Source organism: Oceaniferula flava (assembly GCF_016811075.1).
GTDB lineage: Bacteria > Verrucomicrobiota > Verrucomicrobiia > Verrucomicrobiales > Akkermansiaceae > Oceaniferula > Oceaniferula flava.
The window spans coordinates 173,015-286,478 of record NZ_JAFBGL010000003.1; the positions used below are offsets into that span (position 1 = coordinate 173,015).

A 113,464-nucleotide genomic window follows, 5' to 3' on the forward strand; every position below is an offset into this window, starting at 1 on the left:
CATGTCATCGACGGTGCCGGCGGAGATGATCTGGGCGATCTCGCGCTCGACGATTTTCCCTGGCTCGGGGGTGCTTGTTTGCTCGGCAATGGCGACCCGCATGCCGCCCTGAATCAGCTTGGCGATGTAACCTTGAGCCGCATGGTGGGGGACACCGCACATCGGGATATCGTTGCGTTTGGTGAGCGCAACATTGAGAATGGATGAGGCATTCTTCGCATCCTCGAAGAACATCTCGTAAAAATCTCCGAGGCGGTAAAACAGCAGGACGTCATCGGGCAGAGAACGCCGCATCGTCAGATACTGCGCCATCATCGGGGTGAGCTTTTTTTCCTTCGAGCCTTTGTCTTTCGCGGATGCCATGTTCTTGCCGATATGTAACGACCCGAGCGGTGGAATGTCGAGTCTGAGCATGGATGGAATTCATCAAGATGGGTTTGACAAACCAAAGAGCGACTCTTTTAGTATCACCCGTATGACAAAATCAATCACACTCAAACGAGCTCTTCTCCCCGTGTTCGCGGTGGCCATGGCCATCTCCGCGCCGGTAATGGCGGAAGAGGATCACGATCACACACCGCTGGAAAAAGCGATGAAGATCAGCAGTAATGCGCTGAAAAGCCTGCGTAAAATCGATAAAAACGATTGGGCTGCCGGCGCCGAAGCCGCGCGCACCGCTGCGGACGGCATCCGCCAGGGGATGGAGTTCATTCCATCGCTGGTGAAAGATATGGCTGATGGCAAAGAAAAAACCAAAGCCATTGCCGACTACCGCCGGATGATGGGCCTCAACTACGCCGCTCTCTGTGAGTTGGAAATCGGCTACCTCGAAGAAGATCAGGAAAAAATCGACGCTGCCATGAGCAAGGTCAAATCGGCTAAGAAAGAAGGCCACAAAAAATACACTGACGATTAACTCTCATTCAGTTAGGCTGAACCCATGTTTCGGATGGGGTCATTTTTTTACAAGCATTTCAGCCGACGACTTAACACGCCGTGCCGCCTCCAGAAGCGGGACGGCGTTCGTTTATCCAGGAATGAAATCGGAGACCTGGGTGAGCGCATCGCCTGCGATCACTTGCGCGCTGCAGGAGGCAAGGTGCTCTATCGCAACTACCGGGGGCCGAAAGGCGGCGAGGTGGATATCGTGCTGCGCGATGACGACACGCTGGCTTTTGTGGAGGTGAAAACACGCACCCGCCGAGGATACGGTCGACCGCTCGATGCGGTGGATGCCTCGAAGCAGGAGTTGATCGAACGTGGGGCGAACTCCTGGCTGCACCTGCTCGGACACCGCGATATGCCGTGGCGCTTTGATGTGGTGGAGATCATTCTCGAGGACGGAGAGCTGCCGGAGGTGACGGTGGTTCGGAATGCTTTTTGATGCCCTCATCTAGCATGATAAAAAACCTAGTCATGGCAAAGCCCGGCATTGCCAAACGGCCTCCAATCAGCAAGGCTGTGCGCGGATTTTATTATGTCGTCATCACCATCTAACATGCCCCTCTACGTGATCGGGCACAAAAACCCCGATACCGATGCCATCTGCGCTGCGATTGGCTACGCTGATTTATTGCAAAAGCAGGGTAAGACCGAGGCTCTGGCTGCCCGCTGCGGCAAGGTTCCGGCGCGCACTGCTTGGGTGCTTGAGCAAGCGGGGATGGAAAAACCTCTACTGCTTGACGATGTCTGTTCTTCGGCCGAAATGATATGCCGCAAGGATGTGGTGCAGGTGAATGAGAACGACACCTTCCTTCACGCCTATCAGATGATGCTGAGCAATGGTGTTAGGAATATTCCTGTGGTTACCTCAGAGGGGAAACTCTGCGGTCTGCTCAAGTATCTCGATTTATTACAACTGCTGATGCCCGCGAACACCGATGCCGCTTCCGTGCGTCGGATGAGTGCTTCACCCGTAAAAGTGGCAGCCACTCTGGAGGCTGAATCCTGCGGCGCGGCACTGAGCGATGAGGAAGAACAGATTGTGATGCTGGTGGGCGCCTCCAGTGTCGAGACGGTGATGAGTCGGTTCGCCGATGCCACCGAGCGAGGCGATGTCGGATCCTACGTGGTGCTTTGCGGTGATCGTCCGATTGTTCAACGTGAAGCGATTTCCAACGGTGTCCGCATGCTGGTGGTGACCGGTGGATTTGGCGTGGCTGATGATCTGTTAGCGATGGCGAAGGAGCGGGGCGTTTTTGTGCTGCGTTGTAAACAAGACACCGCCACCGCGGCCAAGCTGATCCGCTGCTCGCGGATGGTGCGCCATGCGCTGGACAACAATATCGTGCGCTTGCTCGCCGACGACTCGGTGAAGGACCTGCGCACTCAGCTGGCTCACCAGCAGCAGGATCTGTTCCCTGTGATTAACCCGGGCGACAACAGCCTGATGGGCGTGATTTCCAAGTCCGACTTGATCGATCCTCCACGCATCCGTCTGGTGCTGGTGGACCACAATGAATACTCCCAGGCGGTCGAGGGCGTGGAAGAGGCCGAGGTGATGGAGGTGATCGATCACCACCGCTTGGCTGGTGACCTGGTGTCCCGCGAGCCGATCCGCTATCTCAACGAGCCGGTAGGCTCCTCATGCACCTTGGTGGCGCGTGAATACCGCTACGCCGGGATCGATATCCCAAGGGGCGTGGTGCTCTGCCTGATTGCCGGCATGGTTTCCGATACGCTCAATCTAACATCACCCACCACGACCGATCTCGATCGCGAAATCTTGGCTTGGCTGTGTGAAACAGGAGGGGTTGATGCGGCTCAGTTCACCCGCGATTTCTTCGCCTCCGGTTCGCTGCTGGCACACAACACCGCCATGGAGGCTGTCAATGCCGACCGCAAGGTGTTCGAGGAAAACGGAGCTCGCGTTAGTATTTCCCACGTTGAAGAATCGGGCCTGGAGCTGTTTGCCAGCCGTCGTGATGAACTCGATGCTGTGCTCGACGATCTCATCGCGGAAAAAAGATACAACCTCGCTCTGCTTATCGTGACTGATATCACCAGTCACCACAGTGTGCTGCTGGCGAGTGGTGACGATCACATTATCGACTCCCTACCATTCGAGCGCGACGGTGACGGCGTGTTCCAAGGGCCGGGTGTGGTCAGTCGGAAAAAGCAGGTTTTCCCCGCCGTGTGCCAGGCACTTCGTGTGGCCGCAGCTCACCGGTAATTTATATTTGTTATGTTAGACAACATCGTAGTGATCAAGATCGGCACAGGCGTGCTGACACGGGAGCAGGACGGAACGCTGGACGAGGCCTCACTGGTGCGGCTGGTCACCTCCGTTTCAGAGCTCGTGGCCGATGGCGTTCCCGTGGTCATGGTATCCAGCGGAGCTGTGGGGGCGGGCGTTTCGGCGCTGCAGCTGGATGGCTACCCGGACGATACAGCTTCTCGTCAAGCCTGTGCCGCAGTTGGCCAGACCCGGCTGATGCATGCCTACGAGACCTTGTTCCAGAAATTTCAGATCAACGTCGCCCAGATTCTCCTGACCTCGGAGGATCTCGATAGTGACCAGCGCAGCGGCCTGGTGATGAATACCCTGCATCGCTTGCTTAAGGGAGGCAACATCGTGCCGATCATCAATGAGAACGATAGCGTGGCGGTGGAGGAACTGCGGGTGGGGGATAACGACATGATGTCCGCACGCGTGGCGAAACGCCTTCAGGCTCGGCTGTTAGTGATGCTCAGCACGGTGGACGGCTTGCAACGTGCGGATGGCAGCACGGTGGATATGGTGACCGATCTCAACGAGGTGGCCAGCCATGTGCGTGCTGATCACGGGAAATTCTCTATTGGCGGAATGGCTTCTAAACTTTTGGCTGTGGGCACCGCGGTAGAGGCTGGTGTGGAGACGGTGATTGCCAGTGGTCGCAAGCCTTCGGCGCTGGCCAAAATCGTCGCTGGCGGACAAGCGGGCACTCGATTTCCTGTGAAATAAAGCGGCTTCGTTTGAACTTTTGTATCAAGCGAACGATTCAAACGATCGTTCAATTTGAAGGATTTGAACATTGCCAAATTTCCAGAGGCGTCCTATGGTGCACATCTCGAAGGGACGCCACGGCGTCCTTTTGCCTTCCTGCTGTAGTTTCCTGAATTTTGGGGATCAACAGTGATCAACAACATCGCATTTTTTTACAATCCGACCCACTTACTTATGGGATTTATTGATTCCTTCAAGCGCTGGCGTCTTGCCAAGAGAGGTATGTCCTCAGGCAAGAAACGCCGAACCACCAGCGGTAGCTCCGTGGTGGATTCAATGGAGAATAGTGTCTGGATGAAACTGGTGATCTACCCAGTTTTTGCCGCACTAGCCTGCTTGATCGCCGCTTATTACGTCGCCGATGACATCCTCTTCAATGGGGATCCGCTGCAGCGCACGGTGCTCTGCCTGATCCTCTGTGCTGCGGTCATTCTGTTTTATCACATCCGCCACACGGTGAGTGTGGGAAATGGTCGCGTGACTTTGGTCTTTGGTGGTATTTTGGTGCATCTCGGGCTGCTGCGGTTGACCTGTTACTTGATTAACAATAACGAGTTCTGGGATGCCGATTACCTCTTACTGCTGCCGCCCTTGGCCTTTGCTCCGATGATCCACTCGGTGCTGCTGGGCCGACATGCCGGATTTTTCTCATCACTCAGCGTTGCCTTGTTCGGTTGCTTGCTGATGCCGCAGGACGACATTTTCTTTTTCCTCATTATTAACCTCGTAGCAGGTTCCATCGCTGTGGCATTGACGCGGAATGTGCGCCGCCGAGGAAGTTTGCTGCGCGCCGGGTTTTATGTCGGAGCGACCACTATGTTGCTGGCTGTGGCTTTCGGAAAGATCGATCTCTCGACCTTCAGCTCTAGCGAAGGCTTGTCCGATGAGTTGACTAAAATGGGGGTGGCCGTCTTTGGTGGCCTGCTGACCGGTATGGTCATCAGCGGTCTGCTGCCGGTCCTCGAGACCCTTTTCCTGATCACCACTGACATCAGCTGGCTGGAACTGAGCGATCTGAACCACAAGTTGCTGCGCCGTCTGCAGCTGGAGGCTCCCGGAACCTATCATCACAGCATGGTGGTGGCTTCGCTGGCTGAATCTGCCGCCGAGGAAATCGGAGCCAATGCCGCGATGTGCCGGGTCTGTTCCTATTTCCACGACATCGGAAAACTGAAGAAACCAGAGTATTTCATCGAGAACCAGGGCGATAGTAACCCGCACGACTCCCTGACTCCGACGATGAGCGCGATCATTATCATTGCCCACGTCAAGGACGGCGTGGACATGGCAATCAAGCACAAGCTCAACCCCAAGATTATCGAGGTCATTCGTGAACACCACGGCGACTCGCTAGTCAGCTATTTCTATCACAAGGCGCGCGACATGCGTCAGTCTGTGGAGCAGAAGGTGAAGGAGGGACTGGAAAACAAGGAGGATATCCCCGAGGTGGATGCCAAGAATTTCCGCTACCCTGGGCCTGGTCCCAGCAGCCGTGAAAGTGGGATCATCAGTCTGGCCGATTGTGTGGAAAGTGCTTCCCGTAGCCTGAAAAAGCCCACTCCACAGAAAATTCGTAACCTTGTCCGCGACCTCGTCATGGCCCGGGTGACCAGCGGTCAGCTCGACGACAGTGGCTTGACGATGGGCGAGATCAAGATCGCCTGCGATAGCTTCTCCGCTACCCTGCGCAGCATGATGCACACCCGGATTGATTATCCCAAGGATGATGAAACCGGCAGCAAGGGTAAGGATGACAGCCGCAAGACGTCCGTGCCGCCACGCGAGCCGAATGCACGCCAGCAATATGAAGATCGTAAACGTGCCACTGGTTCGAAAGAGCGTTCGTCTCACGTCGCGAAGACTCAGATAGCCAGAAAGGCGCCTAAACCTAGTGGCCATCCGATCACCGGCTTGAATGGCTAACACCACTGACTCAGAGATGCCGCCGTTACCGGAAATTTCCATCTACAATCACCAGGAGGTTGTGCCCTTGGGGCGTGAGCTGCTGGAGCTTTTTCAATCGGCCGCCGAGCTCGCTTTGCCGCTGGTCATCGAAGTCGCCGCAGAGGCTGGCTCGGCCTTGGTGCATCTCGAGGAGGTAGAGGTCAGTATTGTCGACGACGAAACGATTGCCGATGTCCACCTGCGCTTCATGGATATCCCAGGAGCCACGGATGTGATCACCTTTGATCATGGCGAAATCCACATCAGTGTGGAAACGGCAATCAGTCAGGCGCGGGAATATGATAATGCCTACGAACGTGAGCTGATGCTCTACATCATCCATGGGCTGCTTCATCTGGCTGGCCACGAGGATGCCAGCGAGCATGGATTGGCCGCGATGAATCGGCACCAGCAAGAGATCTTGGAAAAGGTCTGGCGCTAGTGAGGTTTGAAATCGAGTAGGCCGTTTTCGGTCACCACCTTCTGCATGAACACATCGTGCACGCTGCTTGGAACCGAGTCCTGGAGCTGGGCTTGCAGGCCGATGCCGACTACTGCGGCGTCGGGTTTCCGCAGCGCGAGCGCCCGATCGTAAAAGCCGCCTCCATGACCGAGTCGCGACCCGTCACGACCAAAGATCAGCCCAGGGCAGAGGAAGAGATCGATCGCTTCCGTGGCCACCGCCGGGTGCCGCTCGGGAATAGGTTCAAGGATGCCCAGCATCCCCGGAGTCAGCTCGGCGGGGGACTCGACATGATGAAAGCTCAGCACTCCGCCACGGTGGCAGAGAGGGTAGAGGAATTGTTTGTCGGGCAGCCGTTGGTGCAGCGAAGATAAGTTCACCTCATCGGCCCGAGCGCTGAACATGGTCACCGTTTTGGCCCCGTGGTGGATTTCCGGATGGCGATGGATTTCCTGACAGATACGCGTCGAAGCGGCGGCGATTTCGGGCAGCGGGATCTCCCTCAAGGTGGCCCGCATCGCAGCGCGCAGTGTGTCTTTTTCCCTCATTTAAATTGCAGCTTGATTGATCGCTCTCGCAGCGAGAGACTAACGGCGATGAATCGCATTTTGCAAGGACTGCTTATCCTGACGCTGATGGTCGCCAGTTTGCAAACTGGATGGAGCCAAGGTGGCGCCATCGCTGAGCCTTCTGGTTTCCAGGGAAAATATCAGAAGCCTAGCATCAATCAGCGCCTCTTCGGTGAGGAGCTGGCCATGGTGGGCACCGAGCGCGATGAGTATGCTGCTAACTTGGCTGCCTACGCGGTGAAAGTCGTGCAGGAACACAAGGCCGATCAGAATTCTCTCGATCTCGCTCGCCAGGTGTTAGGGCTGGGGTTGCACCTTTCTCCTCGCAATAAAAAGTGCATCGTTGCGAACGCTCAGTTGGCTCGCGGAGTGATGCCTGACCGGGTTGCCGCGGATTATGAACCGGAGGTTTTTGCCCGCTTACTGCTCGCGCGCGGACAGCTGCTCGAGAAACATGAGAGCGAGATCAATCGGCTTCTGGCACGTTATTTCATTGAGCTGGCAGCAACCATCGACCCTCGCAATGAAGACGCCATTTACGAGTCGGAATTACGTCGACTCGATCTCGGCGACCTGTCGTGGAAAATGCTCACCGATGCGAAAAAGTAGCTTTGATGGAGAGCTTGTCAGACCCTGCGCAAGGACCCAAAAATGCAGACTTGCCCTGTGCTTTCTCTCATGGCAGACTACCAGCCGTGCTGATTCTGTCTCAACCGCTTAAATCCTCGTTGGCTCTGCTTTTTGCTGCCGTCGCCGCATTGGTGTTAGCCTCCTGTGCGTCTGAAACAACGGTGTCCAAGGAGCGGGTGCGCAAGGATGCCTGGGGTGACAAAGAGTCCTTCAGCGTCGGAAAAGACAAAGATGGAAACCCGGTGATGAAATCGGACAAGCGTAGCAGCCTCGAGGGGAAAACCAGCCACATTGCCAGCAATCGCGATTTTTCTGGTCAGGATTTCACCAAAAAGTCCTACCGCAAGAAGCGTTGGGGAGGGAATACACTTTTCGGAGGTAAAAAATACGAGGGGAATACCGATGCGAGCAAATATAAGCAGGAACCATGGTTCGTGCAGAAACAAGCCCATGCTCAGGGACAGACTGCAACGGTTTCCAATCAATCTTATTCGGTGAATCCATTTCGCACGAGATCGGCTCACGAGCAAGGAGGCTCGCGCATGGCCCATACTTCTGATGCGGAAACGGATGTCCGTCGCCGTGTCTTTGTCCAACCAGAGATTACCGAGTGGGAAAAGCAATCCGGCTTGAGTGTGGGGGATACCAATCGGATGCTGGGACGTTAAGGCGCACTTGGTCAGTCGTCGAGCTGGTCGCCCCATTGATCGATTAGAGCTGAGCTGCAGCTGAACTGCAGCTGCCAATCGTGTTTTGAATCTCTTTCTCATGAGTGTGGTGAAAATCCTTCACTGCCTTTTGTGTTGATCCCTCCAGAGAATTGGGGCAATCTTCAATACACCTCGATTCTGATCATTGGATGTCAAAACCCCTAGATCAATGGCTTTTGCGTGCCCTGGTTTCACGACTTTTGATGACATTCATCCATCGTTTTGAACGAATCCACCGTCCGCCATCGTTATAACAATGCAAAGATGATGAGTTTTACCTCCACACACACCCACTCGTTTTCAGTCGATTTTAGTCTATTTCTTCGGAAAATGGTCGGCCTGCTCGCAGCCCTCAGCTGTTTCGCGGTAGCTCCCGTGGCGCAGGCCAAGCTGTTTCCTTTTAATGAGGCCAAGGCGCCTGCGACCAAGGAAGACCTGATGGCAATTCAGAATGCCTTGATGGAAAGCAGTAACCATGTCCGCAAGGCCACGGTGAGCATCTCTCTCGGTCAGGGCTTCGGCAGCGGAGTCATTATTTCTCCAGACGGATTGATCCTGACCGCGGCGCACGTCAGCGGCGGTGTGGACAAGGAGCTTACTGTGATCATGAACGATGGCACCAAGCATAAGGCGGTGTCGATGGGGCTGAACTCCACCACGGATGCAGCCATGATACGCATCGTCGATGAGGGAAAATACCCTTATGTGGAGGTGAACAAGGAAAACGATTACAAGCTCGGCCACTGGGTGTTTGCTCTCGGCCACTCCGGCGGATTTGATCAGGAGCGCGGACCGGTGCTGCGCCTTGGCCGGATTGTCAAAGACTCGGAAACCACCTTGCATACCGACTGCAAAGTGATCGGTGGCGATTCCGGCGGTCCGCTTTTTGACATGTCTGGGAAATTGATCGGGATCCACAGTCGGGTCTCGGAAACTTTGGTGGAAAACATGCACGTGCCGATGCGCGAATACATTCGCCACTGGGACAGCATGAAGAGCAATGAATTCATCGGCGACGGCCCCTTCGCCAAACGTCCGGTCAAGGGCTCCGGCTTCATCGGTCTGGGCACCAGCGATTCAGAAGAGGGATTGCTGGTCGGCAAAGTCGGCAAAGACACCCCCGCGGAAGAGGCCGGTGTGCAGGCAGGGGATATTCTTTTGTCCCTCAATGGCAAAGAGCTTGCTGATAAGGCTGCGTTCAAAGCCATCCTCAAAGAAATGGCAGAAGGAGACAAGGTGGAGTTGAAAATCTCCCGCCGTGGTGAACCTCTAACCATCGAGTTTAAACTGGGTAAACGTTAAAAAATTGCTCAGCAGCACCTCTATTCCACGATTAGTTCTCTAAACTCCGACCTCTTTTTCCCATGACCCGTTCCATTCTTACTTCCCTCACGATCATCCTTACCTCAGCAGCCATTCAGCCGCTGCTTGGTCAAAACGTGCTTCCCGGCGATCTCCGAATCAATGGTAAGACGGTATGGGAAGCCTTTGAACCCCAGCGGCAGGTGCTGCAGAAAAGCTCCGCGGTGATTTACACCGACGATCGGGCGCGCATCATGAAGATCTACGGCACCATCGTCAGCGAAGATGGTTATATCCTGACCAAGGCGAGCGAAATCGAGGGTTCCTCATCCTTGTCGCTGCGCATCGGGAGCGATATTTACCGTGAGGTGCAGGTGGTCGATGTCGATCCTCAATGGGATGTGGCCATGCTGAAAATCAAACCTACCACGCCTTTAATTCCAGTCGAAATCAGCGATCAGAGTGATGTCCCTCAAGGGAGTTGGGTCATTTCCAACGGTTCGACCTCCCGCTCTAACCGTCGAGTGAAAGTGGGCATCGTGGGTGCCCATTCCCGCGGTGTGGCCGTTGATAATGGCGTCATGTTAGGTGTGGTCCTCGGTGAGGACTCAGATAATGGTCTTGAGATCAAAGAACTATCCAAGGACGGAGGAGCGGAACAAGCGGGTTTGCAAAAAGGGGATATCCTGAAGTCTGTGGAAGGTCAGCCGATGCTGGAGCGCGAAGAACTGCTGAAGGCGGTGCAGGATAAAAAAGCCGGCGACAAGTTAGCCGTCGAGGTGGCCCGCGACGGTGAGATGATGAAGTTTGAGATTGAGCTCAAAGCTCGTCCCGGCGGCCCCAAACGACCTTCCCGCAACGATCAGATGGGCGGTGGCGCCAAGGCTCTCTCCGAGCGGAGCTCCGATTTTCCGCGCATTCTGCAGCACGATACCCCGGTCAGCAAGGACCGCATCGGCGGCCCGCTGCTGAACCTGGACGGCGTGTGTGTGGGGATGAATATCGCCCGCAACAGCCGCGTCGCCACCTATGCCATCCCCGCGCGCGAACTGAGTGAAATCATTGCTCGCTTGAAAAAATAGCGGGTTCATCGTTTGGGTGAATATCTTGCGGGCAATTTTCCTTGTGCCGTGGCGAGGGTAACTGTCAGTGTGTGGCGAGTTATATGAATTCCACCAACTTCGCCAACCATCGCTCTGTATTTCTAAAGCTGCTTTATTCGGTCCTTCTTCTACCTTTAACAATAGGAACAGCTATGGCTGGGACCCTCGATGAGGGACTCGATGCTGCGTTGGACCCTATAGCGAATGTTTTAGAGTCGATCATTTTTTATTCATTGCCTGTAGCTGGTCAGTCGCTACCTGTGATCCTGTTAGTGCTTGGAGGAACTGCCATTTTTCTCACGGTCTACTTCAAGTTCATCAACCTTCGCTCGGTGGGGTTGGCCATTAGAACGGCGAAAGGTAAATACACTCGTCCAGATGCACCTGGACAAATTACTCATTTTCAAGCTCTGACAGCAGCTCTTTCTGCCACCGTGGGGTTAGGGAATATTGCGGGCGTTGCAGTAGCGGTTGGCCTTGGTGGACCAGGTGCAACATTTTGGATGATCCTGATGGGGCTTTGTGGAATGACGACGAAATTCTGTGAGTGCACACTTGGTGTCAAATTTCGGAAAATCGATGATAAGGGCCGTGTTCATGGAGGGGCGATGTACTATCTCAGCCAAGGTCTTAAGGAAAAAGGCTATGGTAAACTTGGGGTAGGTTTAGCGATCTTCTTTGCCGTGATGTGTATCGGTGGTGCCATTGGGGCAGGTAACATGTTCCAAGCGAACCAAGCCGCCTCGCAGGTGAGCACTGCATTTGGAGTGTTTGAGGAAAGCAAAGTCGTATTTGGCTGTATTCTATCTGTTATTGTCGGCATGGTCATCATTGGTGGTATTGTCTCCATTGCTAGAGTGACTTCCATCCTCGTGCCCTTCATGTGCGGGGTTTATCTGATCGCCACATTGGCTATTCTGTTCACAAATATCGATAAAGTAGGAGACGCCTTCGCACAGATTATTACAGGTGCATTCAGCCCTATGGCTGTCGGTGGTGGCTTTGTCGGTGTGTTGATTCAAGGCATTAAACGGGCTGCCTTTTCCAATGAAGCCGGTATTGGTTCTGCTCCCATTGCTCACTCAGCAGTAAAAACCGATAAGGCTGCGAGTGAAGGCTTGGTTGCCCTGTTGGAGCCATTCACGGATACCGTTGTAGTGTGTACCATGACTGCGCTGGTGCTGGTGGTAACTGGCGTATGGAAGGTCGATGCCGTGGTGAAAGATGATACCACAGCTCTCTATGCGAAGCCCGGTATTGAGGAGGTCGTCGTCGCTCAAGCTGTAGCAGGCGATGAATTGCGCTTGTTAGGTAAATCGGAAGATGGGAATTACGGGCAAGTATGGCGCGATGAGGGCGAACCAGTTTGGGTTGCTATGGAATCTGTCAATACGATCGAAGGTGTTGCTAAAACTTCGAGAGCTTTCAAAACTGAATTCACATGGTTCCCCAAAGTTCTGGCGATAGCCGTCTTGTTGTTTGCATTCTCCACCATGATTTCGTGGTCTTACTACGGAGAACAGGCTGTGATTTACCTTTGCGGCGGCCCGAATCCTATCGCGGTGTTACTGTATAAGCTCTTCTTTTGCGCTTTTGTCGTTGTTGGTTCGGTAGCTTCGCTGGGCAATGTCATCCGTGTGTCTGATGCGATGTTATTTGCGATGGTGTTCCCCAATATGATTGGGCTCTATTTCTTGCTGCCAGTAGTGAAGAAAGAACTGGCAATTTTCCGTAAACACGTGGCAGAAATCGAGGGCAAGTAACTCATCATACCTATGCCACACACTCTGAATTTTAGACGCGCCAAGCTGACCGCCATGGCGCTCGCCCGCGTGGGGAACCCACTGCGCTCCGAACCGCTGAAGACCTCGAAGGAACTTTGCCAATTTTCCGCAGAAGACAATGCGGTGCTGACTCCCTCGTTCCTGAAACCGTTCAAAAGCCTCGAACGCCGCGCCTTCGACCACCATTCCTCGCTGGAACTCAACGAGGTGTATCGCTATGCGGGGGCAATCTTCGAAGATCCCGACAAGCTCTGCGACCTCGGCAGAAAGATTGCCCGGCACCTCTACAACACCTCCAAGCACCCGAATATTAAGTCCGGCGATCTCTGCGTGGCCTTGATCAAGGACTTGCTGGTCGATGGCGAACCTCTCCTGGCGATCAGCCTGATCAAGTCGGAGAGCCGGGTGCCATTCCTGGAAGTCACCGATTCCGATGGCAACCTCCAGTTGGTCACCCACCAGGGGATTTCTCCGGATAAAATCGACAAAGGCTGCCTGATTGTGAATTGCGATAAGGAGGGCGGTTTCCTAGTGTATACCTTTGATAAGACCTCCTCGGGCACGAACTTTTGGATGCGCGACTTCCTCGGCGTGAAATTCCGCCGCGACGATGACTTCATGACCAAGCGCTACGCCGACATGTGTGTCTCCTTCGCCAAGGAGGGACTGCCCGAAGAAATGGGGGCGGAGGAAAAATGCCGGGTGGCCAATAATGCCATCGGATACTTCGAAGAACGCGATGAGTTCGACCTCAAGCACTTCCGCGAAGAGGCATTGAAAGAGCCCGAGATCATTGAGAAATTCGATGAGTTCCGTGAGCTCCAAGACGAAGAAGACGGCGCCAAATTGGACGAAACCTTCACCATCGATAAAAAAATCGCCCGCAAAGCCGGCAACCGCTTCCGCAGCACCATCAAGCTGGATAGTGGCGTGAATATCAGCTTTTCACCTGCCTTCAAGGAGGCCGATGACTCCGTCTTCGAACGCGGCTTCGACGAGGGGAAGCAGATGAAGTTCGTCAAAGTCTACTACGAGGAAGAGCTTTAAGCTCCACTGCCAGGTGTTCCCGAAGTCAGATGGGCCGTGCGCGCGGAATCGGCAGGCAGTGATCGATCGTGTGCAAGCTACGCGTGTCACTGCCCGTTCTTGTTCAGCCAAGCGTTGATTTCGTCCCAAGTGAGGTAGAGCAGCATCGGTGACTGAGTTCCCGGAACGCTGTAATCTCCATACGAGTGAGTGTGTTCATGACCGAAGGAGGTAAAAAACAGACCTTTGGGGGTAGGGGTCAAGCTTTTGGAGTTAAGGATAGGCACTTGCATGGATTTTTGACTATCGGGGGTCAAGCTTGAGCTCATGCTGACCATTTCCTCGTTCAGTTGATAGCTGAGTGGGATCGTTCTCGACCCGCTGCCGTCTAGATTGAGGCGGAGTAAGCGAAACTCATTGGGATCTCTCTTGGGATACTTCTGTAGGTTTTCTGGCTCGCGTTTGAGTAACCATAAATATCCTTTTGCCACCACAGCGCCTAACAGCTCTCCTTTGAATTCAGGTTTCCCGAAATGATACAGAGGACGCACTTTTTTCAAGGCGGGACTCAGATTGGCCGCATACGAACGAAAAATCACCTGAGGTTTGTTTTGCGAAGCATCAAAGAGATACATGTAGTCGAGGCGCGGTTTGTTGGCATAGTATCCATGGCACCAATAGAGGGTCTTATCTCCGCGTATTTGAGCAATGCCAGCGCCGTGGAGTGATGCCAGTTCTTTACCGCTCTCCAGTTCAACCAAGGGAGACCGTCCCCCAGACCTATAAAGCAACATCACCGTGTTTCCGGCCTTGTTTTGATAGGCAAAGTGAACACTTCTGGGGTCAAAGCGGTCGATTGGATGAAGTACTGGGCGCCGGGTGCTAGTAGTGATCCAATCCATGTTTCCTGCCGAATCGGCAAAACCAGCCAGCATCACGGGCGATTTAAGTCCATGGGGGGTCAAGCGCGAACCAATGAAGAAACCATCCTTAAGGCTCTGGATGTTCCAATAGAAGAGTTTTTTGCTATCTGATCTTGGCGCTTTAATTTCCTTCCACTGCTCGCCGGAGCTTGCACGTGGGCAGTGGAAAATTCTGCCATCCATGCAGACCATGATGGTCTGTTGGTTGACCGCTAGACTACTAATGAAAAGATTTTCTTTCAATGGAGGTTTGATGAACCTCTTCACCGCCATGCTCGAGACATCAAGCTCAATGATGCCTTCGCGGACGCGGGGAATAAAAAGAGAGTTACCAGAGGCTATCATTTCAGCCCCGTAAAGCCGGTTCTTGGAGGTGTCGTTAGGTCTCCAAAATTTGATGGGGAGGGCTCCGGCGATGACGGGTCTGGGGGCGATATATGTTTTATTGATATTCGGGTAATATTGAATAATCCGCTCCTTGATTTCCTGCAAAGACTTGGCATTGGACGCGTAGTTTTGCTTCCACCGTTTATCTTTTTTAGCCCATGCATGATAGTGTGCCATCGACTGAAACAAACGCGCCATGTTAGCCTCTGACAATTCAGTTTCCTCGCCATTCGCATGCAAACACAAATACAATGTCAAGGTGTTAACATTGCTGATGAAATGTGAAGTCAGCCATTGTCGGCTCTCAAACACGCGAATGTATAATTGCGTTATTCTCGAATAGTAAGCTTTGAACAGGCGGTCGTCTCCTTTTCGAAATGGGAAGTCCTGAAAAACAGCAAAAACCTTCTGACCTCCAGGGCTCGAGATATACTTGAAGTTTTTCTCCAACAGTGCGCAATACTCCATGAGGATTTGCTCTTGTTCTTGCTCGTCTTGAGTCGTTTGAAACGCAAATGCGAGTCCATCCAATTTGTTCACGAGGCGCTTGGATTTCCGTAGCTCGGCGATGAATTTCTTCCAGGCGTCCTCGCCTCGTCGATTGTCGGTGGATGTCCAGTCGACGAAGCGCCATAGAGTGGGCACGTGGTAGGTTTTCCAAAATTCTGTGCGGAGCCATGTGGCTGGGCAATCATACCGCAAGGTCAATGAGTCAGGGTTGAGCAGTTGCGTCAGCTCTTTGGCCGCTTGCTGGGGTGTCTCTGGTATGTAGAGCCGATTGACGAATTCTTTACCAAAATGCTTTTTGAACGCTTGCCCCTTGGCCAGAATGTGCCGTGAGTAGTCCCGCAGGACGCGAGCTTCTGACGCCAATTCAAGCTGCTGCTGACGGATGCAGATGGCCTGCAAGATTCGCGTGTTGTATCTGAGTTGGGCTCCTAATGGGAACAGCCGGTTTCTTATGTTCAGCTCTTTTTTGGAAAGCCCTCCGTAATTACCATCGACCATTTCAATGATGCATTGCGATGATCGGATCATCATCTTCACCATGTGTCTAAATTCAGCGTCAGGCAGACGATCCAAGCCGTAGAGTTCGTAGGAAGGGACGGTATAGGTCATTCTCGGGTCGATCATGCCAAAGTAAGGTTGCTGGCGTCCTAACAGTGTGAAGCCCTTTTGGTATCCCAGAGCGACAGCAGCCTCAAATGCCTGCGCTGACTCTGCGAACATACGGCGACTCAGGAGCCATTCGCCCAATTTGGCGTATTCCTCGCCTTCCTTGGTAGAATCCCAAACTTCTGTTTGTTGCCCCTTGCTCAAGGTGTGCACCACCTTCGTGACGATGTCTTTGGCAAGTAGGTTGGGGTTTTTGGTATTCCCGCGAACCTGGATGGTGGTTCCTTTGTCGGCTTGGGCATTTCGAATGCGCAAACTCACCGTCAGGGAGTCTTTGTCGCGAGTGATTGAGCCATCCACGAGCGCCGCTCCAGTGGATAAGCCAGGAAGCTTTTCATCCGCGATGGATCGCTCAAAGATGAGATCATTCATGCGCCAGCGCTCAGAGACAACAATATTGGGTTGGTTTGAAAGCTGTTGGGAGATGGCTAAGTTGATCGAGGTGTCGAGTGTTCTGTTAGTCTCAAGAGCCGACCGAAACCCCATCAATGAGATCACGGTTGCGGGTTGATCATTTTCTTGCGTCAGACGTTCACAAGGAAAACGGAGCACTTTGGCAGCACGAAGAGTCGTCTGGGCGATTTCCTTTTTACTGCCATCAAGAACCAGGGATTTGAGCACCGTGCCGTTTTTCGTGGAGGTTAATCTCACGGTCAGTTTCGGCTGTTTGGCATGACTCTCATCGAGGCCAAGAATGATCAAAGCGTCTGCCTTGGCCAGCTTGGCCAAGGCGAGCGGGCGCTGCTCGGCGGAGAGCTTTTGAATCGCAGATTCTTCAGCGAGGCGGATCATTTCGGCACGCTCAACCAGGACATATTTCTCTGATTCGCCCGCCAGAGAAACGCTGAGAAGATCCACCGCATTGGCAATGAAGGGGGCTTGCGAATCGGAGACAATGGCCACCTTCGGCTGCGCGGCTACCGAGACGACAAGCGTCAGGCAGCACCAGAGGGCAATGAAGACGGGGTGGTGCAAGGAGGTCGGTTTCAAAATCTAAAAATCTATTGAATCAATTCCACCACAATCCACTCGGCAAGCTGAGCACCGGCATGTTGCAGTGCTGTCTTCGCGGCAGTGTTTTCCGCTGTATCCACCGCTCCGGTGGTGACCCGGTTGACGACTTTCTGATCAGGTGCAGCTTGCTGTTTGAGAATGATTTCGCAGCGAGCGCGGCAGCTGATCAGGTTACCAACTTGGCTGGCACGTTCGCTGAATGCCTCGCCTGTGAGCGTATAGTCGGCATCCTTCGAGGCGGTCTTGATGACAAAACCCAGCTTCTGCAGGATCAAACCAATCTCCGTTTCCACAGCGGGGTCTGGAATCACGCGAGTCAGATGTTTCTCGGGAATCGAGATGTAGACCGAGGGAAGTTTTTTGCCAGCCGTGAGCTTTTTCAATCGGGCCACTTGCTGCTCGTGGGTTTCGTGCTGCGGAGCCATGTCGGCGGCAGCCTTTTGAATCGAGGTATCCAGGGATTTTGCCAAACTTTTGGTCGCCTCTAACCAATTGCCACCTTTGAGCATCGTCTGGGCTGGCAGGCTGCGTCCGGTGGTGACGCTGATGGCTTTGGCGATGCAATAGGTGGTCTCTCCAGCTTTGAAAACACGACCCGTGATGAGGATCTGGGCTCCCATGAGCTTGCCGAGTGTCGAGGCGGATTTGGAATCGACTGCGCCGCTGATGCCCAGACCTTGTTCCGATAAAACGGAATCCAGTGAAGCACGTTCCACAAGAACGAATCGTCCGGACATGCCGAGTTGAGCCGACAAAAGCTCCGCGGCAGCCGCACCTGTATCCTTGGTGGCTGCAGTTTCGGCAAATGGTAAAACACCGACCGAAAAAACAATCGGTTTGGGCGCATTGGTGTCCTGAGCGAAGCAGGGAAAGACGGGAAGAAGCAGAGTGGCGAGTAGGAATAGGGGTTTCATTAGGAGGTCAGGGTAAGAGTTTGAGGTGTTTGAGCAGGAGAGCTTGAGCGGGGGCTGAGTCGGGAAGCTGATCCAGATAGCCTGGTGGAAGGATGATGGTTTTTAAGTCAGTGTCATTGATGACTTCAATGATGGCGAGCGGGGCGGGGGCTTTGCGTTCGTACACGAGCACGCCTTTGAACAAATGGTCCGAGGGGTCAGGTTTGGTTTTGGAGAAGGTGTAATGCATGTTGTTGCTCGATGAGGCTGCGGCCTCAATCCCCTGAGCTTGTGCCCATGAACTCAATTTCTTCAGAGCCGGATCAATGAACACAGCCCCTTGTTGCGAGGACTTGACGATGCTGGCCCAGGCATCAGCAGGGAGGATTTCCACGATCAGGTTGCCTAGAAGTTTGCCTTCGGAACTTGCCAGGCGGAAAAGCACCTTGCCTCGTTCGGAGTGGGCTGGCATGGCCAAGTTCAAATCATTCTTTCCCGCCTCAAGTTGAGGCTGATCTCCCTGGTAGGTGAGCGGGGCTACGCTTTGGCCACTGACCTGATAGAGCGCGACTTTGACGGGCCCGGGCTGCAGTGCCGTGGCCTGAACGTGCACCGACTTGCCAGCGTGAGCCCATGTGGTGACCGTGGTTTTTCCAGCGGCTTCACCGGCCATGAGCTGAGGGACCGACAAGCCCTCGGCGGATACATGCAGCGGGAGAAGCGATAGTAACAATGTGCTGATGATGTGTCTCATGCTCTTCTTTGATGCAACAGAAGGGGCATGATGGGGAGCCTTTTTTAAGTCAGCATCGCTCGATGGCGGAGCCCATGCCTGGCATCCGCCACACATCGCCGGGCGGACTAGTCCATCAGCTCTTCACGCACTTCCTCGTTGTTCAACAGGCGGGTGCGTTCGATGTCGGTGGCATTGGCCAGCTGTTGTAGCTCGCGCATCAGCTGCGCGTTGAGTCGATTCCGCTCGCGGTGGCGCTTGATGAAGCGCGCGACGTTGAGATAACTGTCGGCATACTTGGTGGTGCGCTTGTCCAGTGTTGGACGCAGGCGGGAGATCTCGTAAACCAGGTCGGTCAGGGTGTCGTCGCCGAGTCCACCTGCGGACATGAAGCTGCCGTCTTTCAGCATGGAAGCGAGCTGGCTGCCGGCATTGTCAATGCCCTCGATCGACCCCAGCAAGGAGAGTTTTTTCGGGCCTTTTTTCACGCTGTGCAGATACAGCAGGCGGGCGGACAGGTGGTTGGGGGACAGCTGGACGACCTTGCGCAGGCGTTCACGCACCTTGCTGTTGTAGATGTATTTTTCGTTCTTTTTTAAGACCTGCTGAATCTCGGCGAAGTCATCGAGCGCCTGTTGCGTGGCTTCTGGCCGTTTCAGCATGGCGAGCGCGTGGGCCTCGTCGAAGCTCTTGAGGGTGAAAATTTGGATGTCGTAGAGAGACTTGATGCCCTTGAGGATGTAAGCATCGGTGATGCTTTCCTTGTTTTGCTCGGGAATCCCGACGTGGCTGCAGTCCTTACGGATCGCCCCCTTGATTTTGGACGGCACGCCACCCACCGGCTGAACGGCGCCGGTGGCGGTCATGTCGCCCGTCGCGGCAAAACCCGGATCGATGGCTTTGCCCGAGAGAATGGAATCGACCATGAGAGCACAGACCACCGCCGCTGAGGGGCCGTCCTTGGGCGAGTATTTGTCGGCAAAGGAAAGCTCCACCCGCATGTCGCTGGGAAGTTTTCCCGCATAGCGCACCCGGATGAACTTATCCACCTCCACGGTCGCCTTTTTCATCATATCGCCGACTTCCTGATTGATACCAATCTCGAAGGTGTTCGGTTTTTTGATCACAGTGGCGTTCATCTGCGACGCCGCGCCGGCGAATTTACCATTGTCGAGCTGGACCACCAGTAGACCTTTAATCTGGGTTTGCGTTAAATGTTGAGGAGGCTCGGTCGGACTGGCATCCTGGGCTGTGGTCTTTAGTGCTGTGATCATCAAAGTAGTTGCGACCAAGGCACGGGGGAATTTTTTTATGGAATGTGAAAAAGGCATGATAACGAGGGGCGTGATTTAGAAACTCTGCAAGCATGCTTAAAGAACCAGGGGAACTATGGAGAAACTGCAGATACCGTCAGAATAGTATAATTGCTTTCCAGCTGGAAGGGGATTCTCAGACTCTTTTTTGGGTGAAATAGGGAGGTGTTCAGGGTGAAAATGAGCGCCAAAGAAGGTTTTCTGTGAATAAAAGTCACATTTTTTGCGTCTGAAGGAATTTTTTTCAGCAGATGAAATCTGCGCAAATGCTTGAAGTCGCTTATTTTAAGCGTTTTAAATTTTGGTGGCTTTCAAAATCGATGAAAAAATCACTGGCCAAGCGACGGGGTGGGGTGCACACTCCACCCGCAATGGGTGAACACATTACGAATAACAGCAACAACGATCTCATGATCGGCGGGGGAATCCCGCAACACCTCAAGCCGCGACCCTTAACAACGGCTTTTAATCGTAGAAAATTCCTTACCACCGCAGGTATCGCAACTGCCGGTGTGGTCATCGGTGCTCCTAAGAGTGACGCCGCATTTTTCGGACTGATGGATGATAAACCAGTCCCCGGCATTCCCCACGCATGGGTGCAAGCCAAAGGATCTGATGTAACTCGCTACGCACGCTACGTGCAAAGCCTGAATCTACGAAACATCACACCACGCATGGTGCTGGCTCCTCATTTCAAGACCCGTGGCCGTGTGCATAATTCGCTGCCACCCAAAACGTATTGGAACAACATGGGAGCCACTCTGAAGGTGATCGATGCCATGATCGGCCGCATGGGAGCTCCTCTGCGTGAGATCACTTCCGCCTATCGCAGCCCTCGCTACAATCGGGCCGTCGGTGGAAAAAGCAGATCTTACCACATGCAGAACCTTGCGCTGGACGTTCAGTTCCGCGGCGTTTCTGCCTCGCACGTGGCCTACGTGGCGAAGCAGCTCCGTAGTCAAGGTGTGTTCAGAGGTGGTGTCGGACGCTACTCAAGTTTCACCCACATCGATACGCGTGGGACTAACGTCAGCTGGTAATCATTTTTTCCGAGTGAACTGCTCCCACTGGGCATCACCGCAACGATTTACATACCCGTTTGCAGCTCTTGCGGACGGGTATTTTGCATATTATCAGCTAGGAGCTTAGCAGACGGTATGTAACATTGAAAACCGTGCAATTCACTCTGGCCGAAGCCTAACTGGCATGCGCAGTGCTTCATTTCCGATATCAACCTCGAACTTGATCTTCAAAAACCTGGAAATGCTAATAAATTTATAGCTCACCTTTCCAAATATTTAAAAGATCTTAACTTTATCGTTGTCAGAGCCTTAACTGCCTGATATAAGAAATCGAAATTCACAAAAAAAACATGAGCCTAACCAACGAAGTCGAGCAGTCAGAGAACAACAAAGATGGGGTGATCTTGGACGCTTACGGTCGCAGACGATTCTTAGGAGTCGCGACAGCTGCTACGGCCGGCGTGCTCTGTGCGTCTCAGGATGCAGAGGCCGGTCTTTTTGGTTATTCTAAGAAACCAGTAGCAGGGATTCCTGATTCTTGGGTCCGACTCAAGGGGACCGATGTCAACCGTTATGCGAATTACGTCAAGAGCCTGAAACTGCGTAATATCACGCCACGCATGGTGCTTGCACCTCACTTTAAAACGCGCGGGCGCACTCACAATTCTCTACCACCAAAGAGCCTTTGGAAAAAAATCGGACCCACGCTCAAAGTCATCGATCGCATGGCCGATGAAATGGGTGCTCCGCTCGAGGCGATCATTTCTGCCTACCGCAGCCCTTATTATAATTACGCCGTTCGCGGTAAATCCCGTTCATTGCACATGGCGAACCAAGCTTGTGACGTCATGTTCCGCGGAGTGTCTCCTTCCCATGTGGCTCGCGTGGCAAGATACCTGCGCGAAAAGCGGAAATTCCAAGGTGGTGTAGGCCGCTACAGCAGCTTCGTCCACGTGGATACTCGAGGCTACAATGCTGATTGGTAAGTTGCTTGCCAGGCACGGCCATCACAATCTGCTTTCTTGTTCGATATCATAACACTAAAAAACCGCTGCTAGCGATCATCCTAGCAGCGGTTTTTTTGTGGAAATTGATAGGCCTGTTTGAGGCGTCTCGTGTTTACTTATTCGGCGGGGGTAGCGTGCAGGTCGAAGCGGATGACCACTTCGTCACGAATCAGGTCGTCTTGCTTACCAGGATACTCAATGCCGAAGTCGCTGCGCTTGATGAAGAAATCGGCAGTGACTTGAATCTTGTCGTCCGATTGATCCACCTTGATAGGAATCGTCAGTGATTTGGTCACGCCGTGCAGGTCGAAGTTTCCAGTCAATTCATGCGTAGCGTCTTTGGGGCCAGATTGTTCCTTGAGACCGGTCACTGTGAACGTGCTGGTGGGGTAGGTAGCGACATCGAAGAAATCTGTATTCTTCAGGTGAGCGGTGAGTTTTTCGTTGTCGGAGAAGGTGCTGTTGAGATCGATGACCACCTGGTGGCCGGCCTCGGAGAGTTGTCCGTCTTGAACATAGAAATGCCCATCGAATTTCTCAAAGCCTCCTTCGTGTGAGCCGGTGACCTTGGAGCCGACGAAGGTGATGGATGAGCCCTCTCCAATGACCCATTTTTGCCCTTGTCCTTGCTCTGTGCTGAGCTTTTTGGCTTCGGAGACTTCGGCTGCGGTGGATGTCTCGGCTGGGTTTTTGCAAGATACGAGAACGAGCGTGGTGGCGGTTGCTGCGGTGAGGATGGTGGTTGTTAGTTTCATGGTTGTTTTGATGTTGAGTTGAGAAGTGCGAGAAATGACTGACGTCCAGCCCAGAGTAAGTAGGCTGATAAGGCAGCGATAATGATGACCGGAGGTGCAAACACGGCGCCGTGTCCTTTGATGAAGAGATTGATGGCGATGATATTGATTACCACAGGGCCGAGAATCAGCAGCCCCCAATTGCGCGATTTAGGGATTACGACCAAGATAGCTCCGAGAATTTCCATCACTTTGAGAAAGTCCAGATAGCCGCTCTGGGAGATGGCGGTGAAAAAGGCCACTGTGTGAGGTCCGGATTCGCCTCCGCTGGGCATTTTCAGAAAGTGAAAGAAGTGATTCAATCCAAACAAGAGAAAGGCAAGTCCAAGCAGGGCTCCTGCTATGTTGGGAAGCTGTTTCATTGGGTAGCGAATGTTGGTGTTCTAGCGAAGCTGGGAAACGAGAGCATCCACGGCTTCATTGAGCTGAGAGGCCAGGTCTTCGTCATTTATTCCCTCGGATCCAAAGGTATCATAAAATTGTGGTAGACTGAAGGTCGCTGCGAGTTCGGCCCCCATCCTCGGAAAGGTGGCTTTTCCTGCCTCCATCACAGTGGCTCCGCCACGGGCTCCCGGTGAACTGCTCAGCAGCAGCATGGGTTTTCCCTGCCAGACTTTCTGTTCGATCCGCGATGCCCAATCGTAGATGTTCTTAAACGCGGCGGTGTACGAGCCATTGTGCTCGGCGAGCGAGAGGATGATGGCGTCGTGGGCAGCAATCAGATCGATAAAACGCTGAGCGTCCTTCGGGGGGCCGTTTTCCTTTTCTTCGTCTTCGCTGTAGATCGGGAGATCGAGGTCGCGGAGGGAGAGCTCAGTGACGTCGGCTTGCTCCAATTGAGAAGCGGCGAGTGCTGCGGCGTGTTTGGCCAGCTGCTGGTTGATGGAGGTGGAGCTGGTAGATGCTCCGAATGCGAGTAGTTTCATCGGTTGGTTGGTTTTGTTAGGTTTAGTGTGGTGGATTATTCGAGTTCAAAAAGAAGAAATTCACTTTCTTCATCGGCGCGAAGCCGTAGCGGGGAATGATCGATGGCAACAGCGTCTCCAGCCTGGAGCGTCTGCCCAGCCAGCTGCACGCGGCCTTGGATCATTTGTAACCAGAGGTGCGGACGATCGTTGTGCGCTGGGTGCTGCCACAGTGCACCGGCTGACAGTTTTCCCAAACTGATGTCTGCGTGCTGGCGAATCTGGAGCGAGCCGTCTCGACCTGTGGCCGAGGCTAACAAGGTTAATGGCTCGTTGCTTTTCCGCTCCGCCGGTTTCAGGTCGGCATAGCGTGGTTCGCCACCTGCTTGCTTCGGAGTAAGCCAGATTTGCAGCAGATGTGCGGCTTCGCTGCCTGGGTTGCGTTCTGCATGCAGCACTCCATCGCCGGCCGACATGTATTGAAATTCACCGGCTTTGATGGTGCGACCATGCCCCATGGAGTCTTGATGCTCCAATTCCCCCGCGATGAGGTAGGTGAAAATCTCCATGGATTCATGGGGGTGCATTCCGAAACCTTGGCCCGGTGCAATGATGTCTTCGTTGATGACGCGAAGGCTGCGATAGCCCATCTGCGCCGGATCGTAGTAGTCGGCGAAGGAAAAGGTGTGCCAGGAGTCGAGCCAGCCGTGCTCGGCGTGCCCGCGGTCACCCGCGCGGCGGATGGTGAGTTTCGAGGTGTTGTTTGTTTTCATGAGCGAACTCTGTCAGAGATTCGCGCTCTTGGCTAATTCCGTAATTTCATGCTTAGCATGTGATTCTTCTATGCTTGAGTATTCACTTTAGCTGATTAAGATATTAGCCGTGAACCTGGAGCATTTGAGAAACTTCATCGAGGTTGCCGTGGAGATGAACATTTCCTCTGCGGCCAAGCGGCTACGACTGACCCAGCCTGCGCTGAGCCGGCAGATGGCGGTGTTTGAGAATGACACTGGTTGGAAGCTGTTTGAGCGGGGCGCGAAATCGATTCGGCTGACGCGCGACGGCGAGGTGGTCGCCCGACTCGGACAGGAGATGCTGGACGGGGTTGATCGAATCCATGCACAAATGCGCCGTGAGATCGAAGGCGCCACCATCCGCATCGCCTATGCTCCATCCTTGGCGGGAGCCATGCTGAAGTTGGCGATTGCGCGATTCACCCAGCTTCATCCGCAGGTGCAGGTTAGTTTGGCCGACTGCAGCACGGAGGAAATGATGGCAGGCCTGGAGCAGGGGAAGTATGACCTGGTGGTGGGCGTGGTGCATGAGCAAGCCGGCGTCGAATGGCAGGCGCTGCGGCAAGAACGTTTCGTCGTGGCGATGCCCAGCGACCACCCGCTGGCCAAAAAGCGCAGCATCCATGCGAGCGATCTCGACCAAGCCAAGCTTCTGCTGCTTTCGCGCACTGATTACCCCGGTTACTGGCAGGAGGTGAGTGCTTACTTCCGAGCCCAGGGGATCAATGCCAAGGTCGCCGGTGAGTTTGACTCCTTATCGAGCATCCAACTGGGAATTGAGGCGAAGATGGGGCTGGCGATGGTGGCCGCGCGGGCGCAGTTGGGCAAGATGGTGAAGCTGAAAAAACTCGATCCCGAACCTGCGCCGATCTGTGTGGCGGCGGGGAGGCGACTCGCGGTAGCTACCGAGCCTCACATCGAGGCCTTTCTGGCCGAGCTGAAAGTGGCAGGCGAACTAGCCTAACATCATCGACGCCTTTTTCACCGCCTCGATGAAGAGATCCACCTCTTCCTCGGTGTTGTATGCGGCGAAGGATGCCCGTGCCGTGCCGGTGATGCCGAAGCGTGCCATCAGTGGCTGACAGCAGTGGTGACCAGTGCGCAGGGCGACTCCCATTTGGTCCATCAGCATGCCGAGATCGTAGTGGTGGTGGCTGCCGATGGAAAAGGAAATGACTGAGGCTTTGTTCGGCGTGGTGCCGTAGATGCGGATGCCGTCGATATCTTGCAGGGCGGCGGTGGCTCGCTCTTGCAGGGTGTTTTCGTGCGCGGCGATGTTTTCCATGCCGAGCGCGTTCATGTAATCAATGGCGGCGGCCATGGCGATGGCTCCTTCGATATCCGGAGTGCCCGCTTCGTATTTGAACGGCAGGTCGTTGTAGGTGGTGTGCTCAAAGGTGACTTCCTTGATCATCTCTCCACCGCCACGCCAGGGTGGTAGGGTATCCAGGATTTCCTCTTTGCCAAATAACACGCCGATGCCTGTGGGCCCGTAGATTTTGTGGCCGGAGAAGGCGTAGAAATCGCAACCAAGCTGCTGCACGTCCACATTCAAGTGGGGCATCGCTTGCGCGCCATCGATCAAGACCAGCGCCTCATGCGCTTTGGCGGCGGCGATGATTTCTTCGATCGGGTTGATCGTGCCGAGTGCGTTCGAGACGTGGTTGACAGCGACCAAACGGACGCTGTCGTCTAACATGTCAGCGTAAGCCTCCATGTCGACACTGCCGTCGTCGAGCACGGGGATGACTTTCAGGGTCGCGCCGGTGCGCTCGCAGAGCATTTGCCACGGCACGATGTTGGAGTGGTGTTCCAGACCGGAGATGACCACGGTATCGCCACGACCGATCTTGCCGGAAAGGCTCAGGGTGTTGGAAACCAGGTTGATGGCATCGGTGGTGCCGGAGGTGAAGATGATTTCGTGCTCATGCCGACTATTCATGTGCCGGGACACGGTGGAGCGTGCTGCCTCGTGCGCAAGCGTGGCCTCCCGTGCAAGCTTGTGAGCGGCGCGGTGGATGTTGGCATTGATGCGACTGTAATAATCGCGGCTGGCCTCCATCACCTGACGTGGTGTCTGACTGGTAGCGGCGTTATCGAGGTAGACCAGCGGCCGTCCGTTAATCTCCTGATCGAGGATGGGGAAATCAGCGCGGATGGAATTGGGGTCGAGATGAGGCATGGTAGAGGCGTGAGTCAATGAGCTTACTCAAAGAGGTGAACGTAGAGGTTTTTCACCGTTTCCGGATTCAGCAGGAAGTAGTTTTCCTCCCCTTCGTTTTCGGCGGAGTAGGGGACGGTGTCGATTTTTCCAAAGAAGATGAAATTCCCCGGCGTGTGGGCAATCCTGAGAGTTTTCACCACAGGCGGCAGGTTCTCACCATGATCGCCGACACGTTGAACATGAATGCGGATCGTGGTGTTCGGGTTTTTCAATGCCTGGGCGGCTTGGCTGTGGAGTGGTCCGAGCCACTTGGTGGTTTCCAGACTTTCGAGATGGCTGAGCAGGTTGCTGGCGCGGTTGGGGTTGAGACTGCCGGTGGCATCGACGCCGTCGATCTTCGCCTTCCAGAGGTCGCTGAAGTAGTTGTAGTCGAGGTGCACCGCCGGTTGGCCACGGCGTTCGATGTCGATGGCGGTGACATCCACCTTGGGAATGTGCCAGACGTGGGAGGTGCGCCATTGCCAGGTGTTCACGGCGATTTTACCCACCGTTTCGGGGCTGATCTGCCAGATGTTGGGGCGCCCCACGATGTGGGCGTAGATGGTTTTCTTATCGGGGCCTCGGCCCATGGCGATGCGCATGCCCTCGTTGCTAAAGCTAACGAAGCCGAGCTGCAGGAAGGGTTTGTCGAGACCGTAAGGTTTCAGGTCGGTGGCGGCATCGGTGACGAATTTCTCCACCTTGTCGCGGGTCACTGCCGTCATCAGATCGATCACCGCGTCTTGGTTGGCGGTTTCTTTGCCTGTGCGACGAAGGACTTTCCAAGTGGTCTTGGTCGTGCGTGTCAGCAGGGTGTCGGAGCGTCCCTGCGGGCGAATGATGATGGTTTTCAGCTGCGGCCCATTGAGGTGGGTCATGGTTTTTGATCGCAGATCGTTCACCCCGGTCTGCAGCTGGCTCAGTGCTGTGGCGCCAGCCAGTGCCTGGGTGAGGGGTAGGTGGAAAATGGTATCGGGCCGATCGCTCACGGTGGCGAGAGTGGTGGCCTGTCCCTCGGTGGCGGGGGGAAATACGTGCAGCTTGATATCCTCCTCAGCACCGGCGAAGTGGATGGAGATCTCTCTTGCCTGGGCACTGCTCTCACCGGCGGTCGGCAGGGTGACACTGGCGCGATCCTCCACCTTCACGGCGGTGAGGCGGGAGATATCGAGGAACAGATCGCTAAGCGCCTTGGGATCCACCCGCAGCTCGAGTGGCTTGGTGATCCGCCAACCTGATTGCAGGTTCGGACGCGACAGAACAACTTCACCTTCAGGGCTCTGAATGCTGATCCGATCGAGATACTTCGGGCTGAAATAGAATGGGCGATGGTCGCGGAAGTAGGCGAACTGCTGGTTGAAAAGTCCATGGACGAGAGCGCCGGTGCTCGCCGAGCAGAGGTAGATTTTCCGTTTTAACTCACGATCGGCGAGGCGGATGAAGGTGGTGGGGTAGGTTTCCTTGCCGTCCTCGGATTTCACCTGCCAGGCAGCTTTACGGCCGATCCGGTAATCGCAAACCGTGTTGCCCTGAGCGTCCGACATGGTCACGCGGGTGTGACCGGCGCGGAGACCGAATTCCTTCAGATCGAGGTCGTCACGCGGGAGCACTTCCTGAACTTCCAGCCCTGCGGTGAACTGGAACAGGGCGGTGACATAGCGGGGATCCACGCGGTCTTCCCACGGAGTTTCACTTTTCCAGACATTGCCGTCCACCTTGAAGGCGATTTCCTGACCTTCGCTATCGGTCAACTTGATGTGGCGAACCTGGTTCAGCTCCTCAACGTCAAACAGCTTCTCGCCGGGTGCGGTGCTGGGCGCCCCGAAGATGGCTGCTCGGTATTTACTGCCCGTATGCACGACGGCGAGGCCACCTAGCAGGGTGGCCAGAATAACGAGTAGAATGGTAGGTGTATAACGCATGATGCGGTGAAATACGAAACCGGAATGAAGTGGCGACGTGCTAGGTTAAGCTCGCCTCACATTCCAAACAATCAAGGATGTTAGTAGCGCGGCGGCGGGGAGGAAGATGAGCACGATCCGACTGATGAAGGTGTTATGCGCGTCCAAGAGGGTGATCTTGTTGCGATGCAACTTGCGCGGACCGATGCCGATCAGATCTTCCCGGCCCACCAGCCAGTTGATGCTGGATTTGACAAAATCAGCCTGCTCTGGGCGGGTGTTTTTCAGCGAGAGGAAGTCGGTGTTGCTGATGACGACCATCTTGGAAACCAGCTGGGCGGTATCGTCTGACGTTGCCTGACCACGGAGCACGGCGGCAGCCAAGTAGAGTGGCGCGGTGTGATCCTCTTCCTTGTTGAATACCGGGTTTTCTTCTTGGTAGCGGGTTTCTCCCCACCATCCTTCGGAGGCTTGGATCAAGGCGATCGGACGAATCCGGCGGTTCATGAGTTGGTCGTCGTTTTCCCGGACTTCGAGGCTGCTGGAGGATCCATCGAAAATGGTCGCTTGGCCACCCAGATCGGCCGTGATTTCCGCACCTCGGGCGAAGATGGCGCGGACTTTCGACAGCGTTTGCTTGGCCTCGACGCTGATGATCCGGTCGTTCCGTGGCGTGATACCATAGTTGCGCAGGAAGATCCGCAGGTTGTTCAATTTCACGTTGGGGTCGAGGGTCACTAGAATCGATGATTTCGGACGGTCCCAATACTCGGTGAGAATTTTGATTTCCCGGGTGTCGAGATCATACTGAGGGGCGATCAGTGCCAGGCCTTCGGCATCGGCCGGGATGCTGTCGATATCGGTCAGACGGATGGGCACCAGCTGGATATTCTGCTGGGCCAGCATGGTGTAGAGCACCTTCCATGGTGGTTCGCCATCGCTGGACTCGAGCGCACTCTTATCGGCAGCGAAGTAGATTTTTCGCGGTGTGCCTTCGATGGCCCCGATGATCGAGGATGTCACCATGTCCTCATCCTGCCAGGCTGAGATGTAGCGGTTGCGGAATTGGTCCAGCTCTTCGAGGTAGAGGTTCTTGACCAAGAGGGTGCGCACGTGGGCGGAGAGTTGCTGTTGTTCGGTTTTTTTGACGGCATTTTCCGTCGGGGTGCCATCGACATTGGTGGCGCTGGTGTCCGTGCTTGTATCGAGCGCTTGCTCCCGACCATCCACCAGGATCATGTCCTCGATGTAGGGCTGGCCGTAAAGCTGCTCGATTTCCAAGGTGCGATCGGTCTGGCGGGCGGGATCGACGAATTCCAAGCTGATCGAGCCACCACTCAGTCGCTTGTATTCATCCAGCAGGTTGCGCATCCGCGAGAAGTGCGGGGAGCCACGGCGGATCACGGCGATCATCTTGATCGGCGATTGGCGGTCTTTGACCAGCTCACCTTTGATGGTTTTCTCCGTGAAATCGGAGAGGGTGAAGTCCTTGCGCTCGGTGAGGTCGATGCGTTCGTGTTTGGCGCAGCTGAGGTAGTTCACCGAGATGATCACGATGACAAAGGCGATCACCTGGATGGTCACCAAGATACTGCGTCCGATACGACTCACCGGGCGGCGATCGACGGAGGCTTGGGAAGCTGCGGCGGGGTCTGTGGAAGGAGTGTCCGACATGTTAGGAAAAAACGGGATGGGAAAAGGAAAGAGGTCAGGATTTCCAGCGTCGGAAATCGAGGGTGATGTGCGTCAGGAAGAGGAAGAAGACCGCCATGCTGAGGTAGTAGACGATCGGTCGGGTATCGACCAAGCCCTTGGCGAAATTCACCAAGTGGTCTTGCACCGAAACGTATTGGAAAATCGGAGCTGCCTTGAATCCCTCACCGATGTAGTAAGGGACAAAACCGAGGAAAAACAGAATGACCAGAGCGGCAATGGTGATGATGCCGGCGACGATTTGGCTGGAGGTGAGGGTGGACGCCAGGCAACCGATCGCGAGGAAAAAGCTGCCCATCAGCAGCAGAATCGCGTAGGTGCCGAGGATGTGGCCCATTTCCACAGGTGCCGGACTGCCGGTCACCCAGGCGAAAATTTTCAGCTGCAGAAGAATCGGGAGCCAGAGGATGGCGTAGAAGGCGAAGGCGGCGAGATACTTGGAAAAGACCACCTGGGCCGTGGTCACCGGTGCCGTCAACAAGGTCTCAAGGGTGCCGGTTTTCGATTCCTCGGCAAACAGACGCATGGTCAGCAGCGGGAAAATAAACAGGAAGTAGAACCAAAAATGCGGAGTCTTTAGCGACACCAGCAGGAAGTTGTCAATCATCGGTCCGTCTTTCATCAGCTCCATGGCGCCAGACATGGAGAAGCCTTGCATCAGGAGGACGAGAGCCAGAACCACCCAGCCAAACGGGGTGAGGAAGTAGTTTTTGAATTCCTTACGGAACAAGATGGAAAATACGCGCATGAATAGGGAAGATTCGCTGCACGGGAGATAAGGGAAATCTTGAGTGTGTGAAAGGGAATTGTGCGTGATTATCCAAGGTTTTCAGGGCCGAAGGCATCGGGCAGCAGCACATCGAGTGTCGTCTCACGCACGAGCCGACCTTTTTCGTCGCCCAGATAGATTTTTAGGCGAGGATTGAACTCGTTGAGCACTTGCCGACAAGCACCGCAGGGCGAGCCTCCGCCGGGCACTGCAATGGCGATGGCCGTGAAGGTTTGGACACCCTCGGAGACCGCTTTGAACACCGCTGTGCGCTCGGCGCAGTTGGACAAGCCGTAGGAGGCATTCTCCACATTGCAGCCCGTAAAAATCTCCCCACTTTCCGCCAACAGAGCCGCTCCTACATGAAACTTGGAATACGGTGCATAAGCCCGCTCCGCCGCATCAGCCGCAATTTTGAGTAATTTGTTCATATTAGAATGGAGGATGGACATTCCTGTCCATCAACATGTCAAGCCACACAAGCCCCAGGAGTAATCAGCTTCGTCGCCTCCAGTGCAATTTTCATCATCTCTTCAAAACTCGACTGCCGCTCCGCCGAAGTCGTCGCCTCGCCAGTGCGGATATGATCGGACACCGTGCAAATCGCCGCCGCATTGGCACCATATTCGGTCGCGATCCCATACAGCCCCGCCGCTTCCATTTCCACGCCGAGGATGTTCATCTTCTCCATGGTATCGAACATCGATGGGTTCGGCGTGTAGAACAGATCGGCGGAAAACATATTCCCGTTCGTGACCGGCAGCTCTATGGCATCGGCGGCATCGTTCAGTGCCTTGAGCAAGGGCCAGCTGGCAATGGCGGCGTAGTCGTGACCTTGGAAGCGCTGTCGGTTCACCGCGGAGTCCGTGCAGGCGCCGAGGCCGATCAGCACATCGCGGACTTTTACCTCTTTACTAACAGCTCCACAGCTGCCCACGCGGATCAGGTTTTTCACGCCATACTCGGTGATCAGTTCCTTGGCGTAAATCGAGATGGAAGGGATTCCCATACCGCTGCCCATGACCGAGACCGGGGTGCCCTGATACTTGCCGGTGAAGGCGAACATGTTGCGCACGCTGTTGATTTTTTTGACGTCCGTGAGAAATGTCTCGGCAATGTATTCGGCGCGGAGTGGATCGCCGGGGAGGAGACAGGTAGGTGCAAATTCGCCAGCTTTGGCTTCGATGTGTGGAGTCATTTTTCAGTGGGCTGTAGTGAGTGGTCAGTGAACAGCGATGTGCCGTGTTCAAAAGGGGAGAGGTCGAAAATCCAGGCGATGGTCTGGGCGATGTCGGCGAAGGTCTCGCGGTGGCCGAGGTCGGCCGGAGCCATGTTTTTCTGATAGAGTAAAATGGGGACGTGCTCGCGCGTGTGGTCGGTTCCTTTCCAAGTAGGGTCGTTGCCGTGGTCTGCAGTTAGGATGAGGAGGTCGCTGTCGTGCATCTTCTCGAAAAGCGTGGGGAGCTGGCGATCAAATTCTTCCAAGGCTTTGCCGTAGCCCTCTGGATTGCGGCGATGCCCGTAGACGGCATCGAAGTCGACGAAGTTGGTCATCACAATCGCACGCTCGGGTGCGCGATCCATCGCCGCCAAGGTTTCCTGCCACAGCGCTGGATGACCCGATGCCCTAACTTCCTCACTCATGCCCGTGTGGGCGAAGATGTCGCCAATTTTTCCCAAGCCGATCACCGTGCCGCCGGACTCGGTGAGTTTCTGCAACACGGTGGGTTCAGGAGGTGGCACGGCGTAGTCGTGGCGATTGCCGGTGCGTTGGAAATTGGCGGCGCTGTCGCCGATAAATGGCCGGGCAATAACCCGACCGATCTCAAGCTCGTCGAGCAGTTCACGACAAACTTCGCAGAGATGGTAGAGTTTTTCCAAACCGAAGGTTTCCTCGTGGCAGGCGATCTGGAACACGCTGTCGATCGAGGTGTAGAAGATCGGTTTGCCCGTCCGCATGTGCTCTTCGCCATAGCGGGCAATGATGTCGGTGCCGGATGCGTGGCAGTTTCCTAAGGATCCCTCAATGCCTGTGCGTTGTTCGATTTGGTCGAGAAGATCTTGCGGGAAACAATCGGGGAGATCAGGGAAATACCCCCAGTCCCAAAGTGCCGGCACTCCGGTCATTTCCCAGTGGCCGCTTGGGGTGTCTTTGCCCGAGGAAATTTCCTGCGCAGAGGCGTAGCTGCCGATGAGCTCATCCGGTGGGGTCATGCCCACGGGATAACATCCGCGACTGTGGTGATAGGCATGGAGCAGACCTAGCGATGCCAGGTTCGGGAGCTCTAGCGGTTTCCCGTTTTTCTGAAAATACTCGGCGATGTGGCCCAGGGTATCCGCGCCCTCGTCGCCAAAGATGTGGGCGTCCTTGGCCGATCCGATACCGAAGGAATCCAGAACTAACAGAATGACGCGTTGAGTCGACATGGGCTAAGCTTAGGATTTCGCGGTGAGGGTTTCGTGGATGACAGCTTGCGGCTCGGGTGGAGAATCCGAGACCGTCATCGCGGCGCGCACGGTGGCGGCAGCGGTTTCCCAGTCGGTCTCTGTCCGAGCATGAACGACCGCGAGAGCTTGGTCGGTTTTCTCTCCCAGCACAATGAACTCGCTGAGCCCAACGGCAGGATCAATGGCATCTTCCGCCCGCGACCTGCCTCCGCCCATCTGCACCACCGCCATGCCGAGTTGGCGGGTGTCCATGGAGGAGACGTAGCCGCTTTCCTCGGCGAACACAGGCTTGATGATCGGTGCTGATTGAAGGTGATTATCCGACTTCTCGATGAGATCGCTTGGTCCGCCTAACAAGTGAACCATCTTGCCAAAGCTTTCAGCCGCCTGACCTGAGTTGAGCGCCTTGTCTAACATTGCGGTCGCGCTGGATTGATCGGGAGCGAGTTTTCCCAATTGAAGAAGTTCTGCGCAGAGGGTGAAGACGACTTCTTTCAAGCGAAGGTTCTGCGCCTTGCCGGTGAGAAAATCGATGGCCTCACGCACCTCGATGGCATTCCCGGCCGACGACCCCAGTGGCTGGTTCATGTCGGTGAGGAATGCCGTAGTCCGGACTCCTGCGGCGGTTGCGACGTCGGCGATGCTTTGTGCGAGAGCACGCGAATCTTTGTGAGTGGGCATGAAGGCACCACTGCCGGTTTTCACATCCATCACCAGGTAATCGAGTCCAGCGGCGAGCTTCTTGGATAAAATGGAAGCAGTGATCAGGGGAATCGATTCCACCGTTGCGGTGATGTCGCGGGTGGCGTAGAAGCGTTGATCGGCCGGGGCGAGATTGCCGGTTTGACCAATGATGGCCACGCCACAGTCGCGCACTGTTTTTCTGAATCGATCGGTGTCGGGAGTCGATTGATAACCGGGTATGGAGTCGAGTTTATCCAGTGTTCCACCAGTGTGGCCGAGGCCCCGACCCGAAATCATCGGCACATAGCCACCGCAGGCAGCCAGTAGGGGACCGAGCATCAGGGAAACACCATCGCCCACGCCTCCAGTGGAATGTTTGTCGATGATGGGACCGTCCAAGTTTTCGGCGTCCCAAGAAAGCACGTCGCCGGTGTCGCGCATCGCGAGGGTGAGGTCGGCCGCTTCCTCTCGGCTCATGCCGTTAAAATACACCGCCATACCAAAAGCCGCAATTTGGCCTTCAGAGATGGAGTGATCGGCGATGCCCTGCGCGAAGAATTGAATCTCCTGCTTAGTCAGAGCCAAACCGTCTCGCTTCTTGCGGATAATTTCCTGTGGTAGCATTCTTACACACCACCTCTACAGCAGCATCGCGCTCAGGGCAAGATCGCATGAGTGTCTACTTCAGCAGATCCATAATCGGCTGAGGCCAGATGCCGAAGAGTAGGATGGCGAGGGTGAGCAGCGCCAAGACAGACTTGGTGATGACGGGGACTTCGATGGCTTTTTCAGTCGTCGGAGCATTCCAATACATCGCTTTCACCACCTTCAGGTAGTAGTAGAAACCTGCGGCCACGCTGACAAAGGCGATGGCGAGCAGCCACCAAGATTGTCCGGCATTGATTGCAGCGGCGAAGATGAAGAATTTACCCCAGAATCCGGCGGTCAGCGGAATACCTGCCAGTGCGGCCATGGTGATGGTGAGCACAGCGGCGAGCAGGGGATTGCGCTTGCCGAGGCCGTCGAAGGCGTCGATCAGGTCGCTGTCGTCTTGGTTGCGGACCAAGGCCAGCACGAAGAAGGCGGCGAAGGTCATCAGCAGGTAAGTGCCGAGGTAGAAGGACACAGCTGAAAAGTCGCGTGAAGCGACTCCCATCAGCAGAAAGCCGGCGTGGGCGATGGATGAGTAGGCGAGCAGACGCTTGAAGTTCTCTTGCTGCAGCGCGGCCAAGTTTCCGTAAAGTAAAGTCGCACCAGCCATGACGGAGAGGGCCAGAACGACCTCGGAGTTCGTTGCGGACATCGCGAGAAATGGTCCAAGCACCACCATCATCACTAGGAAACCTGCGGCCTTGGAGGCGACGGAAAGGTAGGCGGTGATCGGTGTCGGTGCACCTTGATAGACGTCGGGGATCCAGAGTTGCATCGGCGCAGCTCCCACTTTGAAGCCAAGAGCGATCAGGATTAGAGCAATGCCCATCAGCAGGTAGCTTTGATTAAACTCACCTTTGGCAATGATGTTCGAGAACAGGGTCACTTCGGTGGTTCCCAAAGCTCCGTAGATCCAGGCAATGCCGTAGACCAGAAAGCCGGTGGAAAGGGCTCCGAGAATGAGGTATTTTACCCCAGCCTCCAGCGATCCGACATTTTTGCGCATGTAAGCGACCATCACGTAGAAGGTGATGGTGACGAGCTCGAGAGCGACGAAAATAGAAACCAGATCGCGAGCCGAAGCCATCCACATCAGGCCGGCGCAGGCGAATACCGGGAGGCAGAAAAACTCACCGAGACCGGAGCTTGAGGTATCGCCCGAGGTGAAGCGTGACAGCACCTTGCGGAAATCCACCGCCATCAAGAGCACAAGAATGGTGCTGACCAGCGCGATGATTTTGTAGAACAGGGCGACTTGATCGTAATGGTAGAAACGCGACATCCAGTCCGGCACTGAGGCGCAAGTGCAGACAAAACACTGCAGGATAAGAATAAGGGTCAGTCCAGCGGCGGCGATCAGGCCGAGCTTGGATTTGTTGCCACTGCTGAAAGCCTCGAACATCAGTAAAAAGATGCCGAAACCAACGGTGATGAATTCAATGTAATGCGGTTGCATGGTGAGAAAAATAGGTCGTATAGGTCCTCTGAGACTTATCGTGATTTAGAGAAATTGAAGAAGGATCTGCGGATAAATACCCACCACTAACAGAGTTGTAGCCAGCAGGTAAGCGGGGATTTTTTCGCAGATGTGGAGGTCGGTGGCGGGCTTGGTGTCGCGCACCAGTGGGCCTTGGAAGATGTTGCGGTAGGCGCGCAGCATGTAGACAGCACTCAGCACCACACCCCAGAGGGCGATGATGGTGGTCCACTGCACCCAGCCGAGTCCCTCGGCCGGTTTCCAATCGGCAAAGCCGGCAAAGAATACCATGACTTCACCAGCGAAGTTGGCGAGGCCGGGGAGACCGATCGATGCCATGCCTGCCAGTCCGAAAACAAAAGCCAGCGCCGGAGCGGTCTTGGCCAGTCCTCCCAGCTCGGCGATTTCCAACGTGCCGGTTTTGCGCTCAATCACTGAGGCCAGTGAGAACAGTAGGGCGATGGAAATTCCGTGAGCGAACATCAACAGCACTGCAGCTGGCTGGGCGATCTCGTTGCTGCCATTGGCGGAAAGTGCGGCGATGGCGAGGAAGATGTAGCCCATGTGCATCACCGAGGAGTTACCGAGCATGAGGTCGAGACGTTTTTGATTCACTGTCACCAGTCCGACCCAGATGATGTTGCCGAGCAGCAGCACACAAACCCACGGCAGCCAGTGCGCCATGCCATCGGGTGCCACTACCATACCGACCCGAAGAAGTCCGTAGAGGCCGAATTTTTTCAACACACCCGCGTGCAGCATGGATACCGGAGCCGGTGCGCTGGCGTAGGCAGGAGCTGCCCAGGAGTGGAGAGGGAAAAGGGAGACCAGGGTGCCGAAGCCGATGATTAACAGCAAGGCGACCGCATTCTGATGTTCCGCAGGAATTTCTTGCAGGTCTGAAAAGGCAAAGCCGTCCAGCTGTCCCACCGCCAGCAGGAGGCCGGCGAGGAGCACGATGGATCCGAAGGCCAAGTAAATGGTGATTTTCCAGGCAGCCTGTTTGCGTTCACCCGAGCCCAGAATCCCGATCATCAGGAAGGTGGGGATCAGCGCCATCTCGTGGAAGGCGTAGAAGAAAAAGATATCCGTTGAGATGAATGCGCCAATGGCACCGGCGGCAATCAGCAGGATGCTGGAAAACCACAGCTTGTCACGTCCCTCAGGGCATTTGCCAGTGAAGACCGCAGCGAAGGTCACCAACACGGAGAGGATGAGCATCACCACGCTCATGCCATCGTAAAGGCCGAGGGAGAGGTTAATGTTCGGTTGTTCCAGGACTTGGAAACCTGTGTCCCAAGCGCTGGGATTTGAAACCGCGACGGCTGTCAGGAAAATATTCAGCACCGCAGCACCGAGCGCAGTGTTCCGTGATGGCGCACCCAGCAGAATGGCCACAGCGGCTAACAGGGGAATGAGGATGAGAGCAAATAACATGATCGTAAAAAATAGGTCGTAATGGTCCTATCGGACTTATTTGGCAAAAACGGTGAAGTAGATAACAAGCACAGCACCCAGCGCCATCAGGTAGGCGTAGTGAGAGATGCTGCCGTTCTGGGCGAAGCGGCGGAAGAAGTTGCCCACTCCCTGAGCACTACGTGTGGAGCCTCCGACGAGTAGCACGCCGATGATGAACTCATCGCAGAAGTGAATGATGGCAGCCACGGCGTCCTGACCGATGGTGATGATCTTCTGGTAGATCTCATCGAGGTAGAACTTGTTGCGGAAAAGGGGGATGCTCACAGGATCGGAGGTCTTGCCTCGGTAGAGCACCACGGCAGCGCCCAAACCAAGCACAAAGGCCAGCAGGGAGAATCCGGTCACCTCATTCATTTCAAAAGCAATGTGCGGGTGGAAATCGGCAGAGGCTGGGATGATTCCTCCGATGAATGGTGAGGCCAGCGCCATCACGGCAAGCAATGCCAGCGGCACCCACATGATGGGAGCAACTTCCTTGGCATCTTCCGCATGCTGGTGTTTCGCCTCGCCGAAGAAGGCGACGAAGATCAGGCGGAACATGTAGAAGGTGGTCAGCGCGGCGACAAAGACGGCGATGGCGAACAGCGCCTTATGATCGGTCCAAGCGGCTGCAAGAATACCTTCCTTCGAGAAGAAACCGGACGTTCCAGGAACGGCGGTGAGAGCGAGTGTGCCGATGATGAAGGTGATGGCGGTGATTTTCATCTTACCAAACAGCCCCCCCATTTTCCAAATGTCCTGTTCGTGGTGGCAGGCGTAGATCACGGCACCGGAGCCGAGGAAGAGCAGCGCCTTGAACCAGGCGTGGGTGTAGAGGTGGAACATGCCGGCGTTGGGATCGACCAGGCCGATCGCCATGACCATGTAGCCGAGCTGGGAAAGCGTCGAGTAAGCGAGGATCTTTTTGATGTCGTTCTGCTGCGTCGCCATCAGCGCGGCGACGAGCGAAGTGATCGCACCCACCCAAGCAATAACATCTGGGGCATAGCCGAGGATGGCATGTTCATCAACAGTGACACCGAGAGAGAGGAAAAGCCGCGCCATCATGTAAACACCGGCGGCGACCATGGTCGCGGCGTGAATCAGAGCGGAAACAGGCGTAGGACCTTCCATCGCATCGGGAAGCCAGACGTGCAGTGGCAGCTGAGCGGATTTACCGACCGCACCACAGAAGGCGAGCAGGATGGCGGTGCCAGCGAGACAGGTGCCGACCACTCCCAGCGAGGAGCCTTCCATTTCAGAAAAGACCACCGTATCAGTGATCACCCAAAGCATCAGGATGCCGATCATGAATCCAAAGTCGCCAATGCGGTTGGTGAGGAAGGCCTTCTTGGCTGCATCTGCCGCCGTATCCTTCTGATACCAGTGACCGATCAGTAGGTAAGAGCTGAGGCCAACGAGTTCCCAGAAGATGAACATCATCGCGAAGTTCGATGCCAGCACGATGCCGGTCATGGAGAACATAAACAGTGAGAGGCAGCCGAAGTAACGCGCCTTCGCCTCGTCAGTTTTCATATAACCGAGCGAGAAAATGTGCACCAGCATGCCAATGCCGGTCACCACCATCATCATGCCGGTGGCGAGTTGATCGAGCTCATAGCCGATGCTGAGACTGAACGATCCGGCTTCCACCCACGTCCATGAGTCGGAGGCTTTAGATCCTAACAAGGTGCAGGCGATGATAAAAGTGATCACCACGCTGATGGTGGACAGCAGCGAGGACGCCATCGCATTGCGCTTGAGGCCAAGCTGAATGATCGCCGCAGAGGCAAAGGGCAGAATGAAGAGTAACCAGGGATTCATGGTGAATAGATAGGTCTGATGAGTCGGGAGGGACTGTTGAGATGGGTGTTAGCCTTTGAGGGTGGTCAGTTCATCGGTGTAAACCGTCTGTCTGGCGCGGTAGAGCGAGACAATGATGGCCAAGCCCACAGCCACCTCGGCAGCGGCCACGGTGATGATAAAGAAGACCAGCATCTGGCCATCGTAGTCAGGCAGTCCGTCGACCGATTTGAAACGGGAAAAGGCAACCAGGGTCAGCGACGCGGCAGCCAGCATCAGCTCCAAACACATGAAGATGATGATAATATTGCGCCGGATGATCACGCCCGCCAAACCGATGGAAAACAGCAGGCCGGAAATGAAGAGGTATTCGGAAAGAGATGGCATTGGAGTGAAGAATTGCGGATTGCAGAATGAATGAGTGACCGAGCAGGGGAGTTAAGCGTCTTTCTGGGTTTCGTCGTCCGAGATGGTGCGCACATTGGCTTTCACCGCGACGCGTGCTGCTGCCGATTTTTTCGAAAGCGTGACACAGCCGACGGTGGCCACGAGCAAGAGCACCGCGATGACTTGCAGCGGGAAGTTGTAATCGGTGAAGAGCTTCTTCCCGATCAAGTGAGTGTCCGGCAGGCGTCCGGCTTCCAGTTTCTCGCGAATGACGGTGCCTTCTTTGTAAACCAGCTCGCCCTCGGTATCGGTAGCTTTCAGTGCCTGTTCAAAACCAATCTCAGGTGCCTTCGGTGAGTTTTCCACCGTGGCCAACACACCAGCGAGCTGGATGAGAAGAATGGCTGGGATCGCGATGCCTGCGGCAAGAGAGGTGCCTCGCCAGTGGTCTTTATCGCTTTTCTGCAAGTCCATCAGCATGATGATGAAAATGAACAACACCATGATCGCACCGGCATACACCAGCACTTGTAGGATGCCGACAAAGTAAGCGTTCAGTCCGACAAAGAGCCCAGCCAAACCCACAAAGCTCAGCACCATGGAAAGCGCGCTCGCCACAGGGTTTCGCATAAATACAACCATCAGGCCACCGGCAACCATCAGCGCGGCGAAGAGATAAAATAGAGGAGAGATCATTTCTTTGAATTACAAATTATTTAATTTCATTCCACTTGTTAACCAAGCCGGTGCGGACGCCGCCGATTTCGTAGAGGCGTTCTTTGTCGTTCACCATATCGGCGCGTGAGAGTCCGGTCATGGCGTAGTCTTTACGGAGGAAGATCGCTTGCTCGGGGCAAACTTCTTCGCACATGCCGCAGTAGATGCAGCGGGTCATGTCGATATCGAACTCCTTCGGACGTTTTTCCACCTTTGCCCAAGGGTCATCGGATTCGATTTCGCCGGGGATGATGGTGATGGCTTTCGGGGGACAGATAAATTCGCAGAGCTGGCAGGAGACGCAGCGCTCGCGGTCCTGCTCATCGGTGACCAGGGCGGGCACACCGCGGTAGTGCTCCGGTAAGTGATCGTCCCACTTTTGCTCAGGATACTGCATGGTGACGCCCAGACCGGAGGAGTTCAGGGAATCGGCACCCAAACTTTTTCCGCGCAGCGACCGAATGGCGTGTTTGAAGGTCACAAACATGCCTTTGACGATGGAGGGAAAATAAAGTTTCTCCAGAAGCGTGAGTTTGGGGCGTGTAACTTTGATGATTGCCATAGAGAGAGTTAGTTAACCAGCATCATGATGCCGGCGGTGAGGAAGATGTTGACGAGGGCGAGTTCGAAGAAGACGACCCAGCCGAGTTTCATCAGTTGATCGTAACGGAAACGAGGGAGCGTCCAGCGAACCCAGATGAAGAAGATGATGAAGGCGATGACCTTGGTGAGGAAGGCTACGAGGTGGACGAGACCACCAAAGGCCCAGTCGGCGACGTGGGCATCAAGGCCGAAACCGATCGACCAGCCACCGAAAAACAGGGTGACGATCAGCGCGGAGCCGACGATCATGGCGGCGTATTCACCCATGAAGAATAGGGCGAATTTCATCGCGGAGTATTCCGTGTGATAACCACCAACGAGCTCCGTTTCACACTCAGGAAGGTCAAATGGCATCCGGTTGGTTTCGGCAAAGATTGAGATGGTGAAGACGATGAAGGAGATGAACAGCGGGATCATCAGCAACCACTGGCCACCGGAGTTCTTCCAGTAATCAGCATCAAAGACAGAGCCGTGTTCGTTCCACAGTGGGAGCAGCGTCCAGCCACCGTCGGCCTGGCTTTGCACGATGTCGGAGAGGTTCAGCTGGCCGAACACCATCAGCACCGGAATGACGGATAGTCCGAGGGCGATCTCGTAGGAAATCATCTGCGCACAGGAGCGCACACCGCCGAAGAAGGAGAACTTGTTGTTCGATGACCAACCGGCGAGGGTGATGCCATAGACGGAAAGCGATGCGATGGCGAACACGAACAGCGGCCCGACGTCGATATCCGCAATCACCAGCTTCACCTGCTCGCCAAAGACGGTGATGGAGCTGCCGAAGGGGACCACGCAGAGAGTTAGCAGTGCCGGCACGATGGTCAGCACGGGCGCGATCCAGAAGAAAAATTTCCGCACGTGCGACGGTGTGTGTTCTTCTTTGAGGAAAAATTTCAGACCGTCCGCCAGTGGTTGCAGCAGGCCGGAGAAGTGCAGATCCTTTTTAAAACCAAACAGAGTCAGCGGAATGCCGGTCCGGTTCGGGCCGACACGATCCTGAATGATCGCGGAAACACGACGCTCTGCATACACCGAATACGCCACCATCGGAAGGGTGAGCATGAAGGTGAATGTGACAATCTTGATGAGAGTCGTTAGGACGAGAATGAGAGTTGGGTCCATGATTGGAGTTAGGTCTTAAGAGTCTGATAGGACTGATGAATTAGCCGACGATTTCACCGTTTGCTTTGCGCTCGGCTTCGCGTTGCACCAGTGGGATGCTAACGCCGGTTTCAGTGACAAGGTCACCCAGGTCGCTGATTGCCGTGATGTGCTTGCCTTCGAACTCAGGGATGCTGGTGGCGAGGACTTTGGAGAGGGCGTCGATGCTTTGCGGGGCTTCCGAGCTGGCTTCGCCGGAGAGTTCCAGCACCAGGTCGCGGATGATTTCCCAATCGCTGCGGGCATCGCCGGGAGGCACGCAGGCGGCGTTGAGCTTTTGCAATCGACCTGTGACGTTGACCATGCTGCCGCGTTTTTCGGCTGGTCCGGCACCGGGGAACACGATGTCACTTGCCTGGGCGGTGGCATTGGCGCTGTGGTGGATGGAAACCAGCAGTTCGAGCGCGTTGAGGTCGTCTTGAGTGAAGCCGGCTTCTTCGAGCAGGTTTTCCGAGGCGACCACAATGGCTTTGATGCTGCCGTTGCTGACTCCCACGCGGATACCGTCGAGTTTTCCGGTCGGGTATTCGTCCTGCAGCACCAGCTTGGCGCCGGTGGTGTTAGGGTTGCGATCCGAGGAGATCAGCATGTCATCGGACTCCTTTTCGCGGGCGACGATGCTGAGGTTCTCAGTGCCGAGTTCGGCAGCGAGTGCGCGCATCATGAAGAGTTCTTCGTTGGTCTGCTTACCGGAGGCGATCACGGCGACCTCTGAGGCGTCGAATTGTTTCAGCGCATCGGCCGAGGCCTCGAGCGCATTCTCCCAGCAGGTTTCTTCGTGAATCCCGTCGGCCTTGATCAGGCAGGCGGTGAGACGATCTTCATCGGTGGGACAGATGTAGTTCAGACGATGCGAATCCGGCATCCAGCAGGAGTTCACCTCGTCGTTCTGACGTGGGGTGATACGGAAGATCTTGTTTCCGCGGGTCCAGACGGTGATGTTCGCGCCGGTGCCGCAGTTGGTGTCGATGCTGCTGGTTTCCTTGAGGAACCAGGTGCGCATTTGGAAACGGAAATCGTTCGAAGTCAGGGCTCCCACCGGGCAGAGGTCCACGGTGTTCAGGCCGTAGTTGTTCGTCAGTTCCTTGCCGGGGAAAATCCCCACGGTGGTGTGCGTGCCACGCTCGGAGAAACCTAACACCGGCTCATCGGCGACTTCATCCATGAAACGGATACAGCGTGAGCACATGATGCAGCGCTCGTCATCGAGGCGGATGCGGGGGCCGATTTTGACATTCTTCGGCTTCTTGATTTTGTCTTCCTTGAAGCGTGATTGGCCTTTGCCGTAACCGACGGAGAACTCCTGCAGTCGGCATTCGCCAGCCTGGTCGCAGATTGGGCAGTCGAGCGGGTGGTTGATGAGAAGGAACTCCATCACGCCTTCACGGCATTTTTCCACCAGTTCACCCTGGGTGCGGATGCCCATGTTCTCGCCGACCGTGTTGGCGCAGGCGATGACCGGACGAGGCATCCAGCCGATTTCTTGGAATCCATCGTCGCCATACTTCGGCTCTTCGCCGGGAGCGGGGCGGGGCGGCATGCCCATTTGCACCAGACACATCCGACAGTTTCCTGGTGAGGAAAGCTTCGGGTGGTAGCAGTAGTGCGGCACTTCCTTTTCTGCGATCTTGCAGGCTTCGATCATGCGCGTGCCACGCGGCACCTGAATCCAGTGGCCATCGATCTGCACGTTAACCAGGCCCTTTTCAGCGGCGAGGTCTTTGGGAAGTTGTGTAGTGTTAGAATCACTCATGATAATATAGGTCCTCGAGGACTCATTATTGGCTGATGTATTTAAGCTGCTTCTGAGCTTCTTCTGAAAGGTATTCGTTTTCTTCTGAGGTTTCAGAAGTGAGTTCGTCGCGGAACTTGGAGATCATCGCTTCGACGGGCCACGAGGAGGCTTCGCCGAAGGCGCAGACGGTGCGACCATCGATCTGATAGGCGACGTCTTCCAAGGTTTGCACGTCCTCGGGGGTGGCTTTTCCTTCAACGATGCGGTCGGAAATCTTGCGCATCCACATGGATCCCTCACGGCACGGTGTGCACTGGCCACAGGATTCGTGGGCGTAGAAGTGGTTGATGTTATTGAGCACCCAAGACATTTTCCGGGAGTCGTCCATGACGATCACACCACCGGAGCCGGCCATCGATCCGCAGGCGGCAATGGTGTCGAAGTCCATGGGGATGTCGAAAAAGGAGAGCTCCTTGGCGTCGTCGCCTTTGCCGATTTTAAAAGTCTCATCGCAGCGTAGGATCTTGGCGGATGATCCGCCGGGGATGCAGGCTTTGAAGGTGCGACCGTCTTTCGGTCCGCCGCAAACATCGTTGAGCAGCTCGCCCATGGTGATTTTTCCAACCTCCACTTCGTAGTAGCCGGGTTTCTTGACGTCGCCGGAGACGCAGAGGATGCGGGTGCCGGTGTTGCGGGCAACTCCCAGCTTGGCGTATTCCTCGCCGCCCATCTCGATGATGTGTTTGACGTGGCAGAGAGACTCGACGTTGTTGACGATGGTCGGGGCCATGTAAAGGCCGAGTGCCGCAGGGAAATAGGGAGGTTTGATCCGTGGGTAGGGGCGTTTGCCTTCGAGCGATTCGATCAAGCCGGTCTCTTCACCGCAGATGTAGGCACCGGCGCCGCGATGCACGTAGATTTCCAGATCAAAACCGGAACCGAGCACGTCCTTACCAACAAAGCCCTTTTCGCGCGCTTCCTCGATGGCTTTTTCCATCAGGATCGCCGCCTCGGGGAATTCCTCGCGCATGTAGATGTAGGCGGTGTGGGCACCCACCGCGAAGCAGGAGATGATCATGCCCTCGAGCAGTTGATGCGGATCCTGGTGCACAATGTAGCGATCCTTGAAGGTCCCTGGCTCGGATTCATCGCAGTTGCAAATGAGATAAACTGGCTTGGTGTTGTTAGGTGGAATAAATCCCCACTTCACACCCGTCGGGAAACCGGCACCGCCACGGCCGCGCAGTCCGGATGCCTTCACCTCATTGGTGATGGCGATGGGCTCCATGGTGATGGCTTTTTTCAGTTGCTCATAGCCGCCGTTGTTGAGATAGCAGTCGATGGACGGATCCCAGCCAACACGATCGATGTTCTTGAAGATCAGGCGATGCTCGCGTGGATCAGGCTCTTTGCCGGGGAGATATTGGATAGAGGACATGATAGGTCGTATGGGTCGTATAGGTCCTATGATTACGCCTGGTAGCGGTTGAGGAGTTCTTCAGCTTTTTCGGGTGCCACAGCTTCGTGAAAATCATCGTTCACCAAGCAGACGGGGCCGGTGCCGCAAGATGCGAGGCACTCGGCGAATTCGACCGACCACTTGCCGCAGGGTGAAACCGCGATCGGATTGTGGTGCGAGTCGCTGTTCGAGCGATCGATTCCGGTCAGTTCACAAATGCGGTCCATCAGCTCGGCAGAGCCGGCCATGGCGCAGGAAAGGGTGCGGCAAACGCGGAAGTGAAACTTGCCGGGTGCGTGCTCACGCAGACCGGGGTAGAAGGAAACCACTTCGTAAACCTGCATCGGCTCAAGTCCCAGCTTCTGGGCAACCCACTCGGTGGCCTCCTTGCTGATGAATCCAAAGTTGTGTTGGATGATGTGCAGCAGCGGTAGCACGGCGGAACGTTTTTGATCGTCCGGATAGTGGCTGATGCGCTCGTCTGCCTGCGCCTCAATCTCAGGTGAGGCGGCGAAGGGTGGGAAAGTGGTAGTGGCGGTGTCCATTTTTTAGACAAAATTAACAGAATTTTTCAGAATTTCGCTGGGGATGATAAAGCTGAGGCAATGACCTACCTGTCACACTCACCCATGACGAAGTCGAGGGAGCCTAGGATGGCTGGCACGTCGGAGACCATGTGGCCGGGCATCATGTGGGCGAGGATGGAGAGGTTGACGAAGGACGGGGAACGGATCTTCATCCGGTGCGGCACACCGCCGCCTTTGGAGTTGATGTAGAAGCCAAGTTCACCTTTCGGGTTTTCCGCGCCGAAGTAGACTTCACCAGCGGGAGCATCGATGCCTTGGGTGGCGACGATGAAGTGGTGGATCAGCTCTTCCATGCTGGTCAGCACTTTGTCCTTGGCGGGCAGCAGGTTTTTGTTGTCGGCGATGTTCACCGGGCCGTCGGGCAGGGTGGCGAGCACTTGGCGGATGATCTTGATCGACTGACGCATCTCCTCCATACGGACGAGATAGCGATCGTAGGAGTCGCCCTTTTCACCCACGGGGATATCGAACTCATACTGCTCGTAGCCGAGGTAGGGGTTGTCCTTACGCAGGTCACGGGTGATGCCGGAGCCTCGCAGGTTCGGGCCGGTCAGTCCCCAGGAAATGGCGTCCTTGGCAGAGATGGTGCCGACGTCGCACATGCGGGTCATGTAGATCTTGTTGCGATCGAGCAGTTTGGAAATCTCGTCGATGCTGGTGGAGCACTCGTCGAGGAATTTTTCCAGCTGGCCGATGAAGCCGTCCGGCATGTCGCGGATTTGGCCACCGACCCGGGTGTAGGACGTGGTGAAACGGGCACCCGTCAGCTGTTCGCAGAGGTTGTAGGTTTTTTCACGCTCGGTGAAGGTGTAGAGGAAAACGGTCATGGCTCCGACGTCCATCGCGCAGACACCGACTCCCAACATGTGCGATGCAATCCGAGAAAGCTCGCAGCAAATCACGCGCACGGCCTGACCACGTGGTGGCAGCTCCCAGCCCATGAGTTTTTCAACAGCACAGGCGTAGGCGACGTTGTTGGCCAGCGGCGCAAGGTAATCTAGACGATCGGTGTAGGGCACAAACTGATTGTAGTGCATGTTTTCCGCGATCTTCTCATCACCGCGGTGCAGGTAGCCGACATCCGGATCGCACTTGGTCACGATCTCACCATCAAGCTCCATCACCAGGCGCAGCACACCGTGGGTGGCGGGGTGGGATGGTCCCATGTTCAAAACCATCTTTTCACCCAGTAAATCCTGGGCTTCAGCCTGGTAATCGCCGTCGGCATGAGAGGACTGGTTGGGGTCGAGCCCGGCCTGGATTTTGGCCGCGGTGTCGGGTGCCTTGTATTCGGTTTGCTTCATGAGATTTCGCCAAGACCTAGGTGCCGTAATCATGCCCGATGAGCAAGGAGATTGTGAAATTTTTCACAAGCGCAATTCTTTCCCTCAAAATGATCGCTGGTAACGGCCTGAAAATCGCTCTATCCATTGAAGGGTGAAAGGATTTTTGATATTCAGCGCGCTTATTTGCTTTGGTTTGGGCTTTGTTCTGGCTGAAAAACCACTCAAGCAAGAAAAGCTTGAGTTCGAGGGGGTGAAATACCGGGTCGTCAAGGTGCCGGCAAAGCGTTTGCGGCTGGCGTGGAAAGGGGCGGACGGTAAACCGATGCGCAGCTTCGATCTCGTGCAGAAGCATTACTCCGGTCAGAAGCGCAAGGTAGTTTTCATGGCTAATGCCGGGATTTTCGAACCCGGCGGTATTCCCAGTGGCCTGCACGTGCAAGGAGGTAAGCTTCTGAGGCCATTGAATTTGAAACCAGGGAAGGGGAACTTTTTCCTCAAGCCGAATGGAGTTTTCGCCGTGCACTTGGGCCAAGCGGAGATCATGCCTTCTTCACAGTACTCGGCGTATGTTCGCCGCCATAAGAAGGGGCCACACGCTTATCCTATCCGGCTGGCCTTGCAGTCCGGGCCATTGCTCTTGCATCAGGGAAACATACACCCTGCATTTAACCGCGGATCGAAATCTCGGCTGCACCGGAATGGGGTGGGGGTGGATCGGCAGGGGCGTGTCGTGTTTGCCATCACGGAATTCCACGCAGGCCGCGAGGGCGAGGTGAATTTGCACGGACTCGCTCGTTTTTTTCTCCATTTGGGATGCCAGAACGCCCTCTTCCTCGATGGTGATTTGTCGCAAATGGTGGTGAACCCCAAAGAGAAAACGGAGAGTAATCTCTTCGGGGCGATGTTAGTGGTTACTGAACCGGTGGTGCTGGGGGAGTGACGGCGCGGCGGCGGGGTTTGGTGGCGAAGATGTCGGCCCAGTCGATTTTCGCGGTGTAGATCATCAGCAACGCCAGGGTGGCGATGGCTCCGATGGTGATGGTCAGGCCGCTCAGTCCATCGAAGAAAAAGCTGTAACTGAACAGCACGAGGTAGGCGAACTGGGCGGGTAGGGCGATTTTCAACATCGAGGATCCAGCCGCCGCTCGCACGTAGCTGCCGACCAGAACCAGCGAGACCACCGAGGCGATGACGAAGGAGATGTGCAGCGACAGCAGGTCCACGAGGTAGGCGAACAGGATCTGGAAGGCGAAAAATCCGGCGGCGAGGAAGAAGTAATTCATCGGGTGCAGGTGGATGCCCTTGACCGCGCCGAGGATGAGCAGGACGGCGAAGAAAAACAGCAGCGAGACCGGCGCAAAGAAACTCATCCGTGCGGCCACGGGGCCTGGGTTCAGCACCTTGGGCATGTCCATGCCTACGTCTTGCGGGTGGATCACGTCTGGGTAGTTCCACTCGAGCTTCCAGCTGTCGGCCGTCTCGCCCGGTCCTCGATCGGTCGGTGAACTGGCTCCATCCGGAAAGTCGATGTCGGCGAAGCTGGTATCCATTTCCAAGTGGAAATTGCTGATCCGATCGATCTCGCCGAGCCGATACACCCAGCGATCGATTCCCCGGCTCTGATAGGCAATCTTCAGCTGAACCTCAGCTCCGGCGGGGATGGTCGTGGCTTCTTCGATGACACCTCCGCGCGGTGTTTGCTGCTGGCTTTTCTTCTCGCCCAGGGTGAACTCGAAGTCATTGAAGCTGCTGTTTTCCGAGGGCAGGGGGAAGGAGATGTAAACGGTCTGCTCGATCGGTGTGGGGTTCGGGATGGTGTAGATGGCGGTGAAGTCCGCGTTGTAGGTCCGGTTCCATGCGAGTCCTTTTTTCTTGGGGTCGAAGTCGAGCTTGATGGCGATATCGCTGGCGGTGGGCTGGATGTATTTCCTGCCGGATTTCCCCGTCGGCGAGAGATACCAAACCGATGGGTGCGCCTGTCCTTGCGCGGGGCCCCAGAGCTCGGCCACGCTTTTGGCATTGCTGGAATCGGTGCGACCAGTTCGCGCAGTGAGGGTGCCGGCGAGGATCATCCAGGCGACGGTGGCGCCGCCGAGGATGAAGCCGATGGCGAGGATGTGTTTGAAGCTGATGCTGTTCGTTTTCATGATTTGTTAGAGGGTTTGAGTTACTTGCTTTGCTTGCGGTAGAAGATATCGACCTGCGCCGCCTGATTGCGGCAGAGTCGTTTGACCAGAGTGATGGCACGGCCCGATTGCTTCCCGTTGGAGAAGGTCAGATTGCCATCCACGGCGCTGGCTTCGTAGGCTTCGGGTAGCGTGATCAGCCAGTGCTGCTCGTGGATGAACAAGGGCGTGGCGGGCAGCGCGAGTGAGAGCTTGCCACGGATCGGCTGCACCTTTTCCAGCTTCGAGGTGAACGAGAGCTTGATTTCGCTGGTAGCTTTGCTGGCCGACTGTTTGGCCGGCAGGCTGAGCTGCAGCGAGCCGTCGCTGAGCACGATGGGATTCGCCGCGCGGCCGTCGATCTGACATGTTAGGATCTCGCTGTCGGCAGGTAGGGTGAACGACCAGAGCTTCGGGTCGCGGTGGGAAATCGTCAGCGCTCCCTCGGTGAGCGTGGATCCATCGGGCACGATTTGGGTTTTGAAAAGGGCGGTTTTGATCGTCGCGGTCGCCGCCTGGATCTGGGTGAGACGCTTGCCGGTGAAGCTGATGTTTTGCGCCTTCGGCAATTTCACGATTAGGGGGATGCCCTCCGACTTCATCCAATCGGCCGCCATACTGGCTTCGATCTGCGGCATCGGCTCAGTCGGGGTAAGCTGGAATTCGGCCGGGGTGACAATGGCGAGCTGGCCGCGCGTTTCCCCATCGTTGGCAAGCCGAGGGATGTTCAGCGTCCAGGTTTCGTCTGGATCGGGCAGGGGCAGTGAGTAGTGCAGGATGAGTCGACGGCGATTGATGCCATGGCTTTTCCACTGGAGTTTGATCTGCTGCATACTGGTCTCCGTCCACCCGGATAAGTCAGGGCCCTCGCAGGAAATGACGCGGGCATTTTTCGGCAACTGCAGCTCGGCCATGGTGGCGGCGTCGCCTTCCTTGGCATTGAGCTGGAGGTGGGCTTCGGCCTGGAGCTCGTTGTTCTTCGCGACGTAGAGCACCCGGGAGTCGGCCGACCACGTCGAGGCAATGGTCTCGGTTTTCCGACTCGCTGCAATTCTAACATTTCCACCGCCGGATGGCAGAACGTAGCCACCATCGCCCAACGCCTCCGCTCCCTGCACTTGGTATCCCTCGGCCGAAACCAAGTTTAGTCTCCCCGCCGCAGCGGCGACCGTTTCCAGACTAAAACTCCCATCGGGAAGAGCCGGCACGAACATCGTAACCGTCACACTGTGCTCTCCAGCTCCGTGGGTGAGTAGGGCCAGCTTTCCATCGTTAGGTGTTAGGACGCTGCTTGCCGGTTCGATGGATGCGATTGAATACCGTCCGCTGACCAAGGGCAGGGAGCTCCAGCCATCGGCAAACGTGGTGACAGAAAAGGTTGCCGTGACCTTGGCGGAAGATTTTGCACTGAGGTCAAACTGGTAGGCTGCGGATCGAATTGTGGCCGCTACCGGCGGGGCGGGCTTCTCCGTGTACTCCTTGGTTTTCAAATCCGCGATCAGCTGGCGAAGATTCTGATAGGAGAGATTCAGCTCGGCCTTGCCAGAGGTGAGTGCCGTCTCGGCCGGAGGCGCCGCGGACAAAGGGATCGCTGCCGAAGTGAGAGCAACGGCTAAGAGGACAAGGGTGGTGGTTCGTTTCATGACACTGCCAAGCTGGCAGCGCCATGTGAAATCCTGATGAAGCGAAGGTGAAAATTCTTAGAAGCTTTAAGGAGTGCGGAGATCTTAATCACCGCTTTAGATTCTAGAGCGAGGCCTTTCTCCCTCCGACACGGAATCGCCCTCAACCGCCTTTCTCCAAAGAACAGCAATGAACCTCGATGGTCACACAAGCTGCACAGCAAGCCTCACCCTCACCGGAGTATCAAAAGCGGTGATTTGCAATCTCCGCACTCCGAAAGAGATGCTAGTTCTTACTGCGTAAATGGTAATCGTCACGGGTGAAATATTTCTCCCAGTCCATCTTCCAGCCCGACCACTCAAGCTGTAGTGGCAGCTCTTCGTAGGAATAGGAGCCTCTGAGGAATTGCCCGTCACGTGTGAGTTCGAAGCGCACCTTGCCGCTGCGTTTTTCTCCCTGCCAAGACCCCTCGAGACCGTAGGAGGATTCCTTCAGCGAGAGCTTGCGATCCGCGCAGTGGCCGGACCACTTGCCATCACTTTTTTTGGTAAGTGTGAGCGGACCGTAGAAGGTTTCCCATTTCCCCGCCAAGTTCTCGTAAGTTGCGTGCGCGATGAGGTTGGTCTTGTCGAATGTTAGCTCCGAAAGCTGCACGCGATGTTGTAAACGGGTTTCGTTGTTCGTGTCTTTGATTGCCAGCGTGATGGTCGGGTCTTTGGCTTCCCAATCGATATCCACCATCGCAAAATTCGCCCCACCGTAACCGGGGCCCACCCTGCGGCGGGTGCGGGCGGCTCCGAGTGGCACGTTCAGCGAGCTGCTGGTGAAATCGACCAAGGAGTAGCAGTTTTCAGGATCCATCACATTGAGCTCGGCACTGTGAATATCACCACTCAGAAAAACAACACCCTCCGCCCGATGCTTCACGATCAAATCCACCAAGCGTTGCTGCTCGCGAGGGAGGTTATTCCAGGCCTCATAGCCTGTGTGATGCGCGGCGAACTGAATGCTCGTGCCGATCAGGCGAATGCGGGCCGGTTTCTGAAGCTCTCCTTCTAACCACTTCCACTGAGCATCGCCTAACATGGTCTTCTCTGGCGACTCGTCAGGTGTCCAGCGTCCCATGGGACGGTAGGGCGGTTTTCCATCAATGCGTTTCAGTTCCGATCGGAAATAGCGAGTATCTAACAAAATTAACTGCACCCGCTTGTCTCCCTCGCCAAAGTAGTAGCTGGTATAGACCCCCTCGCGCTTTCGCCGTGGACTATCGGGTCGCTCATCGAAGAACTCGAGGAAAAGTTGCTCGGACTCCTTGCGCTCCGGATACTCACTGCCGGCATCATTCCAGCCGTAGTCGTGGTCGTCCCAAGTCGCTAGAACCGGACAGCTGGCCGCGAGTTGACGGTAGCCAGTGGTTGCCCCCAGCTCGGCGTATTTCTTTTTCATCACGCCCATGTCATGGGTATCGGCATAGATGTTATCGCCAAGCCACAGCCAGAGTTGTGGTTTGTTAGAAACGATCGGCTGCCAGTGTTTCTGCGAGTGCGACGATTTCCAACAGGAGCCAAAGGCAAAATGACTCAGCGTGATGCGGGGGTTATCGTTAGGCAATGTCTGATGATGGAGTTCCTCGGCAAGGAGGGGAGTGCAGCAGAAAAGTAAACTTAGAAAAATCCGGATTATCATAGAGGTAAGCACTTGGTATTGAACCGACCATAGAACCACCATCGTCGACTGGAAAGATCATATCTTCTGAGCGGTTAAATGAGATCACCGAAGAAAGTCAAAAAAGACACTTGTAAAAATCTGTATTTTCAGTAATTACTGAAAGAGATGAAGGGCAACACGGAAAACACCACCCCAAAGCTCGATGAAGTCCGCGATGGATTCATCGCCCAGTGGGGAGCCTTTGGCAGCCAATGGGGGATCAACCGCACCATGGCCCAGATCCATGCCCTCCTCATGACCGGCACCGATGCCTTGAGCACCGATGAAGTCATGGAAAAGCTCACCATCAGCCGCGGCAATGCCCACACCAACCTCAAGGAACTGGTGAGCTGGGGCCTGGTCCGTATCATCGTTAGGAAAGGGGAGCGTAAAGAATTCTTCGAGGCCGAAAAGGATGTCTGGAAGATCTTCACCATCATCCTGCGCGAACGCCAACGCCGCGAGATCGACCCCGCTTTGGAGCTTCTGCGCGATTGCCAACAGGAGACTAAAGACCTCAAGGGCACCGAGGCCGAAGCCTTCCGCAACCAGGTAAAAGAATTGGAGCAATTCGTCAGCTTCGCCCGCAACGTCGGCGGCAAAGTCGGCAAGCTCTCCTACGGCCCTGCGATGAAACTCGCAGCCAAAGTCCTGGGCTAATCCTATTGCCCGCCCGAACCCAACACCCGAATCCGCATAAAACAAACTTTCAGTATTTTCTGAAAATACAAACTTCACCGACTCATGAAACCCTTCATCAATGTTCACTGGAAAAACCTGCTGGTAGTCAACTACCGCGTGGACCCGGCTGCGCTTGGCTTATTGGAAGACGAGTTACCTGTTGGCACGGAACTCGACGGTTTTCACGGCGAGCACTACGTCAGCGTGGTCGCCTTCCAATTTCAAAAGACCCGCATTCTCGGCATCCCCATGCCGTTTTACCGCGACTTCGCCGAGATCAACCTACGCTTCTACGTGCGTCGCAAAGTGGACGGGGCATGGCGACGCGGGGTGGTATTCGTCAAAGAGATCGTGCCCTGCCGACTCCCGGCCATGGTCGCTAACAAAATCTTCAAAGAAAACTTCCACATCCGCGCACTGACATGCGGCAGCGATGACAAAACTCTCAACTACCAATGGATCGACGGGGGAGAGCTGCAACAGCTGGAAATCGATCGCAACACCCAACTCGAAACGCCCGCCCCCGGCAGCCTTACCGAGCACATCATCGATCACTACTGGGCCTATAAAAAGATCAACGACACCACCACCGGCGAATTCCAAGTCACCCACCGCGCCTGGCAAACCCACCCCTGTCCAGCCGCCCGCATCGACCTCAACATCGCCCAAGTCTACGGCCAACAATGGGCCAATGCCCTCACCCCAGTCAGCACCTTCTACGCCGACGGCAGCCAAGTCCAAGTCACCAAACCCAAAAAGCTAAGAAACTAACAACCTTCCGTAAATTCCGTCCCTTCCGTGGTTCCCAAAATGAACTAACAACCCAAGCAAAAATTCGCCCAATTCGCAAGATTCGCGGTCAAAACTAGAAACCCAACCCCATGAAAATACCACCTAACATCCAAACCATCGAAGTCTACTACGACGGCCGCTGCGGCATGTGCTGCACCTTCCACGAGTGGGTCAACCAGCAGACACGCGCCTTCCCAGTGCGGTTCATCGCCTACCAAGACCCACAAGCTGAGGAGTGGTTCCCGGGCGTCAACGCACTCGAACCCGAGCGTGAAATGATCGTGCGCACTCACGACCACCAACTCTATCGCGGAGCCGAAGGCTGGGTGCTCTGTCTGCTCAGTTGCGAAAAATACCAAGGTATCGCCCGCCGCATCGCCAGCCCCACACTACTACCGTTCGCTGAGAAAACCTGCCACGCCCTGGCCGCTCGCCGACACAAACTCAGCAAGATTTTCTTCCGCAAAAAAGACCAAGAGGTCGCCGCCGAACTGCACCGCATGCCCACGGACGAATGCACTGAAGCCTGCAACAACATTCCTGATGGGCTGATCTAATGATCGACATTCAGAAACTAGAATTAAGACAATGAAAACAACAAGTAAAGTAGCCGCTAGTTTTTTAGCCATGGCTTTGGGGTGGATCGTTATGATGATCATTCTCACCGTGTTTATGTTGGCCTCAGCTCCAGCATGGAGCAGTCTAGGTGATTTAACTATCATTGGCATCTATTCATTTTTCGTGGTGCTAGGAGCTTGGTTTATAGTCTGCCTGCCTCTTTACATATTGATTCCGAACAATTGCTTCCTGTTTGAGTGGTATGTTGGCGGGCCTATCGGTGCCTGCGTCGGATTCTTAGCCGGTTATTTGCTGATTGGACATATTGGCTTCTGCTGTCTCGCCATGACTGTTGGTGGGGTTGCTGGTGGTATTGGCCGACTCTTCATCGAAGACCCTGGCTACAAAGCGCCTCAAATTTAAACCTAACAAATTTATGATAATCACTAACTAACAATACCATGAACTACACCGTCATTACCTACATCGCCTACCTTGTCATCGCCGTTCCGCTCACCATTTGGGTGGCGAAGACACTGCATAAAAATGGGCGAGTCTTCCTGCTCAAGAGCATGAACAACGATGAAAACCTCGCCGACAGCGTCAATCACCTGTTGGTGGTGGGCTTCTATCTGGTGAACCTCGGATTTGTCTCGCTCTACCTGAAACTCGAGAGTCGCGTGGAAAACATCAGCGGCATCTTCGAAGCCCTCAGCGCCAAGCTCGGCGTGGTCATGCTGGTCCTTGGTGGCATGCACTTTTTCAACATCTACCTGTTCTCACGCCTGGGGCGGAAAAACTGCGACACCGCACCCACTACGCCACCCGCCTACGCCGGGTGGAACAAAGAAGTAAATCCAAAGTAGGGTAGGTTTGTAACCTGCCGACAACCCAAGGAATAATCATCCTCAGCTCAAATTATTCACCAAACCAGCCGACAGCTTACAAAGTTGTCCTACCACCATGACCATCTACGCCATCCAATTTGCAGGCATCATCCTGCTCTGCATCACCTCGGCCAATTTTTTTGCCCCGAAGAAAATGCGCTGGTCGGTGAACCTCGCCAAAACCGAACCAGTGTTCCGGCAGGTCTTCATTGTCCACTGTGTCTTCTTGTTAGGATGCGTGCTGGCCATGGCGCTGGCTTGTCTCATCCTGCCTCATCAGCTCCTGACCGAGCCGTTGGGTCGGGTGCTGCTGGCATTCATGGCGCTGTTTTGGACGGCGCGGGTGCTGGTGCAGTTCTTCTACTACGAGCGCAGCATCAAGCGTGAGTTTCCAGTTTTCAACGTGCTCTTTAGCGTCGCCTTTATTTACTTAGCAGTCTGCTTCTCATTTCTGAGTCTGACCTAAGGAGTCCGGACATTCCTGTCCGGAGTCAACCCCAGCCCTCAACCTAAGTTTGATTAATCCCTAGTTTGTCGGCGGACAGGAATGTCCGCCCTCCCTAACCATGAAAATAGAAATACTCACCATTGCCGTCATGCTCGCAGGAGTCGGGCAGCTCATCCTCGTCGTGGCCAGTGCCGTGATTCCTCGTTGCCTCGATTGGAAAGGTCCGCTGGGAGCTCTTCCCAAGCTCATGCGGCAGTTGTTCTGGACCTACGCCGGATACATCCTCGGCATGCATCTGTTCTTCGGTGTGATGTCGACTTTCGGCAGCGGGCTCTTGCTCGATGGCACGCCACAAGCAGCCATTCTCTGCGGGCTGATGATGACCTGGTGGACAGTGAGGATCGGGCTGCAGTTCTTTTGCTTTGATCGCAAGGGGATTCCACAAACGCGATTCAACCTGCTGGCCGAGGCTCTGTTAGTCTGTCTGTTTCTCTTCCTCGCAATGACTTACGCCGGAGCTCTTTATTTTAACCTCACCACATGATCCACACTCTTTACAGCGTTCTGTTAGCAATCAGCTTCCTCGCTCTCACGCGGGTGCTAGCCAAGCGTTACGTGCTCTGGCCGGGTATGCTGGTGGTGCTGGCTGTGGTGAACTACCTTCACTTCACCGATCCACCCTTCGCGCGAATGGTCGTCATCTGCTCGGTCTTGTTGATTTGCATGAAGGGGATCGTGCTCGCCGAGTGGGGCGGGCGACTCACCTGGCCGCGCTGGTTCGCGTTTACCTTCCTTTGGTTCGGCATGGAACCGCCCCCTTTTGCAGCGAAGCCAAGAAAGCTAAGATGGAAAACGGATGCCGTGATTGGTGGCTGCTGCCTGTTAGTCGGGCTGAGTCTCAGCATCATTGTGGCGCATTGGGAGACCGACTCGATCCTCGTCCTCTTTGTGCCCTTAAGCATCGGGTTCCACTACGGAGTGTTACGACTGCTCACTGCCTTCTGGCGCCTACAAGGAATTGCTGTCCGCCCATTGTTCCGCAATCCATTGCTGAGTCAAGGACTGGGCGATTTCTGGGCGAAACGGTGGAACCTGTCGTTTTCCCAAATGATGGCCAGGGCCGTGCAGCGTCCGCTGGTTTTAAGGCTGGGAAAACGCCCGGCACTATTCGCCGTTTTCCTCGCCTCCGGATTACTGCACGAGCTCGCCATCACGGTGCCAGTGCAGAGTGGCTACGGACTGCCGACGCTGTATTTCGTCCTCCACGGTGGGTTTGTCATGATCGAGAAACCTGCATGGCCGCTGTGGCTGAGACGGGCACTGGCACTCCTCCTCGTTGCCGCACCTTTGCCGATTCTTTTCCCTCCCGTGTTCACCCAAGAGGTGATCCGGTTCACGCTGAACCATCTCCAAATTTTCTAACCTCACTAACAATCATGAAAAAACTGATCATCGCCGGTGCCAATGGCTTTTTGGCACGTTATCTCACTCGTTATTTTACGGAGCGCGGCTGGGTCGTGGTCGGCCTGGCGCGTCATCGTGACGGCATGGGCCCTCAATGCCGCTACGTCCACTGGGATGGGGCATCGCTGGGGGACTGGGCGGATGAAATCGATGGTGCCGATGTGCTGGTAAACCTCGCAGGCCGCTCCGTGAACTGCCGATACAACAAGGCCAACAAACGCGCCATCATCGACTCGCGCGTCAACAGCACCCGAGTGATCGGCGAAGCGATAGCCAACTGCGCCCAGCCACCGGAGCTGTGGATCAACTCCAGCACTGCCACGATCTACCGCCATGCCGAAGACCGACCGCAGAGTGACAGCGGGGAAATTGGCCAAGGGTTCTCGGTGGAGGTGGCCAAGGCCTGGGAAGAGGCATTTTTTAGCGCTCATGTGCCGGGTCGCGTGCGCAAGCTTGCCATCCGCACCTCGATGGTGCTCGCGGACGAGCCTGGCACCGTTTACCGCTATCTCTATCAGCTGGCACGTTTCGGCCTGGGCGGCAAGGTGGGCAGTGGCCGACAGATGGTCAGCTGGATTCACATTCACGACTTCTGCCGGGCGATCGATTGGTTGATCGAGCACGACGAAATCTCAGGCCCGGTCAACGTCACCTCACCTGACCCACTGTGCAACGCCGAGCTGATGCGACGATTTCGCCGACACAGCGGCACTGCCATCGGGTTGCCCGCGACGAAGTGGATGGCTGAGATCGGTGCTTTCCTTTTACGCACCGAAACCGAGTTGATTCTGAAAAGCCGCTGGGTGGTTCCCACGAGGTTGTTAGAACATGGTTTTGTGTTCAAACATCCGGAGATGGAGCCGTGGAACTGGCAGAAATAGCCTGTGTTTCTGTGATTCTAAGCTATCGTGACCGTTATGAAGAAGCTACTCGTCGCCGGCGCCAATGGTTTTTTAGCCAAGCAGATCAGCGGCTACTTTGCGCAGCTGGGGTGGAGCGTGTCCGGCCTGGCTCGGCGCGAGGGAGGACTGCATCCGGAGTGCCGCTACGTGCACTGGGACGGGAAGTCGTTAGGCGACTGGACAAGCTCCATCGACGACTGCGATGTGCTGATCAACATGGTCGGCCGATCGATCAACTGTCGCCACACCGAGGAAAACAAGCAGCAGATCCTGCAATCCAGGTTGCAGAGCACGGCGGTGTTAGGTCGTGCCGTGGCGCAAAGCGAAACCCCGCCCAGTTTATGGATCAACGGCAGCGCGGCGGGGATCTATCAAGAGTCTTATGATCAAGCGATGGATGAAAGCGGGGCTGAGGGCGAGGGCTTTATCGCTGATGTCGTGAAGCAGTGGGAGGCAGAATTTTTCAAGGCCGAGATCGCGTCGAGCGTGCGCCGTGTGGCACTGCGCACCACCATGGTCCTGGCCGACACGCCAGACAATCCCTACCGCTACCTACAGACGCTGGCGAAGACCGGATTGGGCGGCAAGGTGGGCAATGGCCGACAAATGGTGAGCTGGGTGCACATCGATGACGTGCCGCGTGTGGTGCAGCACATCATCGATCACGAAGATCTAACTGGTCCAGTCAACATGGCCGCCCCCGAAGCGGTGACCAATGCCGAAATGATGCGCCGTTTTCGCCAACAAGCAGGCATGCCCATCGGATTGCCAGCACCAGCATGCGCGGTGAAGATCGGAGCCTCGGTCATCGGCACCGCACCGGAGCTGATTCTGCAAAGCAGCTGGGTGGAGCCGGGGAAATTGTTGGGCAGCGGTTTTACTTTCACCCAGCCAAAGATGGCGCTGGGAGAATGGTAGCCTACGGCTTGTAGCAGACTCCGAACTGTTCTGCTGCGGTGGCGAGGCGTTTATCATCGGTCCATAACAAGGTGTCCTCGCTAGCGATTACGGAGGCAAGTATCGCAAGATCATTCCACTGCAGCCCCTTGCCCCAGAGTTGATTTTCCTCGATCAGGTGATGAGTTTCCGCGTAGCTGGCCGCTCGGACTGTGGGGAAGGCGCGAAGATCGATGAGTGTTTGTTTTCGCTGAGGTAGATTTCCCACGGAGAGCTCGCCGATCACGAGCGGGTGGATGGATAGAAAATCATACTCGATGAGCGAGGTCAGCACTGGCTTGCCATCGCGGAAGTATTGGCACCAGATGTTGGTGTCTGCGAGCACAGTCATGGCTATTTTTTATACTTAACTTCGTCCTCTGCCACCATACCGACTGTGCGGGAATCTCTGCCGGGGATAGCGAAATCGGGAGTTCCGCCGGAGAGTTTTAAAATGCGTTTCTTGCTCTCTGCTGCGATCAGCATTTCGAGTGCCTTGGTGACCAAGCTGGATGCATTTTCGTCTCCGATGAGAGCTGCTGCTCTGTCAAATAAGCTGTCATCTAATGTAATCGTTGTTCTCATGAACCAAAAATAACATCAATGATGATTATGTCAACATCACGTGGTGAAGAAGCGATCAAAGTTGCTGGAAATCAATGATGTATCGAGATGTTCAGATGCCGCTTTAGTGATCGAAACCAGGTTCGCCGGGTGGTTGAGGTCGTGGGGCAGTGGGTGCGTGGTGATGTGTTCCGGCGGTAGCATATCGGGGGCGTCGGTTTCCATCAGCAGGCGATCGTTGGGCACGGAGCGGAAGGCATCGAGCACCTTGGCTTTGCGTTCTTGTAGGAAATACCCGGAGAAGGAAAAGTAAGACCCGAGCGCTGCAAGGAGAGGTATAAGTTCGGCTGAGCCTCCGTAGGAGTGGAGGAGAAAACCGCGTTCTGGCAGTCTGTTGGACTCCAGAATTTCAATGAGTGGGCCCCAGGCTTTGAGGCAGTGGATGGAGAGCGGGAGGTTGCGTTCGGTGGCGATCTCTAACTGCGCCGTGAAGATCTCGGTTTGCAAATCCAGATCGTAGTCCTTGATCCAGCGGTCCAGCCCACACTCGCCGAGGCAGGCGTTGGGGGTGGTGTCGAGAAAGTGTAGCAGCTGCGAGTGCCAGTCGGCGGTCGGCTTTTTCCACGGATGCAGACCGAAGGAGGGGATGATCAGGTCAGGATACTGCGCGGCGAGTTCGGCGACCATCGGCCAGTCCGCTGGGCAGGTGCCATTGACCACGCAGCGGGTAATGCCGGCTGCTAACATCTCGGCCACCACTCGATCGCGGACGGTATCGAATCGCGCATCTTGAAGGTGGAGGTGGGCATCGGTCACTGGCTCTGGGCGATGAGTTTCTGAGCCGCGAGCTGCAACTGCTCGGGAGTGAAATCGGTCAGCTCGAGAGTGGTCGATGGAGCAGGGTAGTTCGATTTCTCATCACCGGCACGGCGGTAGACGAGGTCGTAGTGGTCTTTCAACACGGAGGCGACAAATTCCTGCCATTTCCCCGCGTCCACTTGCTCATGCCAGGCGGTGACTTGCTCGTGACCACGCAGCTTGGTGAGTCGGCTCAGCAAGGGTTTCAGCAGCTCGGGTCGCTCGGTGAAGTGCGGGTAGTCATCGAGCAGAAACTCAGCGCGCTGGTCGATGGGGAGTTTGATCTCCACCACGCGGCCCGTGCCCAGCTTTTTCCAAAGCGGGGGCGGGCAGTGAATGCGACCGATCCGATTGCTCTCGGCTTCGGTGAAGACAGGTTGGCTGAGATCAAATTGGGAAACCGTCTGCCACAGCGAGCTCTCGAAATGTTTCTGGCTGGGCTGTTCGGTTTCCGGTGCCAGTCCCAGCACCGAGCCTCGGTGGTTCGCCAGACCTTCCAGATCGAGCACCTGGGCACTGGCTTTTTGCAAAGTGTGGAGCAGGCGAGTCTTAGCCACTCCGGTCGGGCCGGAGAGCACGGTCAGCTGGAAGCCGGGTGTCGCAAAAATGCGCTCAAGGTCCTCGGTGATGAACTTCCGGAATGTTTTGTAGCCACCCTCGATGATGCGCGCCCGCCAGCCGACGGATCTGAGAATGTAGGCCAGCGAGTTCGAGCGCATGCCACCGCGCCAGCAGTAGACCAGCGGGGTGTAGTTCTTGTCTTTCGATGCGAGGGGCCCCGACAGATGTTTGGCGGCGTTCGCGGCGATCAATGCCGCCCCCAGCCTGCGAGCGGCGAAGGGGTCCTGCTTGTAGAGGGTGCCCACCTGCTTGCGCTCGTCGTCATCCAGCACCGGAAGATTAATGGCGCCGGGCAGGTGGTCTTCAGCATACTCTCCGGGCGCCCGCACATCGATGATCTCGGAAAATTCACCGAGGTCGTGGGGCAGGGAGATGGTTTCGACATGTTTCATGACGAAACGAGAGGGGAGGGGTTATTCCGCCTGAGCGGCTGCGGGTTGATTGCCGAGAGCTGGCTTGTTGAATGCCAGATAAGCACTGGCTGCACCGAGAGCGATGATCAGAACCCATGCGGCTGCGCCTTTGACGATACGGCGTTTGGCCAAGACCATAGCACCGCCGAAGACGACCCAGATCACGACTTTCAGAATTAACCATGTGGGGAAGGCCGATCCGTAGGCCACTGTGTAAGCATCTTTCATCTTCGCCTGCATGCCGAAGCCGCCGAATAAGATGAGGAGCAAACCAATGCCGTGACCGATGGCCGCAGCCTTGGTGGATTTCTCGCCGGTGAAGAGCGAGCCAAATGCAAACATCAGGGTGAAGAGTCCGATGAAGTGGATGAGACGGTAGATTTCGTAGTTCATGATGGGTGGATAGTGTTAAAATTCTTTGGTAACGACTTTTTCCTCAAGGTCAATACCGAGGGTGTCATTAAATCCGGAGCAGACACCTTCCATGAGGTGATCGAGCCCTTGGATGACGGTGAGGATGGCCTGCGCGTATTGACCTCCGGCGAGGCTGGGCTGGGCTTTTTCCAGGGTGTGATCGAGCGCCTTCATCGGCAGGAATGGCTCCAGGCCGTAGCCGACGATCAGGCCGATGGTGCCGTGTTTGGCATCGATCCCCAGCAGGATATCGTGGTTTCTTCCGCCTTTCGACTCGCTGGCGCAGAAATCCCCCTGGTTAAACAGCCAGAAAAGGTGGGTGGCGATGGGGAATTTGGGCGCGAAGTGGGAGAGCAGCACGTGCATGTTCACCTGCGGAAATTTGCGACCGATCTCAGTCAGGGCGCGATTGATTTTTTGTCCGTCTCCCTTTTCCAGCACCCCGAGGTTATCGGTCAGTCCGCGCACGGTCCGAGGCAGTGGCCCCAGCAGGCTGTTCGCGGTATGCAGCGACAGCAGACAGGAGGGACACTCCTTGATGGTTTCCGTAAGTGGTGCGCGACAATAGGGGCACTGCATGCGGCGGACTATACACAGAGGCTGAACAGGTCGGAAGTCTTAAAAGTTAGAGCGATCGCTTTTCAGTTTTCAGTGTTGGCAATGGCGGCAAAACGTGGGAGGAAGGGGCATGGCACGTTTTACAGACAAAGTTGCAGTAGTGACCGGCGCAGGTCGGGGGATCGGATCAGAAATCGCCAAAGCATTTGCTGCCGAGGGTGGCAAGGTGGCGGTGGTGAGTCGTAGCGAAGGAAGCTGCGGCGCCGCAGCCGATGCGATCAATGCCGAGTTCCCGGATTCCGCCAAAGCCTACGCGGTCGATGTGGCGGACCACGATGCGGTACAGGCACTCGGAAAACAAATCATCGCCGACTTCGGAACCGTCAATATCCTAGTCAACAATGCTGGTGTCACCCGCGACGGCCTGATGATGCGGATGAAAGACGAGGACTGGGACACGGTGTTAGACACCAACCTCAAGGGCGCCTTCAACACCGTCAAAGCCTTCCAGCGCACGCTGATGAAAGCCACCGACCCACGAATCATCAACATCAGCTCGGTCATCGGATTGATCGGAAATGCCGGCCAGGTGAACTACGCGGCCTCCAAAGCAGGGCTGATCGGGTTTTCCAAATCCGTCGCCCGTGAGCTCGCTGGCCGCAAGGTCACTTGTAACGCGATCGCTCCCGGCTTCATTGTCACCGACATGACCGACGAACTCAGCGATGCGCAAAAAGAGGGGATCGTGGGAAATATTCCGCTGAAATCCATGGGTCAGACCGAAGACATCGCCAAGCTGGTGCTTTTCCTCGCCAGCGCAGACGCCAGCTACATCACCGGTCAGGTCATCGCTTGCGACGGTGGGATGACGATGTAATCGGCGGAAATACCAAGTTTTAAGTTATAAACTCCAAACGACAGCACCCAAGCGTCCGCCCGATGAACCTGCTGATCATTCGCCATGCCAAGGCCGAGGGCTTTGCCATGGATGATTCTTCTCGGAACCTCACCGAGAAGGGGCGGGAGCAAGCGCGGCGCGTGGGGGAGTTTTTGAAAGCGCGCGGGCTGCAGCCGGATGTCACTCTGGCCAGCCCTTATGCGCGTGCTCGGCAGACAGCGGAGATTTTTTGTGAATCGGCCGGGGTGCAAGCCCCATTGATCGAGCCCTGGTTAGCCTGCGGCATGTCGCCATCCTTGGCGATGAGTGAGCTTCAGGCCTATAACGATTTCGGCACCGTGGCCATCTGTGGGCACAATCCGGATTTCTCCTACCTCGCCGAGTGGTTGTTAGGTAGCCAGGCCGGCGGGATTCACGTCGGCAAGGCGTCGGTGATTCTTTTTTTCAACGTTCGCCCGCCGAGTCAGGGCGGCTATCTGGAAATGATGCAGCCGGTTTCGCTGCTGTAAACGTGCCACTGATGGGGTGTTTGTTCGAGACTAGGGTGGCGTTTTTTGACGGTCCCTTTTCAACGGTTGATGAGCACGAGGTAGTTTCTCACCGGCTTGTTGAGGAAGCCACGGTGGGTTTTTCCGCCGCCGCGCACGCCGGATCCTACCCAGAGGTCGGACGACCTGCCGCCGTCGAGATTGACTGCCGTTTTGATCTTAAATCCAGCTGGTGAGTTGCCGGCGAGCGCTTTGGCGAGTTGGTCGAGCGTGCAGGCGCTGGTGTAGCCGATCGCCCAGTGGTTTTGCCCGTCCCAAGCGATGAAACTGCGGGTGCGACTACTTTTTTTCGACAGTCCGGTGACAGAGCGGGAGTTTTCCACCAGCATCGGGCCGGTCTGCAGAAGATTGTAGGCATTCCAGCTGTTGGCAGTCTTTTGGTAGGTTTCGCGTCGGACGATAGAGGCGCGGCTCTGGTTGGAAATGAACACTCCGGCACCTAACGATGAGCGGTTCAGGTGGCCGCGGCGGGTGCTTGTTTCCACGAGCAGACCGAGCGGTTTTCCCTCGGGGGTGAAAAAGCCACCATTGATCGCTGCCAGTCCTCCGTAAGTGGCAGCGGCACCTTGGGCGGTGGTCCAGCGGCTACCAAGTCCATTCGGTTGATCGGCCACGCGGAGTTGCTGGCGTCGATTGTCAAAGCTGACCAGGGAAAGCGTCACTCCGTTCGAGCTGCTGCGATGGTAGGCGAGGGGGAGCCGGCTCTGCGTCGGTGCCGGCGGCGGGGAGACGGGCGCAACGATCGCTGGCTTCGAGGTGGTCGATGGCAGCGCAGCACTCGGTGCCGCGCTGGCGGGAGCGATCATCTGCGGCGGCACGGTGGCCGGCGGCTGCACCTGAGAGCAGGCGGAGATCAGCAGGAGAGAGGGGAGTGCGAGGTAGCGAAGCATGGCTCGAGCGTGACCTATTTCGTCGCCGTGGCAAGCAGGGTTTGGAAATGGGGTGCCTCGCTTTCTTTGTCGACGATGGTGGTTTCGATCTCCTTGAACCCCGCTTTTTCCATCATCTTGTAGATCTCGACTTCGGAAAATCCGAGCCAGGTATCGTAGTAAAGCTCACGCGCTTGTTCGAAGCTGTGCTGGAGAAGATCCAAGATCACCAGCTTGCCGCCGGTGGCGAGAATGCGGTGGGCAGAGTCGAGCGCGCGCTGCGGGTGTTCGGCGTGGTGCAGCGCTTGGGAGAAGATGGCGAGGTCGACGGTGTTGTCATCGATCGGTGGGTTCTCGATGTCACCGAGTCGGTAATCCAGCTGGCTCAGGCCGTGCTGCTTCGCCAAGTTCTGACCAAACTCCACCATCTTCGGCGAGTTGTCCACGGCGATGACCTGTTCCGCGCACGGTGCCAGCAGCTGCGCTAGGGTGCCTTCTCCGGCGCCGAGGTCGGCGACCACCTTGTAGTTGAGTATTTTAAGCATCGCCTCGGCCAGAGATTTCCAGGATCGCCCCGGCACGTAGCTTTTGCCAAATTTCCCCGCCAGGTCATCGAAATACGCCCGGGTCTTGTCGCGGCGCTTGCGCAGAATGTGGGCGAGCGTTTGGGAGTCGGCAGCGACCTCGGGAATCTCGGCGGCGGCTTGGCGGGCGACTTCCATCAGGGCGGTGGGGGCCTCGATGGTGTAGACGTTATTTTTTCCAGACCGAGAGCTCGTAACCAGTCCCTCCTGCCTGAGCTGGGAAAGCTGGGTGGAAATACGACTCTGTCCCATGCCCAGGATTTCCTGCAGCTCGGCCACGTTCAGCGACTCATCGGCCAGCAGGAGTAAGATGCGGATGCGTGTGGGGTCTGAGAGGAGTTTTAAGGATTTAAGAATTGACGGCATAGGGATATGGGTTAATTAAACGCATCAACGTATCGAGATTTCTTGATATAACATACGAATCCAATGAGCAAGACATTCATATTCTCCTCCGAATCCGTCACTGAAGGCCACCCAGACAAAGTCTGTGATACCGTCTCAGATGCCGTTCTCGACGCCTGCTTGGAGCAGGATATTAACAGCCGCGTAGCATGCGAGACATTTGTGAAAGACAACGTCGTCGGCCTCGCCGGTGAGATCACCACTCAGGCGAAGTTCGATTACGGAACCTTGGTGAAAAACACGCTCAAGGAGATCGGCTACGATGCCGATTACGCCAAGGACACTGATTACTCCTACACCTGTAAGTTCGAAAAAGGAGCCTTCTTGATGAACATGCTCGGTCAGCAGTCGCCAGACATCGCCCAAGGCGTGGACGCCGCGGCTGCCGCCGATAAGGACACCGATGAGCAAGGTGCCGGCGACCAAGGCATCATGTTCGGCTACGCCACCAACGATACCAAGGCACTGATGCCTGCTCCGATTCACTACTCCCACCAGCTTGGTCTGGAACTGACCCGTCTGCGCAAGGACCGCGTGCACACCTGGCTGCGCCCCGATTCCAAGACCCAGGTCAGCATCGAATACGTCGATGGCAAACCGAACCGTTTTACCTCCATCGTCATCTCCACCATGCACGCCAAGGAGATTTCCACCCAGGAAATCCGCGAGCTGCTGAAAAAGGATCTCATCGAAAAACATCTCCCCGGCAACCTGCTGACACCGGAAACCGACATTCTGATCAACCCGACCGGACTGTTTGTCATCGGTGGCCCTGAGGGCGACGCCGGACTCACCGGACGGAAAATCATTGTCGATACCTACGGAGGCATGGGCCGCCACGGTGGTGGTGCTTTTTCCGGAAAAGATCCGTCCAAGGTCGACCGCTCCGCCGCCTACATGTGTCGTTGGGTGGCCAAGAATATCGTCGCCGCCGGATTCGCCAACGAGTGTGAACTCCAGCTGGCCTACGCCATCGGGCACCCGCACCCGGTCAGCATCAACGTCAACACCCACGGCACAGGTGAGGTTTCTGAGGAAAAAATCCTCGCTGCGGTGAAGGAGGTCTTCTCCTTCAAGCCAGCCGACATCGTCGCGCAGCTCGACCTACTCCGCCCGATCTACGGCAAATCCACCAACTACGGTCACTTCGGCCGCGAAGACGCTGGTCTTCCATGGGAAGAGACTAATAAAGTGGAAGCCCTGAAAGCAGCCTTGTAAAAGATCCGTCCGATCAGACGGATCAGACCGATCTTAAAAACAAACCAATCAAAAAATGAGCACTACAACACTAGAAAAAACAGCCGACTACAAAGTCGCCGACATCTCCCTCGCCGACTTCGGTCGTAAGGAAATCGACATCGCAGAGCACGAAATGCCCGGTCTGATGCAGACCCGCGCCAAGTATGGTCCGGAAAAACCACTGCAAGGCGTCCGCATCATGGGCTCCCTGCACATGACCATCCAGACCGCCGTCCTCATCGAGACCCTCGTGGACCTCGGAGCCGACGTTCGCTGGGTATCCTGCAACATCTTCTCCACCCAGGACCACGCCGCAGCAGCCATCGCCAAGTCCGGCGTGCCTGTGTTCGCTTGGAAAGGCGAGACCCTCGAGGAATACTGGTGGTGCACATGGCAGGCGCTTCAGTTCCCGAACGAAGGAGGCGAGCCTCTTGGCCCCGAGCTCATCGTGGACGACGGCGGAGACGCCACTCTTTTGATCCACAAAGGATACGAAATGGAAAACGGCTCCGACTGGGTCAACCAACCTGCCGGCAGCGATGAAGAGCAGGTCATCAAAAACCTTCTCAAGAAAATCGGCGCCGAGCAGCCTGGCGTATTTGCAACCATCGTTAAGGACTGGAAGGGTGTTTCCGAGGAAACCACCACCGGTGTGCACCGTCTCTACGAGATGGCCAAGAACGGCACTCTGTTAGTTCCTGCGATCAACGTCAACGACTCCGTCACCAAGTCCAAGTTCGATAACCTCTACGGTTGTCGTGAGTCTCTCGTCGATGGCATCAAGCGTGCCACCGACGTCATGATCTCCGGCAAGGTCGCCGTGGTCTGCGGTTACGGCGACGTCGGCAAAGGCTGCGCCCAGGCCCTCCGCGGTCAAGGTGCCCAAGTTGTGGTCACTGAAGTCGATCCCATCTGTGCGCTGCAAGCCGCCATGGAAGGCTACCGCGTGCTCACCGTCGAAGACACCCTCGGCTGGGGCGACATTTATGTCACCACCACCGGCAACTACGACATCATCCGCTTCGAGCACATGGAGAAGATGAAGGACCAGGCGATCGTCTGTAACATCGGTCACTTCGATAACGAGATCCAGATGGCTCAGCTCGATAAAGCTGAAGGCGTCACCAAGCTCAACATCAAGCCACAGGTGGACAAATACACGTTCCCAACAGGCAACAGTCTCTACATGCTGGCCGAAGGTCGTCTCGTCAACCTCGGCTGCGCTACTGGTCACCCAAGCTTCGTCATGTCGAACTCGTTCGCCAACCAGACGCTCGCCCAGATCGATCTTTGGAAAAACAAAGACACCTATAAGGCAGGTGAAGTGAAAGTGCTGCCAAAACACCTCGACGAAGAAGTCGCCCGACTCCATCTCGAGAAAATCGGCTGCAAGCTCACCAAACTCACCGAAGAGCAAGCCGCCTACATCGGCGTCAGCCCCGAAGGCCCTTACAAGCCTGAGCACTACAGGTATTAAGTTTTAATTCCCCAATTGGGAATACCCAAACCTTTCAGCCCCGTGTCGTTTTCTAACGGCACGGGGCTTTTTTTGAGTGAGTATGTGGGGGGTGGATATAAGTCAACCAACAGCACACAGCGTCGATCGTGGCGTGTCATACTGTCATGAAAGCCCGTCATCCATGCTGGTCGTGTTAGTTTCAGAGTGCTAAAAAATGGCGGATGAAGACAAAAAATATCGCACTCGTTCTTGTTGCCCTGGGGTTCAGTCACGCCATTGCCGGGGAAATTGATCCCAGCCAGGAGCCGTGGTTAGGTAAATACCAGAAGCAGGAGAATGCTCCGAAGCCGGAGGAAATGCTGCTGAACACCGATCCAGAACCGGAGCTCAAAGAGGGCTTTGAGAATATGGTCAAAGACGACACCCTGAACAACTGGGTGCTCAAAGGCGGTGAGTCCAAATTCACCGCCAAGGACGGCGTGGTCACGGGCGTTTGCACTCCGGGCGAAGCCAGCACCTATCTCAGCACGAAGAAAGATTACAGTGACTTCATCTTCACCTGCGAAATGAAGTGGGAGGTGGACATCAATTCCGGTGTCATGTTCCGTGCCAAGTCCGGCGAAAAACACGCTGTCTTCGGCCCGCAGGTCGAGATGGAGGGCGTCGAAAGCACTCGTGGCTGGTCGGGCGGAATCTACGGGCAAAGCTGCGGCGGCTACTGGTATCCACTTTGGCTCAAAGCTCACGACAAAGCCCGCAAAGCGCTGAACAAGGAGGGGTGGAATCGTGTCACCATCTACGCCAAGGGCAACACGGTGAAGACCTGGGTCAACGGCGTCCCGGCAGCTCACTGGGTAGGTGATGGCACCTACAACAAAGGTTACTTCGGCCTGCAAATCCACCACGCCCCCAAAGGCAAAGTCCTCTGGCGCGGTATCAAGGTGAAGGAGCTCACTGGGAAGTAGACGCGGCCGTCAACCAATCGGCGACGCCTTGTACGTTCTTAAACTCGGGGATCCATGCGAGATCCTCGGGGAGATCGCTGGTGAACTCACAGCGCAGGCGCACGGGGTGGGCGCCGGAATCGATGGCGGCGTGCTGGTTGTAAATGCGGTCGTCCACGAGGATGGTTTCACCCGGATCGAGCTGGTATTTTTGATAACACTCACGCAGTCGGTCGACCTTCGCCGTGTCGTGCATGAACTCGCCGTGCTGCACGCACTCGATGGTGAGAAAATCGGTCACCGGAGCCAGGACCTCATTGAGATAGGCGGTCTTGGCTTCCACATCGAAGGTGGCCGACATTGTGAATTGGCGGTAGCCCGCTTCGTTCAATCGTTTCAAGGTTTCGATCACCCCCGGGTAGAGTGGTCGGTTGCGGAAGAATGATTGATCGGCACAAAAGTCGCGATCCATCTCCGCGCCCAACTCAGGATGCGTCTTCAACTCCAGCGCACCATACTCCGGCAAGATGGGGAGGACCTCCGGCAGCTGCTCCCATTTCAGGTCCCCATAGCGGTCGCGGTAGTTGGGGTGGCCGGTGAGGAAATGGAAATAGGCGTAATTCAGATCCGCCAAGACGCCGTCGACGTCCCAGAAGATGTTTTTGATGGATGCTGGATTCATGAGCAGGGGAGGAAAGCGCTGGTTTATCGCCAATTGGATGGATTGGAAAGGATAACTGCTGGCGGTGCCTGATTGGAGTCGGGGTGATGGGGGAGGTCGATCGCCCTACGGAGAGTCTGTCTTGCGAGGAAAGGCGGATCGTTTGCTTTCCTATGGCGGCGTTCCGTGAATACTCACGCCATGAGCAACGACCCGCTGCACGGCATCACCCTCGAACGTATGTTAACGGAGTTAGTGGACGAGTATGGCTGGGACGATCTCGCCTTTAGGATTCGGATCAACTGTTTCAAAAACGACCCCAGCATCAAATCCAGCCTCAAGTTCCTACGCCGCACCGACTGGGCAAGGAACAAGGTGGAAATCCTCTACAAACAATTCCTAGGCCTCAAAGACCCCGAGCGCAGGATTTAAGCTAGGGCAGATTGGCCCAATCTGCCGGATGGTGCCGGGATGTGGTTGCAGGGGGAAGGCGGTGGCTGAAGTTGTTGGGGGCCGTTGATTCCAGCCGAGGTGAATGCCTTCGATCCGGACGATTGGGCCAATCGTCCCTACCTAGCGTATTTGGCGGAGCGATACTTTCAGCCGAATTTACCGTTTGCGTCATCGTGATTCAGCGGACGGCTAGGATCTAGGTGTTATGCCGGTAGGGCAGATTGGCCCAATCTGCCGGATGGCGCCGGGGATGTTGTTGCTAGGGCAGACGGTGGCTGAACCTGTCAGGTGCCGTTCAGTCCTGCCGAGACGAACGCCTCCGATCCGGACGATTGGGCCAACCGTCCCTACCGGGTCGTGGCGTTTTCTCGACATGGAGAAGCTCTTGGTATAAATTGTCCAATCGATGAAACCCGTGCGGAAAAAGCTCAGCCATGAGACACCATTCTGGGTATCGGGTGTCTTTCCTGAGTGTTTTTTTATCACCGTTTGCACCCGACCACGAGGTGTCAACCAGTTGGCGAACAAGGTGATTTGGAATGGATTGGTCGAGACCGTTCAGGTTCGGAATGAACGTAAGATTTGGGACTGTCGATTGCTGTTAGCCATGCCCGATCACCTGCATGCGCTGATTTTGTTTGAAGGTGAGAAACGGATGGTCGATGTCATCAAAGACTGGAAGCGGTGGACGGCGAGAACATTGAAACTTAACTGGCAAAATGGTTTCTTCGATCATCGCTTGCGCAATCAGGATTCCGCCGAACAAAAACGAGATTATATTCTCGAGAACCCCGTCCGAGCAGGCCTGTGCACCCGTCCAGAAGATTGGCCCTACGTGCAGATCTGGTAGGGCAGATTGGCTCAATCTGCCGGATGGCGGCAGGGATGTTGTTGCTGGGCAGATGGGGGTTGAAGCTGTTGGGTGCCGTAGAGTCCTGTCGAGGTGAATGTCTTCGATCCGGACGATTGAGCCAATCGTCCCTACCATTGCGTATTTCGCCGGATGATATTTTCACCCTAATTCACCATTTGCATCATCTGATCCAGCGGAAGGGCAGGATCTAGGTCTTGCGCTGGTAGGGCAGATTGGCCCAATCTGCCGGATGGCGGCGGGGATGTGGTTGCTGGGGCAGATGGGGGTTGAAGTTGTTGGGTGCCGTAAAGCCCTGCCGAGGTGAATGCCTTCGATCCGGACGATTGCGGCCAGTTGTCCCTAGCTATTCTTCCGCGTGTTGAGGCTCGGTTTTCATGCCGAAGAGTTTGCGGAAGAAATTCTTCACGTCTTCGGTAGCGAGGTAGGCGCAGGGGATGAGGAAGAGGGTGATGAAGGTGGCAAACATGATGCCGAAGGCCAACGACACGGCCATCGGGATAAGGAACTGAGCCTGGATGGAGCGCTCGAAAATCAACGGCATTAAGCCTGCGAAGGTGGTGAGCGAGGTCAGCAGGATAGGGCGGAAGCGGGCCGATCCGGAATGGATTACGGCATCGTAGGGCGAGTCGCCCTCGCGGCGTCTGACGTTGGTGAAATCGACCATCACCAGCGAATCGTTGACCACCACACCGGTGAGTGCCAGCAAACCGAAGAAGCTGAGGAACGACGGGGTAATGTCCATGACCACGTGACCAAAGAAAGCACCCACCGCGCCAAAGGGAATAGCTAACAGCACGAAGATCGGCTGGGTGATCGATTTGAAGGGAATGGCTAACAGCGAGAACAGCACAAAGACTAACAGTCCACCCGTGACCCAGATGCGGTTCTGGTTTTCCTTAGTTTCTGCCAAAGCTCCCTCGTATTTCCAGCTGTTGCCAGGATGCTCGCGGACGATGTCGTCGACCATCGGGGTGAGCTTTTCCGCCAACTTGTTGATATTGACACTGCGGCTCTCGCGGTTGGTCGAAATGGTGTAAATGCGGGAGCCGTCTTTGCGCACGATCCGTGGAGGGGAGGATCCCCGGGTGATTTTGGCTACCTGGTTCATGCTGACACTGGAGCCGTTGGGAAGGCTGATACGGAGATCGTCCAGGGTGTGTAGTGATTCACGTTCCTCCTCGGGGAATCGGACCACCACCTTGACGCTGTCTTCACCGCGCTGTAGCCGCTGGGCTTCGTCGCCGTGGAATGCGCGGCGCACCTGCCGGGCGAGAAGTTCTTGGGTTAGGCCGAGCTCACGACCGTAGGGGAGCAGGGTGATTTGGAATTCGTCCTGCTCCTGCTCGATGCTCGTCCATGCGCGGCGAAGGCCTTCCTGATTGCTCAGCAGGTCTTGAATTTCTTGGGCAACTTCGGCCATCTCATTGGTATCGTGGCCACGGAGTTCGATCTCGATATCGGTGCTGTCACCCATCATACGACCGCCTGAGCTTTCGGTGCGGATGTAAAAAGATTGTGAGCCTTGAATGGTGCCTACCATCTCACGCCAGGCATCGGCGATTTCCTGGTTTTTTGGTCCAGGGTGTTTGCGTTTACTCGGCGGAGTGATTTCCACCAGCACATAACCTTCACGCTCATCGGTGCCGTTGCGGGTCGGTTTACCACCGGTGGTGGTCATGATGTTGCCAATCAAGGTCGGGCCGTCATCACCATCGGTGAAGATTTTCCTCAGGTCGTAGGCTGCCTGCTCGATGCGCTTCACTTGCTCATCTGTCTGCTCGAAGGCACTGCCTTCTTCCATGCGCAGGCGGGCGCTGATGTAATAGCGATCGACCGATGGGATGGACTCAAAACCCATCACCCCGCTGGCGACAAAGCCAACGCAGCCAAAGGCCACGGCCAGGAAAATCGACAAGGTGATGTAGCGATAGAGCACTGCCTTGGCTAACATCGGCTGATAGATGCTCTCGATGAACCAGTCCAGACCGGCGGAAGCTCCGCGTTGAATTCGCGTAATTACGCCATTGCCGGTGCGGTTGATTTTGATGTGTCGGAGGTGACAGGGCAGGATGAACTTGGACTCGATCAGTGAGAACAGCAGCACGGGGATGACCACGTAGGGGATCTGCTTGGCTAGCTCTCCCAGCCAGCCATCGAAGAAGGCGAGGGGAATGAAGGCTACGACGGTGGTGAGCACCCCGAAGGTGACCGGCACCGCAATTTCCTTCGCTCCGGTGACTGTCGCCTCGAGCGGGGCCATGCCGAGCTTCAGTTTGGAATAGATGTGTTCACTGGTGACAATAGCATCATCCACCACAATACCGAGCACGATGATGAAGCCGAAGATGCTCATGATGTTAGCGGTGACATCCATGGCAGGCATGAAGATCAGGCCACCGGCGAAACTGATGGGGATGCCGACCACCACCCAGAAGGCGAGTGACAAGCGAAGGAACACACCGAGCAGAATGAATACCAGGATACTGCCCTGCAGTAAGTTCCAGAAGAGAGTGGAAATGCGGCCTCGCAGGCTAACGGAATCATCATCCCAAGTGGCCAAGGTGACTCCTTCAGGGAAGCGTGTGTGGGCGTTGTCCACGTATTCATGGACCATGTCAGAAATGGTGAGAGCGCTTTCATCGCCGAGACGTTTCACCTCGGCTAGCACGCAGCGCTTGCCATTGAGACGGGTGATTTTTTTATCTTCGTCAAAGTTGTCGCGCACATGGGCGATGTCTCCGAGGGTGATCTGGGCACCATTTTTTCGGGAAACGATGATCTTTTCAAAGGCGGTGCGATCGAGCGCCTGATTCGTCGAGCGCAGCAGCACGCGGCTGGATTTCGAGTTGATCGAACCTGCGGAGAGGTCGAGCGAGTTTTGGCGAATGGCTGCGGAGAGGTCGCTGATTTCCAAGCCGTAATCGTGAAGGGTATCACGGTTCACCTCGATGGAGATCTCATGGTTGCGGCCGCCGATGATATCCACTTTGGAAATTCCCGGTAGCGAAGTGAGATCATCGCGGACTTGGCGGGCGGCTGTTAGGAGGTCTTTTTCCGACATGTCACCAGAGATCACCACGGAGATGACCTCCATCCAGTTGGCGGTATCTGGGATGCGCACCTGGGGGCGTTCCATCTCGTCCGGGAAGGTATTGATGCTATCGATACGCGACTCGATCTCCGCGCGGAGCTTGTCCATATCGATACCATCTTCGGTCTCGATGGTGAATTCCGCACTGTTACGGCGGGCGTCCGAGCGGATCGCCTTGATCTCGGCGATGCCCTCCAGTGAGGACTCAATCGGCAGAATAATCTTCTGCTCCACCTCATTGGGTGTTCCGCCGGGAAGCGGGATATTGACTCGGATATACGACGGCTGATAGGTGGGTGTCACCTCCGTCGGGATCTTGAACATGACCGCGTAGATGCCTGCCAAGAGAATGGCGAGCATCAGGAAATTGGAGGCGTAGCTGTTACGGGCGAACCAGCGGATCATGATTTGAAGTTAAATCGGAGAATGGGTGTGAGTAATCAAGGACGAGAGCTGGTGAGCGTTATCGTCTGCGAGGTGGGCGGCTGGTGGGTTTGTCGATCTGGGCAGCAGCATCACTCTGAGCCTTGGAAGGGTCGGGGGTGATTTCTACCGGAGCACCTTCTGGGGCATAGGGGAGGTGGCTGATGGCTAATTGGTCGCCGGGTTGGACGGTGTCTCGGAAAATGATGTCGTCTTGGGTCGACCAAATAGGCTCGATATCCAGGTGGACGATCTTGCCCTCACGGATGACGATGATTTCATTGAGATCGCTGAGGTGCTCGCGTGACACGGTGTAAACGTCCTTGAGCACATGCGCGGGGATGGCTGCCCGAACCGGCTGCCCGATGTAGAGTGCTGGCGTGTCCGCCTTTAGACCAAATGGATCCTGGATGCGGGCGATGACGAAGATCTGTCGAGAGTCGGCGTCCAGCTCACCCTCGGCGCGGATGATGCGGGCTTTCCATGACTGGCTGGTGGAGTGGGATGCCACGATTGAGGTGAGCGTGATTTCCTTCGCCTCGGCGGAGTGTTCTGTGAGTGGTTTGTTCGGTGGGCTGTAGAACTCGAGATCGCGTGTGGTGATGGGCAGGCGGACCTCGGCGATATCGGTGGTGAAAATCTCACCCAGCGTGGTGTTCGATCCAACTTGCTGGCCAATGCCGACCGTGCGAAGTCGCACCCGACCATTATAAGGTGCTTTCACCTTGGTGCGGCTCAGGTTTCGTTCGGCACGTTCCAGAGCGGCTTGGGCAGATGTGACGTCGGCTTCGGTCTGGCGTAGCTGTGGTTTGCGCAGCACCAGATCACTTGGCGTGTCATCGAACCCGGCGTCCTTCCAGTTTAGTAGTGCCTGTTTGGCGCGAGCCTGCTCTTGAGCGTATAATGATTCAGCCCGTGCGAGCTGTGCTTTGGCGGACTCGATTTCGGTTAAGTAGTCGGCAGTATCAATTTCCACCAGCACGTCTCCTTTTTGGAAAAAGGCACCGTCTTCGAACTTGGGAGAGATTTTCATCACACGTCCGCCTACTTGGGCAGTCAGGGCGGTGTTGTGGTGGGCGCGGATGTCACCCTGGGTGTAGACCTCCACGGTATAGTCTTCTTTTTCCAGTGGCAGGACCTTGGTTTTGATCGATGGTGCTTTGCCTGAGCGGCGGGAGCCTCCACGGTTGCCTTTGCCACGCGACGATGACTTGCTGTCCTCGGCCGTCTCATCACGGCTGAAGGCATTGGTTTTACAGCCTTTCAGAGAGTTGAAAGCCAGAAATCCGGCACCTAACACGAGCAGGGCGATAACAAGATGGATGATTTTGCGCATGTTTTATTTCGTGGATGATGGCTGGGTGGTGAAGTCACCTCCCAGTGCGAGATAGAGGTTGATACGGTTCTGAATTCGCTGGTTCTGCAAATCAATGAGAGAGCTTCGCGCAGTCGATGCCCGACGCTGGGTTTCCAGCAGATCGAGGATGTCGACTCCGTCTACGCCCTCAGCATAATCGCGCTCGGCCTGGCGTTCAGCGAGGGCGGCTTGTTCGAGCTCTTTACGCAGGAATTGCTCCTGCTGTTTCAGCCAGCTTTCGGATGCCAGCGCAGACTCTACTTCACGATAAGCATCCAGCACAGTGTCACTGTAATCGTGGATGGCTGCGCTGTTGCGTGCGACGGTGGCTCTGGCGTCCTCCCGATTGGCTCCTGCGTCGAAAAGTGACTGGCTGATGGACGAGGAGATGGACGAACTGAGATAGCCGGGATCGAGCAGATTTCCATAGCTTGATGAGCTGGTGCCACTGCTGCCGGTGAGTCTGAGACTGGGTAGGAGGTCCTTTTTCGCGGCCTCGGCGCGGTGGAATGACGACAGCAGGTCGAGGCGTGCGGCGACGATGTCCGGGCGGCGGGCGATGAGTCCGGATGGCAATCCGCTCGGCACGCTCTGTGGAATATTCGGTAAATCGGAGGGCGACTGGATCTTGGCCAAGGGATAACGTCCCAACAGGACTTCCAAGTTGCGGCGGGCATCGTCCCGGTTACTTAAGCGCGAGCGGAGAATGCGCTCGGCGCTGAACACGTTGTTCCGTGAGAGCTGCAGTTCCAGTGATCTGGCAGTGCCGGCTTTGTAGTTACGGACGATGATTTTTTCCACCTGCTGGTAACTGGCCAGCGTTTCTCTGGCAAGTTTCACCTGATTCTCCGCACTGATGAGATTATACCAAGTGCTGGCAACGTTGGCTGCCAGCGATAGGCGGGCGCTGCGGAGATCGGCCACGGTGGAATCGTAGTCGGCCGTGGCGGCGGTGTGGAGATGGCGGAGTCTTCCCCAGAGATCGAACTCCCAGCTGGCACCCACGCTGATACTTGTTGAACTTGAGTAGCTGGTGGCACCTCCGTTCGCATCGCTGTTGGTGCGGGATCGACTGGCTCCGGAGGAAGCGCTGAGAGATGGGAGTCGGTTGGCCCGAGCTCGAATGACGCTTGCTCGTGCTGCTTTGAGTCGATCCGCGGTGGCGAGGATGCTGGGGTTGTTCGTCATCGCCTCGTTCACCAGTTTCGGTAGGCGGGAGTCGTTGAGGTCTTTGACCCAGCCTCGGCTGATTTTTCCAGAGGTCCCTCCAGTAGTTGCTGCCCAAGCCTTGGGCACCTCGATCTGAGGTTGGTCGCTTGGGTCGCCAATGGGCACGCAGGACGAGGCCAGACTGAGCACCGCGAGGGTTGGCAGGGTGAGGCGTGTCCGGATAAGGGCGTGGCGAATCATCGGTGGCGGTGGGCTGATCTTAGGATCTTGAATCTATCGTGGTGATCCCAGCTAGGACTGTCTGAAGCGATTCTAGAGTGGTGAATTGTGAAAAAAAATCCTCCCCTGCGTGGTGATTAGCAGGGGAGGATGGAAAGGGTTTCATTCAGAACGGCTTAAGGGATTCTGAAGTGCTTGGATGTGTTCGCAATGGGCTTGTTCGTCTTGGGGTCGATGCGTGCTGTCGATGGATCACCGACGATGTCACCGCTCTGGTAGCCGCTCACATTAATGACATTGTAAGGGCGGTAGGGGCTGATCACCATGTCCTTCTTGCCGTCTGGAGTAGGACGTCCGACAGGGACATTGCTATCGATTTCAGTCATCGGAGCTGGGACTTCAGATCCTTGAGTGGGAGGCGTGGTTGGTGCGCTGTCCGGAATGGGCGCGCAGGAGGCGAAGGCCGCGGCCACGCTTGCGAGCAGTGTGATGTGTCGTGTTTTCATAGATGGTGTAGGAGTTTGTTAGGTCGTCCGTGTGAGTGGGACTTGCTGCCGATTATACGATCGTGCGATCTTTCGACTATCAAGAAATTGCCCAATCTGCTGAATTAAAAACCGAGGAATGTGGTTAGTAAAATACCCAGTTTTCGAGGTTTGGAAACGGAGTAGCGCTGGCCGAAGACCTGGAAGCCATCGTTGCGCATCTTGGTGAGCAGCTGATGGTAGATTTTACGCATTGCCTCGGCTGCCTTGAGCGCGTTTTTGTCCTCGGCCTGAAGGTGATCGAGGGCTTGCTGGTAGAACTTCTCCGCACGGTCAGCCTGCCAGGCCATCATGGCGATGAAGCGGCCGTCGTGCACCCTGCCCACCAGATCCCGCTCACTGTATTGGAAGCGGACGAAGTCGTCCAAGGGGAGGTAGATTCTGCCGCCATTGCGCAGGTCCTCATCGACATCGCGCAGGATGTTGGTGATCTGCAGGGCGTGGCCGAGAGCGACGGCGTATTTCTCCGAGTCCGGATGGGTGCAGCCAAAGATCTGGGTGGAGATCAGGCCTACGCAGCTGGCCACCCGGTAGGTGTAGTTTTCCAACTCCTCCCAGCTGCCAAAGCGTTGCGGCTCGAGATCGGACGCGCAGCCGTCGATGAGGTCGAGGAAGGGTTGTTTGGAGATTTGATAGCGATCGATCAGTCCGAGCACTTCGCTCTGGAGTTCGTCGGGCTTTGTGAATCCGGACTCAATGCCAGCGCGCCATTCCGCCAAGCCGCGTTTCCTTTTTTCCAATGGGATATCCAAATCATCCGCCAAGTCATCGATGACCCGGCAGAATGCGTAGAAGGTAATCATATCGCGCTTGCGCTCCTTCGGTAGGAAGGTCAGCGCAATGGCGAGATTGGATTTCGCCTTGCGAGTGATTTGTTGAGCGGATGACATGACAGAGAATGTTGATCGTTTCAGGGGGGGAGGGCACCAGGTGGTGAATCCAACATTCACGCATTCGTTCGGAGCTTATTTGATGGGGCCCCAGTGGCCGCTGCCGAATGGCCAGAGTGTGAACGAAGCCGGTCCGATGACGTTGAACTCCTTGACGGTTCCCCAGTGGCGGGAGTCGGAAGAGTTGAATGAGTTGTCGCCCAGAGCAATGTATTCGTTCATGCCGGGACGGGTGGAGAAGTTGGCCTTGAAGTGATGTTTGCCTGCCAGGCGTTCGCGGGGTTCGTAGCCGCGGTAGCCATTTTCCTGACTCATGACTTTTTTGAAGCCAGGTTCGCTGGCGAGCTCTCCATTGATGTAAAGGTCGAGCCCTTGGATCTGGAGTGAGTCTCCGGGCACGGCTGCGAGACGTTTGATGTAGTGCGAGCCGGCGACGGTGCCCTGGGCGCGGGCGTCGCTGTGAATACGCTGGATCTCACGGGTATCGAAAACGAAGACCTCTCCGCGTGATGGATTTCGGAAATGGTAGGACATTTTATCGACAAGAATCAAATCACCACTGTCGATGTAGCCATGGGCGACTTTGGTGTCGGGCGCCAGCATCGGATTGGTATAGAAGGCGGATTCTTGGTTGGGTTGACCATCGAAGGGGACGCCTGCCTGGCGCAGCTCCGCGCGTTGTTCGGGGCTGAGTCTTGCTGCGGCAACGTATCCTGTGGTTTGAGCGAAACCGAAGCCCTTGCCGTCCTCACCTTGCGCAAGCAAGGCGGATTTAGGTCCAGGGAAGGACATCTTGCTGCCATCGGCAAAGTAGATGTAGGTGCGGGTGAAAAAGTGGAACACCGGGCGTTCGATGACCGGGTTGTTCTGGCGCAGGACCTTCGTTGTGTCGGTGACCAGATCGACATAGGTGCGACCGTGGGTGGCTTTTTGAATGGCGCGGGTAGCCATGGATGGTAACTGCTCGTCATCGGGCAGAGGGGTGGCAACGATGCCGTTGAGCGTGGGCTGCATCGAACCAGTCGGAATGCGGAACGGCTGCACCACGTAGGCACGCAGGCCGAGAGCGACGACGATGGCGACAAAGAAAACCTCCAAGTTTTCCTCCACCCATCCTTGTGCTTGATAGCGGGGCAGGGCGCTTTCACAGGTCGCTTGGAGCTGTTTGCTGGCCTCGGCGCAGCTATCTTTATTGCCCGATTTGACCGCAGCGCGCAGGTCACTGCGGCGTGAGTGGATCTCCTCGATCTGCTTGTCTTCTAACAAATCTCGTTTGTAATTCAGAAACTTCTTGGCAGCCTTGTCCAATAGCTTCGCTTCCTTTTTCCACTTGGGTGCAAACATGTCGCACTGAAATAGCCGTCAGGATGCACCATCCAGCAAGGGAAAAATTTCAGATGTTCCGTAGTTTTCGCATCTCGTCGAAATGCGTCCTTGTGATTCTGAGTGGATAATAGAACGAAAAACCACATTTCTCTTGCTATTGAGAACCAGTATCAATAAGTGGGTGTCGCCGCTGCTGCGCTCAGAGAGCCTTTTGTCATTGAAATGTTCGCTGAAGGTTGGAGTGGTGGATAATATGCCGAGTGAATAAAGATTAGCCTGGGCTAAAAACGCATTGACGATCTCGATTGTTCGTTTATTGCACTGGCAGAGATTCAATCCGGCTGGCTGTCCATGACACGTGGGGAGTTGCCTTTTCCTATTTCAAATGATGAAACTTATATTACCGCTTATTCTGATCATGGCAGGCTCTGCTGTTGCGCAGGAAAAATCCGCAACGCCTGACCCTGCCGCGCACCGCGAGCTGATCCGCCAGTGGGTGCAGACCGAGCGCTTGCTGTCCGAGGAGAAAAACGACTGGCAGGTGGAAAAGCAGCGGATGCAGGATTTGCTCGATCTCTACCAGAAAGAGCTCAAGCTGCTCAACGAGGAGATTGAAAAAGCCGGTAGCTCCGCCGGATTGGTCGATTCCCGCAAGAGCAAGTTAGAGAGCGAGCTGAAAGAGTTCCGCGATGCCCAGCGCTTGATGGCCGATACCATGGCTCGCTTGTTGCCACGGATCAAAACCATCATCCAGCGTCTGCCCGCGCCGCTACAGGACGAACTCGCCGCAGATATTGATTTCCTAACTTCGGCCGAAGCCATGGGCAAGCCGCGCGATGTGCTGAAGTCGATGCTCTCCGTGCTTTCCGGAGCCGGGCAGTTCAATCGCACCATCACCCTGGGCGAGGAAACCCGCACCCTGCAGAGCGGCCAGAAGATGACGGTCGATGTGCTCTACCTCGGTCTGGCCCGCGCTTACTTCGCCACCACCAGCGGAGAAACTGCCGGCATCGGTCAGCCGGGAAAAGAGGGCTGGGTCTGGCAAGATCAGGCGGACCTCGCGGATGACATCCGCCAGGCGATTGCCGTTTATCGCAAGGACAAACAACCTCAGCTCATCAAGCTGCCCGTGGGGGTCAGCGCTGAAGCATCCAAATAATTTTTCGTTATGTTCGATTTGAAAATCACCACCCGTCTCGCTCTTGTCGTCGCCGCCGGTCTCGGTAGCGCATCGGCTCAGGACCTGACGTCCATCCAAAAAGATCTGGAGCAATCCCAGAAGGCTCTGACCGCCCAGCGCGAAACCATTGCCGCGGAAAAACCACCTTTGGCCAAAGCCTTCGATGACGTCCGGACCGATCTGGTGGAAAAACGCCGCAAGGCCAGAATCGCCCGCATGGCGGTCAGCGATCGCGATGCCTTGCTCAAGGAGCTGGAGAAAAAACACTACCTCTCCGCCCAGAATCAGACCTTTGTGGTGGGCCAACTGCGCGACTTCGGATTGAAATTGGAAACCTTCCTGCTTCCCGGCGAAGAGGCTCTCTATCAGGAGGCGCTGAACGGCCTGCACAGTCCGGAAGGCACACCGGCCGAGCTGATGAGGAAGCGACTCGCCTCGCTGGAAGCCGGGGTGGATCGACTCGATAAGCTCATCGGTGGCAGCACCGTGCAAGGTGAGGCCGTGGCCCCCGATGGCACGGTGAAAGAAGGCACCTTCGCTCTCGCAGGCCCCTCGGCATGGTTCGCCGCAGCCGACGACTCCCTGGCCGGATCCATTGTCCGCGAAAAAGGCAGCCGCAGCCCGAAAGTGCACCCGGGGCAACGTGGGGAAATCAAAACCATCATCGCCGGTGGGGAGTCGACCGTGGACATCGATGTCACCGGGGGCAAGGCACTCGCTCTTGCCAGTCTGGAAGAGGACAAACTCGATATTTTCCGCAAGGGAGGTTTCTGGATTTGGCCCATCCTCGGCATTGCGCTGTTCTCGGCCATTTCCGGCATCATCAAGTTTGCCCAGATCATCCGCATCCGCACGCCGGAGTCCGATTGGATTGCCAAAATCCTCGCGGCCCTCCGCTCAGGCGATCAAGAAAGCGCCCAAGCTCAGGCGTCCAAAGTCTATCACCCGGCGTCTGAAGTCGTTGGCAAATGCCTCGGCTACGCCAAAGCCGGACCGGATGTGGTGGAGGAAGTCCTCTACGAGCAGCTCATCGGCGTGCAGAACAAGCTGCAGAACTGGCTACCATTCATTGCCATTACCGCGGCCACAGCGCCGTTGTTAGGTCTGCTGGGCACCGTCGCCGGAATGATCCGCACCTTCAACGTCATCACCGTTTCCGGAACGGGCGATGCCAAACCGCTCGCCGGCGGAATCTCCGAAGCGCTGATTACCACCTTGTTCGGATTGGTCGTCGCCATCCCCGCGCTGATCATTCACGCCTTACTCTCACGCCGTTGCCAAGGCATCGCCACCACCACCGAAAAACTGGGTCTCACCCTGGTGAATGGCTTGCGTGGTGACAAGGTTCAAACTCCAAGCACAGAGCCCAAGTAATTCTGAAAAATTCTGTTCATTCTGTCTGAAAAAAATGTTCTCAGAACTCCATAGTGTCCTTCGCCAAGGCGGCCCCATTCTCTGGTGCCTGCTGCTGCTCGGCGTGGGGCTCTACACCATGCTGGCTGCCACGTGGTTTGGTCTGCGCAAGGTGAAGAAGGAAATGGGGGACACGTATTTGCAGAACGAGCAACGTCACAGCGGGCAGGGGAGACGGCAAATTATTGGCGATTTCACCACCTTCGAGCTGGATCGCTTGGCCTGGGTCGAGCGCCGCTTGCCCTTCATCGGCGTGCTGGCCGGAGCCGCGCCCTTGGCGGGCTTGTTAGGAACGGTGTCGGGGATGTTAGTCACCTTTTCCGGACTGGCCACCAGCAGCACCGCCAAACCCATCGATAAAATTTCCGTCGGTATCTCCGAGGCGCTGATCACCACCCAGGCCGGCCTGCTTATCGCCATCCCCGCCGCCTTCCTGTTAGCTTTACTGCGCAAACAAACGCAAGTCACCCACGCAGCCCTGCAGCAGCACATGCACAGCGCCCTCATCGCCGAACCCAAGCGAGGATAAACCTATTTCCACCTTCCCAAGTCACCATGCGCCGTTTCAGAAATTTTAACGATGACACATCCGCCTCGGAGATCAACATCTCTCCCTTGATCGATGTGGTGTTCATCCTGCTGATCTTCTTCATAGTCACCACCGTGTTCGTTGAGGAAACCGGGGTGGACGTGAACAAACCCCGCGCGGCCTCGGCTGAGGATTTGAATAAGAACTCGATTCTGATCGCCGTGACATCCAATGGCCAAGTCTACCAAGGCGGTCGCAGCATCGGTGTGGCCGGCGTGCGCAGCGTGGTCGCCGCCATGCTGGAGTCGGACGATTCCACCCCCGTCATCATCCAAGGCGACACCGACGCCAACCACGGCCTCGTCGTCCAAGTCATCGACGCCGCCAAACTAGCCGGAGCCAAAACCGTCAACCTAGCTACTGCGAAGTAATCGGTCGTATAGGTCCTATAAGACTCATTCCCCATGAAACTAAAATCCATCATCCTAGGCATCGCCACCACCACCATTCTCTTGGCGGTGTTAGTCGCCACGCGCATGATGGTGCTGAAGCAGGACACCCCCGAGTTTGAAATTCGCAAAGTGGAAATGGCCGCCCTGCCGGAACCTCCACCACCGGCACCGGAGGAGGAAGTGACCGATGACCCACCGCCGCCGCCACCACCGTCGTTACAAGACCTGGCGCCCACGCTCGACGTCAGCCAGCCGCCGATGCCTGTGTCCCACGTCAAGGTTGACCCCACCTTGGTGGTCGATCCCTTCTTCACCGATCAGCCACCGGCACCCCTGCCGAAGCCCGTGGTGAAACGCCCGACGCCCCAGCCCAAGGTCAGCAAACCGACGGTCAAAAGCAAACCGCGCCCACGCGTCAAAGCAGCCCCACCGAAACCCAAATCCCAGTATTCGCTGGGAGAGCTCGATCGCAAACCGCGCCTTCTCCGTAACCCTTCTGTTAGGTTTCCCAGCAGCATTCGCGGCGCGACCAGTGGTCGTGTGGTGGTGCGTGTCATCATCCTGCCATCCGGTCGCAGCCAGTTTTTATCTGTCGTTTCCGCCTCGCATCCGGCCTTGGTGGCACCCGCCAAGCGCATCGCCAGCGGCTCCCGCTTTACTCCACCCACTCGTCAGGGAAAACCGGTGAAAGCCGTGATGACCTGGCCCATTACCATTAGAAAATGAATTTCTCAGTATTCAGTATTCAGTTATCAGTATGCAGTTCCTTGCTGGTGAGCTCTCTCTCCGCAGCCGAAGCTCTGCCGCTTTCCAAAAGCTACTGGAAGGACTCCGAGTTCTTAAAATCCTTCAATGGTTCTTACCGGATCAATGCCCGGATTGAGCCGACTGTGACCACCGAGGAGCGCGGTTTGTTAGTATCGATCCAGTCGATGATGGCACTGGGGAAACGTAAGGAGGCACTGGCGAAGTTAAAAGCCAGCTCCTTGGCAAAGACCTCCGCCGCGATCAGTTTCAATATCGCCAACATTCAGTTTGAGTTAGGCGAGATGGAGGACGCTGCCGAGTCGTATCAAAAAGCGCTGAAAATCTTCCCCAACTTCCGCCGAGCCCACCGCAACCTTGGTTTTGTCTATGTGCGTCAAGACGACTGGGACAAGGCGCTGCCAGCCTTCGAGCAAGCATTACGCTTGGGCGACCAGGATGGCGCCACTTATGGTCAGCTGGCCTACGGCCGCATGCAGAAGGAACAATACGCCTCCGCCCTGCAGGCCTACCGTCTCGCCCAAGTCACCCAGCCGGAGAGCATCGATTGGAAAGCGGGCATCGCCCAGTGTTTGCAACACCTGCAGCGCAACGAAGAGGCCCTCGCACTGGTCGACGAAGTGATCGCCGCCCGTCCTGAAGAAGTTTCATATTACCTGCTGCAGTCGTCGATCCAGCTCTCCATGGACCGCAGCGATGAGGCGATGACCAATCTCGAAATGGTGCGTCGCATGGGTAAGCTCGACGCCGAAAATCATCTTCTCTTAGCCAACCTGCACCTGCGCTCCGGCAATGGCAAACTGGCCCGGCCCGTGATGATGGCAGCGATCGAAATGGAGCCCAAAGCTCCGCTCGAATCCGCCCTCAATGTGCTGGCCTTCGCAGCTGACGGCAAAGATTGGAAATTGGCACGCGACTTTGCCGATGCCGTTGCCAAAGCGTGGCCGGAGATCAAGGACGAGAAGCTATCGTCCAAGCTCCAGCGCCTCGGTGCCCTGATCGATATCGACTCCGGGGAAAACCCTGAACGGGGGGCGAAGGTGTTAGAAAGTCTGATGAAAAAAGATCCTCTCGACGGAGATGCGCTCACCCTCCTGGCCGGTTATCGGATCGAGGAAAAGCGTAACCAGGAAGGCGAAATGTTACTGCAGCAAGCGTCCAAGATCGAAGGATACGAATACAACGCCCGCCTGGAATTGGCCAAACTCTACGTCAGCCTCAGCCGTTATCCGGAAGCCCTCGAAGAGCTCGATCTGGTCCTGAAAATCCGCTCCAGCCCCGCGATCAGCACCTACCGCAATGCTGTCGCCAACTTGGCCGAAGCCGCCCGTTAGACAGTTTTTGCGCGTATCAGACCCTGAGCAACGGCAGAAAGGGGAGAGCTGTAGAAAATTTTCTACCTTTTCAATGATTATCGCCAGTAATGGCCGCCTGGAATGTGAAAATGCTTCAACGGCTTACCCTCAGCCACAGGCTGACAAGTCTGTAAATACCCGCGTTTCCGCTGCATCGCAGTCGCTGACGTGGCATGACTTCCGCGCTGCCGCCATTACTAACAACCCACTGTTTAGCAATCATCCTAACCGCCTGAATTTGTAGGCAGGATGTAGAACGTCATAGCATAGCCGACTCCACGGAAAGAGTGATGTTAGACGAAGGTTTTGAGGTTGTAGTTGTGTGAAAACTTAGCAAACAGGCGCCGTAGCGGTCGGCTGCTGCGACTTGTTCGACCAATTTTTTCACGTTACGAACTGTTTGATTATTCCTGCACGGCATCCTTCACTGCCCCAGTTTTTGTATCGATAACAGCTGTATTTTTTGTCCTCATGCTAGAGCCGAAAATCACTGCATTCTGACGATGGTCAACTTGTATATAACGACCCGATTCATTGCCTGAATGAGTCACCGAGTTCAGGAAGAGCACGGCATAAATACTTACGACCACAACGCAAGAGGTAATGATAATCAGGCACATGTTTTTTGTATTCATATTATTGTCGAACGTTTAAGGTCACTCATCAGATACATTTATGAACTTGAACTACAGATACCAAAAACCTTGACCGAAGCAAGTACACTCTCACAAACTTGGACGCGGTATCTGATTGAGTGCACCTGCTTGTTATGCCTTGGTTGATTTAGAATGATCCAACCTTCTCCCCAGACGAAGCATTATACAAACAACAAGTAGCAAACATCAACTCTGCCCCTTCTTTGATGAGATGATTTACTCCTGATAGACCAATGACAGTCAAATTAAGATCCTCAGTCTCATCAAGCAACCTTTGGTGAACATACGTGGTTGTGGGTTCATCAAAAAAGTGTTGAGTGTATGTTAGGAGACCTTTGGAGGATATTGTAAAACAGCTATATTCAGAATTAGGCTCAGGAATGATCTCCTGAACAACCTTGTTGGTTCCCTTGAGAACAATCCTTAGGGGACCTTGCCTGTCGTTCACAATAATGTGACCATGTGACTCTACTACCTCACCTGCACAATTAATAAGGGGAAAGGCTATGGGCTCAATACCATCTTGATGTAAAATGAGCTGCTTCTTAGTGCTAACTACCATCCATCCTTCACCCAATGCCTTTACAGTTCCGTTCACTGGCAAAGAAGACAATCTTTCCCCTGTATCCAAATCAATACGATGAAGCTCTTTGCCCAACTGCACAGCGAGGGAAGCCCTATCAGAATCTAGTCCATGAAACTTGGTATTGCCTTTGGAAACCCAAAACGTTCCATTCTTGTAGTTGGCTACACCATAGACGTTTGAGTAACCTCCAGCAAATGCTACATATCCATCAACTAAAAGGACAGGATTTGAAAAGTCCAAGTCTTTGATAGTCATCGAATACTTTCGTTCAGGGAGATCGTGAATCAAGGCTGTGTCATTTTGGGTATCATAGTAGACCCCAACTTGCCAAATATCTCTATTCGAACAGATATTATGATAGAAGTTACTCATTTTGCATAACGTTAAAATCTTCCCATCCATGACCAGAATTGCCTGATGATGTTGAAACGGGAATTCAGTCACAAGTTACAGAAAGCTCCGACAAACTCAAGCGCGGTCATGGATTGGGAGCGATGCTTTGTTCGCGTTGTTTATTCTCGACCTTCCCGACCGTCTACATCCAGTAAAAGTCATCTAGATCGAGCCACGCTGTAAAAGGGAAATACAAGTTAATCGCCAGAACCGCTAAAAAAATTCCAACAGGAACTGATGCGACCTGGAGCAGCAATCTTAGATTCCGTTCACCAATCGAGTTTAGCCACCAACACAAATAGTATGGAATCGCAACAGCCAAGAAAATAAAAGAAAGGGGAACCATGATTCCGACTGACCCTAGGGGCAAAAAATAGAATATGAGACAAATCCACAACGGCGTTAGCAGTAATAAGATCAGTCCAAATAGTTTTCTCATTTATCGCGAACGTCCTAGCACAGCCACTCCCCTACCGAGGGCGAGCTGTGATGGATGAGTTAATGGTTGTAGTTAGAGCAAAATTTGACTGCGCGGCGGGTAGGGGGTTGGTCTGCTGCGCATTGTTCGACTTTTAAAGCCGTGAACGCCTGAAAGATAAGCCCAAGCCGGCCAGCCCAAGAAAAAGTGACGAGGATGGCTCCGGGACAGAATCAAACTCTAGATTATCAAATAGAACACCTTCTGATTCAACGTTGAAAGGTTGATACAATTCGACTCGCCGTATTCCCGAACCGGAAGCGGTTAAAACAAAATTACTATCCAGGGCGCCGCTGGGGCCAACTACTTGATGGGAATTAATCAAGTTGCCTCCTACCTCTGAATCATAGATGTCAATGCGTGCGCCATTAGCATTAACATTATTGGCAATGACGGATACGACTGCCATTGAAGTTGTGAAAGTCAAGCTGATTGGGCTGCCCGACTTGGGCTGAGCATTAGCTCCATCCCCACTGAGTCTTAAGCCGTCGGAATCGGGGTGGGGAGTGAATCCACTCGAGAGGTCACTCCACTCTCCGTTGGTGAAGATTACTCCAGAGGTGGAATAGAAGTTAGAGATATCAGAACCCGAAGCTGTTCCATCATTAAATGTGATTAGTGTGGCTGCGCCAACATTACCTGCGAGCGATCCGAATGTGATTACTGTGGTTGCTAAAGTAGCAACTTGGCGGTTTATTTTCATAAAGATATATAATAGCAAAATCAGCAGAACCTATGCCAGCTTAATATTTGTTGGTTGTGTCTTTTTTCTGTCGAACGTCATAGCATAGCCGACTCCACGGAGAGAGCGATGGTAGGCGAAGGTGTTGAGGTTGTAATTGTGTGAAAACTTAGCAAACAGGCGCCGTGGTGGTCGGACTACTGCGACTTGTTATGCAGCTTGAATTCATAAACTAAGTGCAACGGTGATCCCCGCACGCTAACCAGCGGGACGAGCCATTGCCATCATGAAATACAGACACCTCAGCAAAGAAGAAAGATGCGTTATCGGGGCGCTCAGAATGCAGCGATTATCACTCCGGGCCATCGCTCAGCACCTCGGCAGATCCCCATCCACCATAAGCCGTGAGATCAAGCGCAACAGTCGAAGTCAGGACGGTCGTTACCGGGCGTCACACGCCGATTCAAACTACAACGCTCGCAAACGTTGGGCTCGCCGAGGCTCGCGTTTTGATTGGGGAGAGTGGAAAATCGTCGAGCGCTGTATCCGCGATGAATACAGCCCTGAGCAAACTGCGGGGAGGCTTAAACGAGAAGGGACGCTCTCCATCAGTCATGAAACGATCTACCTTCATATCTGGAGAAACAAAAAGCTCGGAGGGACCCTGTATACCCATTTACGTGGTTCGCGTAAAAGGCGGCGCAAGCGCTGGGGTAGAAACGACAGCAGGGGCCGCCTTCCTGGTAAAACCATGATCACCGAACGGCCTGATGCGGCCAACCTCCGACAAGAAATAGGTCACTGGGAGCTCGACAGTGTGCTTGGATCCATCAGTGGCCGCCACTGTATATCCACCGTCGTGGATCGCATGTCAGGCTACCTTATGATCGGCAAGCTGGAAGCCAGGACAAAGTCGGAAACCAATCTACGTCTCTCCAAATTGATATCGCGTTGCGAGGGGCGCTTCAAGACCATCACCCCGGACAACGGGACTGAGTTCCACGGTTACCGTGAACTGGAGCAAAAGCATGGAGTGAAATTCTACTTCGCCCACCCTTATCACTCATGGGAACGTGGCACCAACGAGAACACAAATGGTCTGATCCGGCAGTATCTACCGAAGCGTCAGAGTATGCATAACCTGACCCAAGCCAAGTGTAATGCCATTGCTAACAAGTTGAACAATAGACCGAGGAAAAGGCTCGGATACTTAACACCAAACGAAGTCTTCCACGGATTATCTAACGTTGCACTTCATACTTGAACCTAAGCAGTTTATTTTGTAGGGTTTTCTTGTGGTTTACAATGTGTTTTTAATTTTCTTAATCCGATTCTGACAGCTCTACCTAACATGGGTATTTGCGATTGACCTCTGTCGGGATCGTAAAGTCGATTCGATGCAAAACGCATCTCAAAGCGTCGTTTACTGCATTCTGAGATCTCACCGATGTTTAATCGTTCTAGAAACTGTCTGAGTAATAATGTCTTTGACTTATCAGATTGGTTTTTGGGCTGGTTGCCGTATTTGTTTTCGTTGTCATATTGGACAAACTGTTGAATCTCTGGAAATAAGAAAACCATTTCAGGACGTATCCCCTCGAACTCAGAATCACGATAGGAGAGAACCTGGGCTAATCCATCTAGACACTTCTTAACACTTTCTGATGATTGGGGAGCTTTGCACTCGATTACGAACCAGATTTTCTTAAAACCTTTTTGAATAGCAGTTGCTTTTGGATAGCAAAGAAAGTCAGCCTTAATGGATTCACCAGTTAACAGGTGGGTGCCTTTAGCTTCTGGAATCAATTTGAACTCAGTGCTGAGAAGTTCTTGAATTTTCTTCTTATATAGAGGTTCCATACTTTTAGCATAACGTGTGGTTATTAACACAATGGAAAATCTATCAATTCCTTTATGTTCGTCCAGAAGATAATTGCTACTATGGGTTATTTTCTGTTGGAAAATAACCGTATTTATTGGTAAAGCTAATCAATGGCTGAAAAAGGTAAGCTTGAGATGAAATTGAGGACGAAGATGCGTCGGCGTGGTTTGGCGCGGAGAACTGAAAGTTCGTATGTCTCATGGTATAAGCATTACGTGAAATTTCACGGAATGAAGCATCCTGTGGATTTAGGTCAGGAGGGGGTGGAAGATTTTTTGGATTATTTAGCCTCGGTGAAAAAAGTGGCCTCATCAACGCAGAATCAAGCCTTTAGTGCCTTGCTATTTCTCTATCGCGAAGTGTTGGAAATTGAATTGAAGGAGATCGATGTTAAGCGGGCCAAAAGAAGGAAAACCTTGCCTGTTGTATTGAGTCAGGAAGAAGTGAGAAGGCTTTTGAAAGAGGTTCGCGATGGTGTGCCTGCCGTTTTCGTAAGCCTTTTGTATGGATGTGGGTTGCGCGTAAGTGAAGGGCTCAGGCTACGAATCAAAGATGTGGATTTTTCCAATGGTTTAGTGTGGCTGAGGGATGCCAAAGGGGGCAAGGACCGGACAGTGACTCTGCCCGGAAGTTTGGAGGTGCAGCTGAAAGGCCAAGTTCAGCAGGCCAGGCTACTATTTGAACAGGATGAGCGAGCTGGTGGCGCGAGGGTGAGTGTGGCGGCGTCCTATGATAAAAAACATGGAGGCCGACCAAGCCGTAGCTGGGAATGGTATTGGGTGTTTCCGGCAGCTCGCTTGGGCACTGACCCTGCGGATGGGGAGACCAAACGATATCACATCATGGAAGGTGCGGTGAGTAAGTGGATCAGTAAGGCCGCTGAAAAGGCACAGATACCGAAGAGAATCAGCGCGCATACTTTCCGCCACAGCTATGCGACGCATCTTTTACAGAAAGGGGTGGATTTACGGACGATCCAAGAGGCCCTTGGGCACTCGAGTGTGAAAACGACAGAGATTTACACCCATGTGATCCACGCGATGTCCGGGCGGGCGGGGAGCCCGTTGGATGATTTGTAGGGCTGCTTTGCCAAAGCAGTCTTCAGTGACAGCAAGGACTTCTGTGGATATGACCACAGCTGTGGAGACATGGTTCGAACTGATGACGCCATGGCTAATCTAGAAATGGTCCGCCGCATGGGCAAACTGGATGCCGGAAAGCCTCTTCTATTAGCTAACCTCCTACTTCGTGCAGGCAGAACTAAATGATCCCAGTCAGTGATGATAGCAGTTATTGCGAATCTAGCAGAAGCAGCGCGTTAGCCTGTGGTTAGTAGTCAGAATTACGAGCATTAGACCTGCTCCAGTCTCTGCCGCTCTTGCCGGAGCTAGTGCTGCAGATTGCCACGGGGGTGGTGATTGTAGTTAGAGTTAAACCTCGAAAAAAAACTGAAAATAATTTGAATAAATGAGTTGGTGAAAAATTGATACTTCGGGTGAAATCACCTGTTTGATGAGGTGCAGAGATGCACAATAAACAACCCAAAATAACTAACATGAAAACCAATAAAGTCCTCATCCTCAGCAGTGTCATCCTCAGCCTTGGAGCTGTGAGTGCTCAAGCAAAAGCACCTAAACAGAGCAAACATTCGCCGGGGAAATCAGTGAGCAAACAAACAACTCGCTACTACGAAGCCGTCAAGCATGGCAAAACGACCTACTACTTCTCTGGAGAGAATTGCTACGTGAAGAAAGGTGCAAGCTATGTGAAGGTGAAAGCCCCCAAGAACATCAAGCGCCACTACCGCTACAATGAGCAAGTGGTAAAGAGTCTGCCGCGTGGTAGCCGTCGTGTCACCTATCGTGGCCAGACCTGCTACGTTCACAATGGCATCTACTACCGTCAGTCAGGCAGTAGCTGGATTTCCTTCCGCGTGAACTTCTAGCAGTTTGGCTGCATACAACGAACACGATGACCCGGCCTCGAGAGTGAGTGTCGGGTTATTTTTTTTGAGGCCTTCTGTCGTCCCTCCGGGACTTGTTGGTGGGGGCGATCTTTTCCCCGGGGTTTCACCCCGCGCTAGTTTTTATCGCCCCGCTGGGGCTGCCGCGCGAGACCACCGAACTCGAAATAACCGCGAGCGATAGCATCGCCAGGCCACTGCCCACTGCCCACTGCCCACTGCCGACTGCCCACTGACAAACTGTCCACTGACAACTGACTACTGACTACTGACTACTGACTACTGACACCCGGCCTCTAAACTCAGTGTTTCATCATATGCGAGGAGTTCAAAATATCCGTCACCACCTTGGCGGGTTCGACGCCGGTGAGTTTTTGTTCCAGTCCTTGGTAGAGGTAGCCGAATTTGTGGAAATCGAGGCCGCAGCGTTCGAGGATGGTGGCGTGGAGATCGCGGACGTGGACTTTTTGATCCGGGGTGGTGATGTTGAACGAGTATTCATCGGTGTCGCCGTAGACGGTGCCACCTTTGACCCCGGCTCCCGCCAGCCAGAGTGAGAAGGCGCGGGGGTGGTGGTCCCGACCGTAATTGCTCTCGGTCAGCGTGCCTTGCGAATAGACCGTGCGCCCGAACTCGCCGCCGCAGATGACCAAGGTGTCTTCTAACAGACCTCGTTGTTTGAGATCTTGAATCAGGCCATAGCAGGCTTGATCGATGTCCTTGCACTGCGAGCTGATATCGCGCGGCAGGTTGCCGTGCTGGTCCCAGCCGCGGTGGAAAATCTGGGTGAAACGAACGCCGCGCTCGGCGAGGCGGCGCGCCATCAAGGCGGTGTAGGCAAAGGTGCCGGGCTTTTTCGCATCCGGGCCATACAGCTGATAGGTGGCTTCGCTTTCCTGGGAGAGATCGGTCAGCTCAGGCACTGACATCTGCATCCGGTAGGCCATCTCGTATTGCTGGATGCGGGTCTGGATCTCGGGGTCGCCGACCTGATTCAACGTCTGTTGGTTCAGGGCGGAGAGGCCATCGAGCATGGACCGGCGGAGGTCGCGATCGATGCCCGGCGCGTCCTTGAGGTAGAGCACGGGATCACCGATTGAGCGCAGGTTGACACCGGCGTGTTTCCCCGGAAGGAAGCCGGAACTCCAGAGGCGGTTAGAGATCGCCTGGACATTGGCCTTGGGGTTGGAGTGCTTGGCGTGCAGCACGCAGAAGGTGGGGAGGTCATTGTTCAGGCTGCCGAGTCCGTAGGACAGCCATGAACCGATCGATGCCTTGCCGGCCTGCATCGAACCAGTGTAAATCAGCTGGTTCGCCGGCTCGTGGTTGATGGCTTCGGTGTGCATCGATTTGATGATGCAGATATCGTCGACCATCTTGCCGGTGTAGGGGAGCAAATCGGAAACCCAGGCGCCGGACTCGCCGTGTTGCTTGAAGGAGGTGAATGCCGGAGCAACGGGGAACTTCGTCTGCCCTGCGGTCATGCCGGTGAGGCGCTGGCCGGAATCTTCGAGGAAGCTTTTGATGTCTTTTTTGAACTCCTTTTGGAGATTGGGTTTGTAATCGAAGGTCTCCAGCTGGGATTGAGCGCCGATCAGGGAGATGTAGATCACGCGCTTGGCGGCAGGGGTAAATTGGGCTTTGCCTGTGGCTTTGCCAATGGCACCCATCAGTTCTTGGGGGAGCATGGATCCCAGGGCAGCGGCTCCCAAGCCCATGGCGTGTTTGCGGAAAAACTGTCGCCGTGTCAGGGCGTTGTTGTGCAAGTCGAGGGTTTTACGCAGGTCGGTTTGGTTCATGGCAGGTGGGGCTAGTTATTTGTTCAGCGTTTCATCCATGTTGAGGATCTGATTGGCCACCAGAGTCCAGGCGGCGAGTTCGGCGGCGTTGCTATCCGGCTGGTTGGGTGTGGCACCGATGGCAATGAATGTTGCCGCGGCCTCCGGATCGGCGGTGAATTTTTTTCGAGCTGCGTCCAAGGTTTGCCGGATGATTTGGCTCTCCTCGGTGCTCATGCGCCGCGACAGCAAGCGCATGGCAATGTAGTCCATACGACTGCGGCTGTCCTCGCTGTGCGCCATGGCCGCGCTGGCTAAGCGTCGTGAGGATTCGAGAAACTGCGGACCGTTCATCACCACCAGTGCTTGCAGCGGTGTGTTGGTGCGATCACGCTGGGTGCAGGAAACTTCACGTGATGGAGCGTTGAGAATGTCCATCACCGGGTGCACGGCGGTGCGTTTCCAGAAGGTGTAAAGTGAGCGCCGATAGACCTTGTTTCCTTGGTCTGCTTTGTAGAAGCGGGTGTTCGATTGGTTCATCGCCACGGCCTCCCAGACGCCTTTCGGCTGAGGTGGCTTGACGGATGGGCCTCCCAGCTGGGCACTCATCAGGCCGCTGCTGTGCAGTGCGAGGTCGCGGATCTGCTCGGCATCCATGCGATAACGAGGACCGCGCGAGAGCAGCGTGTTGAGCGGGTCGCGAGCCAATTTTTCCGCAGAAATCTTGGCCGACTGCCGGTAGGTGGACGAGCTGACGATGGTGCGTAGTAGGTGATGAAAATCCCAACCGTTTTCCACGAAGTCAGCGGCTAACCAGTCCAAGAGTTTGGGGTGGCTCGGGCGTGCTCCCATGACTCCGAAGTCGCTGTTGGTGGTAACGATGCCTTTGCCAAAGAGGTAGGACCAATAGCGGTTCACCGTGACGCGGGCGGGGAGGGGATTTTCCGGCATGGTGAGCCACTGCGCCAGGCCGAGCCGGTTTTTCGGCATGTCTTCGCTCATCGGTGGTAGCGAGGCGGGGACATCCGGGCTGACCTTCTCGCCCAAGTTCGCATACTCGCCACGGATTAAAACGTGAGCATAGGGCACGGTGTTAGTCTTTTCCTGCATCACCAGGGTGATGTTGCCTCGTTTAACAATGGCGGACTTTTCCTGCTCAAGTTGCTGAAGTTTGGCGAGTGTGGGGCGTATTTGTTGATCGATCGATTCGAAGTAGTAGTCGCGGAGTTGTTGGATTTGGTTCGGGGTCTTTTTTGCCAAGCGACGCAGGGCATCGATCCGTCCATCCACAGAAATGGCCAGTGCCTGGGCCTGGGTGAGTTCACGATTGAATAACTGGAACCCCTGGAGCTGGCCGTTGGCAAATGGCTGTCGGTTGAACCGCTTGCCCAGCAGCAGGGGGGCGCTGGTTTTGATGGATCCGGTGAGCTTGTTGGCGTTCACCTTGACGGCCGCCGGTTTCCCATTGATGTAGATTTTGACTCCATCCGATTGACTGGATCCATCGTAGCTGACGGTCACGTGAAACCACTTGTTCTTGGGGTAGGTTTTCACGGTGGTGACTTTGATGAAATCCTGGGGCCAGGCGTGAATGAGGTGCACGGCCAGGTGGCCTTGTTCACACCAGAGGTCGTATCCGCGGTGCGACTCCTGGGTGTGCATCTTGGCAATGGGCGCGCCGGAAAACCCGTGGGGGGCTTTCATCCAAGCTGAGAAACTGAATGCCTGATCGCGCTCAAAATCACCGGCATTGCCGAGCTGAATGGCGTTGTTCTTGGTGAAGGCAACGGCCTGGCCGAAGTCGGCCTTAACCCACTTGAGCGGCTGCTCTGAGCGATAGGTCTTGCCCTTGGAATCGGTGAGGCCATGGCTCTTATGGTTGAGGTCGAGCTGAAGGATTCGGTGTTCGTCTGCCACGGCGGAGCTGCGCTCGCTCTGCGGCGATTTGAGCCATGCCTGAAACTGGGATTCGTGAGCCTTGCGGTGCTGCTGCAGTGATTGTTTTACCTGAGCGAGCTCTTCATTGAGCTTGGGGAGACGCTTGCGATCGTCGGCCCGGGGGACCAGCAGGTTGGGTGGGTGATCAGCCTTATTCCGGTCCATCGCGGCCATGGTGGTGTTCCGGAAGAAGGCGGTGAGCTGGTAGTTTTCCTTGGTCGAAATAGCATCGAACTTATGATCGTGGCATGAGGCACAGCCGAAGGTGAGCCCTAACCAGGCGGCCGCGGTGGTGTCCGCGCGGTCCTGGGCGTAGATCGCCTGGTATTCCTCCGCAATGGCACCGCCCTCACCTGTGGTGGGAAGGCAGCGGTGGAAGCCGGAGGCAATTTTTTGATCGAGGGTGGCCGACGGCATCATGTCGCCTGCAATCTGCTCGCGGGTGAATTGATCGAAGGGCATGTTCTGGCGGAAAGCCTGGATCACCCAGTCGCGGTAGGGCCAGATCGAGCGGTAGTTGTCGATGTGGATGCCGTGGGTGTCCGCATAGCGGGCCACATCGAGCCAGTGTCGGGCGTAGTGTTCTGCGTAGGCGTCTGACTGCAGCAGTTGGTCGACTTTTTCCAGATAGACGGTGTCGAAGTCACGGGGATCGCTGGTGAACTGTTCCACCTCCTCGGCGCTGGGCGGCAGGCCGGTGAGGTCGAAGCTGAGTCGGCGCAGGAGCCGCGCCTTGTCCTCCTCATCATTGGGGGCGAGGCCGGCTTGCTCGAGGCGTTTGGCGATGAAATGATCAATCGGGTTGCGTGCCCAGTCTTGGTGCTGAATGGCTGGGAGCTCGGTTTTTTTCGGCGGGAGGTAGGCCCAGTGTTCTTCGTATTGGGCGCCTTCCTCGATCCAGCGGCGGACCAGAGCAATTTTCTCCGGCGCTAAGATCGACCCGTGCGGCGAGCGGTCCGGATGCAGCGGCATTACCTCGTCCGGATTCTTCGATTCCATCAGCTTGAGCAGCAGCGAGGCATCCGGGTCTCCGGGGATGATGACGGCTTTGCCATTCGGCCGCTTGGCGAAGGCAAATTCCGGCTGGTCGATGCGCAGCGGTGGGCCATCGTTGGGGGTCAACGGACCTCCTGGCTCGCGTGTGCCGGAGTCCGGGCCGTGGCAGTGGTAACAGGCCGAGGAAAGAATCGGCTGAATGTGCTCGTTGAACGATACCGGCTGGTCAGCGGAAATGGTGGTCAGCTCCGATGCGGGCTGCGCGCTGATTGCGGGAGCTGGATCGTCCTCGGAGGTCTGCTCCGGAGACGTGGCACGTTGCTTTTGATCACAGGACGCCAGGGCACAGAGGCAGGCGACTGAGACGGCGGTGATGCGTTGGCTGTTGATAGAAATCATCGTGGGTTTTGGCTGGGCCACGATGGTCTGCGGGGCAGATCACCGTGGCTTCGAGTGTCGGATGTAGTGTAAGACTACCAAGAGACTCGACCAAAACTGTCAGATGAGAACGATAAAAAGTCCCTACCGCGGTGGGACTTTTCACAAGTGGGTAACAATTTACTTCGATCGCCAAGAATCCTTCAGCGCGACGGTGCGGTTGAAGACAATCTTCTCGCCGGTGACGTGATCGACGTTATCGGTGCAGAAGTAGCCGACCCGTTCAAACTGGAACACCGCCTCCGCCGGAACGTCTGCCAGTGAGGCTTCCAGTTTGGCATTGGTGATCACGGAGAGGGAATCGGTATTCAAGCAGCTGAGGAATCCATCCTCGGCGGCGTCCGGGTTTTCCTCGGAAAACAGGCGATCGTATAGGCGCACTTCGGCAGTCACGGCGGTGGCGGCGTCCACCCAGTGGATGGCGGCACGGCAGCGAATGCCCTCGGGCGCATCCTTGCCGATGGTATCGGGGATGAACTCGCAGTGGATCTCGGTGACCTCGCCGGCGTCGTTTTTCTCAAAGCCGGTGCAGGTGATGATGTAGCCTCCGCGCAGGCGCACGGAGCGATCAGGCCCGAGGCGGAAGAATTTCTTCGGCGGGTCCTCCATGAAGTCATCGCGCTCGATCCAGATTTCCTTGCCGAGCGATACCTCGCGGGTGCCGGCGGCGTCGTTGGCAGGATTGTTAGGCACGGTGACTTTTTCCGAATGGTCGTCGGACGGCCAGTTGGTGATGACCACCTTGAGGGGATCTAACACACCCATGCGGCGTTCGGCATTCTGGTTCAGCTCGTTGCGGATTTCGGCTTCCAAAATCGACATGTCGGTGACGCTGTTCACCTTGGTGATGCCGACGCGATGGCAGAAGCTGCGGATAGCGGCCGGCTGGTAACCACGGCGGCGCATGCCGGAGAGCGTGGGCAGGCGGGGATCGTTCCAGCCGCTGACGCGACCTTCCTCGACCAGCTGAAGCAGTTTGCGCTTGCTCATCACGGTGTAGCTGAGGTTCAGGCGGGAGAACTCGATCTGACGCGGCTGCGAGGGCACCGGGCAGTTTTCGATAGCCCACTCGTAGAGCGGACGGTGGTTTTCAAATTCCAGGGTGCAGAGCGAGTGGGTGATGTGCTCCTTGGCATCCTCCAACGGATGGGCAAAGTCATACATCGGGTAGATGCACCAGCTGTCACCGGTGTTGTGGTGAGGGGTGTTGACGATGCGATACATCACCGGGTCGCGCATGTTCATGTTCGACGACGACATGTCGATCTTGGCACGCAGGACCATCTTGCCGTTTTCAAACTCACCGGCTTTCATGCGGGCAAAGAGATCGAGGCTTTCCTCGACAGGACGATCGCGGAAGGGGGAGTGGGTGCCGGGCGTGGTGACATTGCCGCGGGTCTCGCGGATTTCCTCCAGTGATTGCTCATCGACGTAGGCCTTGCCCTCCTTGATCAGGTGCACGGCGCAATCGTAGAAAAAGTCGAAGTAGTCGCTGGCGAAGTAGAGGTTCTCACCCCAGTCGAAGCCGAGCCAGCTGACGTCTTTCTTGATGCTGTCGACGTATTCAGCCTCTTCCTTGGCCGGATTGGTATCGTCGAAGCGGAGGTGACAGCGGGCGTTGACGTCCTGGTTTTCCTGAGCGATTCCGAAGTTAAAGCAGATCGCCTTGGCGTGGCCGATGTGCAGGTATCCATTGGGTTCCGGTGGGAAGCGGGTGACGACGGTGTCGTGCTTGCCGCTTTTCAGATCCTTGGCAATGATTTCGCGGATGAAATCGAGTTTTTCTTTTTTCTCAGAGGCGCTCATGTTCGGCGGGGTTTTAGATGCCTGAGCTGAAAAGAGAAAGCAGAATCTCGGTTACTCGCCAGGATCCGGCTTATTCTGTCCGACCGTTTTTCAGGAAACAGCTGGTCATGTCCATCACTTGGGGTTCGGTGGCGATGAAGGTGTGATCGGTATCGAGCACGTGGAATTCGTTCAGGCCTTCGATTTTGCCGCTTTTGACGGAGACAATGCCATCGTTGTCCTCATCGAGCAGCCAGCGGAACAGGGGGATGGTGCTGCGCTGGCCCATGATCACGGCGGAGTCGATTTCCTGCGGTAAAATGGGGGCGTCGAGCACCATTCGGCCGAGTTTGGCTCCGGCCGGGCCGAGGGTCATTTTCAGCGGCGGCAGGTGGTCTAACCAGTCGATGATCTCGCTGCCCTGATTCGGCGGGGCGAGCATGACGATGCGGCCGGGCTGCTTCGGCGGCAGCTCTGCGAGCAACTGACGGGTGACGATGCCTCCGAGCGAGTGGGTGACAAAGTGCACCGGGCGTCCATTTTCCTGAGCGGCAATCACCTCGTGCACCTGACTGATGATTTCCTCCAGAGGTTTGCGGAACGATGGGTAGGGGATATTGACCGTGTGGTAGCCTTGGCGATGCAAGAAGTCGGCCATCGGGTCCATCGCCCACATGCTGCGCCAGAGGCCGTGCAGCAGGATGACGGTGTCGCCCTCGGCCTGACGGATGCGCGGCTGGTGCCAGGGCATCGGCAGACGGAGAACGCCGAGACGACGGAATTTGGAGTGTTGCGTTTTCAGAGTGGAGTGACTTGGGTTGCTCACAAGCTAGCACGGATTGCGTCGTCCGTGAGATCGATTTTTGGGCGTGCACACATCGAATGAGTCGATGTCTGGCCGTTACTTCCTCACTTGCTGGAGGAAACCGTTCAGCGCTAGAAGCAGATCTGGGTGCAGCGGCAGGGTGGGATCGTTGTAGGATTTCATCTGTTCCTTGAGGTCACCGGATTGCTTTTTCAGCACGTGGTTCATGCCCTTGATAATTTTCAGCTGACTGCCCTTAGCCGCCTCATGCATGATCTTGGCATCGCGGACCGTGGTCTGGAGGTCGGTGCTGCCCTGGACGATAAGCACCGGCACTTCGACCTTGGCGATGGCTTCGGCCGGATCGTATTTGAACCAGGAGATCAGGTAGGGCTGCACGCTGGCGCGGAAAAGCTGCTCCAGCGCTGGCACCGTGTTCTGCACCTGATTGCCCTCGCTCAGTGCCTTGAGAGTGAGCTTGGCTCTGCGGAAATAGGCGGGCGGCAGCTGTGCCTGAAGTTGTTCGCTGAGCAATACCGATGCCTTTCTGCCGGCTCCGGCGACCACCACGAGGCCTGCGCAATCGGTCTTTTTCGCCGCGAGGGTGGCGATGAGAGCTCCTTCGCTGTGGCCTAGCAGGATGATGTTTTGGTAGCCACGCTGGCGCAGAAATTGGCACCACTGCACGGCATCGTCGACGTAGTGATCGAACAGCAGCTCGGCCTCCTTGACCTGATCAGCTCCGCTGGCACCGACGCCGCGTTTATCGTAGCGCAGGGTGGTGATGTTTTTGCTGTGGAGTGCCACGGCAAGCAGCTTGAGGCTGTCGTTTTTCGCCTCAGAGCCCGTGGTGTTCCCATCGCGATCGGTCGGGCCGGAGCCGGCGATCTGGAGCACGGCGGTGGTTTTGTCCTCGCCAGCTGTTAGGAGTGTTCCTTTGATGGTGAACCCGCCGGACTGGATGCTAACATCTTCCGCATGGCCGATGGTGACAAGGGCACTGAGGATGGCGAGTGTGATCAAAGTTTTCATGGTGGAAATGCGGTTTAGTAGTCCTCGACCGGTGAGCGTTTGACGCCTGAGTAGTCGCGGATTTCACGAGCTCCTTCTTCGCCTAACACATCGATGCGGAGTTGCATGGTTTCGGCATCGAGCTGGTCCCAGAGTTTCATGCTGAACTTGAATGGATCCTTCAGGCGCTTCTTGAGCTTGGCGATCCTTTTCAGTGCGTCATCCACGGTGCCGTTCGGCAGCTCCTTGAGGTGCTCGACGGCGACGTGTGCGGTCTCCGGCTGGTGGCAGATCATTGCCATGTCATTGCCCGCGGCGATGGCACGCTTCACATCCGGGCCGCGACCGTAGGTGTTCAGGATGGCTCCCATGTCGAGATCGTCGGTCATGACCACGCCTTTGTAGCCTAACTGATCTCTGAGTAGTCGGGTGATCAGGTTGTGCGACATCGAGCCGGGCAGACCGGGGCTGTCGGGATCGATGGCGGTGAAGTGCGCGTGGCAGGTCATCAGCGCATCCAGCTCGGGCATCAGTGCGGTGTAGGGAAGGAGATCGCTTTTCAGCATCTCGGTCACCGATTTGTGCACATGCGGCAGGTCGTGGTGCGGGTCGGCATCGGCCAGGCCGCAGGACGGGAAATGCTTGCCGCTGGAGAGGACTTTGCGGTGGCGCAGGTTGCGATTGAAGATGCCGGCATTGGTGATGACTTCTTGCGCATCGCTGCCGTAACAGCGACCGCGCAGGGCGTTATCGGCCTCGTCATCATAGGAAATATCCAGCACCGGGGCGAAGTCCATGTTGATGCCTAACAGCCTCAACAGATCGGCGGTGATCATGCCGTGTCTGGCGATGGCGCCGAGGTCTCCTTTTTCCCGCAGCTCTTGCGCGGATGGTGGCTCGGCGCCAATGTCGCGGGTGCGCGTGACCCGACCGCCTTCTTGATCGATGGCAATGATCGGCGTCTCGTGCACCACCTCCCGCAGATCATCGGTGAGCTTACGGAGCTGCTCGGGCGACGCCACATTACGACCAAAAATCACGAAGCCACCCGGTTGGATGGCTTGGTAAAGCTCGGCGTCAGCCGCAGTGAGCTCCGTGCCTGGAACGCCGAGCAAAAGAAGTTGGCCGTGCATGATCGGTTAGTGGGAATCAAACATGCCGCGGAAGGTCTGACCGTAGGAGGCCAGCCTGCAGAGCACGGATTTCTGAACGTGCAGGCGGTTCTCCGCCTGTTGGAAAATGCTATCGGCATGAGCCTCCAGCACCTCGTTGGTGATTTCCTTGCCGCGGTAGGCAGGCAGGCAGTGCAGCACGATGTGCGATGACTTCGCGTGCTTGAGTAGCTCGGAGTTGACCTGGTAATCAGCGAACAGCGCCTCTTTTTCGGTCTGCCCTTCCTCACCCATGGAGAGCCACACATCGGTGTTGATGACATCGGCATCCTTAACGGCTTCCTTGGGATCGGTGGTGAGGGTGACGTTGCTTGCGTTCAGGCGATCGAGGTAGCCTTGCGTTGGCAAACATCCTTGCGGTGCAGCGATGGCAAGTTCGAAATCGAGCTCCTTCGCGGCCCACATCCATGAGCGTGACATGTTGTTAAAGCCATCACCGACGAAGGCGATTTTCTTTTTCTCCCAGGTGCCGATGCGTTCACGGATGGTGAGCAGGTCAGCGAGGATCTGACAAGGGTGGGCGTCGTCAGTCAGGGCGTTGATCGTGGGGATGCCGGAGAAATTGGCAAAGTCGATGACGTCCTGCTGCGCGAATGTGCGGATCACCGCACCGTGCACCATTCGGCCTAACACCCGAGCGGTGTCCTTGATCGGCTCGCCACGGCCGAGCTGGATATCGTTGGACGACAAAAACATCACCGAGCCGCCAAGCTCGCGGATGCCGACCTCGAAAGAGACACGGGTGCGGGTGGAGGACTTGGTGAAAATCATCGCCCAAGTCTGGCCCTCGAGAGGTTTTTTCTTATGGCCGCCGTTCTTGCGTTCGGTTTTGAGCGACACAGCGCCGTCGATAATTTTCCAAATGCGTTCTTTGGAAAGTTCTTCTATGGAAAGTAAGTGGGTCATGGTTTGAAAGTAATCGGGGTTAAGTTACCAGTATTCAGCAAATTGCTAGAGAATCGAGGGTGTTTTTCAGTATTTCTAAAGCTTCGGAGACTTCAGCCTCAGTGACATTGAGCGGTGGTAGCCAGCGCAAGGTTTCCGGTCCGGCCGGCACGGTGAGGAGTTTGTTAGCCATCAGTTTTGTGCAGAGGTAGGCGGCTGGAGTGGCTCCTTCAGGCACATCGAGGGCTTCGCTGTTCAGGCCGAATCCTAACAATAGCCCCTTGCCGCGGATCTCCGTGATCACCGGGTGTTCCCAGCTGGTGATGGCGGTGCGGATCTGCTGCTCACGCTGCTGGACATTGCCGGTGAGTTCCGCGGACTGGATCTCTTCCAGCACAGCGAGAGCGGCGGCGCAGGCGAGCGGATTTCCTCCGTAGGTCGACCCGTGGGAGCCGGCGCTCATGAGCGAGGATAGCTCGGTGCCATCAGCGTCGATGACCCGATCGCTGACGTAGAAAGCCCCGATCGGAAACCCTCCGCCAAGACCCTTGGCCCAGGAAATAGTGTCCGGTTTGAGCTCGGGACAAATCGACTGCCAGCCCATGTCGGTGCCAGTCCGACCGATGCCGCACTGAATTTCATCGAGCATCAGCAGCAGGTCGTTCTCGGCGCAGAGCTCAGCGATGCCCTTGAGGAAATCGGCGGTCGCCACGTTGACGCCGCCTTCACCTTGGATGGGCTCTAACATGATGCCGACAGTGCTGTCATTGATCGCTTCGCGCAGGGCATCAAGATCATTGAATGGCACGTGGCGGAATCCGGGCAGGAGGGGCGCGAAGCCTTCCTGCACCTTCTGCTGACCGGTGGCGGCCATCGAACCCAGGGTCCGACCGTGAAAGGACAGGTTGAAAGTGATCACCTCGTAACGCGCTTTGCCATCCTGATCAGGCTTGGCGTGGCCGTAGCGACGGGCGGCTTTGATCATGCCGTCGTTGGCCTCCGCGCCGGAGTTGCCGAAGAAGATCTTGCCGGGAGTTTTGACAAAGTCCTCCACCAAAGTCCGTGCCAGCTCCTTCTGCTGGGGGATTTGATAGAGGTTCGAGCAGTGCATCAGGGTGGATGCCTGCGTGCTGATTGCCTGGGAAAGTTTCGGATGACAGTGGCCGATGCTGCAGGTGGCGATGCCAGCGCAGAAATCGAGGTAGCTATCTCCAGCATCGTCCCAAAGTCGCACACCCTCTCCCCGGACAGCGGTGAGCGGAAAGTTGGCGTAGGTGGGTAGTAGATAGGACATGACGTGGGAAGTTCTAAGCCTCAATTTTCAAAGTCCAAGTTTCAAGTTCTGAATACGACGTTTTTTGGTATTTGGAGTTTGGATTTTGAAACTTTCAGCGTAACTTGTGCCTGCCGCTCCCCGGACGATCGCGGTGTCTCCTCGGAGGCATCGAGGAAAGTCCGGACGCCACAGGGCAGCGCGCCTCGTGAAGAACGAGGGACGACCGATGCAAGTCGGCCGGACGGAAAGTGCAGCAGAAAACAAACCGCCTGCTTCGGTAGGTAAGGGTGAAAAGGTGGGGTAAGAGCCCACCGCTCCAAGGGTAACCGAGGAGGCACGGTAAACCCCGCGCGGCGCAAGACATAACAGGGGAAGGGTGCCCGCCCGATCAGAATCCCCGGGTATTAGTCGCACCATTCCGCAAGGAAGGTTCCTCGTTTCGGCGAGGAAAGATAAATGATCGTACAGCTCCGCGAAAGCGGGGTGGACAGAATCCGGCTTACAGGGGAGCGGCATATTTCTCCCTGCTTGGAAATCAGTGGGCAGGGGGCGCTTGCCAGTGGTCGGTGACCCGTGTCGCTTCGCGACTTTGCCTTAGGCCGGAGATTGCTCGGCGAGCATTTTGGCCACGGCTTGTTTCTCCGCCATGGTGCGGGCGTTTTTGAACAGCTCCTTGATGCGGGCGATGCGTTCCATGGTGGACTCAGGAAGGCGGCGTTTGTTGCCACGCAGGTCATTGTTGTTAATTTGCATAGTGGTATGACGTTTCGTTGGCGTGATTATCGTGCCTTTTCAGATCCTTGCAAGTTTTAATTGCTAATGAGACTCAGTTGCAATACAGCTGGCCGTGGTGACGGATTTGGAGCACGAACATTTATGCCGTGAGAGGACGGAGGCAGGCTGGTCGCTCGACTGGTATGGCCTCCGTGACCGAGCCTTCGACTGCAGTCATCTCTTCGTCCCCGGCCAGCTGCACCTGATGTTTAACCTGAGTGGTCAGGGCGTGGTGATGGGGGAGCGCACGCGGATCGGGGTGTCGCCCAGCACGATCTCGATGTGTTTTCCCAGAAGCAAGGTTATGGCCTCGCGGCTGATCAGCGGTCAGAATCACGAATTCATCCTGCTCTCGATGACGGCGGAGTGGCTGAAAAAGACACTGGGGCATCGTCAGCAAAGTATCTACGAAGCACTCTGGGCATCGGTCAGCGGTGACCAGGGTGAGGGCAAACCGGTCGGTCATGTGAGATCGATGACGCTGGCTGAAAAAGACATGGCGCGTCAGTTGTCCGATCCTCCCGTGGAGGGGGAGGCGGCGACGTTCTGGTATATCGCCAAGGTGACGGAAATTCTCGCCCTGCATCTGTTCCGCCCCACCGACAAGCTCAGTGGGTCAGCCGAAGAGCCGTTCTGTCTGACACGGAAAAAAGCCAGTGGCGATCGCGTGGGCAAGGTCAATGCCTGGTTGGAAGACCATCTCGACGAGCCCTTGGAACTGGCAAAAATCGCAGAACATGTCGGCTGCGCGCCGCACTACCTGAGCCGGCTCTTTTCCAAAGAAGTCGGGCGGACTATTTCCCAACAACTACGCGCCCTCCGCATTGAAAAAGCGGCAGAGCTGATGGACTCTGGAAGATACAACGTCACCGAGGCGGCTTTCGAGGTTGGCTACAACAGCCTCAGTCATTTCACCAAAGCCTTTGTCCTCGAGAAGGGGATCAAGCCTTCGGAGTATTTGAATCATTAAGTTTTTTTGAGAGATAAAAAAGAGGCCAACAGCGCGTTGACCTCTTGACGTAGCGGAAAGATTCTTACTTGACGATGAAGGCCTCTAGCGCAGTGGCAATTTCTTCGGAGCTGGCACCTTTTTCATTGTCGTCGCTTGGGATGAGGCGACGGGTGGCTTTGCGTAGGCTGGTGTCGTTGGCATTTTTTCGGTAGCTGAAAGTTGTCGAATTACTGATGGCTTGATTCCAGAAACCACGCATGTTTTTCCAGAATGATTGATTTGCTTTCCAGTAATTCTCGGCTTGGCTGAAATCGTGATCGTCTGCTTTTTCGTAGATGTTGAACCCTCGTTCAGCGCAGAGGAATTCCATTTTTCCATCGCGTTTCACCAGCTTCCGGTTCGCCTGCTCATGCACCCAGCCGTTGGCAGAAATGGCATGGGTGTTCACTCCCATGACGACATCGTAATCCTTGCGCTTGGTGTATTCACGGCGCGGAAGCGGGCGGGGCGATTCCTCGGAAGTCCAGATGCTGGCACCGGCAAAATGGTTCCATGTTCCGTATCCCTCATAGCGTGGGCTATCGTCGGTCTGGGTGACATACTGGCTCCAAGTCCCTTGTGCTTGATTTGATGTTAGGGTTTTCTTTTTCCACGTCGTTCCTTGCTGATATTCGAGGATCTCGGTGTCTTGGTAGGTCCAAACTTGGCCCCAGTGTTTAACGACCACGATGTCCGTTCCGTGATCTACTTGAAGCAGGTGTTGGAGCACGATGTGCTTGCCGCTGTCTTCCACGACTTTGACTATTTCGTGAGCGGACTCCTGATATGCTTTCTTTTTAAGCGTGTATTGAGGATTGAGTGCATAGGTCTCGTGGAAATTGAAGGTCACCTTGTATTTGCCTGCCATGGCCAGAATAGCGGCACGATCTTTTTGAAAATCACTCTGCTGGGCTGGAGTAGGTATTTCTTCGGCTGAAACTGTTAGGCTTGATAAGGCGGTAATGCCGAGCACGGCGGCAAGGTGGAGAGTGGGTAATGTTTTCATGTTCATCGGGCATGTTTATAGCTCTTTCTCAAATGATTGGCTGATGCCGAGTTGCAGAAAACTAGCGATTAATTGCGGTGCTAGAACTGGCCGATGGATAAGTGCGGTGGGCTTGTGGGCTTTGCGCATTTGATCGCTAAAACATCGCAATCCATCACAGGTGGCAGGCCTGCTGTTATGGTTTGTTGGTGATGACGATTACTTCGCAAAACTAAATACATAGAAACGATACAGCATGGATAAAATTGAACAGAAACGAATCGAGGAAGACCTTGAAGCCTCCATGAACCAAGAGGTGCTGTTACTCAAAGGTCTGACGGATGACTTCACCAAGAACCTTGATTGCATCGGTTCGGCGTATCTGAATGTTAGCCATCACGGAGTGGCCATGGCGGTGAAAAGTAGTTGTTTGAAACCCGAGCGACTGGATGAAACAGGCACTCTCTGGTGGCCGGAGTCCGGGATCAAGGTGGATACCGAAAGGCTGGAGTCGACCTACGCTGTCGATCACTCTGTCATGGGGGCAGGTGTCATCGAATGTGATTTTGAGAGAGCGGCCAATGGCTTTTCTGTGGCGTTTCTTTCTAACGACTATCGCGAAGATCTCTTTGAGTTGATCACCGAGGCTTATGCGCAAGAACGAGTCAAGGCTGCGGCCTTACAGCGGCAGCGTTTCTTGAAAAGGCCTAACTTTGATGCCTGCGCCTGCTGTGCCGATCGAGCAGACCGCATCCGAAAAAACACCGAGGGCCACCCAGTGAGTAAGATTTTATCGATGTATGCCGGGACGGCGTCCAAACTTCGCTTTCACCTTGCAGCGGATCATGTCGATATGCTCTGTGCGTGGGCGATCGATGAAATTCGCTGCCTGTCTGGCGTCATCGTCTGCAGCGGTGCGAAGCATGTGTTACGCCTCGATGCGAGCATGATCCACACCATTCAGATCATGAACTCAGTGAAGGGGGGGACCACATATTCCCTGATGAAGTGCTACCATTCACTCGGTGGTCTGATGCTGGAAATTTCACTTGAGGGGGAATGCCATTCAGAGCAGTGGCACCAAGTCTGTCTCGCGGCTGATTCGAGCTACCACTCCATTTCAGACATTCCCTCCACAAGTTAGATGTGGCGGCAGTATTATGCGGGCAGCGCTCTGAGCTGCTCGATAATCTGATTTCCCCATATTTCAAACGGGCCGTCGATATCGATGTCACAGTCCACACGTGGGAGCATGCGCTGACCACCTCGCTCCGCTAACATCCGATCGAAGTTCTTCCCGCATTCGTTGAATTCATCGTAGCCTGAATCGCCCAGGCCGAATACGGCAAAGCGTAGCTGGCTGAGGTCGAGCTCTTTTGCTTCTTCCAGGGCGTTGTAGAATTCCTCGGCATCGTCTGGCGGTTCGCCTTCGCCCCAAGTGCTCGCGAGCAGGAGACAAAAGGTGTATTGCTTGAGAGCGCTGATTTTGCAGTCGTAGACATCGTTACAGACGGTTGGGATGCCGACTTCGTTCAGCTGGCTGTTGATATCTTTAGCGAGTTCTTCGGCGGTGCCAGTCTGGCTGGCGTAGAGGATAAGGACGGGTTCCATTTTCTTGATGTTGTATGGTTAGGTGAGAGTTGTTTGTTGGTTATGGCTTCATGGCAATGAGGCAAATGGAGAGGCAGAACAGAAAGATGAGAATGGGAGCGAGGGTGGATTGATAGAGTAGAGGGTCCATGACTTGTTTTGAGGTTGAGGGTTAGAATTGATAGCTGAGGGAGAGGAAGCCATTGACGCCTGGCGCGGTGCTTCGGTCGTCGATGCTGGATGCGTTGGAGATGTGACTGCCGCCTTTCCGGGTATTGCTCCACTGCCAGTATTGCTCATCGAGAATGTTATTTATGCCTGCCTGGAGTGTCAGGCTGTCAGTGATTTTCCAGAAGCCTGAGGCATCCAGATTGAAATAAGATGGAGGTCTGAAATAAGGACCTCCGCTGCTGTCATCCACGTGTTTCACACCATCCACGTAGGTTCCAGTCAGGCGGAGGCCAAATTTTTCAGAAGGAGCGGTGTAGCCAATCCATGCCACAGTTTTCCATGGCTCGATGGTGTTCAGCCAGGTGTCTTCTTCACGATCGATCCCCCAGGTTCGCCCCGTCGAGACACCGACCTCCAGTCCGTCCAGTGAGTCAAACCAATGCCCCAGTTCCCATGAGCCCCCGAGCTCGAAGCCATAGATATCCACCCGGCCACGGTTCACGGTGGTGATAATATCGCGACCATCATCACTCAGTTCTCCGGTGTTGACGCCATTCTCAATGAAGTCTGAGTAGCGAGTATAGAACGCAGATGCGAGTAGCCGCTGGTGATCACTTTGATGTTTGTATCCTAGCTCGAAGGCGTCGCTTTTTTCTTCCTCCAGTGATGGGTTCGGCAGAGTGATGCTTCCGGCTGAGTTGCTGCCCGAGTCTGGGTGGTCAAAGATCATCGAGAGCTCTTCCGCAGTTGGGTTTCTTACCCCGTGCGAATATTGGGCATACAGAGAGGTTTCCTCATCGATCTGATAGATTAGATCAAGGCGAGGAGATAAGGTGAGAAGCTCATGCCCATCCGCAGGAAGAACTTCCGAAGTGCTACTGCTGATTTGAGAAATGCGCTCAAGGTAGTCGGCTGATAGGTCTGGGGTGATTTGGTAGTAATCGAGACGAAGTCCACCGATCACGCGCCAAGGGCTGTTTTCAGATGGTTGAAACTGGTCTTGCAGGAAAACGGCTGCCCGCATGGTGTCGGTGGGAGCGAAGGAAATACGATTGGTGTATGGTGGCAGGCCGTTGTCTTCTCGATAGAATCGGTTCTCGCTGCGGCTCATTGAAAAATCGAGGCCGTAGGTGAACTGGTGGCGCTCGGCTTGCTTGCGGAAGGTCGATTGCACACCGTAACTGCGGGTATCAAAGTCAATCTCTTGGTCACGCACCCGACCATATACGGATTCGCTATGGTTGATGCTGCTGTTGCTGGTGTTTTGAAAATACAGCAGCGATTCAATGGAATCGTAGAGCGCCACATCGGTGGGGGAATAATCCCAGCTCAGGCTGTAACGGTTTCGTTCTTGCTGTTCCCAGTTCAGGATTTCCTTGTCGAAAATATTCACGAAGCCATCGGCGCTTAGCGTTTCCAAAGAGCGATCGCGCTTGAAGTATTCATAGGTGAATCCAAAGGCATGCTCATCGCTGGCTTCCCAATTGAGTTTCAGCAGATAGTTGTCACTGTTGAAATCGGCGGGGTTCGGTGGAGTTTCGCCATTGTTTTCGGTCTCATGGCCAGTGCGGCCGGCGTAGCCGAAGAGCAGAGAGATGTCGTCTTGCCTGAAGGCGAAGAATGCCTGTCCGGCGTAGCTGTCATTTTTACTGAAATACTGCCCTCGAAGAAGTCCACCGTAGTTATTCGCTGAGTTTGTTAGGAAATCATCGGCCTCGGGGGTGCGGTAGGCCACCACGCCACCTAGTGCATCGCTACCGTAGAGTGCGCTGGCTGCTCCCTTCAGAATTTCCGTGGTCTCGAACATCGCCGGATCATAATAATCCCGACCGGCCCCACCTGCGGAACTGGTGTCCTGCGCGAAGGAAGTGGAGACAAATTGCTCCGGTTGCCGGATGTTATCCACCAGCATCAGGATCCGGTTTCCTTCGATTCCCCGTATGTTGTATCCGCTGTAGCCTGTCTGCCCATAACCGAAGGTTCCGTCTGAGCTGCCCAAGCTGTGTGGTGCGGACACAGTGGGATCATATTTTGCCACATCTCCGAAATCTGCACCGCCGGATTGTAGAAACGCATCACGTTGAATCAAAGCCCCAGACCCAGGCGTGAGTAACCAGCTTGTCGGGTTTCTCGTTGCTGTGATGTAGGTTTCCGGGAGCTCACCGAACGCATCAGCCTCGCTGTTAGTATCCTCTCCGTAGGCCATATGAGGGAGAGCGGCTGAGAGTATGATGAGATATTTCCAAGATGTGGGCATAGCTCAAATCATCCACTGTCTGGGGTGAAGAGACTATCGGTTGGTTGACTTTGATTAGCTCTGAATTGCTCAAAAGCTGAGACAGTTCTGCGCCAATCAATCGCAAAGCGCCGTTAGCCGAAAATTTCTGATCAGGTTAGGTTTTCAATCGTGGTCGGGACGCACCGGCTGCGAACTTAATCTATTTATGAAAAATACACTTCTAACCATCGCCTTGGGTGGTCTTCTAACCATCTCATCTCAAGCCGCTACCTTGGCTAATCCTAATTTCGATACAGATAGTTACATCTTCATGGGCACGAGCGCCGAGACCGACCCGCAGATCACTCTCGGAGAATCTTTGCAAGGGACTCCCAGTCATCCACATTTCAACTTTGGTGTGGTGAGCTTCGATGTGAGCTCCCTCAGCACATCGGGAGATAAATTTCTGAGTCTCAGCTCGATTGAGTATGGATCGACTTTCGGTGGCGGCAGTTTGACCCCAACGGGAAGCGCTACCGTCCAGGTGGTAGCCCTTGGGGATTCCTTTGCCAATTTTCAGGCCGCAGCCGATAAAACAACCTGGTATGATACTTATGTGCAAAGCGGAACGGCTACCGTGATCGGAACCTTTAATTTCACCGATCAGAGCACGGAGCATGTCGATGTCACCGATGCGGTGAATGGCTGGATCAATGACGGTAGCAGCAACTATGGCTTCGCTCTTTTCTCAACTTCTGGAGCGGTGGAGTTGGCCTCTTCTACGTATAGCGATGATGCTTCTCTGCAGCCAGCACTGGTGGATACCGTGCCTGAGCCGTCAGGTGCTGTTCTAGCAGGAATTGGCTCCTTGTTACTTTTGCTACGCCGTCAGCGCGCGTAGCACCCTATTTCCTCTGTCTGGTGAGGAAAGTAAGACAGCCCCTCCTTCGGTTCTAGTGTGATGCCGGGGAGGGGTATTTTTTTTGTTGGAAATCACGACCGTAAAGAGACACTCTCAGGCTGTGAGTGAACTACTGCAGAGAAAGGACGACTTATCGGATCGTTTCGGAGCGATGACGGTGAAGGAGCTGCGCCAAGGTCTGCGCCGCGGAATGTTCATGGTGCCCTTCATCGTGATCCAACTGCTCGCCGTGCTGGCCATGCTCGCGGAGTTCAACATGGGGGACGTGGAAGGATTTTCGAACAGAACCGGAGTGTTTAACCCTGCCTTGTTTTTTGATTCTGGCCCGTT

General features: G+C 55.4%; 109 protein-coding genes and 1 other RNA gene (2 of these 110 cut by a window edge). 47 read left to right on the forward strand and 63 right to left on the reverse strand.

Going from position 1 to position 113,464, the window contains the following annotated elements; translation table 11 throughout:
* Nucleotides 1-363: the beginning of a DNA mismatch repair protein MutS gene (gene mutS / locus JO972_RS06040; RefSeq protein ID WP_309489114.1), read on the reverse strand. It extends 2,151 nt beyond the left edge of the window; only the first 363 of its 2,514 coding nucleotides appear in the window; its start codon is at nt 361-363; its stop codon lies off the left edge, out of view.
* Nucleotides 364-475: 112 nt separating this feature from the next.
* Here mutS and JO972_RS06045 point away from each other — a divergent pair, with 112 nt between their 5' ends.
* The 6 genes from JO972_RS06045 to ybeY all read left to right on the forward strand — a co-directional run bounded on the left by JO972_RS06045 (nt 476) and on the right by ybeY (nt 6,371).
* A complete protein-coding gene (locus JO972_RS06045; RefSeq protein WP_309489115.1) occupies nt 476-916 on the forward strand; it encodes a hypothetical protein in 441 nt (146 codons plus the stop codon).
* 33 nt (nt 917-949) lie between these two features.
* Nucleotides 950-1,384: a YraN family protein gene (locus JO972_RS06050; protein WP_309489116.1), complete on the forward strand. Its 435-nt coding sequence runs from the start codon at nt 950-952 to the stop codon at nt 1,382-1,384.
* 114 nt (nt 1,385-1,498) lie between these two features.
* Entirely contained in the window at nt 1,499-3,172 is a 1,674-nt protein-coding gene (locus JO972_RS06055; protein ID WP_309489117.1) for a putative manganese-dependent inorganic diphosphatase, read from the forward strand.
* Nucleotides 3,173-3,184: 12 nt separating this feature from the next.
* Nucleotides 3,185-3,943, forward strand: coding sequence for a glutamate 5-kinase (gene proB, locus JO972_RS06060; RefSeq protein WP_309489118.1), 759 nt, complete (start codon nt 3,185-3,187; stop codon nt 3,941-3,943).
* A 216-nt stretch (nt 3,944-4,159) separates the two neighbouring features.
* The gene (locus tag JO972_RS06065; protein WP_309489119.1) at nt 4,160-5,908 is read left to right on the forward strand and encodes an HD family phosphohydrolase; all 1,749 of its coding nucleotides are present in this window, start codon (nt 4,160-4,162) and stop codon (nt 5,906-5,908) included.
* Complete coding sequence (gene ybeY, locus JO972_RS06070) at nt 5,901-6,371, forward strand: rRNA maturation RNase YbeY (protein WP_309489120.1); 471 nt, start codon at nt 5,901-5,903, stop codon at nt 6,369-6,371. Before JO972_RS06065 ends, ybeY begins: the two co-directional genes overlap by 8 nt.
* Here the strand turns inward: ybeY and JO972_RS06075 are convergent.
* Nucleotides 6,368-6,940: a 5-formyltetrahydrofolate cyclo-ligase gene (locus JO972_RS06075; protein ID WP_309489121.1), complete on the reverse strand. Its 573-nt coding sequence runs from the start codon at nt 6,938-6,940 to the stop codon at nt 6,368-6,370. The two genes, ybeY and JO972_RS06075, sit on opposite strands and share 4 nt — an antisense overlap.
* Before the next feature lie 48 nt (nt 6,941-6,988).
* Between JO972_RS06075 and JO972_RS06080 the strand changes: the two genes are divergently transcribed.
* From JO972_RS06080 to JO972_RS06105, 6 genes are all read left to right on the forward strand, one after another.
* Complete coding sequence (locus tag JO972_RS06080; RefSeq protein ID WP_309489122.1) at nt 6,989-7,570, forward strand: hypothetical protein; 582 nt, start codon at nt 6,989-6,991, stop codon at nt 7,568-7,570.
* 86 nt (nt 7,571-7,656) lie between these two features.
* On the forward strand, nt 7,657-8,259 hold the full coding sequence (locus JO972_RS06085; RefSeq protein WP_309489123.1) for a hypothetical protein: 603 nt from the start codon (nt 7,657-7,659) through the stop codon (nt 8,257-8,259).
* A 264-nt stretch (nt 8,260-8,523) separates the two neighbouring features.
* Nucleotides 8,524-9,603: a S1C family serine protease gene (locus JO972_RS06090; protein WP_309489124.1), complete on the forward strand. Its 1,080-nt coding sequence runs from the start codon at nt 8,524-8,526 to the stop codon at nt 9,601-9,603.
* A 62-nt stretch (nt 9,604-9,665) separates the two neighbouring features.
* Nucleotides 9,666-10,685, forward strand: a complete 1,020-nt coding sequence (locus JO972_RS06095; protein ID WP_309489125.1) for a S1C family serine protease — start codon at nt 9,666-9,668, stop codon at nt 10,683-10,685.
* Between the two features lie 83 nt (nt 10,686-10,768).
* Nucleotides 10,769-12,469 carry an amino acid carrier protein gene (locus tag JO972_RS06100; protein ID WP_309489126.1) on the forward strand — a complete coding sequence of 567 codons (1,701 nt, stop codon included), beginning with the start codon at nt 10,769-10,771 and terminating at the stop codon, nt 12,467-12,469.
* A 12-nt stretch (nt 12,470-12,481) separates the two neighbouring features.
* The gene (locus JO972_RS06105; protein WP_309489127.1) at nt 12,482-13,537 is read left to right on the forward strand and encodes a nucleoid-associated protein; all 1,056 of its coding nucleotides are present in this window, start codon (nt 12,482-12,484) and stop codon (nt 13,535-13,537) included.
* Between the two features lie 86 nt (nt 13,538-13,623).
* Here JO972_RS06105 and JO972_RS06110 read toward each other — a convergent pair whose 3' ends face one another.
* The 4 genes from JO972_RS06110 to JO972_RS06125 form a co-directional block, all read right to left on the reverse strand.
* Complete coding sequence (locus JO972_RS06110) at nt 13,624-16,905, reverse strand: hypothetical protein (RefSeq protein ID WP_309489128.1); 3,282 nt, start codon at nt 16,903-16,905, stop codon at nt 13,624-13,626.
* 98 nt (nt 16,906-17,003) lie between these two features.
* Nucleotides 17,004-17,930 carry a CsgG/HfaB family protein gene (locus JO972_RS06115; protein ID WP_309489129.1) on the reverse strand — a complete coding sequence of 309 codons (927 nt, stop codon included), beginning with the start codon at nt 17,928-17,930 and terminating at the stop codon, nt 17,004-17,006.
* A 7-nt stretch (nt 17,931-17,937) separates the two neighbouring features.
* The gene (locus JO972_RS06120; protein WP_309489130.1) at nt 17,938-18,663 is read right to left on the reverse strand and encodes a hypothetical protein; all 726 of its coding nucleotides are present in this window, start codon (nt 18,661-18,663) and stop codon (nt 17,938-17,940) included.
* A 107-nt stretch (nt 18,664-18,770) separates the two neighbouring features.
* Nucleotides 18,771-19,916, reverse strand: a complete 1,146-nt coding sequence (locus tag JO972_RS06125; RefSeq protein WP_309489131.1) for a S16 family serine protease — start codon at nt 19,914-19,916, stop codon at nt 18,771-18,773.
* 359 nt (nt 19,917-20,275) lie between these two features.
* On the opposite strand from JO972_RS06125, the gene JO972_RS06130 reads away from it, so the two are divergent.
* Together JO972_RS06130 and JO972_RS06135 are read left to right on the forward strand one after the other, a co-directional pair.
* Entirely contained in the window at nt 20,276-20,995 is a 720-nt protein-coding gene (locus JO972_RS06130) for a YcbK family protein (protein WP_309489132.1), read from the forward strand.
* Between the two features lie 332 nt (nt 20,996-21,327).
* On the forward strand, nt 21,328-21,963 hold the full coding sequence (locus tag JO972_RS06135; protein WP_309489133.1) for a YcbK family protein: 636 nt from the start codon (nt 21,328-21,330) through the stop codon (nt 21,961-21,963).
* Nucleotides 21,964-22,100: 137 nt separating this feature from the next.
* Here the strand turns inward: JO972_RS06135 and JO972_RS06140 are convergent, their stop codons facing one another.
* The 4 genes from JO972_RS06140 to JO972_RS06155 are packed head-to-tail and all read right to left on the reverse strand — an operon-like array spanning nt 22,101 to nt 24,456.
* A complete protein-coding gene (locus JO972_RS06140; RefSeq protein ID WP_309489134.1) occupies nt 22,101-22,739 on the reverse strand; it encodes a YceI family protein in 639 nt (212 codons plus the stop codon).
* Nucleotides 22,736-23,140, reverse strand: coding sequence for a hypothetical protein (locus JO972_RS06145; RefSeq protein ID WP_309489135.1), 405 nt, complete (start codon nt 23,138-23,140; stop codon nt 22,736-22,738). Before JO972_RS06145 ends, JO972_RS06140 begins: the two co-directional genes overlap by 4 nt.
* A gap of 21 nt (nt 23,141-23,161) precedes the next feature.
* Nucleotides 23,162-23,704, reverse strand: coding sequence for an NADPH-dependent FMN reductase (locus JO972_RS06150; RefSeq protein WP_309489136.1), 543 nt, complete (start codon nt 23,702-23,704; stop codon nt 23,162-23,164).
* A gap of 35 nt (nt 23,705-23,739) precedes the next feature.
* Nucleotides 23,740-24,456, reverse strand: coding sequence for a pirin family protein (locus JO972_RS06155; RefSeq protein ID WP_309489137.1), 717 nt, complete (start codon nt 24,454-24,456; stop codon nt 23,740-23,742).
* Nucleotides 24,457-24,565: 109 nt separating this feature from the next.
* Here JO972_RS06155 and JO972_RS06160 point away from each other — a divergent pair, with 109 nt between their 5' ends.
* Nucleotides 24,566-25,441: a LysR family transcriptional regulator gene (locus tag JO972_RS06160; RefSeq protein WP_309489138.1), complete on the forward strand. Its 876-nt coding sequence runs from the start codon at nt 24,566-24,568 to the stop codon at nt 25,439-25,441.
* Here JO972_RS06160 and JO972_RS06165 read toward each other — a convergent pair.
* The 19 genes from JO972_RS06165 to nuoD form a co-directional block, all read right to left on the reverse strand.
* On the reverse strand, nt 25,433-26,659 hold the full coding sequence (locus JO972_RS06165) for an aminotransferase class V-fold PLP-dependent enzyme (RefSeq protein WP_309489139.1): 1,227 nt from the start codon (nt 26,657-26,659) through the stop codon (nt 25,433-25,435). The two genes, JO972_RS06160 and JO972_RS06165, sit on opposite strands and share 9 nt — an antisense overlap.
* A 23-nt stretch (nt 26,660-26,682) precedes the next feature.
* Nucleotides 26,683-28,602 carry a DUF4340 domain-containing protein gene (locus JO972_RS06170; protein ID WP_309489140.1) on the reverse strand — a complete coding sequence of 640 codons (1,920 nt, stop codon included), beginning with the start codon at nt 28,600-28,602 and terminating at the stop codon, nt 26,683-26,685.
* Between the two features lie 45 nt (nt 28,603-28,647).
* The gene (locus JO972_RS06175; protein ID WP_309489141.1) at nt 28,648-30,255 is read right to left on the reverse strand and encodes a DUF7088 domain-containing protein; all 1,608 of its coding nucleotides are present in this window, start codon (nt 30,253-30,255) and stop codon (nt 28,648-28,650) included.
* 34 nt (nt 30,256-30,289) lie between these two features.
* Nucleotides 30,290-31,042, reverse strand: coding sequence for an ABC transporter permease (locus tag JO972_RS06180; RefSeq protein ID WP_309489142.1), 753 nt, complete (start codon nt 31,040-31,042; stop codon nt 30,290-30,292).
* Between the two features lie 68 nt (nt 31,043-31,110).
* Entirely contained in the window at nt 31,111-31,494 is a 384-nt protein-coding gene (locus JO972_RS06185; protein ID WP_309489143.1) for a cytidine deaminase, read from the reverse strand.
* 38 nt (nt 31,495-31,532) lie between these two features.
* Complete coding sequence (gene deoD, locus JO972_RS06190; protein WP_309489144.1) at nt 31,533-32,261, reverse strand: purine-nucleoside phosphorylase; 729 nt, start codon at nt 32,259-32,261, stop codon at nt 31,533-31,535.
* Nucleotides 32,258-33,490: a phosphopentomutase gene (locus JO972_RS06195; RefSeq protein WP_309489145.1), complete on the reverse strand. Its 1,233-nt coding sequence runs from the start codon at nt 33,488-33,490 to the stop codon at nt 32,258-32,260. The genes deoD and JO972_RS06195 overlap by 4 nt, the downstream gene beginning before the upstream one ends.
* Before the next feature lie 9 nt (nt 33,491-33,499).
* Complete coding sequence (gene deoA, locus JO972_RS06200; protein ID WP_309489146.1) at nt 33,500-34,819, reverse strand: thymidine phosphorylase; 1,320 nt, start codon at nt 34,817-34,819, stop codon at nt 33,500-33,502.
* Between the two features lie 55 nt (nt 34,820-34,874).
* Nucleotides 34,875-36,302, reverse strand: a complete 1,428-nt coding sequence (locus tag JO972_RS06205) for an NADH-quinone oxidoreductase subunit N (RefSeq protein ID WP_309489147.1) — start codon at nt 36,300-36,302, stop codon at nt 34,875-34,877.
* A 45-nt stretch (nt 36,303-36,347) separates the two neighbouring features.
* Nucleotides 36,348-37,760: a complex I subunit 4 family protein gene (locus JO972_RS06210; RefSeq protein ID WP_309489148.1), complete on the reverse strand. Its 1,413-nt coding sequence runs from the start codon at nt 37,758-37,760 to the stop codon at nt 36,348-36,350.
* 36 nt (nt 37,761-37,796) lie between these two features.
* Entirely contained in the window at nt 37,797-39,605 is a 1,809-nt protein-coding gene (nuoL, locus tag JO972_RS06215; RefSeq protein WP_309489149.1) for an NADH-quinone oxidoreductase subunit L, read from the reverse strand.
* Between the two features lie 48 nt (nt 39,606-39,653).
* Nucleotides 39,654-39,971 carry an NADH-quinone oxidoreductase subunit NuoK gene (gene nuoK / locus JO972_RS06220; RefSeq protein ID WP_309489150.1) on the reverse strand — a complete coding sequence of 106 codons (318 nt, stop codon included), beginning with the start codon at nt 39,969-39,971 and terminating at the stop codon, nt 39,654-39,656.
* Nucleotides 39,972-40,022: 51 nt separating this feature from the next.
* A complete protein-coding gene (locus JO972_RS06225) occupies nt 40,023-40,667 on the reverse strand; it encodes an NADH-quinone oxidoreductase subunit J family protein (RefSeq protein WP_309489151.1) in 645 nt (214 codons plus the stop codon).
* Nucleotides 40,668-40,683: 16 nt separating this feature from the next.
* Nucleotides 40,684-41,250 carry a NuoI/complex I 23 kDa subunit family protein gene (locus JO972_RS06230; protein ID WP_309489152.1) on the reverse strand — a complete coding sequence of 189 codons (567 nt, stop codon included), beginning with the start codon at nt 41,248-41,250 and terminating at the stop codon, nt 40,684-40,686.
* An 8-nt stretch (nt 41,251-41,258) separates the two neighbouring features.
* Complete coding sequence (locus tag JO972_RS06235) at nt 41,259-42,413, reverse strand: complex I subunit 1/NuoH family protein (RefSeq protein ID WP_309489153.1); 1,155 nt, start codon at nt 42,411-42,413, stop codon at nt 41,259-41,261.
* Between the two features lie 40 nt (nt 42,414-42,453).
* Entirely contained in the window at nt 42,454-44,205 is a 1,752-nt protein-coding gene (locus JO972_RS06240) for an NADH-quinone oxidoreductase subunit G (RefSeq protein ID WP_309489154.1), read from the reverse strand.
* Nucleotides 44,206-44,230: 25 nt separating this feature from the next.
* Nucleotides 44,231-45,625 (reverse strand): NADH-quinone oxidoreductase subunit NuoF, encoded by a 1,395-nt coding sequence (gene nuoF / locus JO972_RS06245; RefSeq protein ID WP_309489155.1) that lies wholly within the window; start codon nt 45,623-45,625, stop codon nt 44,231-44,233.
* Nucleotides 45,626-45,657: 32 nt separating this feature from the next.
* Complete coding sequence (locus tag JO972_RS06250; protein WP_309489156.1) at nt 45,658-46,191, reverse strand: NADH-quinone oxidoreductase subunit NuoE family protein; 534 nt, start codon at nt 46,189-46,191, stop codon at nt 45,658-45,660.
* Between the two features lie 65 nt (nt 46,192-46,256).
* The gene (nuoD, locus tag JO972_RS06255; RefSeq protein ID WP_309489157.1) at nt 46,257-47,537 is read right to left on the reverse strand and encodes an NADH dehydrogenase (quinone) subunit D; all 1,281 of its coding nucleotides are present in this window, start codon (nt 47,535-47,537) and stop codon (nt 46,257-46,259) included.
* A 145-nt stretch (nt 47,538-47,682) separates the two neighbouring features.
* Between nuoD and JO972_RS06260 the strand changes: the two genes are divergently transcribed.
* Entirely contained in the window at nt 47,683-48,459 is a 777-nt protein-coding gene (locus JO972_RS06260; protein ID WP_309489158.1) for a phosphodiester glycosidase family protein, read from the forward strand.
* On the opposite strand, the gene JO972_RS06265 is transcribed toward JO972_RS06260, so the two are convergent.
* The 3 genes from JO972_RS06265 to JO972_RS06275 form a co-directional block, all read right to left on the reverse strand.
* Entirely contained in the window at nt 48,431-49,666 is a 1,236-nt protein-coding gene (locus JO972_RS06265) for an inner membrane CreD family protein (RefSeq protein ID WP_309489159.1), read from the reverse strand. The two genes, JO972_RS06260 and JO972_RS06265, sit on opposite strands and share 29 nt — an antisense overlap.
* Nucleotides 49,667-49,686: 20 nt before the next feature.
* On the reverse strand, nt 49,687-51,327 hold the full coding sequence (locus tag JO972_RS06270) for a hypothetical protein (protein ID WP_309489160.1): 1,641 nt from the start codon (nt 51,325-51,327) through the stop codon (nt 49,687-49,689).
* A 265-nt stretch (nt 51,328-51,592) separates the two neighbouring features.
* Nucleotides 51,593-52,993, reverse strand: a complete 1,401-nt coding sequence (locus JO972_RS06275) for an alkaline phosphatase D family protein (RefSeq protein WP_309489161.1) — start codon at nt 52,991-52,993, stop codon at nt 51,593-51,595.
* A 147-nt stretch (nt 52,994-53,140) separates the two neighbouring features.
* Here JO972_RS06275 and JO972_RS06280 point away from each other — a divergent pair, with 147 nt between their 5' ends.
* From JO972_RS06280 to JO972_RS06325, 10 genes are all read left to right on the forward strand, one after another.
* The gene (locus tag JO972_RS06280) at nt 53,141-53,674 is read left to right on the forward strand and encodes a GbsR/MarR family transcriptional regulator (RefSeq protein ID WP_309489162.1); all 534 of its coding nucleotides are present in this window, start codon (nt 53,141-53,143) and stop codon (nt 53,672-53,674) included.
* Nucleotides 53,675-53,758: 84 nt separating this feature from the next.
* Complete coding sequence (locus tag JO972_RS06285) at nt 53,759-54,466, forward strand: YqjF family protein (protein WP_309489163.1); 708 nt, start codon at nt 53,759-53,761, stop codon at nt 54,464-54,466.
* Between the two features lie 110 nt (nt 54,467-54,576).
* On the forward strand, nt 54,577-55,044 hold the full coding sequence (locus JO972_RS06290; protein ID WP_309489164.1) for a thiol-disulfide oxidoreductase DCC family protein: 468 nt from the start codon (nt 54,577-54,579) through the stop codon (nt 55,042-55,044).
* A 31-nt stretch (nt 55,045-55,075) separates the two neighbouring features.
* Nucleotides 55,076-55,468: a hypothetical protein gene (locus JO972_RS06295; RefSeq protein WP_309489165.1), complete on the forward strand. Its 393-nt coding sequence runs from the start codon at nt 55,076-55,078 to the stop codon at nt 55,466-55,468.
* Nucleotides 55,469-55,506: 38 nt separating this feature from the next.
* On the forward strand, nt 55,507-55,911 hold the full coding sequence (locus tag JO972_RS06300; protein WP_309489166.1) for a hypothetical protein: 405 nt from the start codon (nt 55,507-55,509) through the stop codon (nt 55,909-55,911).
* 97 nt (nt 55,912-56,008) lie between these two features.
* The gene (locus JO972_RS06305; protein WP_309489167.1) at nt 56,009-56,398 is read left to right on the forward strand and encodes a hypothetical protein; all 390 of its coding nucleotides are present in this window, start codon (nt 56,009-56,011) and stop codon (nt 56,396-56,398) included.
* A 100-nt stretch (nt 56,399-56,498) separates the two neighbouring features.
* Nucleotides 56,499-56,924, forward strand: coding sequence for a hypothetical protein (locus tag JO972_RS06310; protein WP_309489168.1), 426 nt, complete (start codon nt 56,499-56,501; stop codon nt 56,922-56,924).
* The gene (locus tag JO972_RS06315) at nt 56,921-57,802 is read left to right on the forward strand and encodes an MBOAT family protein (RefSeq protein WP_309489169.1); all 882 of its coding nucleotides are present in this window, start codon (nt 56,921-56,923) and stop codon (nt 57,800-57,802) included. The genes JO972_RS06310 and JO972_RS06315 overlap by 4 nt, the downstream gene beginning before the upstream one ends.
* Nucleotides 57,803-57,816: 14 nt before the next feature.
* Nucleotides 57,817-58,725 carry a TIGR01777 family oxidoreductase gene (locus JO972_RS06320; RefSeq protein ID WP_309489170.1) on the forward strand — a complete coding sequence of 303 codons (909 nt, stop codon included), beginning with the start codon at nt 57,817-57,819 and terminating at the stop codon, nt 58,723-58,725.
* Between the two features lie 36 nt (nt 58,726-58,761).
* Entirely contained in the window at nt 58,762-59,664 is a 903-nt protein-coding gene (locus JO972_RS06325; RefSeq protein WP_309489171.1) for a TIGR01777 family oxidoreductase, read from the forward strand.
* Between the two features lies 1 nt (nt 59,665).
* Here the strand turns inward: JO972_RS06325 and JO972_RS06330 are convergent, their stop codons facing one another.
* From JO972_RS06330 to JO972_RS06355, 6 genes are read right to left on the reverse strand one after another with little or no spacing between them, the layout of a single operon-like run.
* Nucleotides 59,666-60,034 (reverse strand): PIN domain-containing protein, encoded by a 369-nt coding sequence (locus JO972_RS06330; RefSeq protein WP_309489172.1) that lies wholly within the window; start codon nt 60,032-60,034, stop codon nt 59,666-59,668.
* Nucleotides 60,035-60,036: 2 nt separating this feature from the next.
* Entirely contained in the window at nt 60,037-60,267 is a 231-nt protein-coding gene (locus JO972_RS06335; RefSeq protein WP_309489173.1) for a type II toxin-antitoxin system VapB family antitoxin, read from the reverse strand.
* A gap of 36 nt (nt 60,268-60,303) precedes the next feature.
* Nucleotides 60,304-61,062, reverse strand: coding sequence for a TatD family hydrolase (locus JO972_RS06340; protein WP_309489174.1), 759 nt, complete (start codon nt 61,060-61,062; stop codon nt 60,304-60,306).
* Nucleotides 61,059-62,117 (reverse strand): tRNA 2-selenouridine(34) synthase MnmH, encoded by a 1,059-nt coding sequence (gene mnmH, locus JO972_RS06345; RefSeq protein WP_309489175.1) that lies wholly within the window; start codon nt 62,115-62,117, stop codon nt 61,059-61,061. The genes JO972_RS06340 and mnmH overlap by 4 nt, the downstream gene beginning before the upstream one ends.
* A 21-nt stretch (nt 62,118-62,138) precedes the next feature.
* A complete protein-coding gene (locus tag JO972_RS06350; protein ID WP_309489176.1) occupies nt 62,139-62,531 on the reverse strand; it encodes a hypothetical protein in 393 nt (130 codons plus the stop codon).
* 15 nt (nt 62,532-62,546) lie between these two features.
* Nucleotides 62,547-63,131, reverse strand: coding sequence for a TPM domain-containing protein (locus JO972_RS06355; RefSeq protein ID WP_309489177.1), 585 nt, complete (start codon nt 63,129-63,131; stop codon nt 62,547-62,549).
* Between the two features lie 109 nt (nt 63,132-63,240).
* Between JO972_RS06355 and fabG the strand changes: the two genes are divergently transcribed.
* The gene (fabG, locus tag JO972_RS06360; RefSeq protein WP_309489178.1) at nt 63,241-63,987 is read left to right on the forward strand and encodes a 3-oxoacyl-[acyl-carrier-protein] reductase; all 747 of its coding nucleotides are present in this window, start codon (nt 63,241-63,243) and stop codon (nt 63,985-63,987) included.
* A 62-nt stretch (nt 63,988-64,049) separates the two neighbouring features.
* Nucleotides 64,050-64,517: a phosphohistidine phosphatase SixA gene (sixA, locus tag JO972_RS06365; RefSeq protein WP_309489179.1), complete on the forward strand. Its 468-nt coding sequence runs from the start codon at nt 64,050-64,052 to the stop codon at nt 64,515-64,517.
* Between the two features lie 59 nt (nt 64,518-64,576).
* On the opposite strand, the gene JO972_RS06370 is transcribed toward sixA, so the two are convergent.
* Entirely contained in the window at nt 64,577-65,446 is an 870-nt protein-coding gene (locus JO972_RS06370) for a phosphodiester glycosidase family protein (RefSeq protein ID WP_309489180.1), read from the reverse strand.
* A gap of 14 nt (nt 65,447-65,460) precedes the next feature.
* A complete protein-coding gene (locus tag JO972_RS06375; RefSeq protein WP_309489181.1) occupies nt 65,461-66,375 on the reverse strand; it encodes an ArsR/SmtB family transcription factor in 915 nt (304 codons plus the stop codon).
* Nucleotides 66,376-66,438: 63 nt separating this feature from the next.
* Here JO972_RS06375 and metK point away from each other — a divergent pair, with 63 nt between their 5' ends.
* The 3 genes from metK (at nt 66,439) to JO972_RS06390 (ending at nt 70,077) form a co-directional block, all read left to right on the forward strand.
* Nucleotides 66,439-67,632 (forward strand): methionine adenosyltransferase, encoded by a 1,194-nt coding sequence (metK, locus tag JO972_RS06380; RefSeq protein WP_309489182.1) that lies wholly within the window; start codon nt 66,439-66,441, stop codon nt 67,630-67,632.
* 55 nt (nt 67,633-67,687) lie between these two features.
* Nucleotides 67,688-69,130: an adenosylhomocysteinase gene (ahcY, locus tag JO972_RS06385; RefSeq protein ID WP_309489183.1), complete on the forward strand. Its 1,443-nt coding sequence runs from the start codon at nt 67,688-67,690 to the stop codon at nt 69,128-69,130.
* Between the two features lie 203 nt (nt 69,131-69,333).
* Nucleotides 69,334-70,077, forward strand: a complete 744-nt coding sequence (locus JO972_RS06390) for a 3-keto-disaccharide hydrolase (RefSeq protein WP_309489184.1) — start codon at nt 69,334-69,336, stop codon at nt 70,075-70,077.
* On the opposite strand, the gene JO972_RS06395 is transcribed toward JO972_RS06390, so the two are convergent.
* Entirely contained in the window at nt 70,064-70,738 is a 675-nt protein-coding gene (locus JO972_RS06395) for an HAD family hydrolase (protein ID WP_309489185.1), read from the reverse strand. The genes JO972_RS06390 and JO972_RS06395 overlap by 14 nt on opposite strands.
* 180 nt (nt 70,739-70,918) lie before the next feature.
* On the opposite strand from JO972_RS06395, the gene JO972_RS06400 reads away from it, so the two are divergent.
* A complete protein-coding gene (locus JO972_RS06400; protein ID WP_309489186.1) occupies nt 70,919-71,149 on the forward strand; it encodes a VF530 family protein in 231 nt (76 codons plus the stop codon).
* A 427-nt stretch (nt 71,150-71,576) separates the two neighbouring features.
* Entirely contained in the window at nt 71,577-72,020 is a 444-nt protein-coding gene (locus JO972_RS06405; protein ID WP_309489187.1) for an REP-associated tyrosine transposase, read from the forward strand.
* A 367-nt stretch (nt 72,021-72,387) separates the two neighbouring features.
* Here the strand turns inward: JO972_RS06405 and JO972_RS06410 are convergent, their stop codons facing one another.
* The 6 genes from JO972_RS06410 to lepB all read right to left on the reverse strand — a co-directional run bounded on the left by JO972_RS06410 (nt 72,388) and on the right by lepB (nt 81,083).
* Nucleotides 72,388-75,540: an efflux RND transporter permease subunit gene (locus JO972_RS06410; protein WP_309489188.1), complete on the reverse strand. Its 3,153-nt coding sequence runs from the start codon at nt 75,538-75,540 to the stop codon at nt 72,388-72,390.
* A gap of 58 nt (nt 75,541-75,598) precedes the next feature.
* The gene (locus tag JO972_RS06415) at nt 75,599-76,894 is read right to left on the reverse strand and encodes an efflux RND transporter periplasmic adaptor subunit (RefSeq protein ID WP_309489189.1); all 1,296 of its coding nucleotides are present in this window, start codon (nt 76,892-76,894) and stop codon (nt 75,599-75,601) included.
* A 3-nt stretch (nt 76,895-76,897) separates the two neighbouring features.
* On the reverse strand, nt 76,898-78,325 hold the full coding sequence (locus JO972_RS06420) for an efflux transporter outer membrane subunit (RefSeq protein ID WP_309489190.1): 1,428 nt from the start codon (nt 78,323-78,325) through the stop codon (nt 76,898-76,900).
* Between the two features lie 155 nt (nt 78,326-78,480).
* Nucleotides 78,481-78,810: a hypothetical protein gene (locus JO972_RS06425; protein ID WP_309489191.1), complete on the reverse strand. Its 330-nt coding sequence runs from the start codon at nt 78,808-78,810 to the stop codon at nt 78,481-78,483.
* 104 nt (nt 78,811-78,914) lie between these two features.
* On the reverse strand, nt 78,915-79,739 hold the full coding sequence (locus tag JO972_RS06430; protein WP_309489192.1) for a phytoene/squalene synthase family protein: 825 nt from the start codon (nt 79,737-79,739) through the stop codon (nt 78,915-78,917).
* A 75-nt stretch (nt 79,740-79,814) separates the two neighbouring features.
* Nucleotides 79,815-81,083: a signal peptidase I gene (lepB, locus tag JO972_RS06435; protein ID WP_309489193.1), complete on the reverse strand. Its 1,269-nt coding sequence runs from the start codon at nt 81,081-81,083 to the stop codon at nt 79,815-79,817.
* Between the two features lie 400 nt (nt 81,084-81,483).
* On the opposite strand from lepB, the gene JO972_RS06440 reads away from it, so the two are divergent.
* The 6 genes from JO972_RS06440 to JO972_RS06465 are packed head-to-tail and all read left to right on the forward strand — an operon-like array spanning nt 81,484 to nt 86,738.
* Nucleotides 81,484-82,224, forward strand: coding sequence for a DUF3450 family protein (locus JO972_RS06440; RefSeq protein WP_309489194.1), 741 nt, complete (start codon nt 81,484-81,486; stop codon nt 82,222-82,224).
* 9 nt (nt 82,225-82,233) lie between these two features.
* Nucleotides 82,234-83,619, forward strand: coding sequence for a MotA/TolQ/ExbB proton channel family protein (locus tag JO972_RS06445; protein ID WP_309489195.1), 1,386 nt, complete (start codon nt 82,234-82,236; stop codon nt 83,617-83,619).
* Between the two features lie 34 nt (nt 83,620-83,653).
* Nucleotides 83,654-84,187: a MotA/TolQ/ExbB proton channel family protein gene (locus JO972_RS06450; RefSeq protein WP_309489196.1), complete on the forward strand. Its 534-nt coding sequence runs from the start codon at nt 83,654-83,656 to the stop codon at nt 84,185-84,187.
* Nucleotides 84,188-84,213: 26 nt separating this feature from the next.
* Complete coding sequence (locus tag JO972_RS06455) at nt 84,214-84,618, forward strand: ExbD/TolR family protein (protein ID WP_309489197.1); 405 nt, start codon at nt 84,214-84,216, stop codon at nt 84,616-84,618.
* A gap of 33 nt (nt 84,619-84,651) precedes the next feature.
* Entirely contained in the window at nt 84,652-85,365 is a 714-nt protein-coding gene (locus tag JO972_RS06460; RefSeq protein ID WP_309489198.1) for an energy transducer TonB, read from the forward strand.
* Nucleotides 85,362-86,738, forward strand: a complete 1,377-nt coding sequence (locus JO972_RS06465; protein ID WP_309489199.1) for a tetratricopeptide repeat protein — start codon at nt 85,362-85,364, stop codon at nt 86,736-86,738. Before JO972_RS06460 ends, JO972_RS06465 begins: the two co-directional genes overlap by 4 nt.
* Before the next feature lie 425 nt (nt 86,739-87,163).
* On the opposite strand, the gene JO972_RS06470 is transcribed toward JO972_RS06465, so the two are convergent.
* From JO972_RS06470 to JO972_RS06480, 3 genes are all read right to left on the reverse strand, one after another.
* Nucleotides 87,164-87,394: a hypothetical protein gene (locus JO972_RS06470; protein ID WP_309489200.1), complete on the reverse strand. Its 231-nt coding sequence runs from the start codon at nt 87,392-87,394 to the stop codon at nt 87,164-87,166.
* 148 nt (nt 87,395-87,542) lie between these two features.
* The gene (locus JO972_RS06475) at nt 87,543-88,445 is read right to left on the reverse strand and encodes a hypothetical protein (protein ID WP_309489201.1); all 903 of its coding nucleotides are present in this window, start codon (nt 88,443-88,445) and stop codon (nt 87,543-87,545) included.
* A 521-nt stretch (nt 88,446-88,966) separates the two neighbouring features.
* Nucleotides 88,967-89,575, reverse strand: coding sequence for a PEP-CTERM sorting domain-containing protein (locus JO972_RS06480; protein ID WP_309489202.1), 609 nt, complete (start codon nt 89,573-89,575; stop codon nt 88,967-88,969).
* 265 nt (nt 89,576-89,840) lie between these two features.
* Between JO972_RS06480 and JO972_RS06485 the strand changes: the two genes are divergently transcribed.
* Nucleotides 89,841-90,818, forward strand: a complete 978-nt coding sequence (locus JO972_RS06485; RefSeq protein WP_309489203.1) for an IS30 family transposase — start codon at nt 89,841-89,843, stop codon at nt 90,816-90,818.
* A gap of 11 nt (nt 90,819-90,829) precedes the next feature.
* Here the strand turns inward: JO972_RS06485 and JO972_RS06490 are convergent, their stop codons facing one another.
* Nucleotides 90,830-91,414, reverse strand: a complete 585-nt coding sequence (locus JO972_RS06490) for a hypothetical protein (RefSeq protein ID WP_309489204.1) — start codon at nt 91,412-91,414, stop codon at nt 90,830-90,832.
* A 132-nt stretch (nt 91,415-91,546) separates the two neighbouring features.
* On the opposite strand from JO972_RS06490, the gene JO972_RS06495 reads away from it, so the two are divergent.
* Nucleotides 91,547-92,515 carry an integron integrase gene (locus JO972_RS06495; RefSeq protein ID WP_309489205.1) on the forward strand — a complete coding sequence of 323 codons (969 nt, stop codon included), beginning with the start codon at nt 91,547-91,549 and terminating at the stop codon, nt 92,513-92,515.
* A 476-nt stretch (nt 92,516-92,991) separates the two neighbouring features.
* Entirely contained in the window at nt 92,992-93,381 is a 390-nt protein-coding gene (locus tag JO972_RS06500) for a DUF6515 family protein (RefSeq protein WP_309489206.1), read from the forward strand.
* A 320-nt stretch (nt 93,382-93,701) separates the two neighbouring features.
* On the opposite strand, the gene JO972_RS06505 is transcribed toward JO972_RS06500, so the two are convergent.
* The 8 genes from JO972_RS06505 to JO972_RS06540 all read right to left on the reverse strand — a co-directional run bounded on the left by JO972_RS06505 (nt 93,702) and on the right by JO972_RS06540 (nt 105,501).
* Nucleotides 93,702-95,198, reverse strand: coding sequence for a DUF1501 domain-containing protein (locus tag JO972_RS06505; protein WP_309489207.1), 1,497 nt, complete (start codon nt 95,196-95,198; stop codon nt 93,702-93,704).
* Between the two features lie 15 nt (nt 95,199-95,213).
* Entirely contained in the window at nt 95,214-98,531 is a 3,318-nt protein-coding gene (locus JO972_RS06510; protein WP_309489208.1) for a DUF1553 domain-containing protein, read from the reverse strand.
* Nucleotides 98,532-98,669: 138 nt separating this feature from the next.
* Nucleotides 98,670-100,355 carry a glutamine--tRNA ligase/YqeY domain fusion protein gene (locus JO972_RS06515; protein ID WP_309489209.1) on the reverse strand — a complete coding sequence of 562 codons (1,686 nt, stop codon included), beginning with the start codon at nt 100,353-100,355 and terminating at the stop codon, nt 98,670-98,672.
* 70 nt (nt 100,356-100,425) lie between these two features.
* A complete protein-coding gene (locus JO972_RS06520) occupies nt 100,426-101,160 on the reverse strand; it encodes an esterase/lipase family protein (protein WP_309489210.1) in 735 nt (244 codons plus the stop codon).
* Nucleotides 101,161-101,235: 75 nt separating this feature from the next.
* Entirely contained in the window at nt 101,236-102,171 is a 936-nt protein-coding gene (locus tag JO972_RS06525; protein ID WP_309489211.1) for an alpha/beta hydrolase, read from the reverse strand.
* A gap of 14 nt (nt 102,172-102,185) precedes the next feature.
* On the reverse strand, nt 102,186-103,283 hold the full coding sequence (gene nagZ / locus JO972_RS06530) for a beta-N-acetylhexosaminidase (RefSeq protein WP_309489212.1): 1,098 nt from the start codon (nt 103,281-103,283) through the stop codon (nt 102,186-102,188).
* A 6-nt stretch (nt 103,284-103,289) separates the two neighbouring features.
* Nucleotides 103,290-104,228 carry an ornithine carbamoyltransferase gene (argF, locus tag JO972_RS06535; RefSeq protein ID WP_309489213.1) on the reverse strand — a complete coding sequence of 313 codons (939 nt, stop codon included), beginning with the start codon at nt 104,226-104,228 and terminating at the stop codon, nt 103,290-103,292.
* Between the two features lie 34 nt (nt 104,229-104,262).
* The gene (locus JO972_RS06540; protein ID WP_309489214.1) at nt 104,263-105,501 is read right to left on the reverse strand and encodes an aspartate aminotransferase family protein; all 1,239 of its coding nucleotides are present in this window, start codon (nt 105,499-105,501) and stop codon (nt 104,263-104,265) included.
* A gap of 112 nt (nt 105,502-105,613) precedes the next feature.
* Here JO972_RS06540 and rnpB point away from each other — a divergent pair.
* Nucleotides 105,614-106,001: RNase P RNA component class A (gene rnpB, locus JO972_RS06545), an RNA gene on the forward strand.
* 76 nt (nt 106,002-106,077) lie between these two features.
* On the opposite strand, the gene JO972_RS06550 is transcribed toward rnpB, so the two are convergent.
* Nucleotides 106,078-106,236, reverse strand: coding sequence for a hypothetical protein (locus JO972_RS06550; RefSeq protein ID WP_309489215.1), 159 nt, complete (start codon nt 106,234-106,236; stop codon nt 106,078-106,080).
* 94 nt (nt 106,237-106,330) lie between these two features.
* Between JO972_RS06550 and JO972_RS06555 the strand changes: the two genes are divergently transcribed.
* A complete protein-coding gene (locus JO972_RS06555) occupies nt 106,331-107,227 on the forward strand; it encodes a helix-turn-helix domain-containing protein (RefSeq protein WP_309489216.1) in 897 nt (298 codons plus the stop codon).
* Nucleotides 107,228-107,291: 64 nt separating this feature from the next.
* On the opposite strand, the gene JO972_RS06560 is transcribed toward JO972_RS06555, so the two are convergent.
* Nucleotides 107,292-108,254: a DUF6607 family protein gene (locus tag JO972_RS06560; protein ID WP_309489217.1), complete on the reverse strand. Its 963-nt coding sequence runs from the start codon at nt 108,252-108,254 to the stop codon at nt 107,292-107,294.
* Between the two features lie 235 nt (nt 108,255-108,489).
* On the opposite strand from JO972_RS06560, the gene JO972_RS06565 reads away from it, so the two are divergent.
* Nucleotides 108,490-109,377 carry a hypothetical protein gene (locus JO972_RS06565; RefSeq protein WP_309489218.1) on the forward strand — a complete coding sequence of 296 codons (888 nt, stop codon included), beginning with the start codon at nt 108,490-108,492 and terminating at the stop codon, nt 109,375-109,377.
* 14 nt (nt 109,378-109,391) lie between these two features.
* Here the strand turns inward: JO972_RS06565 and JO972_RS06570 are convergent, their stop codons facing one another.
* The gene (locus tag JO972_RS06570; RefSeq protein ID WP_309489219.1) at nt 109,392-109,844 is read right to left on the reverse strand and encodes a flavodoxin domain-containing protein; all 453 of its coding nucleotides are present in this window, start codon (nt 109,842-109,844) and stop codon (nt 109,392-109,394) included.
* A 151-nt stretch (nt 109,845-109,995) separates the two neighbouring features.
* Nucleotides 109,996-112,251, reverse strand: coding sequence for a TonB-dependent hemoglobin/transferrin/lactoferrin family receptor (locus JO972_RS06575; RefSeq protein WP_309489220.1), 2,256 nt, complete (start codon nt 112,249-112,251; stop codon nt 109,996-109,998).
* A gap of 187 nt (nt 112,252-112,438) precedes the next feature.
* Between JO972_RS06575 and JO972_RS06580 the strand changes: the two genes are divergently transcribed.
* Together JO972_RS06580 and JO972_RS06585 are read left to right on the forward strand one after the other, a co-directional pair.
* The gene (locus JO972_RS06580) at nt 112,439-113,113 is read left to right on the forward strand and encodes a DNRLRE domain-containing protein (protein WP_309489221.1); all 675 of its coding nucleotides are present in this window, start codon (nt 112,439-112,441) and stop codon (nt 113,111-113,113) included.
* Nucleotides 113,114-113,234: 121 nt separating this feature from the next.
* Nucleotides 113,235-113,464: the start of an ABC transporter permease gene (locus JO972_RS06585; protein ID WP_309489222.1), read on the forward strand. Its footprint extends 736 nt past the window's final position; only the first 230 of its 966 coding nucleotides appear in the window; it begins with the start codon at nt 113,235-113,237; its stop codon lies off the right edge, out of view.

What these genes read in the sequence shown, in the direction of transcription:
- JO972_RS06430 (WP_309489192.1), bottom strand. Translation starts at nt 79,739, where the DNA reads ATGTCATCCGCTCAACAAATCACTCGCAAGGCGAAATCCAATCTCGCC.
- JO972_RS06425 (WP_309489191.1), bottom strand. Translation starts at nt 78,810, where the DNA reads ATGAAAACACGACACATCACACTGCTCGCAAGCGTGGCCGCGGCCTTC.
- deoA (WP_309489146.1), bottom strand. Translation starts at nt 34,819, where the DNA reads ATGCTACCACAGGAAATTATCCGCAAGAAGCGAGACGGTTTGGCTCTG.
- JO972_RS06270 (WP_309489160.1), bottom strand. Translation starts at nt 51,327, where the DNA reads ATGAAACGAACCACCACCCTTGTCCTCTTAGCCGTTGCTCTCACTTCG.
- JO972_RS06265 (WP_309489159.1), bottom strand. Translation starts at nt 49,666, where the DNA reads ATGAAAACGAACAGCATCAGCTTCAAACACATCCTCGCCATCGGCTTC.
- proB (WP_309489118.1), top strand. Translation starts at nt 3,185, where the DNA reads ATGTTAGACAACATCGTAGTGATCAAGATCGGCACAGGCGTGCTGACA.
- JO972_RS06465 (WP_309489199.1), top strand. Translation starts at nt 85,362, where the DNA reads ATGAATTTCTCAGTATTCAGTATTCAGTTATCAGTATGCAGTTCCTTG.
- JO972_RS06230 (WP_309489152.1), bottom strand. Translation starts at nt 41,250, where the DNA reads ATGGCAATCATCAAAGTTACACGCCCCAAACTCACGCTTCTGGAGAAA.
- nuoD (WP_309489157.1), bottom strand. Translation starts at nt 47,537, where the DNA reads ATGAAGCAAACCGAATACAAGGCACCCGACACCGCGGCCAAAATCCAG.
- JO972_RS06575 (WP_309489220.1), bottom strand. Translation starts at nt 112,251, where the DNA reads ATGCCCACATCTTGGAAATATCTCATCATACTCTCAGCCGCTCTCCCT.
- JO972_RS06275 (WP_309489161.1), bottom strand. Translation starts at nt 52,993, where the DNA reads ATGATAATCCGGATTTTTCTAAGTTTACTTTTCTGCTGCACTCCCCTC.
- nagZ (WP_309489212.1), bottom strand. Translation starts at nt 103,283, where the DNA reads ATGCACGGCCAACTTCTTTTGCTCGGCGTTCCAGGCACGGAGCTCACT.
- JO972_RS06285 (WP_309489163.1), top strand. Translation starts at nt 53,759, where the DNA reads ATGAAACCCTTCATCAATGTTCACTGGAAAAACCTGCTGGTAGTCAAC.
- JO972_RS06095 (WP_309489125.1), top strand. Translation starts at nt 9,666, where the DNA reads ATGACCCGTTCCATTCTTACTTCCCTCACGATCATCCTTACCTCAGCA.
- JO972_RS06165 (WP_309489139.1), bottom strand. Translation starts at nt 26,659, where the DNA reads ATGCCTCATCTCGACCCCAATTCCATCCGCGCTGATTTCCCCATCCTC.
- sixA (WP_309489179.1), top strand. Translation starts at nt 64,050, where the DNA reads ATGAACCTGCTGATCATTCGCCATGCCAAGGCCGAGGGCTTTGCCATG.
- JO972_RS06235 (WP_309489153.1), bottom strand. Translation starts at nt 42,413, where the DNA reads ATGGACCCAACTCTCATTCTCGTCCTAACGACTCTCATCAAGATTGTC.
- JO972_RS06145 (WP_309489135.1), bottom strand. Translation starts at nt 23,140, where the DNA reads ATGAAACAGCTTCCCAACATAGCAGGAGCCCTGCTTGGACTTGCCTTT.
- mnmH (WP_309489175.1), bottom strand. Translation starts at nt 62,117, where the DNA reads ATGAAACATGTCGAAACCATCTCCCTGCCCCACGACCTCGGTGAATTT.
- JO972_RS06185 (WP_309489143.1), bottom strand. Translation starts at nt 31,494, where the DNA reads ATGAACAAATTACTCAAAATTGCGGCTGATGCGGCGGAGCGGGCTTAT.
- JO972_RS06495 (WP_309489205.1), top strand. Translation starts at nt 91,547, where the DNA reads ATGGCTGAAAAAGGTAAGCTTGAGATGAAATTGAGGACGAAGATGCGT.
- JO972_RS06280 (WP_309489162.1), top strand. Translation starts at nt 53,141, where the DNA reads ATGAAGGGCAACACGGAAAACACCACCCCAAAGCTCGATGAAGTCCGC.
- JO972_RS06525 (WP_309489211.1), bottom strand. Translation starts at nt 102,171, where the DNA reads ATGAAAACTTTGATCACACTCGCCATCCTCAGTGCCCTTGTCACCATC.
- JO972_RS06580 (WP_309489221.1), top strand. Translation starts at nt 112,439, where the DNA reads ATGAAAAATACACTTCTAACCATCGCCTTGGGTGGTCTTCTAACCATC.
- metK (WP_309489182.1), top strand. Translation starts at nt 66,439, where the DNA reads ATGAGCAAGACATTCATATTCTCCTCCGAATCCGTCACTGAAGGCCAC.
- JO972_RS06310 (WP_309489168.1), top strand. Translation starts at nt 56,499, where the DNA reads ATGAAAATAGAAATACTCACCATTGCCGTCATGCTCGCAGGAGTCGGG.
- JO972_RS06450 (WP_309489196.1), top strand. Translation starts at nt 83,654, where the DNA reads ATGTTCTCAGAACTCCATAGTGTCCTTCGCCAAGGCGGCCCCATTCTC.
- JO972_RS06395 (WP_309489185.1), bottom strand. Translation starts at nt 70,738, where the DNA reads ATGAATCCAGCATCCATCAAAAACATCTTCTGGGACGTCGACGGCGTC.
- JO972_RS06560 (WP_309489217.1), bottom strand. Translation starts at nt 108,254, where the DNA reads ATGAAAACATTACCCACTCTCCACCTTGCCGCCGTGCTCGGCATTACC.
- JO972_RS06125 (WP_309489131.1), bottom strand. Translation starts at nt 19,916, where the DNA reads ATGATCACAGCACTAAAGACCACAGCCCAGGATGCCAGTCCGACCGAG.
- JO972_RS06315 (WP_309489169.1), top strand. Translation starts at nt 56,921, where the DNA reads ATGATCCACACTCTTTACAGCGTTCTGTTAGCAATCAGCTTCCTCGCT.
- JO972_RS06155 (WP_309489137.1), bottom strand. Translation starts at nt 24,456, where the DNA reads ATGAAAACAAACAACACCTCGAAACTCACCATCCGCCGCGCGGGTGAC.
- JO972_RS06485 (WP_309489203.1), top strand. Translation starts at nt 89,841, where the DNA reads ATGAAATACAGACACCTCAGCAAAGAAGAAAGATGCGTTATCGGGGCG.
- lepB (WP_309489193.1), bottom strand. Translation starts at nt 81,083, where the DNA reads ATGTTTGCACCCAAGTGGAAAAAGGAAGCGAAGCTATTGGACAAGGCT.
- JO972_RS06135 (WP_309489133.1), top strand. Translation starts at nt 21,328, where the DNA reads ATGAGCCTAACCAACGAAGTCGAGCAGTCAGAGAACAACAAAGATGGG.
- JO972_RS06065 (WP_309489119.1), top strand. Translation starts at nt 4,160, where the DNA reads ATGGGATTTATTGATTCCTTCAAGCGCTGGCGTCTTGCCAAGAGAGGT.
- JO972_RS06050 (WP_309489116.1), top strand. Translation starts at nt 950, where the DNA reads ATGGGGTCATTTTTTTACAAGCATTTCAGCCGACGACTTAACACGCCG.
- JO972_RS06570 (WP_309489219.1), bottom strand. Translation starts at nt 109,844, where the DNA reads ATGGAACCCGTCCTTATCCTCTACGCCAGCCAGACTGGCACCGCCGAA.
- JO972_RS06305 (WP_309489167.1), top strand. Translation starts at nt 56,009, where the DNA reads ATGACCATCTACGCCATCCAATTTGCAGGCATCATCCTGCTCTGCATC.
- JO972_RS06130 (WP_309489132.1), top strand. Translation starts at nt 20,276, where the DNA reads ATGAAAAAATCACTGGCCAAGCGACGGGGTGGGGTGCACACTCCACCC.
- JO972_RS06460 (WP_309489198.1), top strand. Translation starts at nt 84,652, where the DNA reads ATGAAACTAAAATCCATCATCCTAGGCATCGCCACCACCACCATTCTC.
- JO972_RS06410 (WP_309489188.1), bottom strand. Translation starts at nt 75,540, where the DNA reads ATGATCCGCTGGTTCGCCCGTAACAGCTACGCCTCCAATTTCCTGATG.
- deoD (WP_309489144.1), bottom strand. Translation starts at nt 32,261, where the DNA reads ATGACTCCACACATCGAAGCCAAAGCTGGCGAATTTGCACCTACCTGT.
- JO972_RS06180 (WP_309489142.1), bottom strand. Translation starts at nt 31,042, where the DNA reads ATGCGCGTATTTTCCATCTTGTTCCGTAAGGAATTCAAAAACTACTTC.
- JO972_RS06300 (WP_309489166.1), top strand. Translation starts at nt 55,507, where the DNA reads ATGAACTACACCGTCATTACCTACATCGCCTACCTTGTCATCGCCGTT.
- JO972_RS06505 (WP_309489207.1), bottom strand. Translation starts at nt 95,198, where the DNA reads ATGAACCAAACCGACCTGCGTAAAACCCTCGACTTGCACAACAACGCC.
- ybeY (WP_309489120.1), top strand. Translation starts at nt 5,901, where the DNA reads ATGGCTAACACCACTGACTCAGAGATGCCGCCGTTACCGGAAATTTCC.
- JO972_RS06105 (WP_309489127.1), top strand. Translation starts at nt 12,482, where the DNA reads ATGCCACACACTCTGAATTTTAGACGCGCCAAGCTGACCGCCATGGCG.
- JO972_RS06320 (WP_309489170.1), top strand. Translation starts at nt 57,817, where the DNA reads ATGAAAAAACTGATCATCGCCGGTGCCAATGGCTTTTTGGCACGTTAT.
- JO972_RS06375 (WP_309489181.1), bottom strand. Translation starts at nt 66,375, where the DNA reads ATGCCGTCAATTCTTAAATCCTTAAAACTCCTCTCAGACCCCACACGC.
- JO972_RS06500 (WP_309489206.1), top strand. Translation starts at nt 92,992, where the DNA reads ATGAAAACCAATAAAGTCCTCATCCTCAGCAGTGTCATCCTCAGCCTT.
- JO972_RS06210 (WP_309489148.1), bottom strand. Translation starts at nt 37,760, where the DNA reads ATGTTATTTGCTCTCATCCTCATTCCCCTGTTAGCCGCTGTGGCCATT.
- JO972_RS06445 (WP_309489195.1), top strand. Translation starts at nt 82,234, where the DNA reads ATGTTCGATTTGAAAATCACCACCCGTCTCGCTCTTGTCGTCGCCGCC.
- JO972_RS06325 (WP_309489171.1), top strand. Translation starts at nt 58,762, where the DNA reads ATGAAGAAGCTACTCGTCGCCGGCGCCAATGGTTTTTTAGCCAAGCAG.
- JO972_RS06390 (WP_309489184.1), top strand. Translation starts at nt 69,334, where the DNA reads ATGAAGACAAAAAATATCGCACTCGTTCTTGTTGCCCTGGGGTTCAGT.
- nuoF (WP_309489155.1), bottom strand. Translation starts at nt 45,625, where the DNA reads ATGTCCTCTATCCAATATCTCCCCGGCAAAGAGCCTGATCCACGCGAG.
- JO972_RS06455 (WP_309489197.1), top strand. Translation starts at nt 84,214, where the DNA reads ATGCGCCGTTTCAGAAATTTTAACGATGACACATCCGCCTCGGAGATC.
- JO972_RS06225 (WP_309489151.1), bottom strand. Translation starts at nt 40,667, where the DNA reads ATGATCTCTCCTCTATTTTATCTCTTCGCCGCGCTGATGGTTGCCGGT.
- JO972_RS06470 (WP_309489200.1), bottom strand. Translation starts at nt 87,394, where the DNA reads ATGAATACAAAAAACATGTGCCTGATTATCATTACCTCTTGCGTTGTG.
- JO972_RS06480 (WP_309489202.1), bottom strand. Translation starts at nt 89,575, where the DNA reads ATGAAAATAAACCGCCAAGTTGCTACTTTAGCAACCACAGTAATCACA.
- ahcY (WP_309489183.1), top strand. Translation starts at nt 67,688, where the DNA reads ATGAGCACTACAACACTAGAAAAAACAGCCGACTACAAAGTCGCCGAC.
- JO972_RS06370 (WP_309489180.1), bottom strand. Translation starts at nt 65,446, where the DNA reads ATGCTTCGCTACCTCGCACTCCCCTCTCTCCTGCTGATCTCCGCCTGC.
- JO972_RS06175 (WP_309489141.1), bottom strand. Translation starts at nt 30,255, where the DNA reads ATGTCGGACACTCCTTCCACAGACCCCGCCGCAGCTTCCCAAGCCTCC.
- JO972_RS06100 (WP_309489126.1), top strand. Translation starts at nt 10,769, where the DNA reads ATGAATTCCACCAACTTCGCCAACCATCGCTCTGTATTTCTAAAGCTG.
- JO972_RS06240 (WP_309489154.1), bottom strand. Translation starts at nt 44,205, where the DNA reads ATGAGTGATTCTAACACTACACAACTTCCCAAAGACCTCGCCGCTGAA.
- JO972_RS06290 (WP_309489164.1), top strand. Translation starts at nt 54,577, where the DNA reads ATGAAAATACCACCTAACATCCAAACCATCGAAGTCTACTACGACGGC.
- JO972_RS06120 (WP_309489130.1), bottom strand. Translation starts at nt 18,663, where the DNA reads ATGAGACACATCATCAGCACATTGTTACTATCGCTTCTCCCGCTGCAT.
- JO972_RS06080 (WP_309489122.1), top strand. Translation starts at nt 6,989, where the DNA reads ATGAATCGCATTTTGCAAGGACTGCTTATCCTGACGCTGATGGTCGCC.
- JO972_RS06440 (WP_309489194.1), top strand. Translation starts at nt 81,484, where the DNA reads ATGGCAGGCTCTGCTGTTGCGCAGGAAAAATCCGCAACGCCTGACCCT.
- JO972_RS06250 (WP_309489156.1), bottom strand. Translation starts at nt 46,191, where the DNA reads ATGGACACCGCCACTACCACTTTCCCACCCTTCGCCGCCTCACCTGAG.
- JO972_RS06205 (WP_309489147.1), bottom strand. Translation starts at nt 36,302, where the DNA reads ATGCAACCGCATTACATTGAATTCATCACCGTTGGTTTCGGCATCTTT.
- JO972_RS06515 (WP_309489209.1), bottom strand. Translation starts at nt 100,355, where the DNA reads ATGAGCGCCTCTGAGAAAAAAGAAAAACTCGATTTCATCCGCGAAATC.
- argF (WP_309489213.1), bottom strand. Translation starts at nt 104,228, where the DNA reads ATGACCCACTTACTTTCCATAGAAGAACTTTCCAAAGAACGCATTTGG.
- JO972_RS06075 (WP_309489121.1), bottom strand. Translation starts at nt 6,940, where the DNA reads ATGAGGGAAAAAGACACACTGCGCGCTGCGATGCGGGCCACCTTGAGG.
- JO972_RS06400 (WP_309489186.1), top strand. Translation starts at nt 70,919, where the DNA reads ATGAGCAACGACCCGCTGCACGGCATCACCCTCGAACGTATGTTAACG.
- JO972_RS06330 (WP_309489172.1), bottom strand. Translation starts at nt 60,034, where the DNA reads ATGACTGTGCTCGCAGACACCAACATCTGGTGCCAATACTTCCGCGAT.
- JO972_RS06550 (WP_309489215.1), bottom strand. Translation starts at nt 106,236, where the DNA reads ATGCAAATTAACAACAATGACCTGCGTGGCAACAAACGCCGCCTTCCT.
- JO972_RS06420 (WP_309489190.1), bottom strand. Translation starts at nt 78,325, where the DNA reads ATGATTCGCCACGCCCTTATCCGGACACGCCTCACCCTGCCAACCCTC.
- JO972_RS06195 (WP_309489145.1), bottom strand. Translation starts at nt 33,490, where the DNA reads ATGTCGACTCAACGCGTCATTCTGTTAGTTCTGGATTCCTTCGGTATC.
- JO972_RS06295 (WP_309489165.1), top strand. Translation starts at nt 55,076, where the DNA reads ATGAAAACAACAAGTAAAGTAGCCGCTAGTTTTTTAGCCATGGCTTTG.
- nuoK (WP_309489150.1), bottom strand. Translation starts at nt 39,971, where the DNA reads ATGCCATCTCTTTCCGAATACCTCTTCATTTCCGGCCTGCTGTTTTCC.
- JO972_RS06115 (WP_309489129.1), bottom strand. Translation starts at nt 17,930, where the DNA reads ATGAAACCCCTATTCCTACTCGCCACTCTGCTTCTTCCCGTCTTTCCC.
- JO972_RS06405 (WP_309489187.1), top strand. Translation starts at nt 71,577, where the DNA reads ATGAAACCCGTGCGGAAAAAGCTCAGCCATGAGACACCATTCTGGGTA.
- nuoL (WP_309489149.1), bottom strand. Translation starts at nt 39,605, where the DNA reads ATGAATCCCTGGTTACTCTTCATTCTGCCCTTTGCCTCTGCGGCGATC.
- JO972_RS06350 (WP_309489176.1), bottom strand. Translation starts at nt 62,531, where the DNA reads ATGAACTACGAAATCTACCGTCTCATCCACTTCATCGGACTCTTCACC.
- fabG (WP_309489178.1), top strand. Translation starts at nt 63,241, where the DNA reads ATGGCACGTTTTACAGACAAAGTTGCAGTAGTGACCGGCGCAGGTCGG.
- JO972_RS06540 (WP_309489214.1), bottom strand. Translation starts at nt 105,501, where the DNA reads ATGTCCTATCTACTACCCACCTACGCCAACTTTCCGCTCACCGCTGTC.
- JO972_RS06415 (WP_309489189.1), bottom strand. Translation starts at nt 76,894, where the DNA reads ATGCGCAAAATCATCCATCTTGTTATCGCCCTGCTCGTGTTAGGTGCC.
- JO972_RS06150 (WP_309489136.1), bottom strand. Translation starts at nt 23,704, where the DNA reads ATGAAACTACTCGCATTCGGAGCATCTACCAGCTCCACCTCCATCAAC.
- JO972_RS06335 (WP_309489173.1), bottom strand. Translation starts at nt 60,267, where the DNA reads ATGAGAACAACGATTACATTAGATGACAGCTTATTTGACAGAGCAGCA.
- JO972_RS06170 (WP_309489140.1), bottom strand. Translation starts at nt 28,602, where the DNA reads ATGCGTTATACACCTACCATTCTACTCGTTATTCTGGCCACCCTGCTA.
- JO972_RS06140 (WP_309489134.1), bottom strand. Translation starts at nt 22,739, where the DNA reads ATGAAACTAACAACCACCATCCTCACCGCAGCAACCGCCACCACGCTC.
- JO972_RS06055 (WP_309489117.1), top strand. Translation starts at nt 1,499, where the DNA reads ATGCCCCTCTACGTGATCGGGCACAAAAACCCCGATACCGATGCCATC.
- JO972_RS06045 (WP_309489115.1), top strand. Translation starts at nt 476, where the DNA reads ATGACAAAATCAATCACACTCAAACGAGCTCTTCTCCCCGTGTTCGCG.
- JO972_RS06565 (WP_309489218.1), top strand. Translation starts at nt 108,490, where the DNA reads ATGGATAAAATTGAACAGAAACGAATCGAGGAAGACCTTGAAGCCTCC.
- JO972_RS06355 (WP_309489177.1), bottom strand. Translation starts at nt 63,131, where the DNA reads ATGCAGTGCCCCTATTGTCGCGCACCACTTACGGAAACCATCAAGGAG.
- JO972_RS06490 (WP_309489204.1), bottom strand. Translation starts at nt 91,414, where the DNA reads ATGGAACCTCTATATAAGAAGAAAATTCAAGAACTTCTCAGCACTGAG.